Genomic DNA, 113,456 nt, shown 5'->3' with positions numbered 1-113,456 from the left:
CCGCGGTGTGGGCTATGAAGTCCAGTACTTGAGCAGGCACATCGCAGCCGCACTTGGCCTGACGCACGACTGGAAGGTCGCGATCGTCGGTGCCGGTAACCTCGGCAAAGCCTTGGCACGGTATGGCGGCTTCGAGTCCCGGGGATTCGACGTCGTAGCTATCTTCGATGCGGACCCCATGGTGATCGGAAACGAGGTCGGTTGGTTGCGGGTCAGCGATTCGGCCGAACTGGAACGCGTCCTGGAACGCACCCACACCAACATGGTGGTGCTGGCTTTGCCGGCCACCGTGGCACAGGAAGTCTGCGATCGCGTCATCGCGGCGGGAATCCGGAGCATCCTGAGCTTTGCTCCGGTTCTCCTGCAGGTTCCCCCGCACGTCAACCTTCGGAAGGTGGACATGGCTACCGAGCTGCAGATCCTTGCCTACCACGCACAACGGGCGCAGACACCGGGTCAGGCTGTCTAGCCTTTCCGGGTCCGCGCCCGCTGTGGAACGAACTTCCGCGGTTTAGCGGCCGTAAGGGTTCTGGTAAGGGTTACCGAACGGCTGCGGCTTGCGGAAGTACGGAGCCGACGCCGGCAGGTACAGCAGGACGATCGCGGCAACTCCCAGCAGGATCACCAAGAGCTGCAGGATGCCGTACGTGGCGCCGAACTGGAACAATCCGGCGAGGCCCAGAACCGAGATAGCGGCGAAGACGGTCCCGAGGATCCTGGCCCAGTTCTTGCCCTTGCGGACCGGGAACGCAACCAGTGCGTAGAGGCCCAAGGACACGATGGCGCCGATGACTGCGGCAACAACAATGCCGCCGCGCATGCCCTCCAGGGAGCCCTCGGGGAATTCAGTGCCCTGCTGCGCAGCCTGCTGGATCATCGAGTTGATGAAGGCATCTGAGCCCGTGGTGGCCAGGATCAGCGAGCTGATGGCGGACAGGATTCCCGCTGCGATGATCATCCAGAAGGAGATGTTGACCAACTGCGGCACCGTCGCGGGTCCGGGCTGCTGGCTGGGCCAGTTGGTGTCCTGGCCGTACTGCGGAGCCTGCTGACCGTAGGGAGAAGGCTGCCCATATTGCGGTGCCTGCTGGCCGTACTGGGGACTCTGCTGACCGTATTGGGGTGCCGAGGGCTGACCATATTGGGGTGCCGCCGGGGATTGCTGGCCGTACTGCGGAGCGCTCGGCTGCTGGCCATATTGCGGTGCCTGCTGGCCGTACTGGGGACTCTGCTGACCATATTGGGGTGCCTGCTGGCCGTACTGGGGAGCTGAAGGCTGGCCGGGCTGTTCAGGCTTGTTGGCGTCACCGGTGTTGGCCTTGTTGGCATCGCCCGAGTTGGCGTCGCCCTTGTTGGCGTCCGCCGGGTTGGAGGGCGGGTATGGAGGGTTGCTCATGGCATTCCTTTGCTTGTTCGACTGCTGGTACGGCTGCCGGGATCAGCAAAAAGACCCTGCCCCCAGCCTGGTTCTGCTTCCACCGTACCTCCGCGGTCTGGTGCTGCGGATGATCACACGCAGGAATTTCCTGCTTCCGATGAAATCATCACGATGGCGTACGCCTTCATGATGAAGGCCGTGGTGGTCCATCGGACCACCACGGCCTTGCGCGCCTGCCGGGTCGTGCTCGATGCGAGGCCGACGGCGGTACTTATGCCCGGTTAGGCGGCGCCTTTTACTGCCTTGAACCACAGCTGCGAGTTCGGCAACCACATCATGACAACGGCCACTGCGCTGACGAAGAAGCCAAACCAGTTGCTACCCAGGCCTGTACCGGGTCCACCGGCGTTGATGGAGCCAAAGATAGCGAGCAAGAGCGAAACGGCGGCAAGGATGGTGAGGGCCAGCCGTGCCCATTCCTTGCCTTCCTTCATTTTCATGGCGAGTACTATCTGGGCGGCCGCGACAGCCAGGCTGATGATCAAGAGAACCAGGAGGAGTGCGGCGACGCCCGGCATGAAAGCGAACGCCGCGATGATGGCGAAGAGCCCAATGAGGCCAAAGAGGAGCCCAAGGAGCCCCGAGATGACCCAAATAAAGTAGGACACTTTGAGTTCGGTGGGCAGGCCCATGGTCTTGAAGAGACCCGAGAAACCACCTTGCGGTAGGACGTCATTGAAGTTGCGGGGCCCGTCGGTGGGCATTTCGAATCGGAAACCACCCGGTTGCCCGGGTTGCGTCGGCTGGCCTTGCTGACCTGGTCCAGGTTGCGAATACTGGCCGGGCTGCGAATATTGGCCGGGTTGCGACGGCGGCTGGTAGCCCTGGGGTGGTTGGTAGCCCTGCGGCGGTTGGTAACCCGCAGGAGGAACGTTGCCGGGCTGCTGAGGCTGAGCGCCGGGCTGCTGAGGCTCTGGTGCTTCATCTGGGTTACTCATGGCATCACTTTAGACCGCAGGTTGAAGGATGCATAGGAAATTCGGAGCTACTTCGCAGCGAACTACAGGGTGTTTGCCGAATAATCGCAGGGTGACTTCTGAGTATGCGAAACGGCGCCCCCACAGTGGAACTGTGGTGGGGCGCCGTTTGCTCGGGACCGCGGTATTAACTGCCTTGGAGTTAGGCAGCTGCCGGTGCGATGAAAGCGAGTTCGAGGTTGATGACAACCTTGTCGCTGACCAGGACGCCACCGGCTTCCAGAACTGCGTTCCAGGTGAGGCCGAAGTCCTTGCGGCTGATGGTGGTTTCGCCGGAGACGCCTGCACGGGTGTTGCCGAAGGGATCCACTGCGACGCCGTTGAACTCGGTTTCGATGGAAACTTCCTTGGTCACTCCCTTGATGGTGAGATCGCCCACAAGATCGAAGCCGTCGCCGTTGGACTTGACGTGGCGGGAGACGAACGTGATCTCCGGGTACTTCTCCACGTCGAAGAAGTCCTCGCCCTTGACGTGGCCATCGCGGTTGACGTCGCCGGAGTCAAAGCTCGCGGTCCGGATGGTTGCGTTGACTTTGGAGTCCGTGAGCGTCTCGCCGACTTCGAGGGTGGCTTCGGCATCCTTGAAGACGCCGCGGACCTTGCTGATACCTGCGTGGCGGACGGTGAAGCCGATCTCGCTGTGGGAGGCGTCGAGGGTCCAGATGCCGGTGGTGACGTTGGCGGGAAGGGTCATCATGATATTGCTCCTGTATGTAGTGGAAGGTACCGCTGGCTTGCCCGGTCGATTCGTTGATGCGTTTACTTGAAGCGTCAACCGAGCTTCGTGTCTAGTATAAACATGCATATGCATCTTTTATTCCAACTCTGCGGAACATTTCGAGAAAACTTTGAGTTCTACTAGCGGTAGAAGATTTCGGATCGCTCCGCTTCTTTGAGAAACTGGTAAACATGCCCCAAGCAACTGTCCATCTGCTTCGCCATGGCGAGGTCCATAATCCCGATGGCGTCCTGTACGGCCGGCTGCCTGAATTCCATCTCTCCGAGCGGGGCCGGGAGATGGCCCGCATGCTGGCCGAGCACTTCGCCGTCCGCGCCAGCGAGGGTGCCAAGATTGTCCACTTGGTCGCCTCGCCGCTCACGCGCGCCCAGGAAACGGCGATGCCAACTGCCGCGGCACTCCATCTCGACATCCATACGGACCCGAGGATCATCGAAGCGGAGAACCACTTCGAAGGACTCCACCCCACGCGTAGCGAATTTTTGAAGCCCAAGCACTGGTTCTATTTCCGGAACCCCATGCGTCCGTCGTGGGGCGAAGCTTACACAGAGCAAGCCGCGCGGGTCCTGGCTGCCGTCGAAGACGCCCGGATCAAGGCGATCGAACTGGGTGGTGACGGCGCTGAGGCCATCCTCGTCAGCCACCAACTGCCCATCTGGGCCACCCGCCTGTCCGCCGAGGGACGCCGGCTGGCGCACGATCCGCGCAAGCGCGAGTGCACCTTGACCTCCTTGACATCCCTGGTCCTCGACGACGACGGCAAAATTGTGCGGGTGGAGTACAGCGAGCCGGCTGCCGTGCTCCTTCCCGGTGCCGCCAGCACTCCGGGGGCTTAGGCAGATGGATAACAACCTTTCACGCCGTGGCGTGCTCACCGCCGGTGGCGTCCTGTTGGCGGGACTTACCATGGGCCTGTCGGCCTGCGCCCAGAAGGATTCCCTCGCCGAGCAAGCCCGCAAAGGCGACAACAAGAACTATGTGGCCGGGGACGGGTCCGTCACCGAGTTCGCCAAAGCGGACCGTGCTGCCCCCGTGGCGCTCAAGGGCACACTCTTTAATGGGACCACCGTCAACCCCGAAGACCTCAAGGGCAAGGTCACCGTCTTGAACTTTTGGTTCGCGGCCTGTGCCCCCTGCCGCGTCGAAGCTCCCCAGCTTGAAGCCCTGCACCAGGACTTCAAGGATCAAGGCGTTCAATTCTTCGGAGTTAACCTCCGTGATGAGAAAGCCACCGCGGATGCCTTCGACAAGACCTTCAACCTCACCTACCCGAGCTTCAACGACAAAGACGGGGCCGTTCTGCTGTCCGTGTCCGGAATTGTGCCTCCGGGTGCAGTGCCCACCACATTGGTCCTGGACAAGGACGGCAAGGTTGCCTCCCGTGTCCTCGGCGAAATTGAGAAGAGCACTTTGAAGGCCCTCATTACCTCCGCAGTAGCTGAGTAGTACCGATGAACAGTCCTTTCGCCGAGACGATCCTGAATGGATCATTGCTGCTTGCCGTGCCGGTTGCGCTGCTGGCCGGACTCGTCTCGTTCCTTTCGCCGTGCGTGCTGCCGCTCGTCCCCGGTTACCTTGGGTACGTGACCGGCCTGACCGGCGTCGACCTCCAGAAGCAGCGGCGGGGCCGCATGCTGGCCGGTATTGGGCTGTTCGTCCTGGGCTTCTCGGTGATCTTCGTCCTCCTGGGTGGTGCGTTCGGCCAACTCGGGACCCTCCTGACAGGTCCGCAGAATGCTTGGATCACCCAACTGCTGGGCATTCTGGTAATCCTCATGGGCATCGTCTTTATGGGTGGCTTTGGTTGGTTACAGCGGGACGCCAAGATCCATGCCAAGCCGCCCGCCGGGCTGTGGGGTGCGCCGCTTCTTGGACTGACGTTCGGGCTGGGCTGGGCCCCGTGCATCGGCCCCACATACTCCGCGGTACAGTTGCTGAGCCTGTCCGGCGGATCCTCGGCGGCCAAGGGTGCGCTTTTGGCCTTCGTCTACAGCCTTGGCCTGGGTATTCCGTTCCTCCTGATTGCCCTTGCCGTCCGGCGGGGAATGGGCGTCATGTCCTTCTTCCGCACGCACCGCCTGGCGATCCAGCGGATAGGCGGAGGCATCCTGATTTTGCTCGGCATCCTGATGGCCACCGGCGTGTGGGGAACCTGGGTGACTGAGTTGCAGTACTGGTTCCAAACCGATGTGAAGTTGCCAATCTGATGAGCGAGTCCGTGAAAGCCAAGAAGAAGTCACCAGCCGCTGAAAGCACGAACACCAACGCAGCGCAAGGAAAGCTCCAGCAGGCCAAGGCCGAGGCCGCGCTGCCCTCCTTGGGCATCCTGGGCATGCTTCGGTGGGCTTGGACCCAGCTGACGAGCATGCGCACGGCGTTGTTCCTGCTGCTCCTGTTGGCTGTTGGTGCCGTACCCGGGTCCCTGTTCCCGCAGCGCGCGGCCAATCCGGCAGTTGTCACCCAGTACATCAAGGACAACCCGTCCTATGGCCAGGTGCTCGACGCATTGCAGCTCTACGACGTCTACTCCTCGGCGTGGTTCTCCGCCATCTACATTCTGCTGTTTATCTCCTTGATCGGCTGCGTCACCCCCCGCGCCATCGCGCATTACAAAGCGATGAAGTCACAGCCGCCGCGCACTCCCAAGCGCCTTTCGCGCCTGCCGGAGTACGGCACCTTGGCGCTGCCCGCCGACGCCGGGATCCCGGCGTCGAAGGCCATCAACGACGCCGCTGGACTGCTCAAGAAGCGCGGCTACCGCGTGGAGGTCAGGGACGTCGACGGCGACCTCCCGTCCTTGGGTGCCGAACGCGGTTTCCTGAAGGAAGTCGGCAACCTGGTCTTCCATACTTCGTTGATCGGCGTGCTGGTTTCCGTGGCGATTGGCGGCCTGTTCGGGTACAGCGGCCAACGGATCCTGGTGGAAGGTGACACGTTCGTCAATACGCTGGTGGGCTACGACCAATTCACGCCGGGGACCAACTTCCAGAGCAGTTCGCTGCAGCCTTACTCCATCCAGTTGGACAAATTCGAGGCCACGTTCGACCGCGAATCGCCGAAGAAGTTTGGCCAGCCCATCGACTACACCGCCGAGGTCACCACCAAGGAAACTCCGGATTCGCCGGCCAAGAAGGAAGTTCTCAAGGTCAACGATCCCATCTCGTTGGGTGGCACCAGCCTCTACCTCACCGGAAACGGCTACGCACCCGTGGTGACCGTCCGCGATGGTGAAGGGAACATTGCTTTCCAGGGTCCGGTCACGGCCAAGGTCCAGGGCGATAACTACTACTCATCCGTGGTCATCAAGGTCCCGGACGGCAAGCCGGACCAGCTTGCTTTCCAAGGCTTCTTCCTGCCCACGGCCTTCAAATCCGAGAACGGCATTTCGTTCAGCGGCGATCCAGAACTCATCAACCCACAGTTGAGCCTTGATTCCTATTACGGCGATCTCGGCTTGGACAAGGGCGTGCCCCAGAACGTCTTCGAGCTGGACGTCAGGAACCTCACCCAGCTCAACGGCCGGAAACTCGAAGCCGGCGGAATCACGCTTGCCCCAGGCATGACGAAAACACTGCCGGACGGCAGGGGCAGCATCAGCTTCGACGGAGTCAAGAAGTACATTGGCGTGGACGTCCACCACAACCCGGGCCAGCTGTATGCGTTGATCTTCGGGTTGCTGGCCGTCGCAGGTTTGGTCACGTCCCTTTACGTCAACCGCCGCCGCGTCTGGGTCCGCACTGGAACCCATGAGGACGGCCGCACCATGGTGGAATACGGCCTGCTCGCCCGAGGCGAAGACCACCGGCTGGCCGGCGAAGCAGCAGCCCTCCACGAACTCTTTGCCAGGGAATGGCAGCTCCCCTCTGGCTCCGGTGACCCAGCAACAACCCCCACAGTCTCTTCCCCAACCTCGAAGGACCAGTAATGCCCGTCATCAACGAAACCCTGGGCCAGTACAGCGAGCTGTTCATGCTGCTGGCCGCCGGCACGTACACCGTGGCGTTTATCGCATTTGCCTGGGACCTGGCCAAGAGCAGCAAGGCACTGCGTGCAATCGACTTGAAGGCCGCTGCCAGCTCTCCTTCGGAGAAGGTGGCCGTAGCGGCTGGTCGCGCCAGCGGAGACTTGGGAGGGGCCGACGCCGGTGGGCCGGCTGGCCGGGCTGAGCGTCCGACGTCGGGCCTCACCGTTGAAGGAGGCACGGCGGCAGGCGACATGAAGTACGCAGCCGAACGCCGCGTGCCCGCCCGTGTGGCAGTGGCGTTGACGGTGCTGGGCGTGCTCATTCACGGCGCGGGCGTTGTGACCCGTGCATTGGGCGCAGGCCGCGTGCCGTGGGGCAACATGTATGAGTTCCTCACCACCGGCGCTTTCGTGGCCGTGGCCGTCTTCCTCATCGTGCTCATCCGCCGGGACCTGCGGTTCCTTGGTACGTTCGTCATCGGCCTGGCCATCATCATGCTCGTTGCCGCCTCCATATCCTTCTGGACTCCGGTGGGCCACCTGGTGCCGGCTTTGCAGAGCTACTGGCTGGTCATTCACGTGTCCATCGCAGTGCTGTCCTCCGCCCTGTTCACCCTGACGTTCGCCATGTCTGCGCTGCAGCTGGTTCAGTCGTACCGGCAGAAGAACCTGGCCGCCGGCCGTGCGGACAATCTTGGCTTCATGCGGGTGGTTCCAAATGCCTTGAGCTTGGAGAACCTTTCCTACCGCATCAATGCGATTGCGTTCATTGGCTGGACGTTTACGCTCATGTTCGGTGCTATCTGGGCCGAAAAGGCATGGGGCAGGTTCTGGGGCTGGGACCCCAAGGAAGTGTGGACGTTCGTTATTTGGGTGGTCTACGCCGGCTACCTCCACGCCCGGGCTACACGTGGTTGGACAGGAACCCGCGCAGCGTGGTTGTCGATCGTCGGTTACGCATGCGTGATCATCAACTTCACACTCGTGAACACGGTCTTTAACGGCCTGCACTCGTACTCCGGGCTCTGAGCCGAGAGGACGCGTTAGATTTCTGTCGCGCGCCGGCGTCCGCTGAGCAGCCAGGCGGTAGTGGAGGGCAAGAACAACAGCACCAGCGCCACGGCTGCCAACACGTACTGCGCAGCGAGCAACACGGTAGACAGGATGCCGTCGCTCCCCGGAGCTACCACGAAGTCGGAGGTGACCACCGTGACCACGGCGTGCAGGAGGATCACGGGCGCCAGCAGCCAGCGCGCCCAGCTCCGCCGCTTGAATGCGACGGCCAGCAGGACCGCCTCCATCGCGACCACCAGCGCCAGCATGGCCAGGCTTCCCAGGAACACGACGGCGGTTGCGCCCTCGATTGCCTGGGTGTCGCCATCAGGGACCATGCCTGCGATGACGCCTTCCAGGTTGTCAATGTGCGAGTCGCGGGAAAGGAAACTGGTGAGGACAACGGCGATCCCGGCGGCGAAGCTCGCTACCCACAACCACCTGGACAGCAGTGCTGGGCCCGGTGGGCGCACGACGCCGTCAATGTGAGGCGGAGTAGACATGGAAACGCCGGGGCGGGGCGGCGGCGTGGACGTTGGTGGCCCGCCAATGGATGACACGGTAGTGAATGACTGCCGCGATCCATCAGCCTGCTGGGCCACGTTCCCTACTTCAGTTCGTCGGTGTCATGGGGATCCGGCTCGCCGCGCTTGGCATCGCCGGAGTTGTATCCGGGGGCTTTGTTGCCGTGGCTGCCCTCCGCACCATCAGTACCGTTGAGCTTCCGCTCCTTGGCTTCGAGCTCTGCTTTGAGCTTCTTGAGACGCTCTTCTTCGGCCGTGTTCCGTCGGCGGGTTTCAAGGTTGCGGAGGAACTCGGGGTCATCGTCCGGTGCGGTGGGGTGGCGGCGGATGGGCTGTGCCGATGGCTTGCCATAGGGCCGGCCGAAGATAAACCAGAGGACCGCACCCAGGAGCGGCAGGACGATCATGACGACGATCCATGCCGGCTTGGAGATGCCGCGCGTCAACCTGCCATCGGTGCGGATAACATCCACGAGGGCGTAGACGAAGATAACAAGGACGACGACGACGCCAACAACCCGGAGCATGCACCAAGTCTAGTCTCCGGAAGGCGTTCACTGGACGCCTGCTTCCGGCTGTGATCAGAGTGCAACCATCCGGGCGGCTAAACTGGGATAGTGGCTTTCCTGAAGTATTCCCTCATCCGTTTGGCGCTGTTTGTGCCGCTGTTCGTCCTGTTCGCCTTTTTGCAGGTGGGCTGGATCCTGGCGGTGATCTTCGCGGGGTTGATCGCGTTCGCCATCAGCTACCTCTTCTTCCAGAAGCAGCGCGACGCTGCCACGGCGGCCATGCGGGAGCGTTTTTCCGGCCGCGCCAAGCCCATCCGCACTGCTGGCGAGGTTGAAGACGCCGAGGCGGAGGATGGCCTGGTGGAGCAGAACCCGGACATCGTCGTCAATAACGACAAACGCCCGGGTTCCAAGTAGGTTTCCGTACAGAAACTCAGAAGCCGCGGCTCAGGATCAGGCCGAGCGAGAACAGCAGGCTGTAACCAAGGTTGATCAGGCCGGTCTGCTTGAGCACGGGGATGAGGCTCTTGCGCTTCTTGCCGTTGACCATCAGCCAAGCAGGCATCAGGCACGCGGGAATGAGCAAGAGGACGATCAACATCCAAGGCTTGGTGGGCGCCAGAACGATCACCAGCAGGATGGCGACTGCCAACATCAGCACATAACTCTCGCGGGCGTGCCTGTCTCCCAGGCGCACAGCCAAAGTGCGTTTTCCGGCCGCGGCATCCGTAGGAATATCCCGGACGTTGTTGGCCATCAGCAGGGCGCAGGCGATGAGTCCTGTGCCGATCGCGCCAATGACTGCTGCGAGGCTGACCTGTCCCGCTTGGGTGTAAGTGGTGCCGAGCGTTGCCACGAGTCCGAAGAACACGAAAACGAAGACGTCGCCCAAGCCAAGGTAGCCGTAGGGGTTTTTGCCACCCGTGTAGCCCCAGGCCGCCAGGACGCAACCGATGCCCACCAGGATCAGCCACCAGGTCTGGGTGATGATGACCAGGATCAGCCCGCACACCATGGCCGCGCCGAAAAGTCCGAAGGCCGCCCATTTCACTTGCTCGGGTTTGGCGAGTCTGGAGCCAACCAGGCGCAGCGGCCCCACACGGTCTTCGTCCGTGCCACGGATGCCGTCCGAGTAGTCATTGGCGTAATTGACGCCCACTTGGAGCAGGAGCGCCACGAGCGCCGCCAGGATCGCGTTCGGCAGCCGGAAAGCATGGAGCTCGAACGCCGCTGCCGAACCGATCAGTACGGGGGCGATCGCCGCGGGCAGTGTGCGGAGCCGGGCTCCTTGAATCCATTGTGCAGCTGTCGCCACGTGTAGTACCTCGTGTATTTCGCGTTGATCTTTAGTCACAGTCATCAGGGCAGAACGTGTCTATTGTCCCTGATGCGCGGTGGAAAGCTGTTCGATCATGGCCAGCCTGTCCGGTTTTCCGTTGGGCAGCATCGGCAATTCCTTGTCGGCAACCACGGTCTTGGGAGCCAAAACCCCCAAAGCTGCTTCCCGGCGGGCCGTAAACCCCTTCAGGCCTTCCGGCGACGGATCGGTCATGGCCACGTAAGCCGCCACGGCCTGGCCCCACTCGCGCGATGGGACACCAGCCACGAAAGCCGCGGTGACGCCGTCGAGCTCTTCCAGCTTGCTTTGGATGTATGCGGCCGAGGCCTTGACGCCGCCGGTGATGATGACGTCGTCGGCACGGCCCAGGACGGTGAGCTTGCCGTCGTCGGCAACTTCGCCGAGGTCCCCGGTTACGTACCAACGCACGCCATCCTCCTCGAAGAAGGCGGATTTTGTGGCGCGCGGGGAGTCAAGGTAGCCCACCGCCACCGTCTCGCCGCCCAGCAGGATGCGGCCTTCCAACTCGCCGTCCCCGATGCGGACCTCGACGCCGTCCAGCGGCTCGCCGTCATAGACGCACCCGCCGCACGTCTCGGCGGAGCCGTACGTGGTGACGACGTTCAGGCCTTCCGCGCGGGCATTTGCCAGCAGCTCAGCCGACGCCGGCGCGCCACCCAGCAGTATGGCGTTGAAGCGGCGCAGGACGGCCAGAGTCTCCGGGGCGGGTGAGTCCAGGAGCCGCTGGAGCTGGGTAGGCACCAGCGACGTGAAGCGGATCTTGTCCGTCAGTTCCCCGGCGGCAGCGGTGAATGCCTCGGGCGTGAAGCCGTTCGACTGGTCCATCACCCAAGGCCGTGTCCCTGCGTAGAGCGAGCGAACGAGGACCTGGACACCGGCCACATACTGCAGGGGGAGGGCGAGCAGCCACTGTCCTTCGCCGCGCAATGCCATGGCCGTGGCCACGGAGGAGGCCGCCAAGGCATCCACAGTGAGGACGGTAGCCTTTGGCGTGCCAGTGGAGCCGGAGGTTCGGACCACAACTGCGGCCTCTTCCACTCCGGTCTCTACGGGAACGGCTTCAGGCTGGCCGTCCTCGTGAACCACAATTTCGACGGCGGGACCCTCGCCATGCAGGGCAGCGGCCAGTGCTTTGAGTACGGGATCGATGTCCACGGGGGAGTCCTAGAAGTAGTAGGGGAAGTTGGACCAGTCGGGGTCGCGCTTTTGGAGGAAGGCTTCCTTGCCCTCCACGGCCTCGTCCGTCATGTAGGCCAGCCGCGTTGCCTCCCCGGCGAAGACTTGCTGGCCGGCCAGGCCGTCGTCGGCCAGGTTGAACGCGAACTTCAGCATGCGGATGGCCTGCGGGGACTGTCGGGCGATATCCGCCGCGTACTCCAGTGCAACCTCCTCAAGGCGCGCGTGGTCCACGGCCTCGTTGACCGCGCCCATGCGGACCATGTCCTCGGCGGAATATTCACGGGCCAGGAAGAAGATCTCCCGCGCGGCTTTCTGCCCGATCTGGCGGGCCAGCAGCGCAGAGCCGTATCCGGCGTCGAAACTTCCTACCGTGGCGTCCGTCTGCTTGAACTTGCCGTGCTCGCGCGAGGCGATGGTGAGGTCGCTGACGACGTGCAGCGAGTGGCCGCCGCCGGCCGCCCAACCGTTGACGACGGCGATGACCACCTTGGGCATGGTGCGCATGAGCCGCTGGACTTCCAGGATGTGGAGGCGGCCGGCACGGGCGGGGTCGATGAATTCAGCGGAATCACCTGCAGCGCCTTCTACTTGGTAGCGGTAGCCGTCGCGGCCCCGGATGCGCTGGTCGCCGCCCGAACAGAACGAGTGCCCGCCGTCCTTCTCCGAGGGTCCGTTGCCCGTGAGCAGGACCGTGGCGACGTCCGGCGTCATGCGGGCGTGGTCCATGGCGCGGTAAAGCTCGTCCACAGTTCCCGGACGGAACGCGTTGCGGACTTCGGGGCGGTTGAAGGCGATGCGTACAGTGGGCAGGTCCTTGACCGTGCCATCCGCAGAACGCTCAACCTGCCGGTGGTACGTCATGTCCTTGAAGTCGTCAAAGCCGGAAACGGTGCGCCAGCGTGAGGGGTCAAAGATGTCGGAAACCTTGGCAGGGAGATGGTTGTTCACAGTCCGAGTCTAGTAATGGCCTTGGCTGATGCCGAACTCGCGGCCTTGGGCGGGCCATTGTGGGTCTTGGCGCTCTTGCTTAATCCCGGGCTGTTGCTTAATTGGGGAGGAAGTCCGGCGGGATCCCATAAATGAGGACCACTGCCAGGAGGTTCTTGGCCGCATGGACAAGGTAGGAGAACATCAGGTTCTTTCCCGTCCACACGTATACCGCCACCAGCACCAGGGCCATGCCGAGATAGGGCGCCAAGGCCGGCAACGCCAGCCCCTCCCGGCCCACCACATGGATCGATGCGAAAGCTCCCACCGAGATGGCACTGCAGATCCAAATATTCACGAACTGGGACAGCTTGCCGATCAGCAGGTGCCGGAACAAGTACTCCTCCACGAACGGCCCCAGGACCACCAACAGCGGAACCATCATCCAGGCCGGTACGCGCTGGAGGAGGTCTTGGATGCCCAACTGGTTTTCGGAAGCCTGCGCGGTGCCGAGGGCCGCAACCAGTAGGGCGGTCACGATCAGCATGACCACCACCGCAAGCGGGACCATGCCTAGAGTGAACCAGGGGCGTGTGCCAAGGATCTTGAGGTCGCGGCCAGCGACGCGCCAAGCGGAGGCCAAGGCGAAAATCCCGACGGCGGCATAAAAGACCGCGTTAACGGCATAGGACGCTGTGGCAGGGTCAGGGAAAAGCTGGAGCATCATTCGCTCTACTGATTCGCCCGCGAAGGTGAAGTAGACCGTGAACCCCAGGTAGGCAGCTATGGCCACGGCGTCCGGGGCGTTAAACCGGTAAAGCCTCGCCCGCGTCGAAATGGTGCCCATATGACCAGCCTATCTTTGCTGCGTGGCCCGGGCTTGGCTACAATTTTCGGTATGCCTAACTTTCCGTTTCGGCGCGCCAAAGTTGTCCGCCGTTTCGCTGCCCTACTGACCGCATCCGCTCTCGTGCTCGGGGTGTCCGCCTGTGGAGGGAATTCCTCTGCCGGGGGTGATGACAAGCCCGTTGTCCTGACCACGTTTACCGTGTTGGCCGACGTCGCCAAAAACGTTGCGGGTGACAAGCTCCGCGTGGAATCCATCACCAAGGCCGGAGCTGAAATCCATGGCTACGAACCCACTCCCGGGGACATTCGCAAGGCTGCCCAAGCCGACCTCATCCTGGATAACGGGCTTAACCTCGAAGCATGGTTTTCCCAATTCGTGGAAGGGCTCGACGTTCCCCACGCAGTGGTCAGTGACGGCGTGAAGGTCATGCCCATCGCAGAAGACTCCTACCAGGGAAAACCGAACCCGCACGCATGGATGTCCCCCAGCAACGTCCAGATCTACGCCAACAACATGGCCAAGGCTTTCGCCAAACTGGACCCGGCCCACGCCAGCGAGTTTGAAGCCAATGCCAAGGCCTACAACGCTCAACTGCAGACCGTCCAGGATGAGATGGTCTCCAAGCTCTCCGTGCTGCCGGAAGCACACCGGGCGCTTGTGACCTGCGAGGGCGCATTCTCCTACCTCGCCCGGGATGCCGGACTCAAGGAGGTCTACATCTGGGCTGTGAACGCTGAGCAGCAAGCCACGCCCCAGCAGATCGCGCGGGCCATCGAATTCGTCAAAGACAACCAGGTCCCGGCAGTGTTCTGCGAATCCACCGTCTCAGACGCCCCCATGCGTCAGGTCGTTGGCGCCACCGGGGCCACATTCGGCGGCGTCCTTTACGTTGACTCGCTATCGGAGGCAGACGGTCCCGTTCCCACATATTTGGACCTTATCCGCCACGATGCGAAGACCATCACCACAGCACTGGCAGGAGGAACGTCATGAGCAGCCCCGCGATCGTCGTCGAGAATGTCACGGTCCACTATGGCGAGGTTCTGGCCCTGGACTCCGCGTCCCTTACCTTGGACCACTCCCGTATCTGTGGATTGGTTGGCATGAACGGCTCCGGCAAGTCCACGCTGTTCAAGACCATCATGGGCATGGTGAAACCAGACTCCGGGCGGGTTCTCATCAACGGTCACCCGCCCATGAAGACCCGCAAGGAAGCCGGCATCGGCTATGTCCCGCAGAGTGAGGACGTGGACTGGGCATTTCCCTTGTCCGTCCGGGATGTGGTGATGATGGGCCGCTATGGGCACCTGGGCTTCACCCGCCGCCCACGGAAGGTGGACCGGGACGCCGTCGAACAAGCCCTGGAACGGGTGGAGCTTGGCGAATTCGCCGACCGCCAAATCGGCCAGCTGTCCGGCGGGCAGAAGAAGCGCGCCTTCGTGGCCCGGGGCATCGCCCAAGGCGCCACCATGATGCTGCTGGATGAACCCTTCGCCGGAGTGGACAAGCGATCGGAAGCCACCATTACAAGGCTCTTGCGTGAACTTGCCGCTGACGGCGCCACGATCCTCATCTCCACCCACGATCTCCACGCCCTCCCGCAGCTCTGCGATGAGGCCGTGCTCCTGATGCGTAAAGTGCTGATGCATGGCAGCCCGGACGTGGTCCTGCAACCTGAAAATCTGGCTATGGCATTCGGCCTCGACGTGATGAACAGGGGCTAAGCCGTGGAATTCCTGCTTGAACCTTTGAGCTACGACTTCATGGTCCGCGCCCTCGCCACCACGGCGATTGCCGCCGTGGTTTGCGCTGTCCTCAGCTGCTGGCTGGTCCTGATCGGCTGGTCCCTCATGGGCGACGCCGTTTCGCACGCCGTGCTTCCCGGCGTCGTTCTCGCCTACATCGTGGGTGCGCCGTTTGCGCTCGGTGCGTTGGTGTTCGCGTTGATCGCGGTGACGTTGATCGGTGTTGTGCGGAACACAAGCCGGGTGAAGGAAGACGCCGCGATCGGCATCGTGTTCACCTCGCTCTTCGCGCTGGGCCTGGTGCTGATCTCCGTCACGCCCAGCCAGACCGACCTGAACCACATCATCTTCGGCAACCTGCTGGGCGTCAGCGTCCCTGACCTCATCCAGGTGGTGGTCCTCGGCGTGGTTGCGTTCGCGATCCTGATCCTCAAGCGCCGGGACCTCACGCTCTACGCGTTCGATCCCACGCACGCCCACGCAATCGGCCTGTCGCCGCGCCGCTTGGGAGCCCTGCTGCTCGGCTTGCTGGCCCTGACGTCAGTGGTGGCATTGCAGACCGTAGGTGTGGTGTTGGTGGTGGCCATGCTGATCATTCCGGGAGCCACCGCTTACCTGTTGACGGACCGGTTCTCCAGGATGCTGGTTATTGCACCAGTTGTTTCCGTGGTGTGCTCCGTCTCCGGCATCTACCTGAGCTACTACCTGGATACTGCATCCGGGGCCATGGTGGTGGTCACCCAGGGTGCTGTGTTCGCCGTCGTCTATCTGTTCAGTCCGCGGCAGGGACTGATTGGTACGCGCTTGGCAAAGGCACGGCGGAAGCGGGCGGTAGCTGCAGCCTGAAACTTGACGTGCCCGCGTTCGCCGGGCAGTCTGGACCGATGAAGTCTTGAGCGCAGCCCTTCCATCCGGCTGCATCCCAGTACCCACTACGGCAGTGCCCCAGCGGTTCCCTGCCATTCACTGCGGACTTTGCGAGGACTCCTCTTGACTGACTACCTTCACCTTTCCGGCGTTTCCCACGGCTACGGGGACCGCGAACTTTTCCACGGCGTCGACCTCACCATCGATCACGGCGAGCACGTAGCCATTGTTGGCGAAAACGGGGCAGGAAAATCCACCCTTCTCCGCCTGCTGGCCGGCGTGGAAATGCCCGACGACGGCACGGCAGGGTTGGCAGGGAACGCCGGCTACCGCGTGGGTTACCTCGCCCAGACGCACGGACTTCCTGCCTCCCTTACTGTCGGCGACGCGATCGACGAGTCCCTTACGGCACTCCGTTCGCTTGAGGCCAGCATCGCCGAACTGGAGCAGGACCTGGCTGACGCGGACCCAGAAACCCTGGAGCTCTACGGAAACCTGCAGACCCAGTACCAACTCCGTGAGGGGTACGCCGCGGAGTCCCGGGTGGAGGCAGCGCTGGACCGGCTGGGGCTGGGAGGCCTGGACCGGCGTCGAACGCTTGGATCTTTGTCCGGCGGCGAGCAGGAGCGCGTTGCCCTCGCCTGCCTGCTGGCGGATCCTGCCGAAGCCCTGCTCCTGGACGAGCCCACCAACCACCTGGACGCCAACGGCACAGCCTGGCTTGAGTCGAGGTTGGCTGCGCATCGAGGCACCGTGGTGGTGGTTTCGCACGACCGTGTCCTTTTACGGAAGGTAGCCAGCACAGTCATCGAAGTGGATGCCGAGCGCCGTTCCGTCAACAGGTATGGCAACGGCTACGAAGGCTACCTTCGGGAGAAATCCGCCCAGCGTGCCCGGTGGGTGCAGCAGTACGAGGAATGGCTTGGCGCCATGGCCGCTGAGCGGTTCCAGGCAGCCACGGTTTCGGGCGGCATGGGCTACGGCCGGGTTCGCGATAACGACAAATTTGCCACCGGCTTCAAGAAAGGCACATGGCAGCGCGCAGCCACCAGCAAAGTTCGGAACGCCCAGGAACGCCTGCGGCGGCTCGAAGAGAACCCCGTTGACCGGCCACCCGTGCCGCTGAAGCTCGCCGCGCAGCTTGACGTTCAGCTGGTGGAAGCCGCTGGGCCAGCCATCGAAGCGCGCGGCATTAGTGTTCCCGGACGCCTCAGACCGACCGACCTGCGCGTCGAAACCGGGGAAAAGGTCCTCATCACCGGGCCAAACGGCGCCGGAAAATCAACCCTTGTCTCTGTGCTCGCCGGGACGCTTGAGCCAGCCAGCGGGACCTTGGCCGTTCAGGGCGCGGTGGGCTACTTACAGCAGGAACTCGACGTGCCGCCGCGTCCAGGGCTCCGGCTGCTTCCGGCGTTTGCCGCAGGACTGGGCGGAAACATCGATGAACACGCCGAGGCCCTGCTTCGCCTGGGCTTGTTCCGGCCTGCGGAGTTCCACGTTCCCGTGGGCAGCCTCTCCGCCGGGCAGCAACGCAGGCTGGCCCTTGCCCGGCTGCTCCTGGGCAGCTACGAGACCATGATCGTGGACGAACCCACCAACCACTTGGCGCCAGTGCTCGTGGAGCAGTTGGAAGCTGCCCTCGCCGACTTCTCAGGGACGCTGGTCATCGTAAGCCACGACCGCGCGCTGGGGGAGTGGTTCGATCGCTGTGCCGCCGCCGGTTCGGTGGGCAGCTGGGTCCGGTATGGGATGCGGGACGGGGAGTTGCTGTAGCTCGTTGCTCCCGGGGTGAGTTGTTCGCAAAGGGATCGTTACGCCCTGTCCTGCGTATGGAAACACGGCATCAAGCGTCCTGAAACAACGGCGGAGCACCATGGAAGGAAGCCGGCCGAAAGGATCTTTCCGTGATTTCCAAGAACCTCTTCCTCCAGGGCATTTTTCCGTTTGAAGGCATCGGTGTGGAAAAGCCGGTTCCCCTCCATAGCGAGCTGGCGCACTTTGTCCCGGACGGCGTCGTGAACCAGACGCTCTACTTCCGGGGCGGTAACTCCAGTTCCGAACTCATCACGGTTGTCCTGATGCGCGACGGCGTCCCCATGCGGTATTTCCCCATCGGGGCCAAAGGCGATGTGCACGTTCCGCTGAGGGTCGTGGAAGATATCGACGGTGGCTCGATGATCGAACTGTTTATCGCGGCTCCCGCCGGTGTCCGGGGCTCCGTGGTGGTGGACCTGGGCATGGTGGAGCACTGATGAAAAGGCAGCTCGTGGTCATCGGCAACGGCATGGCTGGTGCCCGCGCGGTGGAAGAGATCCTGGCCCGCGGCGGCGGGGACGCTTTCGACATCACCATCTTCGGCGACGAACCCTACGGAAACTACAACCGAATCATGCTCAGCCACGTGCTGTCAGGGGAGGAAAACGATGCGGACATCTTCCTCAACGCCCTGCCTTGGTACCGGGAAAACAACATCACCCTGCACGCCGGGGTTCGGGTGGAGCGCGTAGACAGGTACAGCAAACACGTCTTTGCGGCCGATGGCAGGGTGGTTCCCTACGATGTGCTGATCATCGCCACCGGGAGCCACTCGTTCCTTCCCCCGATGGATGGCTTGTACACGCCCAGCGGATCGGTGCGCCACGGGGTCTTCACGTTCCGGACCATGGATGACACCCGCAAGATGGTCCAGTTCGCCCAGCACGAGCATCACCGCCGGGCTGTGGTGATTGGCGGCGGATTGCTGGGGCTGGAGGCTGCCCGGGGGTTGCAGGCGTATGGCCTTGGCGTGGCGGTGGTCCACTCGGGTGGACACCTCATGAATGCGCAAATAGGGCCCGACGGCGGCGCAATACTGCGGCGGAGCGTCGAGGCGTTGGGCATCGAGGTCCACACGGGAGGCCGGACCACGGCCGTGCTGGGCCAGGACCGGATCACCGGCGTGCGGCTACGTGATGATACTGAGCTGAACTGCGACATGGTGGTTGTGACTGCCGGCATCAGGCCCAACGTGGATGTCGCCGTGGTGAGTGGATTGCCAGTCGAACGGGCCATCGTGGTGGACGACCACCTGCGCGTTATGGACGAAGAGGACATTTATGCCGTGGGGGAATGCGTGCAGCACAGGGGCGAGGTGTACGGGCTCGTGGCACCGTTGTGGGAGCAGGCCGCCGTTCTGGCGGACCAGGTCACCGGCGTCGATCATTCATCGGTGTACTTGGGTTCCCGGACAGCCACCAAGCTGAAGGTGGCCGGCGTCGACGTCGCTTCGATGGGACTGCCGGGCCCGGAACGGGACACGGATGAACACATTGTTTTCTCGGAACCGAGCCGCGGTGTGTTCAAGTCGATCGTGATCCGGGACAACAAGATGGTGGGGGCTACCCTCCTTGGTGACAGCCGCAAGGTTGCCTACTTGACCCAGGCTTTTGACCAGGGCCTTCCGCTCCCGGAAGAGCGGCTCTCGCTGATGTTCGATCTCGGCTCGCCGGGTGAAGAGGAAGGTGTGGCGGAGCTGGCGGATTCGGCACAGGTCTGCAACTGCAATGGGGTTTCCAAAGGAACGCTAGTTGCCGCGGTGCAGGGTGGTTGCCGTTCAGTGCCGGCAGCCATGGATGCGACCCGGGCCGGCAAAGGCTGTGGTTCGTGCAAACTGCTGGTTTCGCAGGTAGTGGAATGGGCTGCCGGTGGAGCTGTGGAGGTGGACCCGGCCGCGAGTTACTACGTCCCGGGTATTCCCCTGGACAAGGCCGCCCTGATGTCCAGGATCCGGGAACTCGGGCTGCGCTCTGTTTCACAGGTTTTCGCGGCCTTGGCTCCTGGGAGCGCGGAGGACGCCAAATCCAAGATGGGCTTGGCTTCGCTCCTAAAGATGATGCTGGCAGGGCAGTACATCGACGAGCGCGACGCCCGGTTCATCAACGACCGCGTGCACGCCAACATCCAGCGCGATGGCACGTTCTCCGTGGTTCCGCAGATGAAGGGTGGCGTGACGTCGGTGCAGCAGCTCCGCACGATTGCCGACGTCGCGGAGAAGCACAACATCCCTATGATCAAGCTGACCGGTGGCCAACGGATCGACCTCCTGGGCGTTCCCAAGGAGGACCTTCCACAGGTTTGGGCCGATCTGGACATGCCCTCCGGCTACGCCTATGGCAAGAGTTTCCGCACTGTGAAGACCTGTGTAGGGAAGGACTACTGCCGCTTTGGCACGGGTGATTCCACTGGGTTGGGCATCTCGCTGGAAACCCGATTCCAGGGCATTGAGTCGCCGGCAAAGCTGAAACTCGCGGTCTCCGGTTGCCCGCGGAACTGTGCGGAGTCCTTGGTCAAGGACGTAGGCGTCGTTGCGGTGGAAGGAGGCCGCTGGGAAATCTATATTGGGGGAGCGGCCGGCGCCCACATCCGCAAGGGCGATCTGCTGGTCACGGTTGATACGCCCGAGGAAGTCACGCTCCTGGCGGGTCGTTTCATGCAGTACTACCGGGAGAACGCCAACTGGCTGGAACGGACGTATGCGTTCGTGCCACGGGTTGGCATCGACAAGATCCGCAGCGTGATCCTGGACGACTCCGAAGGAATCGCGGCCCGCTTGGATGCGGCGATGCAGGCGTCCGTGGACAGCTACGTGGATCCTTGGAGTGAACGCGATGATCCGCTCACGCCCGGCCAGTTCCGGACTTCGCTGCCCTTGACGGTGCTCCCGCAGGTGCCGGTCCGATGAAGATTCCACATGTAGTGGGCCCAGTGGAGCAAATTCCGTTCGGCGAGGGCCGGGCATGTGGACTTGTCCGGTAGGTGGCGGCGTTCTGTTTTCGCTCTGTGTCGCTAGTTCCCGACAACGAGGATGCTTGCTGCTGCTTCCACGACGTCGTCGGTGATGGTTTCGAGCTGGTTGATCTTGAGGACGCGGGTGATCTGGGGGAATAGCCGTTCGAGGAGACGGAAGTTGCCTCGGGTGATGCGCTCTACTGCGGCAATTGCCTGGGCATCGGTGAAGTCATCGGGGTCGAGGGTCCGGCCGAGCCGTTTCCAATGTCGGTCCAGAACAAAGAGGAGCTCGTCTCTGCCAAGGGCGCGGTATCGGTGGGAGAAGCCAAGACGGCTGTAAAGCTGGGGATAGTGCCGGAATCGTTGGTCTATGCCAGGCATGCCGATGAGGATCATGGGAAGGTGGGTTCGGTCGTGGTTATCACGGAGGAGCTCAAGGGCTGTGGCGTTGAGGCGTTCGGCTTCGTCGATGATGAGCAGCTCCACGAGCTGGGTGACTCTGTTCATCGAGCGTGGTGCGGCATCGAGTTTATGCAGGTGTTCATCAATGCACGAGCCGATTCTCACCTGGTATCGGTGTATGTCATCCATGAGGGTTTTGGGACGGCAGAGAACGTCCGGGGTGTAGAAGACTGTGCGTGAGCGGTTGGCGAGGGTGTAGTGCTTTTCGTCCTGGTCGCCGCGTGGTCCCCATTCGGTGATGTAAGGCTCCAGGTCATCCCAGTTGGCGTAGCGGCGCGCGGAGAGTGTTTTACCGATGCCGGCGTCTCCGTGGCAGATGCCTATTGTTCGTTCTTTTCGGACTGTGTTGGCGAACTCGGTGAAGCGTCGGTGTTCTTTGGTGACGATGAAGGTGGTGTTCATCATTCGTCCTCTTCGTAGGTGCGAAGTCGGCGGCGGCGCCGTACTGGTTCAGTGATGTGCGGTTCTTCTCGGCTGGTGATTGTTGGAATGCGGTCGTTGATGGTGCGGCGCAGTTCTTTCCGGCGCGCTCTGCGTGCGGCCTCGATGTCCCGCAGACTCAGTCGAAGGTTGGGGTGGTCTTCGTCGATGGCGACGCAGATAAAGGTGTCGTGATCGTAGACGCGGATTTCGGAGATGTCCCGGGGGTCGTAGCGGATGGTGACGGTTTGCCCCACGAAAGGGGCGAGCGTGGGTGAGAGGTAGCGCTGGCCTTGAAAGTGGATGCCGTCGCGTTGCACGGTTCGGTTCTTTGGAACTGTCAGGAGGAGTCCGTCGAGGTCCTCCAGGCTTTCGGGCATCCGGGGAAGCCAGCCGTCGGCGACCCAAGCATCCCGTGGTGAAATACCGATCTCGCTGTGGGGCCGGTCGTTGTAGGCGGCGACGAAGTCTCCGATGGTGCGATCCAGTCCGGGGAGATCGAGTGCGGGCTGGGGTTTCCTGTTCCCCGGTCCCAGATGTCCGGGGAGGGTGGGGAGAACTTCGGTGTTGATGGTCCCGAAGAACCGCTCGATCTTTCCCCGGCCCTGGGGCCGGGCGATGGTCGAGTGGATGATGCGGATGTGCAGCTCGATGGCGGTGTGTTCAAGGTGGTGGCTGGTGAAGTCGGAGCCGTGGTCCACGTGCAGGATGTCGGGCAGTCCGCACATTGCCCAGCTGGGATCACTCTTGCGCCAGATGGCCTGCCGGAGGGCGAGGGCTGTGTTGAGCGCTGAGGGCGCACCGGTGAAGACGGTGTAGCCGCAGAGCGCCCGGGAGTAATCGTCCATCACTGTCGTCAGCCAGGGCCGGTCGGGTTTGCCGTTGGCGCCGTTGATGAGGATGTCGAGTTGGGTGTGGTCCGCTTGCCAGATTTGGTTTGGGCGGTCGGCGCGGCGGCGAAGGACAAGTTCATGCCGGTCCCGGTAGGATGCGGGACCTTCGAGAGCCAGGGTCACCAGGGCGGGGTCCAGTGCCTGGACGATCTTGCGGACCACGGAGTAACTCGGCGCCTGGGCGCCTCGTCTGCCCGCTTCGGCCGCCGCAAGTCGGTGCAACGTTGCGATACTCGGGCGCGGTCTGGTCAGCGCGAGTCCCTCGATAAATCTAACCGTTCCTGCGTCTGTGCGACGCATGCCGGCATCGGCGCGTGGATGCTGGTCAAGAGCACTCCCGCCACCAGTCCGGTAGAGCCGGAGCCAGCGTTGAAGAGTGCGGGTGCTGATTCCGGTTTCGCGGGCGAGGGCGGCAAGCGGGATCTGGTCCTCGACGTAGAGTCGAAGGACTTTCCAGCGCTCATCGCCGTTCAGGATTACCTACGTTCTGGTGCTCTCGCGGGCGGCGAGGGCTTGCTGGTGGCGGTAAAGAGTGGCACGGCTCCACCCAACGAGACGGGCGGCGTCTTCCGCGGTGCGTCCCTTCGCCCGGGCGTCCTGCGCGATCGCCAGCTTGTCCGCAATGACAACCGGGTCCGTCAGCGGACGGCCAAAGCGCGTTCCGTTATGTCTGGCGGCAGCGATGCCGGCATTGACCCGCTCGACGATCAGCTCGCGCTCATATTCGGCCAAGGTGGCGAGCATGTTCAGCATCAGCCGGCCTGTGGAGGTCGCCGGGTCGATACCGTCTGAGATGGATCGGACCTGGATGCCGCGTTCGCGCAGCAGGTTCACGGTGTTCAGCACGTCGATCAGTGACCGGCCCAGCCGGTCAACCCGCCACACAACGACGGTGTCGCCCTCCTCGGCGTACTCGAGGAGCCTCTTCATCCCGGGCCGTTCGATCGCCGTCTTACTTCCCGAGGTTACGTCGGCGAAGACGTCGCGCTTTTGCACGCCGACGGAGAGCAGAGCGTCGAGCTGCAGCTGGGCATCCTGGTTCGAAGTACTCACCCGTGTGTAGCCCAATTGCCCCATCAGGCCATTCTGACTCAAAAAGTCCGTCATGAGGCTATGCTGAGACGATTTACCGTGAGACGTGTTTCCGGGACATCGGCTAGCCCGGGTTTCTCAGTCCGCAGCTGGCTCCTCCGACGCCTGGAACAGTGTCTCGAAAAGCTTTTGTTTTTCAAGACGGAACACCGAGTCTGGATGCCTGGCGAACCGTTCTCCTAGCACACGTTGCCGTTTTGGCGGAACCGCCGCCAGACGTTTCCGAAGAAGTCATCTTCCTCCGGAGTGGGGCGGCGTAGTCGGCCAGTGGAATACTGGTTCGCTTTCTTGGGTGCGTCGCAGGGATGACCGCCTGCCGGGCCGAAGGCTAGGGAAGGACCTTGTGAATGGCAGATCCGTCGCCGTGAAAGATCAGGATTCGGCTTTGGCCGTCGATCCAGACCCAGAAGTAGCTGGCATCTTCGCTGACTTCGTCCACGGTGCCTTGTTCGGGTGCGAATCCGCTTCGTTTGACGATGATTCTGTCGCCGGGGTTGAGGTGGATCCAGTTGTAATAGCTCAGTGGGCGGGCTCCGGCTGGAAGCGTGGGGAAATCCGCCATTTGTGGTTGCGCACTCATTGTTGTTCCTTTCATGACTGGCTTTCCGCCTGATGCTGAACTTCAGCGGGGCCTTTCGCGACGGACTTCCGCCTTGACTGGAGGTATCTCTTAGCCGGCTGCGGATAGTAAGGAGCGGGGCGTACATTGTGCACGCCCCGCTCCTTCTTTTTGTTTACTGCTAGGTCAGTTCCGGGGTGCTGTCTGCATGTTTGGGGGCCGGCGCCTCCTCGACGGCGTTGTCTTCGATGTCCTGAGGGCCGGCCTTTTTCTGGACCCTTTTGGCCCATGCCGAGGTGACGATGGGGCAGAGCACAGCGGAGACGACGACCGAGGCTGCCACGAGGACGGTGGCGTGTTCTGCTGCCGGGGCGTAGACCGGGTTGGCTGTGGCGATAATGGCGGGAACAAGCGCGGCGTTACCGGCTGTGGTTGCTGCGGCAAGGCCTGCTACGCCGTCACCCCCGGTGAGTTTGTCGGCGAGGAGCAGCACCGCTCCGCCGACGAAGACCACGAACAGTCCGAGGGCGATGCCGAGCAGCCCGGCTTCGACGACGGCGTTGAGGTTGATGGTCAGGCCGAGGGACAGGCCCAGGAACGGCACCATTGCGGGGACCAGTGGAGCCAGGAGGTGCCGCATGTTCTTGTCCAAGTTTCCCAGTAGCATGCCCAGGGCAAGGGGGAGGATGGCGCCGACGAGTGCCTGCCAGGGGAATGCTGCGAGGCCGGCGATGCCGAGGGTGACCATGGTCAGGAAGGGGCCGGATTCCAGAGACAGGATGGAGTAGGCCCCGGCGTCGCGCTTGCGGCCGAACTGGCCCATAAGTGAGATGTAGAGCCCACCATTGGTGTCGTTCAGGGCTGCGACGAGCGCGAGGGTTGAAAGGCCGGCGAGGATTCCGTGTTCGATGGGCGCTTCGCCGAGGAAGCGTCCGGCGATGACGCCGATGAGGACGGCGAAGAGGATTTTGGAACCGAGGAGGACGCCGCCCTTTTTGAGGATGTAGGGCGTGGATTTCACTTCGAGCGTCGCGCCGAGGCAGACAAAGAACACGGCCAGCAGCGGCGCCAGGCCTGTGAAGAAGGCCCCCGTGAAGGATCCAAAGAACTTACCGGCGTCCGGGGCCAAGGTGTGGATGACGGCACCGATGCCAAGGGGCACCAGCATCATGCCGCCGGGGACTTTTTCAAGGGCTTTCTTGATGGGAATCGACATTGATTTCTCCTGTTGAATAGCTGAGTGGTTTGGGACTGCGGTTCGGACCGTCAGTTCCCTTGTTTGTGGGGTTAGCCGAGGCCAGGGATGAGCAAGACTTTGCAGGCGTCGCCGGTGAGAAGTTCGACGGCTTCGTCAATCTCGCTGAGCTTTTTGCGGTGGGTGATGAGCCAGTCGAGCTCGAGCTTGCCGGAATCAAGGAGCAGAAGGCTCTGTTCCCAGGTTTCCCAGAGCCGGCGACCAAAGATCCCGCGCAGGGTGATGCCCTTTTTGTTGATGTAGGCGGCGATGTCGACCTCAGCGGGGCGGCTGGGGTGCCCGACGGTGATGACGGTCGCTTCCCGGCGGACCGCTTCGAAGAGAGTGGCCAAAGTTCCGGGTGCTCCGGAGCACTCGAAGGCGACGTCGAAGCCACCACGGCGCCCGGTGAGCTCGCGGCAGCGCTCAACGATGCCGTCATTGGGGTGCAGGGCGATCGCGCCGAGTTTTTCGGCCTGGGCCCGGCGGTAGGGGTTGGGGTCGACGGCGATGACGTGGGAGGCGCCCATGAGCAGGGCCAGGTTCACGACGACGAGCCCGACCGGCCCTGCGCCGCTGACGAGCACTGCCCGGCCGGCGACGGAGTAGTTGGCACGCTGGATGGCGTGGACGGCGACGCCCGCTGCTTCGAGCAGGGCGCCCGACTCGAGGGAAAGGCCGGTGGGCAGCTTGACGCAGATGTCCTGCGGCACGGCGGCGTATTCGGCGAAAACGCCATCGATGTGCATGCCCAGGATGCCGGTGCGTTCACAGGTGTGGGCGTCGCCGGTACGGCAGGGGAAGCACTGTCCGCAGGTGAGGTGGCTTTCGAGGGCGACCTGGTCGCCGACCTGCAGCCCGGTAACACCAGGGCCGACCTCGACGATGGTTCCTGCGCCTTCATGCCCCAAGGTGACCGGGAGGTTGAGGTTGAACGCCTGGGCCGACGGGGTCCATTCGTAGAGTTCGCGGTCGGTGCCGCACAGGGAGGCAGCGCCGACTTCGATGACGACGGAGCCTTCTGTTGCCTTGGGGTCACCGGCGTCGGTGACGTATGTGACGCCTCGCTCGGCTGCGTTCTTAACTACTGCCCGCATGGGGGCCGCCTTTCATGGGTTCTGGTGATGCGTGGAGGAATTGTCTGGAGTGTTAGCTGGGGAGCTGGCCGGCAAAGCGGCGCAGGATGTCGGTGGGTCCTACCTGTCCGCCTTTGAGCAGCAGCCGGGATCCGCCGACGGCGGAGGCTCCGTCGGCGCGCAGGATGGGGCCGGCGGTGACGAACTGGTCGGACACCCGGAGTTGGCGCACGCCCATGGCGATGAGTGCGTGGCTGGAGGTATCCCCACCACAGACGGCGATGTCCCGGGTTAGCCCGGCATCTGCCATACGGGCGGCAATGCCGCCAATCAGGGTGCCTACGTAGCCGGCGTCCACGGGTGTGCTCGCGCCGTAGCGCGGGTCCGACGCGCCGCGGGTGGTGTGAACGACCACGTTGCGCCCTGCCCGGAGGGCGGCCGCGACGCGCTCATCGAGGGCGGCGACCAGTGCGGGGTCATCGCGCTGCAGCAGCTCGGCAGGGACCGGGACGTCTTCCCAGCCATGGGAGGTTGCGTCGTTGATCTGCTCCGCTGTGGTGCTGGAGGCCGAGGCGCTGACGGCCAGCACCGGTCCGGAAGGCTTCTGCGTGCCGGGTATGCGTGGGGCCTGATCCGAGATGGAACGTGCCAATGCTGCCATGATGCCGCCGGATCCGACGACGATCGATGGACCGTGACCGTGTTCTTCCCGGGTGAGGGCTTCTGCGATGGCGTCCATGTGGTGTTCGTCCACGGCGTCGACAACGAAGGCCTTCGCCCCGGGTTCCCGGCGCCGTTCCGCCCAGCCGTCCTTAAAGGTGCCGTCCTGGTAGGCGGGCAGGTGGATCGCCCCGGGCACCTGGGCGTCGTCGAGCTGTTCGGCCAGCACCTGGCGCAGGTCCGCCTCGGCCATAGGGGTGGACGGGTGGCGGGACATGACCGGGTGACGGTCCAGCCGGTAGATCTGGCCCGCATAAGTTGCGTAGTGGTTGCTGAACGCGGTGTACCGGCCAAAAGCAGGTTGGGCCGGGACTACCGGGATGGGTCCGTGCAGCGGGAACTGCTCGTGAAGCAGCTGGATCCCGCGGCCGATGCTCCCGATGGTAGTGGAGCTATCGAAGGTGGAGCAGACCTTGTAGAGCAGTACCTCCAGGTTCAGTGAGGCGATGCCAGCGAGGTCCCTGATGACCAGGTTGTCGAAGGCTGTTCCGGACAGGGAGCGGGCCGGGCCGGCGAACCCGACGACGTCGGTGTCCGTGGGCAGTGGGGCGTCGCCGATGACCAGGGCGGCTTCCAGCCCGTAGCGGTGGGCTTGGGCGAGGACGTCAGCGGCTCCCGTGAGGTCGTCTGCGACGAAACCGAAAGCTGGCATGTCAGGCGCCCTTCCCGAATGTCTGGACTGCGTGCAGGAGAGCATTGTCCCCGCTTTGGGCGAGCTTGTCCGCTGCGCTGTGCAGTGGCACTCCGTCCACGGCTGCTTCCCAGGCCTGGCGCAGGCTGCGCACTCCGGCGCCGGGTCCGTCCGGGTGGGCGGCGACGCCGCCCCCGGCCAGCATCATCAGGTCGGTGGAACCCACCGCGTCGAAGGTGGGGCCCGGGGTGGTGACGTTCTGCCCCGACGACAAAACAGGAAGCGGTGCAATGGTCTGTCCGAGAGGCACGAGCAGGCTGCGAATGTTAGAGGCGACTTCTTCGTCGAGTTCGTAGAACTTGCTGCCGAGCCCGCTGGCGTGCAGGTGATCGGCGCCGGCCAGGCGGGCCATCTGCTGCCAGACCCGGTAGTCCATGCCCAGGGCCTTGGACCGCATCGAGGCCGCCAGGCCTGCGCGGTGGCCGTGGATCGGAACCTCGGCGAAGGAGCGCAACAATGCCAGGGCGGGCATTCCCATCACGGGAATGTTCAGCATCACGCAGCGGCCACCGGCTTCAACGACCAGGTCGTGGCGCCGGCGCAGTCCGGCAAGGTCGCCGGTGATGTTGAAGGCATACATGGTCGAGTGGCCGGTGACCTGCTCGGCGGCGCGGATCTCCTCGGTGGCGACCGCAACCCGGCGTTCCAACGGCAGATACGCCGGGTCGGTCATGAGCTCATCGTCCTTGATCAGGTCAATGGACGCCATCGCCAGGTCGCGGACCACCAGTCGGAATTCATCTTCGGAAAGCCCGACATTGGGCTTGACGATGGTGCCGACCATGACGCCCTGGACATCGCTGATGAGCTTGCGGGTTCCCTCGATACCGAAGGCCGGGCCTGGATGGGCGGCGATGAAGTCCTCAGGCAGCTGGATGTCTTGAAGCCGGCAGGCGTACAGGTCGCCCAGTTCGAAGAGATTGCCCGCGATGGCTGTCTGCAGGGTTGCCAGGTCGGTGCCGACGTTCTCCATCGGGAAATCAACGGTTACCAACGCGGCGCGGACCTTTTCCGGGTTCGCCCGTGATGGCAGGGAGGGGCGGCAAAAGCCGAGTTCCTGAACATCCGAGATCAGGGCCGCGTGCCGCTCCCGGATCCGGGCGGATTCGCCCGGCACCGGCAGGAAGGTGCCGCTGGACTGTTCGCCAGCCATGATGGCGGCGGCCTTCGCCGGATCAATTTCGGATTCTAGGTAGTAGGTGCAACGCACCGAGCGCGGGTCGCGCATGGAACTCTCCAATGTGGGGGTTTGAAACTTACGTATCTGACTGTCACCTGCAGGTACTTTCACTTCGCTCACGCACCGATGCGGGCTCAAGCAGGTGACTTCCGACTCCGGTTTCCACGGCATCTCCTGTGATCCGCGAACCAGAGTTGTACGTACCTTTGATACGTACAATAATGGGTGGTGTAGGTCACGTCAAGGCCGCTTGTTCTCACCGCTCAGCGGGGAGGCAGGAAGGTGGGGGCTAAGATTTGCACAGGGCAGAGGAGTCAACGTGAGTGTGGAATCAGCAGAAACAGCGGCAGAGCAGGCGGGACGCACCAGCCCCCTGAACCGGGAGGACGGAGGTCCTCTCCACGCCCAAATCCGGGACATCCTGCACCGGCAAATCGTCGACATGGGGCTGACCCCAGGCTCCTCCCTGCCCACCGAAGAGGAACTGCAACGGCAGTTCGGCGTCTCCCGCAGCGTCGTACGGCAGGCTTTGTCCGGCCTGTCCGATCTCGGCCTGATTCGCCGCCAGCGTGGCCGCGGAAGCGTCGTAGCCTCAACGCCAGTCCTTCGCCGGCACGTGCAGCGCGCCGGCGGGCTGGATGAGCAGGCTGCAGCCCACGGCCAGCGCCTGCGCACCCACGTCCTCACCGTGGAGCCCTCCGCCCCACCAGAGGCGGGCATTGAGGCCCTGGGCACCACCAACACATGGAGAATCGAACGGGTTCGCTACCTGGATGAAGTGCCCGTTGCCTTCATGCGGACCTGGGTTCCCCGTGACTTTTTCCCACACTTCTCCGCGGAACTGCTGGAAAATGCATCACTCCTGAACCTGATGAGGGACCACGGATACCACCCCGCCGGCGGCCCCCGACAAGTACAGGCAGTGTCCGCCGATCATGATCTGGCCCGGAAACTGAACATCAACACCCGCGAACCACTGCTCCTGCTCCAGGGCGTGACCCGTGACGCTCTCGGCCATGGTCTCGAATGGTTCAACGTCTGGCACAGCCCCAACACGGTCTTCGATGTCGACGCACAAGTCACAAACCAACCCGGGCGCGTCTCGCAAGAGCACATCCGGCGCTTGCGGAACCTGACCCAGCAACTGGAAGCAGAACTAGCTGATCTCGAACGAGGGGCACACTAGAAGGCAGCCATCCCCTGCTCGGGATTCGAGGCGTTTTGGTTTCGAGACACAGGGATTCGGCAGGTTCGATTGCCCGTACGAGGATCGTTTAATGAGATTCGCCCTAAAGCGTTTGCACTGGCGCAGTGCCACGTTTGCGGTCACTATCGTCCGGGCGCCCGGCGCCCGGTACCCCAGGCCTGGTACTGACAGAACCGGCTGAGATATGGCAGGATCAAAGCACTGTTAGGGCAGACCGACCTAGGGCCCGGAGCAGCTTTACTTATCGGTGGCCTTCCTAGGGGGCTGAGCAGCGTGGTAGGCCCGCGACCTGAATTGCTCAAGGTGACTACTGAAGGGGCCCTTCCGAAGCGAGATCGGAGCCTAAGGCCACCCTTCAGCAAATTCCTTTCTTCACGGCGGCACTAGGCAAAAACCTATTCCCACGCTGCAAATAGGAGTTCCCTGTGATCACCGATCTTCTGCCCATCTCCCTTGGCCTGTTCATAATTGGGTGTTCAAGGCTATTACCGCCCTTCGTTCTGTGCCTGGTGGTGCTTGCCAGAACGGGGAAAACTGAGGGGTTCCGGGACGTGGCTACAGTCTTCGGGACAGTGTCACGAGCCCGCCCCAGGGAGGGTGTCCGCCGATAGAGAATATGCGCCAGGCTGTTTCGGGCAGTTAACCGCCCGGCCTGCTCCACAGACTAGATGTCGGAGGGGCGTGAAAGGATCCGGACATGACCGAACTTGCATACATGATCCGCGAAGATTGGGCACAGGGTGGTACGTCGATGGTGCCCCAAAGTGCTGTTATCCGAGAGTGGCTTGGTGAGCCCCCATACCTGTTCGCAGTATCCGATTTGAAGAGGCTTCGGGAGCCAAACAGCGCGGACACGGAGTTCATCAGCTATGTCGCCGTTGAGAAGGGTTCCCAACGGATCGTGGGGATTTCGGAGCTGCGAAACTTTGCACAGGACAACAATCGCTTCGCCGGAACGCTCACGGTCCTACACCCTCACGGGAAGGACGATTTTGAGTTGCTCAGGGAAGTGGTGGCCACCAACAGGATTGAACGTCTCTTTGTCGTTGTCTGGTCTCCCTCGGAGATGGTCCGGACGTGGCTTGACGGTGTTGGGGCACGCAATGTGGATACCGGAACGGTCGGAGCAGTCGATGCTTTCCAGCTTGAGGCGGCCAAGTGCATGGTTAACGAACAGTACAACGGGCTTTCGACCGGGAACGGAAAAGCGGCCGTTGTTCAACTCATCCGTGCTTTCACTGACCGGGGCTATGCCCTGGAGAAGGAACCTTGGTTGCGCGCCTTCTTCGCTGCTGGAGGCAAATTCCGGCACGCCGAGTCAATCAGCAAGTTGATCGCGGAGATGAAGAAGGGGATCAATCACCGGGTCCAGCAACGCTACCAGCCAGAGATTTTCTCCATTCTTCAGGAGCGGGCGTCCGCTGTCGCGGCTGACCTTCCTAGCTGACGGACGACATGACACGAGCGCTTCCGACCCGGCTAGGAGTATGAACGTCCGCGGGGCGACACGGAGCGGCGCAAAAACACCGCCATTTATCGCCAACAGCCACAGGCCGGGCATTCGGAATCGATGGCGAGCAGGTCGCCGTGTTCCGGTTGCGTGACGGCACCTTGCGGGCTCTGTCCGCGGTTTGCCCCCACAAAGGCGGCCCTCTTGCAGATGGAACCATTGATCAGAGCGTGGTGGTGTGCCCACTTCACCAGCATGCGTTCGAGCTGGAAACCGGGTGTTCCACCACGGGCGCGGGGCCACTGCGGACGTACCAAGTCTTCGCAGATGAGGGGCAAAACATCGTCGTTATTCCTTGAAGCAACGCGGGGTCACTCATGGCCCCTTTGGGCGGCCAACATCGGCCATAAGTGACCCCGCGTTGGAGTGTTCAGGGCCGGTGCTGTTGCCTTCGTCACGGGCATTCGGGTTAATCCCGTAAGATAGACGGGTTGCGCGAACCTTCGGCGTTCTGCGTTCTTTGTCACACTTCGGGGTCCTCCAACGGGGAAAGCTCGAATTTTGTGTGGCAAAGAAGCCCATGTTCCGGCATAGGCGAAAACACCTACAGCAATACCCCAACCCACAAGGAACAGCTGTGCCGCAAAGTACCCCCACAGATCTCCAGAACCCCACGGCCCCATCCACCGCCGTCGGCTCCACCCTCAGCGCTGAGGGATACCAGAAGACCCTGAGCCGCCGCCACGTCACCATGATCGCCATGGGCGGCGCAATCGGCGTCGGCCTGTTCATGGGCGCCGGTGGCCGCCTGGCTTCCACCGGGCCGGCCCTGATTTTCTCTTACGCCATTGCCGGCGTCATCGCTTACCTGCTGATGCGTGCCCTTGGCGAACTCATCATGTACCGCCAGACATCCGGCTCCTTCGTGAGCTACGCCGGTGAGATGTTCGGCAAGAAGGGCGCCTTCCTTTCAGGTTGGATGTACTTCATCAACTGGGCCATGACAGGCATTGCCGAGCTCATCGCGATCGGCCTGTACTTCCAGTTCTTCTTCCCCAACGTCCCCGTTGAACTCTCCGCTATCGCAGCGCTGGTGCTGCTGGTGGCGGTGAACTTGTTCAGTGTCAAGGCGTTCGGCGAGTTCGAATTCTGGGCCTCCTGCCTCAAGGTCGCTGCCATCCTGATCTTCCTGGCCGTTGGCACTTTCATGGTTGTCACCAACGCCCAGGTGGGCAGCGGGCATGCTTCGGTGGGCAACCTGTTCCACGATGACGGCGGCATGTTCCCCAAGGGCGGCCTGGTCATGATCCTGGTCCTCAACGCAGTGATCTTCGCCTACAACGCGATCGAACTCGTCGGCATTACCGCTGGTGAGATGGAAAACCCGGAACGTGAAGTTCCCAAGGCGATCCGCGCCGTCGTGGTTCGTATCGTTGTCTTCTACGTCGGTTCCGTGATGCTGCTCGCGATGCTCTTGCCATCCGACCAGTACAAGGCAGGCACCTCGCCGTTCGTCACCGTGTTCGGCCAAATGGGCCTCGGCTGGATGGGTGACGTCATGAACATGATCGTCATCACCGCCGCATTGTCCTCCTGCAACTCGGGCCTGTACTCGATCGGCCGCATCTTCCGCACCATGGCCAACAACGGCCACGCTCCGCAGTGGCTCACCAAGATGTCCTCCCGCCACGTGCCGTACGCGGCCATCCTGGCAATCGGCGGTGTTTACCTGGTCGGTATCCTGCTGAACATCTGGCTGGGTGGCTCGCACGCGTTCGACCTCGCCCTGAACACGGCCTCCATCGGCGTGATCTTTACCTGGGGTTCCATTTTCGCGAGCCAGATTGCCCTGCGGAAGAAGCGCGGCAACGTATCCAGCCTGCCGATGCCCGGTTCGCCGTGGACAAGCTGGTTGGGCCTCGTTGCACTTCTGGCCATCACGGTGCTGATCGGCTTCGACACCATGACCGATAAGGCAACCGGCGAGGTCTTCCTGCTGGGTCTCTGGACCTTGGCGACCATCCCGTTCTTCGCCCTGATCCTGTGGCTTGGCTGGCAGAAGGTCAAGAACAACGAGCCCAAGAGCGAGCTGTTCAGCTAACCCTTTTCACAAACGCGCGACGGCGGGTGCCTCCTTTTCGGGGGCGCCCGCCGTTCGCGCTGCGGGGCCCGATGGTCGTGCTATTTGGCGCATATGGGGCGCAGAGCAGGCCCCGCAGCGCCAGTCGGTTGGGAGTGTCAGTGCCCGGGTCTAGGCTCGATGTATGGATCACACCACCACCCTGACGCAGCACATCAACGCCAGCCCGGAGAAGGTTTGGGCGGTGCTCTCGGACATTCCGGGCTCGGCCGGCACCCTTTCTGGCATTAACGCAATCCAGATGCTCAGTGAGGGCCCCTACGGCGAGGGCACCCGCTGGAAGGAAACCCGTACCATGATGGGCAGGCAGGAAACCGTGGAGATGTGGGTGTCGGAGGCGGACCCGCCCCGCAGTACCACGGTCAAAGCACTCCAGGGCGGCGCGGACTACACAACGCGCTTCAATCTGGCAGAGCGCGACGGCGGCACGGACCTCACGCTGACGTTCGGCGCCGAGGTCGTTAAACCTACGCTCCTTAGTAAGGCCGCCATGGCCTTGTTCGGGAAGATCGGCATGAGCATCACTCGAAAAGCCCTCAGCAGGGACCTTGCCGAGATCGCTGCAAAGGCGGAATCCCTCTGATGGCGGCTGCGAAGGTAGCAGCCCCCAAGATCTCACCGGTGCGCTTGGAAGAACTGCGCGACGACGACGCCCCGGACTTCCAGCGCGGCGAACGGTACGACGGCATCAGGTTTACCCGCGTGTCTGCCGATGGGGAGGAACTGAGCGGTGCCGACTTCATTGAGTGTGAGTTCACCGGCGTCTCGTTCAACGAGGCCCAGTTGCGTGGCGCCACGTTCCGGGAGTGCGTCCTTACGGAGCCGTATGCGCCCGTCTTCACAGCCTCCCGGAGCTCCTGGCAGGACGTCGAGATCAGCAACCCGAGGTGGGGATCAGCCGAGCTCTATGAGGGCACCTGGCGTTCCGTCCGGATTGACGGCGGCAAGCTGGATTACGTAAACCTGCGCGGCTCCAAGCTGATGGACGTCCAGATTTCCGATTGCATCATCAACGAGCTCGATCTCGGCGGTTGCACCGGGACCCGGGTGTCGTTGAAGAACTGCATTATCGGCACCCTGGATGTCACCGGCGCCAAGCTCAAGGACGTGGACCTGCGGAGCTCGGAGTTCCGGGGTATCAACGGGTTGGCCGGGCTTGCCGGAGTTGTTATTGACGATTACCAGTTGAGTCTCATGGCCCCCTTGTTGGCCGGTCATTTGGGAATCCGGGTGGTCTGACGCGGTGCCGTGGCCGGGCGGGGAAGTGGCTTCATCTGTTGACCCGTACGGCAGGCCGTGTAATCTTTATAGAACGAACGGTCGGTATATTATTCCGGACCGATCCCTTTCACTTCGCGAAGGATGTTCTCATGGTCGAGGCTTTTCTTGTTGGCGGCGCACGGACGCCGGTTGGTCGTTACGGCGGGGCACTGTCCTCCGTCCGTCCTGACGACCTCGCCGCACTGGTGGTCCGCGAAGCTGTGGCGCGTGCCGGCGTCGATCCTGACTCCATTGATGAGGTCATCCTCGGCAACGCCAACGGCGCTGGCGAGGAAAACCGCAACGTCGCCCGCATGGCCACGCTCCTTGCCGGACTTCCCCTCCACATCCCGGGCATCACCGTCAACAGGCTTTGTGCCTCGGGTCTGAGCGCCATCATCATGGCCAGCCAGATGATCAAGTCCGGCGCTGCGGACATCGTGGTGGCCGGCGGAGTCGAATCCATGAGTCGTGCCCCCTGGGTGCAGGAGAAGCCCACCACTGCGTTCGCCAAGCCGGGCCAGATCTTCGATACGTCCATCGGCTGGCGCTTCGCCAACCCGCTCTTCACCAAGGGCGAGCTCTCCCGGGACGGCAAGATGACCTACTCCATGCCTGAAACGGCCGAGGAAGTGGGCCGTGTGGACAACATCTCCCGCGAGGACGCAGACGCTTTCGCTGTCCGCTCGCACGAACTCGCTTTGGCGGCCATTGCAGGCGGCCGGTTCAAGGACGAGATCGTTCCGGTCACGGTCAAAACGCGCAAATCCGAGACCGTGGTGGACACGGATGAAGGTCCCCGCGAAGGCACCACCATGGATGTCCTGGCTGGGCTTCGGCCGGTTGTCCCCGGCGGCTCCGTCGTCACTGCGGGCAACTCCTCCAGCCTCAATGACGGCGCCTCAGCCATCATCGTCGCCTCCGAGGCGGCCATCAAGAGGTTCGGCCTGACGCCTCGCGCCCGCATCATCGATGGCGCTTCGGCGGGCTGTGAGCCGGAGATCATGGGCATCGGACCCGTCCCTGCAACGCAGAAGGTCCTGGCCCGCACCGGCCTCACTGTGGACCAACTCGGTGCAGTGGAGCTCAACGAGGCTTTCGCAACCCAGTCGCTCGCGAGCATGCGTCGCCTGGGATTGGACCCGGAAATCGTCAATAACGACGGCGGTGCCATCAGTCTGGGGCACCCGCTGGGTTCCAGCGGCTCGCGTATCGCCATTACCCTTCTGGGTCGCATGGAACGGGAACTCGCCAGCAACAATGGACCCAGGCTCGGCCTTGCAACGATGTGCATCGGCGTCGGGCAAGGTACCGCAATGCTGCTGGAAGGCGTGTAAATGGCACTGAACCAGGAAGACTTCAGCACCCTCCTCCTTGAGGAACGCGAAGACCGGCTCACCGTTCTTCTCAACCGCCCCGAAGTGCGCAACGCGATCGACCAGAAGATGGTGGACGAGCTGCACCTTGTCTGTGCCGAACTCGAGCGCAGCACAAAAATGTTGATCATTGCGGGCACGGACGGCGTCTTCGCATCCGGTGCCGACATCGGACAGCTCCGGGAACGGCGCCGCGACGACGCACTGCAGGGGATCAACTCAACCATCTTCGTGCGCATCGCCAAGCTGCCCATGCCCGTTATCGCTGCGTTGGACGGGTATTGCCTGGGCGGCGGCGCGGAGCTCGCCTACGCGGCAGACTTCCGTATTGGAACCCCAAGTGTCCGGATTGGCAATCCCGAAACAGGCTTGGGAATCCTCGCCGCTGCCGGCGCCAGCTGGCGGCTCAAGGAGCTCGTGGGCGAGCCGAAAGCCAAGGAAATCCTCCTGGCCGGCGCCGTGTTGCGGGCCGAGGAAGCGCTGCGAATCAGCTTGATCACTGAGATCCACGAAGCCCCTGAGCTCATGGAGGCCGCGCATAACCTGGCTGACCGGATCGGTCGCCAGGACCCCCTGGCGGTCCGGATTACCAAAGCGGTTTTCCACGCTCCTGCGGAAGCACACCCGTTGATCGACACTCTTGCGCAGGGGATCCTTTTCGAATCCCAGGCCAAGTTCGACAGGATGCAGGCGTTCTTGGACAAGAAATCCGCCGCCAAAGAGCCCGCCGCTCCAACTGCCATCGAAGACAGGACCCAGAAATGACAGCCGTTCCCGCAATTCCACACGTTGTCGGAGTCCTCGGCGGTGGCCGGATGGGTGCAGGCATCGCACACGCGTTCCTGACCAAGGGCGCCACGGTCATCGTGGTGGAGCGGGATCATGACGCAGCGGCCGGAGCCCAAGGCCGTGTGGCCGACGCCCTTGCCAAGTCGGCTGCCCGCGGCACCCTGAGCGAAACCCCTGAAGAAGTTATGGCCCGCTTCAGTACGTCCACGGACTACGAATCCTTCATCCACTGCGGCCTGGTGGTAGAAGCCGTGCCCGAGGATTACGACCTCAAGGTCTCCGCGTTGAAGGCGGTGGAGGACCACCTTTCCGCGGATGCCTTCCTGGCCTCGAACACGTCATCGTTGTCCGTTACGGGCTTGGCGAATGAACTCCGCAGGCCAGCCAACTTCGTCGGCCTGCACTTCTTTAACCCGGTGCCCGCCTCCACCCTCATCGAAGTGGTGCTGGCCAAGGAAACCTCCCCCGAACTCGCCCAAGCGGCAAAGAACTGGACCGAGGCACTTGGCAAGACCGCCGTCGTCGTCAATGACGCGCCCGGCTTTGCCTCTTCCCGGCTGGGCGTCGCTATTGCCCTGGAGGCCATGCGCATGGTTGAGGAGGGCGTGGCATCAGCGGAGGACATCGACGCCGCCATGGTCCTTGGCTACAAGCACCCCACCGGGCCGCTCAAGACCACCGACATCGTGGGTCTTGATGTTCGTCTGGGTATCGCCGAATACCTGCATTCCACGCTGGGTGACCGCTTCGCGCCGCCGCAGATCCTGCGGGACAAAGTTGCCCGCGGGGAACTGGGCCGCAAGACGGGCAAGGGCTTCTTCGACTGGACCGACTGACCATCGCGTACCGGTTAGGCTAACCGGGTGACCTCGATTGAACCCATCATCCTGACCGGCAAATTCGTGACCCTCGAACCCTTGAAGCCAGATCACCACGACGGTTTGGTGGAGGCGGCCAAGGACGGCGAACTCTGGAAGCTCTGGTACACATCCGTACCCACGCCGGAGGGCATGGCGGCGGAGATCGAGCGGCGTCTGGGCCTGCAAACGCAAGGTTCCATGGTGCCCTTCGCTACCAGGCTCAACAGCACGGGCAAGCTCATCGGAATGACGACATACATGAACATCGACGCCGCCACGCCGCGTGTCGAAATTGGCTCCACGTGGAATGCTGCGTCCGTGCAGGGCACAGGCACCAACCCCGATTCCAAGCTGTTGCTCCTTCGGCACGCCTTTGAAACACTCGGCTGCCCCGCCGTCGAGTTCCGCACGCACTGGCTCAACCACCAGTCCCGCGACGCGATTGCCCGGCTCGGGGCCAAGCAGGACGGCGTTTTACGGAACCACTCGCGCACCAAGGATGGAGTGCTTCGGGACACCGTGGTGTTCTCCATCCTCGAGCACGAATGGCCGGCTGTGCGGAACGGTTTGGAGTTCAGGCTGGCCAAGTACGGGCTGTAGCCCCGGCGTTGCCGTCAAGGTCTTCTCCTGCTTGCCTGTCCGGCGTAGTCTTGCCAACACATTGCCCCGTACGCGGCCGACGGGTGGGCGAGCCGCGAAGTGATCCCTTTGGCGGATCATCGGAGCCCCACAGAGCAGCATGAAGGGGAAACATTATGGCAACTCATCGAGCACGACGCCGGCACTTGGCTTTTGCGGGCGGGCTGGCCGCCTTGGCACTCACTTTAGGATTCACGGCTAGCCCCGCGACCGCCGCGCCGCCGCCACCGGTCTCGTATGTCGCACTCGGCGATTCATACACGGCGGGGACTGGTGCCGGGGATTTGAGCAGGCCGCCCGTTGCTTGCTGGCAAAGCCCTGGTGGTTACGTCGACCTTGTGGACGCCTCACCAAAAGTCACCCTGGTGGCTAATTTGGCGTGTCACGGTTCTGTCCTGAGCCAGACAAGCCCGTTCTACGACTTTGTGACGCCAACAATCGACCAACAGATCTTCGCCGGGCAGCAGGCCTTGGCTGGCGCCGACCTGGTCAGCATCACAGCTGGTGCCGTGGATGCCGGCAGTTTGCTCGCTTTACAGGCCTGCTCCACGCCCAATACCCAGCTTTGCGCAGCCACCGTTACGGGCATCATTCAAAACCTGCAGCTTGGTACCCTTCAAACCGGGCTGGAGGCCACATATCAGGGCATTCAACTGGCGGCACCGGATGCTGCAATAGCTGTTTTGGGCTATCCGCGCCTGTTTGATCCGTCCCAGGGCGACATTGTTATCAATGGGGTAACAATAGTTCCAGTCCAGAACCAAATACTCGTGAATCAAGCCATTGATGCCCTTAATGCAACCATCGCGGCGGCTGTCGAAGGCAGCGGGACCAACGCAGTGTTCATCGATGTGACCAAGCGGTTCCTCGGGCATGCGGTCAACTCAGCCAATCCATGGATCGTCCTGGATCTCACCCAGCCGCTCCTGGATGCGAACTTCCATCCGAACAGCGCCGGACACCAGGCGTATGCGTCCGCTCTGCTCTCCTCCGTGCAGCTGACGAAACTCGCCAAACGATAAACCACTAACACGTTGCCAACCCGCTGTTTCGTTGTCGGCCAACAACGAAACAGCGGGTCAGCAACGGGGTTCCTGCCCGCCAATGCGGTCAACTCCGGCGCAAGCGGAAGATCGAAGAAGCGCGGGGCGGTCCTCCATGCGTGCGAGTGGGCGGCTCCCATGAAGGAATAGCCCACCATGCCGACACGGAGCGGACGGGAGCCCATTACAGCGGGACGCTTTCGCCCGCAAGCGCACTCCGGACCGACGTCCACGACTTCAGGACCTCCAGCACGGCCGGGTCCCGCTCGGTCAGGAGGGCCTGTTGGTACGAGTCCTCTAGGAAGGCGTCCACCGATACCCGGGCACCGGTCGAGGCACTGAGGATGGCGGCCTCCACCATGGCCAGGCTCATGATGTTCTGGTGCACCTGGCCCATCGGGATACTTCCGGTGCGGACTGAAGATACGAAGTCTCGCAGGGAGCCAGCAATTTCCTGGCCCGGGTCGCCAGCGCTGGATCCCGGAGGAACAGGCGCAGAGGACACTGGCTCATTGTCCCCGTCCCACAAGACCGTGCCGTGCTCGCCGCTGATCCGCCACGAAGCATTCCAAGAAGTCTCATGGCCCGGGCTGCACCAGCTGCCCGTGAACACAAAGCGCTCGCCGCCGGTCATCTCAAAGATGGCAGTAGCCCCGGCGTCGCCGCGGTACCAGCTCCAGGAGGGGTTGTACTCCTCGCAGAAGACAGAAACAGGATCGGCGTCCAGCAGGAACCGGGCCATGTCGAACTGATGGATGGCCATGTCCAGCAACAGCGGGTGGTCCATGGCATCCCGGAAACCGCCGAAGTGCGGCGCCTTGAAGAATTCCGCTGAAACAATGCCAACTGACCCCAAGGAAGCTGCCTGGCGCTTGGCCTCAAACAGTTGCCGGTTGTAGCGGCGGGATTGGCTGACCATGAAGAGCTGGCCGTGGAGTTCTGCGGCTGCGGCCAAGGACAGGCCTTGGGCCACCGTGGATGCCACGGGCTTTTCTCCGAGTACTGGCAGGCCAGCGGCAAGCGCTTCGGTGGTCACCGGATGGTGAGCGGCAGGGACGGTGACATTGATGACCGCTTGAGCTCCGACGTCGGACGCCAAGTGGGCGGTCCCGGCACCTACGGGGAGCTCGGGCCGGCCCAGTGACGCCGCCGCCTCGTTAGCCGTCGCGAGGTCCAGGTCGACGATGCCCGCGAGCTCCACCAGCGGTGACTCCTCAACGGTCCGCAGCCAGGCGCGGCCCATGCCCCCGGCGCCGACCACTACGACGCGGAGGGGAGTGCCGTCGTCGGGAATTGTGGCAAAAGGCGTGCTCACGCGTTGGCTCCTTGGTAGCTCTTGCCGTTGAAGAAATCGTTGGTCTCGTAGCGGAGCAGTTCCGGTACGGCGCGTTCGGGGCGGTCGGTGACGGCCCATTCCACGGCGTTGGCGATGACCCTGCGGATGTCTTTATGGTGATAGACCGGGTAGTCCTGGTCGCCGGGGCTGAAGAAGAAGATCTTGCCGTGGCCGCGCCGGAACGTGCAGCCGGAACGGAAGACTTCGCCGCCGCTGAACGAGCTGATGAACACGAGTTCCTCGGGCGTGGGGATATCGAAGAATTCGCCGTACATTTCCTGCTCGGGGATCACGATCGGGTGCGGAACGCCCTTCGCGATGGGGTGGGTGGGGTCCACGGTCCAGACGAGTTCGCGGTCCTGCTCGGAGCGCCAGCGCAGGGTGCAGGTGGTGCCCATGAGCTTGGTGAAGATCTTGGACCAGTGCCCGGAATGCAACACGATCAGGCCCATTCCCGCGAGGACGTGGCGGTGGACGCGTTCCACGATCTCGTCGTCAACGTCTGCGTGGGACATGTGCCCCCACCAGGTCAGAACGTCGGTGTTGGCGAGGACGTCCTCGGTGAGGCCGTGTTCCGGTTCGTCCAGGGTTGCGGTACGGACCACGACGGCGGAACCCAGGTTCTCCTCGATGCCGGCCTTGACAGCGCCGTGCATTCCCTCGGGATAGAGGCGCGCGACCAGTTCATCCCGCTTCTCGTGCCGGTTTTCGCTCCAGACGGTGACGCGGATGGGCTTGCTTGTTTCTGGCATGATTCATTCCTTCTGATGAGTGACGGTCTACTTGACCGCGCCGCCGGTGGTGCCTGCAGCGATGTATTTTTGGGCCGCGACCAGCAGGACGATGGCCGGGATGGAAGCGAGTACCGCCGTCGCCATGACTGAACTCCAGTCGTTCACGTAGGCGCCGATGTACTGGAAGATGCCCAGGGTGACGGGACGGACCGCTTCCGTGGTGGTTAGGGTCAGGGCGAACAGGAAGTCGCTCCATGCAAACAGGAACGTAAAGAGACCCGCAGTGATCAGTGAGTTCCGGCTCAACGGAATCACGATCGACCAGAACGCCCGGACGTGTCCGGCACCATCCACCCGCGCTGCCTCAATCACGGACGCCGGCATGCCGTTCATGAATGCCCGGATGATGAGGATGGCGAACGGGATTCCATGTGCCGCGTCTGCAAGGATTAGCCCCGGAATGGAGTTGAGCAGCCCGAGGTCGTTGTATGCCGTGTACAGGGCGTTGGCTACCACGATGCCTGGGATCATTTGGCTGATGAGGATGGCGAACAGGACAACTCCCGCGCCGCGGACCTTGAAGTAGGCCAGGGCGTAGGCCGCCGGAGCTGCGATTGCCAGGCTCAATGCCACACTGCCGAGGGAGATGATCAGGCTGGTGCCGAGATTGCCGGCTTGTTCGCTGATGGCTGTGGCATAGCCGGTGAAGTCCGGCTTCAAGGGCAGCCACGAGGTTTCCAACGTAGTGCCGTTGGGCTGCAGGGAGGCGTTCACCATCCAGTACACCGGGAAGAGCATGATGGCCAGGAAGAAGATGGCCAATGCCGTGTAGCCCCAGTTCTTGCGGTTGTTTGCTGGTGCTTTTACACGTACCGGTGGGCGGACGGATGCTTTCAGAACGGTTGTCATGGTTTCCTCACTCATCCACTGCGCGTCGGCTGGCCCGCAGGTACAGGACCGCGAAGACCAAGGAAATGATCACCAGTACGTTTCCCAGCGCCGCGCCCTCGCCGAACTTGAATTCGTGGAACGAGAGATCGTAGGACTGGGTGGCGATGGTCTGGGTCGAGTTCGCCGGGCCACCATTGGTCAGGCCCAGGATGATGTCCAACACCTTGAGGGTGTAGACGACGCCGAGCACCAGCACCACGCTCACCACCGGTCGGAGCATCGGCCACGTGATGTGCCGGAACGCCCTCCAACCCGTGGCCCCATCCAGGGATCCGGCCTCGTAAAGCTCGTCCGGGATCTCCTGCAAGCCGCCGTAGAGGATGGTCAGGTTGAAGGGAATGCCGATCCAGATGTTCACGCCTACCACCGCGATCAGGGCAAGCGAGGTGCTGGTCAGCCACGGGATGCCGGTATCGATGATGCCGAGGTCGCCAAGGAAGCGGTTCAATGCTCCGCTGTCCTTGTCCAGGATCCAGCGCCACACGGCACTCGAAACGATCAAGGGAAGGAGCCAAGGGAGAAGGAGCAGGGACCGCAGTATTCCGTTGAGCGGAAACTTCCGCTGGAAGAAGATGGCCAGCGCCAGCCCGATCGCGAATTGGCCGATAATGGAACCGATGGTGAACAGAGCAGTGTTCAGCAGTGAGGTTGAGAACAACGACGACGACAAGACAGTCACGTAGTTGGCGAAACCCACCCAGGGGGCCTCTCCGGTGAAGAACGTGGCCGTTGTGTAGTCCTGGAAACTCATGACGACGTTCTTGACCACGGGGTAGCCAAAGAACAGCGCCATGTAGACCACAGCAGGGACCAGGAAGAGCCACTGGAAGATGCGCTCGCGGCGTTGGCGGGTGCGCCGCCTGGGGGTCCGCGCTTCCGTTTGGGGGTCGGCCACGCGGCCGTGCTTCCGGTTGGCCTTTCCCGCGGCCTTTCCGGTGGAACGTGGCGCTGTTTGCGATAGATCTGTTGTCAATGACATGGCTGGCTGCTTACTGGCCTTGCGCCCGCTTGAGGGCATCGGCCGGTGAGGCATTACCGGTCAGGGCCGTCTGGATTGCGGTGTAAATCTTTGTTGCCTGGGCCGGCCATCCTTCGCCGAGCTGGCCGGTGCGTGCGCGCGCGGTCTTGATCAGCTCAGTGAATGTTGCGAGCTTGGGGTTTTCCGTGGCGAACTTGTCCGCCAGCGTGGTCTTGGAGGGGATGGTGTTGCGGACCTTGGCCATGGCCATCTGGTTCTCGTCGCTGTTCAGGCAGGCGACCACTTCTGCGGCCTTGGCCTGGCGTGCCTTATTGCCCGTCTGGGGAACCGTCCATACTTCGCCACCGAGCGGTGCGACGGACGTCTGGCCGGCTTCGCGTACGGGGATCTTCACCACACCGTACTGAAGGGTTGGCTGCTTATCCAGGGCCGGGATCTGCCAGGGGCCGTTGACCATCATGGCTGCTTTGCCGGCCATGAACTGGTCCTTGACGTCGGCCTGGGTCCAGTTCAGGGCCGAGGATGAGACGGAGCCACTCTTGACCAGGTCAGTCCAGAGCTGGAGTGCCTGTTCGGTCTCCTTGGTGTCAATCTTCTTCTCATCGCCTCCGTTGGACCACATGACCGGCAGGAACTGCCAGGTGCCTTCATAGGTGGGGTTGGCATTGAATGCGAGCCCGTACTGGTCGCCGGCCGTGAGCTTGGCGGCTGCTTCCTTCAGATCATCCCAGGTGGTGGGCGGGGTTACTCCGGCCTTATCCAGGATGTCCTTGTTGTAGAACAAAGCGATGGTGTTCACAGTGGGAGCCAGGCCGTACACCTTGTCTTTGTACGTGCCTGCGCTGAGGACTCCCTCTGCGAAGTTGTCCGTGCTGATCTTGAAGTCGGCCAGGGGAGCCAAGGCGCCAGTGGCGGCAATCTGCTGCAGGTCCGGGTTGTCCAGCATGAGCACATCCGGCAGCGTCTTGGATGAGGACTGCTGGAGCACCTTGGAGATGAGGGACTTGCCCGGGACGGTCTCCCGCTTGATGGTGACACCTGCCTGGGTGCCGCACTTGGTCAGGGCGTCGCCAATGAAGGACTTGTCCGGCTCGTTGTTGTAGTAGTCCATCACGGAGATCTCAGTGACGGCTTCCGACGACGATGCTGCAGTGGACGTCCCACAGGCTGTGAGGGCCAGAGGCAGGCCTACCAATGCAGCGACGGCGAGGGCGAGAGGACGGGTTGTCCTTTGTGCTGACTTCATTGTCTGTTCCTTTTTCTAGGTTTCTGATTTGTCGATGCGTATCGACGATGCGTATCGATAATTCGCAAATGGAGGTGGTGCAGGGTGCTTTGGAGAAGGATTAGCTGCCGTGGGGTGGACGGAGCGTGCTGGCACGGTGCGTAATGACCGTGGGTACCAATTCCAGGGATTCGGTTGGTCCCTGGTTTTCGGCTTCGAGGAGATCGCAGATAATCTTCACCGCGCGGCGTGAGACTTCGGCCGGGCGGAGGTCAATGGTGGAAAGTGGGATGGGCTGCAGCTCGGCAAGCGTGGGGGAGGCGCTGCCGATCACGGAAACGTCCTTGCCCGGAGTCAGTCCGCGGTTGGTAAGAACGCGTCGCAGAACATCTTGAACGGTGCCGTCCGGAGCGATAAACGCAGGCACGCCAGTGGTCTCCGCCAAGGCTTTGTCCACGGAATCCGCGATCGCATCACGGTCAGTTCCGCCGGGCAGGTGCAGCACTTTGACGCCCAGGCTTTGGGCGGCTTTGTCGGTGCCGGACATGAACCGCTCAACATAGTTCACGTGGCGGTCCACCACTTCCGGCTGCCAGTCGAGGACGGAGATAACTTCATGCCCTGCCGCAGCGAGGTCCTGTACGCATTGTTCGCCGGCCATTTCAAAGTCGGCATCAATGCAGACCAGCCCCGAAGGATCATGGGGGATGCCGATGAGCACCACTGGAACGTGGAGGCTCCGGACTACCGGGAGCCGTTCGTCGTCGCCTTCCACCTGCATGAGGATCAGGCCATCGCAAATCTGCTGGCCAACCACGCGCTGCAGTCCGGGTGCGCCCTCATCCTCAGTGACCAGCAGAATGTCGTGGTCATATTGGCGGGCGGTGTTGGCAATCACGGAGACGAATTCCATGATCGATGCCATGTGCAACTCGGGGATGAAGGGGATGACCAGGCCGATCACGCGGGTCCGGCGGCTGGCCAGTGCGCGGGCCCCGGCATTTGGCTGGTAGGTCAGCTGCTGGATAGCGTCCTCTACCTTTTTCCGCGTTTTCTCGGAGATGGGCCGCTTGCCGCTTAGAACATATGAAACCGTGCTCTGTGCAACGCCGGCGGCCTGGGCAACGTCCTTGCTGGTGGGCATGCCCTGGCCTCCTTGCGCTCTCTGCTGAACGGTTTCTGTAGTCATCGATACGTATCGTCGATGCGCATCGAGTAAGAGTATGACATGAGTCACTTGGCCTGCGCAATACCAATCCGTTCCTCTCTCACTTCCAACCGCTTTTTGGCGGTTCCTCTCTCACTTCCAACCGCTTTTTGGCGGTTCCTCTCTCACATCGAAGCGGACGAATGTGCTTAGCTGGCTCCTATGGACGGGACAGCACCGCACTTGGGTGTCCACTGGGATGGCGCCGTGAATGCTTGGCGGATCGCGGGGGACGTGTACAGGATGGGTCGCCACGAGTGGCTTACCGAGGCTGGTTGGCACCAGATGTACGACGACGGCGTCCGCACCATCATCGACTTGCGCGCCTCGGGCGAGCGGCGGCAACGCGACACCGATCCCGCGGTGCCGGACGATGTGAAGGCTCGCATCGACGTCGTACATTGCCCCACGGAGGACCCGGACCATAGCGGGTTCGGCCAGCTGTTCGGCCCGTACCTGAAGGACCCCGCGCAGTACGGCGAGTATGTGGGGCTGTTTGCGGAGAAGATCGCGGCCGTCTTCAAGGCAATCGCGGCGTCGCCCGGAAAAGTTGTGATCCACTGCTCGGCAGGCCGGGATCGCAGCGGTGTGATCGCACTTATGTTGCAGCGTTTGGCCGGTGTTGGCGATGACGAAATCCTGCGCGGCTACGAACTGGCGGCGCGGGGGATCAACGAGCGGCACCGCACCCATGGGGCGCCGCACGCCCATGACCCCTACCTTTCAGGCGAGGACTTTGAGGCTTGGTTGGAGCAGAAACGGGCTGGTGTGAGGACGTTTCTGGGTTCGCTGGACGTTGAATCATTCCTGGCGCGGAACGGGGTGACGGAAGGTGAGGTGGCGGCGATCCGGGCGAAGTTGCAGTGATGTGAGAGAGCATCCGCCAAAAAGCGGTTGGATGTGAGAGAGCATCCGCCAAAAAGCGGTTGGATGTGAGAGAGCATCCGCCAAAAAGCGGTTGGATGTGAAAGAGCATCCGCCAAAAAGCGGTTGCATCTGAGAGAGCATCGCAGAAATTCCTGCTGTACTCCTCGGGGCATTCATGTACCCTGTATATATTACCGAACGGCCGGTCAGTAATGTTTGCGCTCCCGCAGACCCAATGACCGTGCCGATTTCACGTGCCTTGGAAGGACCCGTCGACGATGACCACTACCGCAGTCGCCCCGGAAACCACAGCCGTTGCAACCGTTCCCAGCTACGTCCAGGATGCCTGGTGGACGCCGGCCCCTGATGCCAAAAAGGTCCCTGTTCGCGATGCCAGCACCGGAGAGGTCCTGGCCAACGTGAGCACCGACGGACTGGACCTTGCCGCCGTCGTAAATCACGGCCGCACCACAGGCCAGACGGAACTCGGGAAGCTGACCTTCCACCAGCGCGCCCTCAAGCTCAAAGAGCTGGCGCAGTACCTCAACGGCCGGCGAGAAGAGCTGTACGCGTCCTCATCCCAGACCGGCGCCACCAAGATCGACAACATGATCGACATCGACGGCGGCATCGGCGTGCTCTTCACGTTTGGCTCCAAGGGCCGCCGCGAATTGCCGAACTCGCAGGTTGTTGTGGACGGCCCCATGGAGGTCCTCTCCAAGGATGGCTCGTTCGTCGGTGAGCACATCTACACACGCATTCCCGGCGTCGCCGTGCAGATCAACGCCTTCAACTTCCCGGTGTGGGGAATGCTCGAGAAGTTCGCCCCTGCATTCCTGGCCGGTGTCCCCACCATCGTCAAGCCAGCAACGCCCACGGGATACGTAGCCGCAGCCGCCGTCAGGGCCATCGTTGAATCCGGCATCCTGCCCGCGGGCTCGCTTCAGCTCATTTCCGGCTCCGCCCGGACCATCCTGGACGAACTCGACTACCGCGACCTCGTCTCCTTCACAGGCTCGGCGTCCACAGCCAACTCCCTCAAGTCGCACCGCAACGTGGTCCAGGGCGGCGTCCGCTTCACCTCCGAGACCGACTCGCTCAACGCCGCCATCCTCGGCCCCGACGCCGTCCCAGGCACGCCGGAGTTCGACGCATTCGTCAAGGCCGTCGTCACCGAAATGACCGTCAAAGCCGGCCAGAAGTGCACCGCCATCCGGCGCATCATCGTGCCGCAGGAACTCACCGCCGAGGTCGCAGCCGCCGTCGGCGCCCGCATCAACGAGCGCGTCGTCGTTGGCGACCCCCGCGCTGAGGGCGTCACCATGGGCGCGTTGGCTTCGCTGGAACAGCTCGCCGACGTCCGCGCGGCCGTTCAATCAATGCTCGACGCCGGTGGTGAGCTTGCGTACGGAACGCTCGATTCGCCGTCGGTCACCTCCGTCGGCGGCAAGGTGGGCGTCGTGGAAGACGGCGCGTTCATGTCTCCCGTGCTCCTCAGCTGGGCCGATGCCGAAGCCGAAGAAGTCCACTCGCTCGAAGCGTTCGGTCCCGTGTCCTCAGTGATCGGCTACACGGACCTGGCCGATGCTATTCGTCTCGCGGCCCGCGGCTCCGGCTCGCTGGTGGCATCGGTATGCACCAACGATCCCGACGTTGCCCGCGAACTCGTCACAGGAATCGCAGCCCACCACGGCCGCGTCCACATGCTCAACCGCGAGGACGCACGGTCCTCCACCGGCCACGGCTCACCCGTTCCGCACCTGGTCCATGGAGGCCCCGGCCGCGCTGGTGGTGGCGAGGAACTGGGCGGCATCCGCTCCGTCCTGCACCACATGCAGCGCACCGCCATCCAGGGCTCGCCCAACATGCTCACCGCTGTAACAGGCCAGTGGCACACCGGCGCGGACCGCAACTTCACGGTCGAAACCGAAGGCGAGCACCCGTTCCGCAAGCACCTTTCGACGCTGAGGATCGGCGACGCCGTTCGCTCCGATTTGCGTCAGGTGACCCTTGAGGACATCACGGCCTTCGCCAACTCCACAGGCGATACCTTCTACGCGCACACCAACCAGGAAGCCGCCGAAGCCAACCCGTTCTTCCCGGGAATCGTGGCCCACGGCTACTTGCTCCTGAGCTGGGCTGCCGGTCTGTTCGTGGAGCCCGCACCGGGTCCCGTCCTGGCCAACTACGGCTTGGAGAGCCTGCGCTTCATCACCCCCGTTGCAGCCGGCGACTCCATCCGCGTCACCTTGACCGCCAAGAAGATCACACCGCGTGAGACTGACGAATACGGCGAGGTTGCTTGGGACGCCCTCCTGACCAACCAGAACGACGAGATCGTAGCCACCTACGACGTCCTGACCCTCGTGGAGAAGTAACCTTCTCTCACCTAACTGGGCTTCCGGCCGGATCCTCTCTCACTTAACTGGGCTTCCGGCCGGACGCTCTCTCACATAACTGGGCTTCCGGCCGGACGCTCTCTCACATAACTGGGCGTTCGGCCGGACGCTCTCTCACTTAGTGCTTGATTCCCGAAGACTGAGCCCGGGCGCGAAGTCGTGTTCTTTCGGGGGCTGGCCCTGAATTGCATCGATCAAGGCGTCAGCCATGGCAGCGCCCTGGAGGTTGAGTTTGGTGCCGACCGTGGTGAGCCTTGGCCGCAATTGCTCGGCCAACTGGACTTCCTCGCAGGCAACAAGACCGATTCGCCCGGGCGCCCCCAATCCAGCGTCCGCCAGTGCGGACATTGCCCCCAAGGCCACGGAAACGCTTGACGCCACGATGCCTTCGGGCTGCACAGATGCCGCGAGTAGCCCCTGCGTGGCGCCGCGGGCCGCGTCGGTGCTGTATTCGGTGCGGACAATGAAGTCCTCTGCGTCTTCATGCCCAGCCTCGGTGCAGGCACGGAGGAAGCCCAGGGTCAGGAACGGCGAAAGCACGGACGATTCGCTGCCGCCGAGCAGCGCCACGGGCCAGCGGCCTTGGTCCAGCAAATGCTTGGTGGCTTGGTAGGCAACGGATTCGTAGTCCGTGGTCAGAACCAGCGCACCTGTCCCTGCAAGCTGCGGCGTGCCAAGCAGAACCTTGGTGCCACGGTCCTCGGCTTCCTCAATGGCGGCACGCACGGCGGCGGTATCGATGTCGTCACCCGTTGCGAGGATGACCCCGTCAACACCCTGCAAAGGCAGGGATTCCAACAATCGCTCCAGGCGCGTGATGCTGTGGTCAAGGTCGCAGAGAAGGACGCTGTAACCGCGGCCTTCGGCGGCGTGGGCCACAGCCTTGGCAAGCTGGCTGTGGAAGGGCTGGGCGATATCGCCCACCAGGAGCGCGATGGTGTTGGAACGTCCGCTGCGCAGGCTGCGGGCCGCGCTGTTGAGCACATAGTTCAGTTGGGCGACGGCGTCCATCACCTTGGTGCGCGTCTCATCCGCAACCGTCGATGGGGCGGTGAAAACACGCGAAACTGTGGCACGGGAGACGCCGGCCGCCCGTGCCACATCGAGCATGGTTGCTGGTGCCGCGCTACCTACCGTCATGGGATCTGATGGTATCGAGAAACAGCGACGCGTAGCGACGTCCGTCGACACCGAGGGCGACGTCGATGCTGTCGCGGCTTAGATATCCGTGCGGCAGCGTGGTCTCGGAGGCCTTTGTCCGGCGGTCGACGACGGTCTGCCCCCGGGTCAAAGGGTTTGCGAGGCTGACTTCAACCCGATGGCGATGGGTCACAAGGCCTTCGGGATCGATCACGGCACATACAGCCCCGGCGTCACCAATACCCGCTGAACCGGGCGACGTCAGCCGGAAATCATCCGCATTAACCTTCGCCAGATGAGTCAGAAGATGGCCGCTGAGCCGGCATCCGGCGTCGTCGGATTCCCGCAGCAGTTCAATGTCGGGTGCCTCGACGGCGGCGCTGTAGAACACGTCCAAGCCGTACATGGTGATCGGCAGGCCGCTGCTGATCACTATCTGGGCTGCCTCGGGATCGTGCCACACGTTGAACTCGGCCACCGGGGACGCGTTGCCCACCGACGCGGATCCGCCCATGAACACGATCTGTCCGATGTTCTTGGCAACTTCCGGGTAGGTCAGCAGCAAGAGGGCGATGTTCGTCATCGGGGCCAGGGGCACCAAGGTGACCGGCTCGGGACTCGCGAGGATCTCGCGGCGTAAAAGCTCGACGGCGTGAACCGCCTCGGGCTTTCTGGCTGACGGTTCCCAGCCAAGATCGGCCAGCCCGTCCCCGCCATGGACGTGGCCGGCGTCCCGGGGCTCTTCGAGCATGGGCCTGGCAGCACCGGCGGCAACGGGCACGCTGGTGGCGCCCGCTATGTCCAGGACCGTCAGCGTATTGCGGACCACTCCATCCAGGCTGGTGTTGCCCGCCACGCAGGTGACGGCCCGGAGATTGACGTCGGGGTGCCGGGCAGCCAATAGCAGCGCCAGGGCGTCGTCCACCCCTGTATCCACGTCCAGAATCACTTGTTGCATGGTCGGTTCCTACTCTGTGGATGCAATGAGTTCGGCGAGGTCGTCCAAGTCCGGTGCGTCCCTGAACCGCAACACTACGCGGTCGATTGCCGCAGCAGGGAAGGCAAATGGCGCCTCGTACTCGGTGGAAACGGTGCTGACAGGGTCCGCGCCGATGTCCATGCCCCAGAAGGAGAGGTGACTTGAGGTTCGTGGAACCCCGGTAGAAGCAACTACATCGTCCCCATGAAGCAGTTCCACCAGCCCGGCATTGTCCTCCAACGGCGTGAGACGTACGCCCACAGTGTGTGTTCCGGTCGGCAACACAACGTCCGACTTGAGCACGACACGGACTCCCAGGGCATTGTGTTCGAAGATCAGGACATCGTTGCGGACATAGAGCACATAGCCGCCTGCCACGTTGCCACTGGAAACCAGAACACCTTCCATGCCCGGCTCGAATTCCTGCAGATGGACAGTGAATTGCAGGGCGCGGTCACTGCCGGTGATCGCGCTGGCCAACGGAACATGGCTTTGCCCGGCCCTGAAAACGATCTCCCTGCGGTTCACCAAGCCGGCCGGACCACGGGCGGTCAGAAGTTCCACCAATGTGCGGTCATCGAGCGGGAACGCGCCTACCTGTTCCGCTTGTTGCCACCAGAGCTCCTGTAAGGCCCGCAGCTTGTCGGGTTCGCTTCCCGCCAGGTTGTTGGCTTCCGCGAAGTCTTCCTTGGTGTTGTACAGCCGCCAGTCGTCCTGGCTGTAGTCCTGCCCGTGGAGGTGCGCCGTAACGGCCTTCCAGTCGCCCTGCCGTATGGCCCGGTGGCCGAGCATTTCCCAGAACTGGGTGTCCCTTGGCTCGTTCGCATCAGCGGAATCGAACGTGCCTACTGCTGACGCGCCGTCGAACGTCTCTTCTGCCTCGATCCCGGCGGCGTCGAGCAGCGTGGGCATGACGTCGATCGCGTGCAAGAAGTGATCCCGCACTTTGCCTACGTCCCGGATCTTTTCCGGCCATGAGACAACCAGCGGTGAGCGCACTCCGCCAAGGTCAACGAACTGCTTGTATCGGCGGAACGGGGTGTTTCCAGCCATTGCCCAGCCCTCAGGATAGTGGGCGCCACCTAGAGGCCCACCGAGCCCTGCAAGGATGCTGGTTTGCTCGGCCGCTGGTCTGCGGACGCCCGAGTACGGTGCGTTGCAATCGACATCGCCGGATGGTCCGCCTTCGCGCGACGCACCGTTGTCCGACATCACCAGGACGATGGTATTCCGGTGCATGTCCATGGCCTTCAGCGACTCCATGACACGGCCTATCTGGGCATCGGCGTGCTCCAGGAAACCCGCGAAGGCGGCCTGAAGGTGTGTGAAGACCTCTTGTTCGGTGCTATTCAGTTCGGACCAGGCACGCACTTCCTCCAGGCGTTCCGTGAGGGCAGTACCATCCGGTACAACGCCCAACTCCACCTGCCGCTTCAATCGTTCGATGCGCGTCTGGTCCCACCCCTTCGTGAACACATCGACGTACTTTTCGATGTACTCCCGTGGTGCCTGGAACGGAGCATGTGTGGCTCCCAGCGCGAGCTGCAGGTAGAAAGGGGCTTGCGGCCTGTAGGTGGCGTGGTCCTTGAGGAAGCGGATTGACTGCTCCGCCAGGTCCTCGCTCAGGTGGTAGCCATCGTGGGCTGGCGGCACGATGCTGTGGTTGTCGGCGACCAATTCGGGGGAGTACTGGTCCGTGCACCCATCCAGGAAGCCGTAGAACCTGTCGAAGCCACGGCTTAGCGGCCAATTGTGGAAGGGCCCCGCTGGCGTGAGTTCACTCAGCGGCGCAAGGTGCCACTTGCCTGCGAGGTATGTTCCATAGCCGTTCCTGCGCAGCACCTCCGGGAGCATGGGCACGTCCGGACGGACGCAGCCGCGGGAGTTGGGGAAGCCAGTGTCCGCATCGGCCAGGAATCGCATGCCCACAGAGTGGTGATTGCGTCCCGTTAGTAGGCTCGCCCTTGTGGGGGAGCAGAGTGGCGTGACATGGAAGTTGGTGTATCTGAGCCCATCGGCGGCGAGGCCGTCGATGGCCGGAGTGTTGATTTCCGAGCCGAAGCATCCGAAATCCGACCATCCGGTGTCATCCAGAATGACCATGAGAATGTTGGGTGCGGAGCTGTCCGCTCCGAGTTGCTCGGGCCACCAAGCCTCGGATTCGGCAACGGTGGTGCCGATGCGGCCGCGAAATTCCTGCTGCATTGCTGCGGTTTCCGTTCTGTTTCGGGACGTGCTGGCTTTAGAGCTGGGAAGCAGCCACGGACTCAGGCGACGACGAAGAGGCATGGACAAACTGGGTCTTGCGGGATGTCAGGTACAGCGCACAGCCAAGGGCAACCAACGCCACGAGCATCAGGTATCCGGAAATGCTCCACGTGGCGCCGCCAGCGTTGTTCTGCAGGGCTTGGGCGATCAGCGGGCCGAATCCGCCGCCGATCACCGTGGCAACCTGGAAGCCAATGGACATTCCGGTGTAACGGACCTTCGGGTCCAAGACTGCTGCGAAGAGCGTTGCCTGCTGGCTAAACAGCATTCCCACGATCAGCCCATTTGCGGACATCACTACGAACAATGCCAGGACGCTCTTGGTCTCCATGAGCCAGAACATGGGGAAAGCCCAAAGCGCCAACGCCACGGTGGCGGTAACCAGTACCCGTCGTGGGCCGAATCGGTCAGAGATGATGCCGGAAACGGGCGTGATGATGAGGTTGGTGATGGACGAGGCAATGTTGGCCATCAAGGCCACTGTGGGGCTGATGCCCAACGTGGTTGTAGCAAAACCGATGGTGAAGACGCCCTGCATGAAGCCCAGGGTGGTGTCGCTGACGTGCACGCCAATCATCGCGAGGATCTGCTTCGGGTAGCGACGAAGCGCAACGACGAGGGGCAGCTTTTCCTTGGCGGCCGGGGTCGCCACGGTCTTCTCGAAGTCAGGCGTTTCCGTGATTTTCAGACGCAGGATCAATCCAAAGACCACCAGGATTGTGCTCAGTAGGAACGGGATACGCCATCCCCAAGCGAGCAGGTCTGCCCGGGACAGTGTGCCCGTGAGAATGGCTACGACCCCGCTGGAAAGGATGACGCCGATCGGCGCCCCTGCTTGGACCAGGCTGCCGAAGAAGCCACGCTTGGCTTCCGGAGCATGTTCGACGGCGAGCAGTGCAGCTCCGCCCCATTCGCCGCCCAGCCCGATTCCTTGGAGGAAGCGAAGGGAAACGAGCATGACCGGCGCCCAGAGGCCCACCTGCGAATACGTCGGCAAGAGCCCGATCCCGACCGTCACGGTTCCTGTGAGGAAGAAGGTAAAGAGCAGCATCTTCTTGCGGCCAACCCTGTCACCCAGGTGCCCCACCACCACGCCGCCCAGTGGCCGCGCTATGAACCCGACGGCGAAGGTGCTCAGGGAGAGCACCGCTGCCAGGCCGGGATCACCGCTGGGGAAGAAGATGGCGCCGAAGACGAGCGCCGCCATGGGTCCGTAGACAAAGAAGTCGTAGTACTCCAGGACGGAGCCGATGGTGCTGGCAGTGGCGGCCGTCCACGGGGAAGTCTTCCCGGGAGCCACGGGCTTTTGCGTTGAATGTGGGGAGTTCATGTTAGTCCTCGTCGATTAACCATATCTATGGGATCGATCCCATTCTCGTCCCCAATGAATGTCTTGTTGGTGATGAGATCGATCCCATAACGTTAGGCCCGCACTACATCCCTGTCAAGGGTCGATTGCCGAGCGTAAAATCTTCACCGTAGGAGGTGGCCAAATGAACCTAGCCCTCAACCACGCCACTACTGTCCTGCCCGTCGATGACATGAGCCGCGCCCGCATGTTCTATGCGGAAAAACTCGGCCTTCCGCACCGCGGCATGACGTGGGATGGAAATGATTTGTTCGGCAACGAAGGCGGTCCCATGCTGCAGTTGTTGCCCATCAAGGACGGTAAGCACTCCGGTCACACCGCCCTGAGTTTTGAAGTCCAGGACATCGAACGGCTAGTCCCGGAGATGGAAGCCAAAGGCATCACCTTCCAGGACTACGACGAGCCTGACCTCAAAACTGAGAACCACATCTGCACAACAGACGCCGAAAAGTGCGCCTGGTTCATGGACACGGAGAACAACGTCCTCTGCATCCACGAAACTCTCGGCCAGCAGGCTGAGTACCAGCTCTGACGGGGGGCCTTGCCGCACGACCACGAAGCGCTTCCCCCGGCTATGGGGGAAGCGCTTCGTCGTGTTCGGGCAGGTCGGGGTGTCGCTTCCTGACCTTCTTTGGCTGGCGAGCAGTGCCGACGCGCCGGTCCGGTAGGCGTGTCGGGGTCGCTGCGGTTTCAAAGTGGGTCAGGAAGGTACAAGGCTCGACGGCGGAACGTGCCCCTGCGCCCCCCGGCCTCCTTTGGTGGCGCAGGATGTGAGAAAAGGTCAGGCCGCGGTGTGGAGGCCGTCGAAGGCCATGGTGATGACGTCGTCGGCCAGTTTTTCGGGGGACAGGGAGCCTCCCGGCTTGTACCACTCCACGATCGAGTTGATGGTGCCGAACAGGAGCCGGGTGACCGTGCGGGGATCGATGTCCTGGCGCAGGGAGCCGTCTTCCCGGGCAGCGGCGATCAGGGCAGCCACCTTGTGGTCGAAGGCACGCCGGCGTTCAAGAGCATCGCGTTCAATCTCGGTGTTTCCCCGCAGGCGTAGCAGCAGGGTGACGAACGGCAGCCTGTCCACCAGCACCGCAATGGTCTGCCGGAGCACGAACTCAAGCCTGGCATCGGCTGGCCCGGACGTGGCGGAGGGCTCATCAAGGATGGCCTCCAAACCGCCCAGGGCGTGGTCCAGGGCGAGCTTCAGGAGGTCGCCCTTGGACGGCACGTGGTGGTAGATGGCTGACTTGGAGATCCCGAGGTTCTCAGCCAGGATGCCCATGGACGTTGCGTCGTATCCGTGGCGGTTGAAGACGTCGACGGCGATGCGGAGCACCGACTGCTGGTCGTAACCGGGCCGTCCGCGCTTGGTGGTTGTCTCAGTAGGCATGGTGGCATTTTCTCACGATCTCTAGAGGGGCCGCCGGTCAGCGACGCCGCATGTCAGCCCTTCGGCCGCAGGTCGTAAATCCGGCGGAGCTTGCCGTTGGAACGCTCAAGGGAACCCGGCTCCACGACATCAACTACACAAGAGGACCCGACGTGGATCTTGATCTGCTCGCGCAAGGTGCGTGCCGCCGTCGTGCCTGACTCGGCGGGGACGTTTTCGCGCCGTTCGATCCGCACGGTCAACTCATCCATGCGCTTGCCCTCGGGGCGGGTGATTTCGAGCTGGAAGTGTGGGCTGAGCTCGGGGATCCGCAGGGCGATTTCCTCAATCTGGGACGGGAAGAGGTTCACGCCGCGGAGGATGATCATGTCGTCGCTGCGGCCCGTGATGCGGCCCATGCGGCGGTGGGCCGGGCGCGCGGTGCCGGGGAGCAGCCGGGTGAGGTCCTTGGTGCGGTAGCGGATGATCGGAAGTGCTTCCTTGGTGAGCGATGTGAAGACGAGCTCGCCGGGTTCGCCGTCGCCCAGGACTGCGCTTTCCCCCCGGGAGGGATCGAACGGATCGATGATTTCGGGGCGGAAGTGGTCCTCCCAAATGTGGCAGCCGTCCTGCGTTTCGACAGCTTCACCTGCGACGCCCGGGCCCATGACTTCGGAAAGCCCGTAGATGTCCGAGGCCTTGATGTTCATGGTGGTTTCGAGCTCGTGGCGCATCTCTTCGGTCCACGGCTCGGCGCCTAGTACGGCGTATTTCAGCGACGTGGACGTGGGGTCTATGCCCTGGTGGACCATGGCGTCGGCGATGGTCAGCAGGTAGGTGGGGGTGGCCAGGATGGCGTCCGGCTTGAAGTCCTGGATGAGCTGGATCTGGCGTTCGGTCTGGCCGCCGGACATCGGAATGACCGTGCATCCCAGGGCTTCTGCGCCAGCGTGCGCACCGAGGCCGCCGGTGAAGAGGCCGTAGCCGTAGGCGTTGTGGACCTTCATGCCGGGACGGACGCCGGAGGCGCGGAGGGACCGTGCCACCAGGGTGGCCCAGTTGGCGAGGTCATTCTTGGTGTAACCAACCACCGTGGGGCGCCCGGTGGTGCCCGAGCTCGCGTGGATGCGGGCTACCTCGTGCTGCGGGACGGCGAACATGCCGAATGGGTACTCCAGTCGGAGGTCTTCCTTGGTGGTGTAAGGGAACTTGCCCAAGTCAGTTAGCTCGCGCAGGTCCGATGGGTGCACGCCGGCTTCGTCGAATTTGCGCTTGTAAAGCGGCACGCGATCGTAGGCATAGGCCACTGTGTGCTGCAGGCGGCTGAGCTGCAGTGCTTCCAGCTCGTCGCGGGACATGGTTTCTTCGCGGTCCAGGACGGGGGCGGCCGCCTTGGAGGTGTGCGATGCGGGCGCGGCGACGGTGTTCTGGGTCATCTGGAGTTCCTACTTCTTGGAGATGGTGCGGCTGCGGCCTCGGAACTCGGCAATGAGTTCCCCGGGACCGGGGTCGGAGGTTGTATCGGCTGTTGGTGAGGCCGCGTAAATCTGGATGTCGTAGAGACCGCTGCGGCCGGTACTCGCCCGACGGTTTGCGACGGCGGTGATCACCTGGCCTTCGAACGCCGGCTTGATGAAGTTGATATCGACGCCGGACGCCACCGTGATGTTGGCGGCCTGCTTTGGCGTGGGGTTGGCCGGGTTGCAGGCCAGCGCGAAGGCTGTGTCCGCGAAGGCGAAGATCATTCCGCCATGGGCCATACCGAATCCATTGAGCATTTCCTGGCGGAGATGCATGCGGATGGTGGCGTGGCCGTCGTCGATCTTGAGGACCTCGATGCCCATCCATTCAGACGCGTAGTCGTTCGTCAGGATGTGGTGCGTTGCACCGGAGAGGGTTGTTTCAACCATGCGTCATTGCCTCCAGCTTTATTTACCGAATGTTCATTAGGTAATCCCAGATCGCGCCAACTGTCAAGACTGGACAAGCTTGACGCGAGGATTTGGACGCGCCTAGTAGCCTCGAAGACATGCCCGAAATCGCGCTTCCGATCATGACCGAACGACTCATACTGCGGCGCTTCGAGGCTGAGGACCTTGAGAGGTTCCACGCCTATCAGTCGCTGCCGGAAACTGCCCGGTACCTGCTGCGCAATGAGCTGACCAAGACACAGTCAATGGAGGTCCTGGGCCGTTACGCGAATGCACAGTTCAAACAGGAAGGCGACTGGGCCTGCCTGGCCATCGAGCGCCAGGATCGCCCGGGGCTCATGGGGGAGATCGTCCTGAAATGGCTGGAGGGGACTGGCCAGGCTGAACTCGGCTGGATACTCCACCCCGAGGGCAGGGGACAGGGGATCGCCACGGAGGCAGCCGAGGCCGTCATGAAGCTGGCGTTCGACCAACTGAACTTCCACCGCATCGACGCGAAACTGGATGCGCTAAACACTGGCTCGGCCGGCATTTGCAAGCGCCTAGGCATGCGGCTGGAGGCCACCCTCGTGGACAACTGGCACTACAAAGGCCAGTGGGCCACTGAAAATATCTACGCGATCCTCGATTCCGAATGGCGGGCGCGCCACGTGGAGGCTTGACGCCGCAGCGAGGCGCAGCGGGTGGCTTCGGACGAACGCCAGCCCACCGCCGTCGTACGTTCCGTCCTGAAACGGCGTTCAGTCCTGAATCGGCCAGGTCTTATGGTGCTTCAGCTGTTCGGTGAGCTGGGCCGCCGGCAGCGGACGGCTGAAGTAGTAGCCTTGCCCGCTGGTACACCCAATGCTGAGTAGGTAGTCCGCCTGCTCCGCGGTTTCGATCCCCTCCCACACCGCACCGAGGCCGCATGCGCGGATAAGTTGCAGGACGGCTGCGAGGAGGGCGGGCTGCGCGGGGTCGCTGCCGAGTGCGGTAAGGAGCGTTCGGTCCACCTTGACGGCGTGCACGGGCAAGCGGCGAAGGTAGTCAATGGAGGAATATCCGGTGCCGAAATCGTCGATCTCCATCTCGACGCCCAGCCGCCTGAGGCTGTTCAGCGTGTATCGGTCAAGGTCGTTGCCATGAATGACCGCGCTTTCGGTCAATTCCAGAACCAACAGCGAGGGGTCCAGGCCGGCCGAGGTCAGGGCTTCACGCACGTCCTCCACGAACTCCAGCCGCTGGAGGTCGGCGGCGGACACGTTTATGCGCATGTTGAAGTCGTGGCGCCCCGTCAGGGGGTCGCTGCGCCACTGCTGCAACTGCTCGACGGCGGTGCGCAGCACCCAGCCGCCCAGATCGGAAATCATCCCCGTTTCCTCGGCGATGGGGATGAACTCGTCCGGCATGATCATGCCGCGGGTGGGGTGGTTCCAACGGACCAGTGCCTCGACGCCTTCGATCCCGCGGGTGTCCAAGCGGATGATGGGCTGGTAGAAGAGCACCAGTTGAGAGCCAGCGATGGCTTCTTTGAGCTCGCCCACAAGTTGGTTCCGCAGTTGCCTCGCCAGAAGCATTTCGGGATCGAAAACCTTCAATTTGCCACGACCATCCGCCTTGGATTCATACATGGCGATGTCCGCTTCCATCATCAATTCCTCGGCGCTCTTGCCGGAGTCCGCCATGCGAAGGCCCATGCTGGCACCGCACCGCACGTGTTGGCCGTCGATCTCCATGGTCCCGTCCAGTGCAGCGAGGATCCGGTTTCCTATGGAAGCCGCCACCGCCGGAGTTACGTCCGGCAACAAAATCGCGAATTCGTCGCCCCCCATGCGGGCCACCATGTCCTGCTCGCGGACGGCGGCGCTGATGCGGCTGGCCACTGTTTCCAGCACTTTGTCTCCGATGGTGTGGCCGAGGGAGTCATTGACGCCCTTAAAGCCGTTCATGTCCATCAGGAGAATTGCCGGCCGCTGGCTGACGTTGGGGTCCCGGTTCTGGGATTCAGCCAGCGCGGCGGAGAACGCTGAGCGGTTGTGGAGGCCTGTGAGGGGATCCGTCATGGCCATGTGTTGCATTTCCCGGTGGGCCTCGTGCAGCTGCCGGGTCCGGGCGGCGACCCGCTGCTCCAGCTCTTCATAAACGATCTGGAGGTCCTCGGCAAGGAGGTTGGTGCCCATGATCACGGCGTCGATCTCGTCGCGCGCGTCGGAGATTTCGATCCTGGTGCTCAGGTCTCCAGCGGCAAGCCTGACGATGCCGTCAAGCAGCCATCCCAAGCGCGGATCAGTTCCGGCATTCGAGTTTTCCTCGGACATGGTCACCCCCTGTGAGGTTCCCCTCGCTGATCAACCATATCCCGGAGGTACTCCCGAACGGCGGAGCTGCGATCAGGCAGCGCCGCCTGATCGAAAAGGTTGGCAGTTTCGCTGAAGGTCGCCACCGCTTCCTCCCGCCGGCCGAGGGCGAGCAAAGTCCGTGCCAGAAGGAAATGGGACTCCGCGGAGGTTTGCGTGGCCAGGATGGATGACCGGGCACACAAGGGCTCAAGGATGGTGAGGGCTTCCTGCATGTCGCCGTTGAGATAATTCCAGTGGGCGCGGACCAGCGACATCTCCAAGTGATCCCGCTCGGAACCTCCCACAATGTCTGTGGCGAGCTCGGCCCTCTCGATGCAACGGAGGGTGGCCGCATCACTTAGCCGGGCCTGAAGCCGCATCTCCGCGGAAGCGCGGTTGAACCGTGCCCACAAATCCACGTCCTTGGACGGAGAGAGCCGTTCGGAGGCAAGATCGTGGTAGCGGCTGCCATCTTCAACCCGGTCTGCGAGGAAGGCAACGTTGCCGATCACCCAATAGCCCTTGCCTGCGGTGTCTTCATCGATGTCCTCGGTCAGCAGGGATTCCAGCTCCAGGCACTCACGCCAGGCATCGTCCAGCATCCGGCTTTCCGCGAGGGACGCAATGAGCGCACGCTGTGCCAGGATCTGCACGTACACGAGGTCGGCATTACGCGCAGCCAGTTTGGCGGCGTCCGAAGCCATGGCAGCGGCCTCGGCTAAACGCCCCAGGCCCTGCAGGGCAACAGCAACCATGGTGCCGGCTTTGGCACCAAGCTCAGGCGAGGACGCGGTGAGCTCGTGGTCGTTCAGTTCGAGAGCCAATGACAGGTATTCATCGATCCGGCCTTGGTCGCGGAGGCATTCGGCCTGCAAGTAACGCATGTTCCACCAAGCCAGCTCATCCCCGGCATCAGTGGCGAGGTGTGCGGCTTCTCCCGCTAAGCGAAAGGCCTCGTCAAAGTCACGTTCCTTCCATTTGGCGCGTGCGTTGAGTCCGGCTACTAGATGGGACGCTAATTGTGGACTCTGCATGTGCCCATTATCCATGTCATTGGAGAAGAAAAGCTCGTATAGTTTGCCTCGTGACTGAATTCAAGTCACACCGGTAATTCGCATCAGTATGAAAGGGCACAGCGGATGAAGAAATTTGCGGCAACACTGCTCATGGCAGCGGTCCTGGCAGTAACGGGGCTCGCTGCTCCGGCTAATGCCGAGCCTTCGCAGGACAGCAACAGCACGGCAATCGGCTGGTGGCCGAACAGCACTACCACCAAGACTGAAACCACCACCATAGGTTGGTGGCCGAACTAAATTGGGGGAGCGCCTCTCAAGGCCACATGACTCAAACTGATGCCTCGGGTTTTTGCCCGGGGCATCTGTTTTGTTGCTGAATGTGTCGCAGATTAGTGACCACAAAGGTCAGGTTTCGAGCGGTCGTTGACTGGCCTGTCACGGATGGGTCCCCGCCGCCGAGGCGCGGTCAATCAGCATCAAGGCACGGTCAATCGGCAAGAAAGCACGGTCAATCAGCAGCAAGAAACCCGTCAAGCCGCAACGGGAGACCGCCAAGGGGCAGTGCGGCACCGCCAACCGGCATCTAGGGACCACCAACCGGCAATTCGACGGACACCGTAGTCCCCGAGCCCAGTGTTGAGTCGAAGACCATCCGTCCCATATGCCGGCTGACGATGTCGTGGGCGATCGCAAGCCCCAAGCCACTTCCTGGAACCGCCGCTGCCGTGGCGTTGGAGGCCCGGTAGAACCGCGTGAAGATGTGGGGAAGATCGTGTTCGGGGATGCCCAAGCCTGTGTCCGCAACCTTCACCAAGGCCGAACGGCCACCATCTGCGGATGCCGACACTGAGCTGGTGATGCCCACACGTCCGCCTTCAGGGGTGAACTTGATGGCGTTGGCCACGATGTTGGTGAAAACCTGTTCCAGCTTGGCTTCATCGGCAGTCACTTCCAGGTCCTCTGTTCCCTCGGTGAAGGACACCGCTATGTGCCGTGACTCTGCCAGTGGCCGTAGGGTTGCCACCACCACCTGGAGGAGCTTGGCGATGTCCACGGGTTTGAGGTCCAGGTTGCTGCCGTCCTGCATGGACACCGTCAGCATGTCTTCGATGAGCCGCCGCAGCCTGTCTGAGTTCCTGGCGATCACTTCCAGCATTTTGCTGATCCCTTCAGGAACCGGGCCGCCGGAACCGTCCCTGATCATGTCCAGGTAGGCCGTGATCGAGGTAAGGGGCGTCCGGAGTTCGTGGTTCACCGTCGCCAGGAAGTCTGTCTTGGCCTTGTCCAACTGCCTGAGCTGGTGCAGTACGCGTTGCTGGGCGCTGATGAGGTGGCCTTGGATGAGCCCGTGCGCCACATTCCCGGCGACGTGCTGCATCAGGGCGATCTCAGGCCGGGTCCAATCGTGCAGTTCTTCCACGGTGCTGAGAAGGATGATGCCCAAGGCTGACCCGCCTTCGCCCACCGGGAGCAGCACGGATGACACAGGGTTGAGCTCGCAAGACCAGTCCTTCAGCGCCTGGGTGATGCTGGATTCGGGCTGGGTCCGGTGGTCTGTCACGGCGAGGACGTCGGCTTCAGCCCATAGTCTGTTGGCGGTCTCTACGATCAGGCCCTCGCTGCCGCCCAACCTGGCAGGAAGCATCGGTGTGCCCGGCCGGTTCCATTGAGCGCGAATCGAGGGGACACGTTCGTCCCGGAAGGTCGCAAACCAGACGTGGTCCATGCCAAGGGCTTCACCAAAGCCACGAACCACGTGGTCGGCAATGAGTTGGGGATCGTTTGTTTCCCGGATGGCGGAGGAGACGTTCCGGAGGCTTTCGCGCAGGGCTTCGACCTCGCCCCGGGACCGTGCACGTTCCAGGGACCTGCCAATCAGGGTTTCCACGCGGTGGACAAGCTCATCGGGACGCACCGGGTTGATCAGGTAGTCCACCACGCGCCACGCTTCAGCTTCTTCAAGGTCCAGGGACTCGCCGGCGTTGAGAAGGAGCAGCACGGGAACACCGGGACTGCGCAGACCATGTGCCAAAGAGTTCTCCAACACCACTACGGTCGGACTATTGGTTTCCAGCCGCGCGGCCATGGATTCTGTATTTGCTGCGGCGAAAACTTCGAACCCTGCGGTGCTGAGCGCAGCCGTCGTCAAGGCCAGACGTTCGGCGTCTGAATCGGCCACGATCGCGGAGCGTGAAACATGCTGCACATCGGCCCCGTTCTTACCCACTGAGCCCCTTCCGTTACAACGTTCGTTCCACGGTAATTCCAGATTTGGCAACACACTATCAGCGCCACCGTGGCCTGCGGCCCTGAAGGGGCATTTGGTGTTTGTTTGCGTCGCTGGTGCAAGGCATTGCGTCGGCAGCCAGGTCTTTACATTGCGCGCGGGATTCGTCAGCCTAGAGGGTGAAAGCCCGGGGGAGGCTTCCTCCTCCTGGAATCCGCAAGGAAACGCCAAGGAGACCAGTGAACCAGCCAGCAACACCGCAAGACCACCAAGAGGTGACGTTCGAGCTGGTACTCGAAGACACAGGAATCCTTCGGTTAACGTGGCCTCGCGGATCCAGGATCCAGGCGGCGGACGCGCAAAGGGCAATGGACCGGGTTAATGAGATCTGCGGCGAGTCGCGCCACCCGATGATCGTAGATATGGCAACCACTGCAGACGTCACGCGGGGTGCCCGTTCCGTGTTCGCCAAACCCTGCCAGGCCTCACGGATCGCCCTTTGGGGTTCGTCTCCGGTGGACAGGGTCATTGCCAATTTCTTCATTGGCATCATGCAACCGCCGTGCCCCACCAAGTTCTTTACCTCCGAAACAGAAGCCTTGCGTTGGCTGAAAGAGCATTAGCGCCACTTATATTTGGAGCATGCTCTCAGCGTTCCGGAAATACCTGCTGATTCCCCGCCTGATCAGGCTTTCCTCCGCCGCGCCTAAGGACCCGCTCACGGCATGGGACCGGTACTGGGGCAACGTCCGGTCCACCGGGGCCACCGGCGACGTGTTGTGGGACTCCGGCAGCCCACATGAACTTGAGGGCTACCTGCCCAAACTTGCCCGCCTGGATCCGTCCCTTCCTGTGGTGGACGTTGGCTGTGGCAATGGCAGCTTCACACGCCTGCTGGCCCAGCACTTCCCGCACGCGCTTGGGCTCGATTACTCCCCACACGCCGTAGACCGCGCACGGCAAGAGTCAGGGGACCTCACGACGGCGTCATTCGCCGTGTGCGACATGACGGCACCTGACGCTTCGCAGACTGTGGCGACGGCCCTTGCAGCTGCTGGCTGGACAGGCGATGCCAACGTGTTCATCCGCGGCGTGTTGCACGTTCTGGATTCCAAGGGAAGGGCGGCCCTGGCCGACAACCTGCTGCCGATCGTCGGATTCCGCGGCGGCGTGTTCCTGACCGAAACCAACTTTCCCGGTACTCCGGTGGATTACGTCAGCCACCTTGGCGCCACGCGCCAATCCATTCCCGCCCCTTTGGAGTGGGCCATACGCGGCTTGCCGATGCCAGGCCGCTTTGGTTCCGCCCAACGCGCCAAGGCATTCCCGACGGCGGACTGGGTCCTTCTGGAGGAGGGCGCGTCCAGCATAGAGACACGACCATTGAGCAATCCGTCGGACCCGGACCTCATTCCGGGATACTACGCCTTGCTGCGCGCTAGCTAACACTGCACCCGCCACCACCAGGAGTGGCACGGAAGTCACCGGGGCTGTTGAACTGGGATAAGGTCCGAGTGCCGGTGAACGATCCGCCATGCGCCGTCCTCCCGCCGATAGATGTGCGTTGTTCGCATGGTGTAGTCGGCCGGGACACCGTCAACGACGGCCTGGCTGTGCTCCAACCCGACGATGTAGGCGAGGCTTCCGCTGGCACCGGCCGCGACAACCTCGAAGTCGAACCCGGTGGCGCCCGTGAACCGGAGGGCCTCTTGGCGAAACTTGGGCTCCAGATCGTTCCATCCCACTCCGGAGATGTGCGCACCGAACAGCGTGGTGGGGTCAGTGTGCGACCACAAAGCGATGCGTGCTGTCACGTCGCCCTTATGCAGGGCCACCGTCATGTCCCGCTGCTTCGGCAGGACCTCGGCCAGGAAGGCCTCGGTCTCCTTGCCCATGGCAGGTCGCTCGCCCGTCATGGGATCAGTCCGGCCAGGGGGCAACGGAACGCTGGCCTCTCCCGTCGGAAAATCTGCGTGACGATGCACGATCCGCCAGGCGCCGTTTTCGCGACGGTAGAGGTGGGTCACGCGCAGACTGTATTTCCGGGGAGTGCCCTCAACGGTGGTGGTGGTGTGCTCGTAGCCGACGGTGTAGGCGATATCCCCGCCTACACCGGCCGCGATGATCTCAAGATCGAACGAATCTGCGTGCGAAAACCACGAGGCGACGTTGCGGAACACGGGCTCAAGCTCTGCGCGGCCGCTGCCGCTGAGGCTCGCACCGAAGAGCGTCAGTGGATCGTTTTGCGACCACAGCGCGAGGCGGGGGCCGGCGTCGCCGTCGTGGATTGCACTGTCGGCGGCCTGCTGTCGGGGAACTATGTCGGCGAGGAAAGCATCGGTCTCAGTAGACATGACCAACTCCATTACAGTCTGACTGTTTTGAATACTGTTATACTGCATCCAATGAGTGCGAAAATCAAGAGGGCGTACGATTCCACCCGCCGCCAACAGCAGGCTGCGGAGACACGGCGAAGCATCATCACAGCGGCGAACGAGCTTTTTATCTCGCAGGGATACGGGCAGACCACGGTCAAACAGGTGGCTGAACGGGCGGGCGTCGCCGTCGAAACCGTATATGCGACGTTCCGCACGAAAGCCGCGCTTCTCCGGCACGTTTGGTACGTCGATTTCCGCGGCGACGAGGCCGACGTGGCCCTCTATGACAGGGCGGAGATGCAGGCCATCCTGACCGAACCGGACCTGCCCGCCAGGATCCGACGCCACGCCGAATTCGTGACCGCGAGCAATCGGCGGATTGCCCCTCTCCTTGAAGCGCTCACGGGAGCAGCCGCGAGCGAGCCCGACGCCGTCGCCATGCTCACTGAATGGGCCGACCGCCGCTTGGATGTCGCGACGCGTTACGCACACGCTGCGGCTGCCACCGGGCAGCTTGGCGTTGCGGAAGATGAATGCCGCGATGTGCTGTTCGCGACCATGGACGGCGCACTCTGGACCCGGTTCGTCGAGCAGCGCGGTTGGAGCGACGAAAGGTTCTCGGACTGGCTTGCCGCGATGTGGATCAGCATGCTCGTCCGGCACTAACCCGGGGGCGCGCCCTGCCAACGCGGGGAGATTGTCCGCACCTAATGCGACTACTTCAGCCCGGCTCCCGGAAGAAGTTCCGTGGCGCCCAGTGAGTCGGCAACAAAGGCGTAGTCCCAGGCCCGCTCGCGCCACTGCACGTACCGGCCGGACGCCCCGCCGTGGCCGCCATCCATCTCGATCTTCATGACGATCGGCTCCGTGCCGGTGGATACGGAACGCAGTGCCTGCACCCACTTGGCCGGCTCCACGTACAGCACACGGGTGTCGTTGAAGGACGTTACGGCGGCGATCTTGGGATAGGCCACGTCCCGCACATTCTCATAGGGAGTGTAGGACTTCATATACGCGTAGGCTTCGGGATCGGTGATCGGGTTGCCCCATTCCTCCCATTCCAGGGCGGACAGGGGAAGCTCGGGGTCCAAAATGCTGGTCAGCGGATCCACGAAGGGCACCTGCGCCACCACGGCCGCGTACTTTTCCGGGGCCATGTTGGCGATGGCACCCATGAGCAGCCCGCCAGCGGAACCACCCATGGCGGCAATCCGGGAAGGGTCCACCCAGCCTGAGCCTGCCAGCCAGTCGGTGGCCGCGATGAAGTCCGTGAAGGTGTTCTTCTTGGTGAGTTTCTTCCCATCCTCGTACCAGTGGCGCCCCAGCTCGCCGCCCCCTCGGATGTGGGCAATAACCATGACGATCCCGCGGTCCAGCAGCGATAGTCGCGCAACGCCGAAGCCCGGGTCCATGCTCATCTCGTACGAGCCGTACCCGTAGACCAAGCCAGCGGCGGTGCCGTCCTGCTGTACCGAGGCGTGGTGCAGCACAGACAGCGGAATCCGCGTGCCGTCGTCGGCGGTTGCCCACTCGCGGGTGGCTACATAATCCTGCGGGGAGTAACCGCCCAGGACCGGGCTTTCCTTACGCAGCAACAGCTGGCCCGCTGGTAGCCCGGCAGTGGGCAGAACGAAGTCGTAAACGCGCGAGGGCGTGAAGTAGGAGGTGTAGCGCATACGGATCACGGGAGCCTCATAGTCCGAGCCGGAAACGCCCGCGGTGTAGAGCTCGTCTTCGAAGGCGGGCTCCACTGGCGGTTCCTGCCCTGGCGTGCCCAGGCCTGCGAGCGGCAGCACCTGAACGCGCTCGATGGTGTCCTTCCGGATGGACAGCACCATGTGCGTGGAAGTGACGCCCGCGCCGTTGACGCGGACGTCGTCAGAATGCTCGACGACGGTCCGCCAGTCCTGCTCGGCCAGCGGCTTGGTGAGCTCGGAGGGATCAACCAGGCTCACCATCGAGTTGATGGCGTCCTTGTTGTGTGTCAGGAGAAGGGTTTCCCTGCCATCCAGGAGGAAGGGCTCGGCCTCGTAAAGAATGTGTTCTTCACGTGGAATGACCGTGGTGAGCCCGGCGTCGTAATCGTCAAAGCGGAGAAGCCTGGTCTCGCTGAACTCGGAGCAACCGATGCTGAGCACAAGGTGCCGGCGGTCGGAGGCGAGATCGAAGCCCAACCACATGGCGACGTCGTCCTCCTGGTAAAGAACCTCGTCCTCGGCGACCGGCGAGCCTAAAACGTGTGCCTTGACCTGGTAGGGGCGCCAGGAATCATCCACCACGGTGTAGAAAAGGCGCGTGCCGTCGGGGGAGAAGGCCACGCCGTAGAAGATGTTCTCGATGACGTCCGGCAGGAGTTCGCCCGTCCGGAGGTCTTTGATGCGCAGCGTGAAGCGTTCATCGCCGGAATTGTCCACGGCGTATGCGTAAAGGTTGCCGTCGATTGTCACGGCAGCGCCACCGATGCTGAAGAACGGCTGGCCCTCGGCTTCCACGTTTCCATCCAGGAGCACCTGCTCACCTGGGATCTCCACACCCGGCTCAACGGATGGCGGAGTCCAGTCAGCTACGGGGTCACCTGTGTTTCCGGCCACGACGCGGCAATGGATGCTGTATTCCTTGCCCTCCACCGAACGGCTGTAATACCACCAGCCATCCTTCCGGCTGGGTACGGACAGGTCAGTTTCCTGGGTGCGGCCCTTGATCTCCTGGAAGATTGCTTCCCGGAGCGGTTCCTGATGGGCGGTCACAGCCTCCTGGTAGGCGTTCTCTGCCTTGAGGTGGTCCACTACCTCCGCGGATTCTTTGTCCCGGAGCCATTCGTAGTTGTCCACGAAGACGTCGCCGTGGTGTTCGCGGCGGCTGGGGACACGTTTGGCAACAGGCGGCTGGGGCGCTGAACCGTTGGCAGGGGCAGCAACAGGCGCGGAGGAGGTGTGGCTCATATGGCAACTCTATAGACGGCCTCTGACACGGAACCAGTGATTTCGCTCAGAGCGCCCAGACGCTCAGTCCACGCCCTGCGAAAGCGTGCTGGCCAGCGTCACCCGGTTCCTTCCCGAGGCCTTTGCCGCGTACAGGGCCATGTCGGCTTCCCGCAGCAACTGCTCGGTCCCCGCGCGGTGCCCATCAGCGAACGCTGACACGCCCGCGCTGATGGTGAGTATGCCATCGGGGTCGCCGGAGTGCTCGATCTGGAGCGCATGCACAGCCGCCCGAACCCGCTCCATCACAACTTCCGCGCCAGCCGCCGTCTGCTCCCGAAGGACCAGCAGGAACTCCTCGCCGCCGAACCGGTACACGCCGTCGGACTGGCGGACCTCGGCAGCGAGGGTCGAGGCGATGGCCACCAGGGCGGCGTCTCCTGCCTGGTGGCCGTAAATATCGTTGTAGCGCTTGAAGTTGTCCACATCCACCATCGCCAGACAGTAATCCCGCGAGTAGCGGTCGCTTCTGCTGTGCAGTTGGCCCAGGTCTTCCGTCAGCTTGAGTCTGTTGTGCAGCTTGGTCAGGGGATCCGTGCGGGCCTGTTTTGTCAGCGCCGTACGATACTTGGCGAGGTCTGCGTGCAGCGAGGTGATGCGTTGCGCGGCCAGCAGGCGGATGTGCAGGTTGAAGGGGTCCAGCGGTTTGGTAACGTAATCGTCCGCGCCGGCCTCCATGCCTGCCAGGACATCTTTTCGCGAACCGTGGGACGTCACCAGGATTACGTAGGTGTAGGTGTCCTCCTCGCGCTCGCGGATTGCCCGGCAAAGATCCAAGCCGTTCAGGCCCGGCATCATCAGGTCCGTCACCACGGCCGCTGGCGCATGTGCCTGGTAAAGGTCCCAGGCCGAGTCGCCGTCCACTGCCACGATGCAGTCATGACCGGACTGCTCCACGGCGGCCTTGGTGATCATCCGGGAGATCTGGTCGTCGTCGGCGATGAGTACTTTCATGGGGCTCCCAATAATGTGCGCTCAAGTGCCCCATCCACCCGTGCGAGTTCCGAATTTAGTTGTTCGAGTAATTGCGTTCCGTGCGCTGCAACACCAGGACCAGCCTCACGTCCGAGCCGTTCCAAGTCCTTGGCCAGGGCTGCGGCACCTGTCGCGCCGATGTTGGCTGCGGCGCCGGCAAGTTTGTGGGCGGCGGCCTCCACCGCGTTGGGCTGCCCGCTCTCCAAAGCCGAGCGCAGCTTCTCCTGAGCGCGCTGGGCTTCCTCCCTAAACGCCTTGATTGCGTCAGGCAGCAGGCCCAAACCGTCCGCCGGTCCAAGTTCGCGCAGGATCTGCAGCCGGTCCTCATCGAGGACGGTGGCGCCAACGTCGTCGGATTCCGCAGGGTTGGCGTCGTCGGGCCGTGCAGCGTCCACAACAACGTTCGACGGCGGTGCTTCCGTCAGCTGCTCCTGAGGCACCCACCTGGCCAGGATGTCCCGGAGCTTGTCCAAATCCACTGGCTTGCTGATGTAATCGTCCATGCCAGCCGCGAAACAGCGCTCGCGGTCCTCGTTCAGGGCCCCGGCCGTCATGGCAATGATCGGGATCCTCACGGTTTTGGAGTCACGGGACCGAATGGTTTTTGTCGCCTCAAAGCCATCCATGACAGGCATGTGGCAGTCCATAAGAACGGCAGCATAGTTTCCGGTGAGTGTCGCCGCAACGGCTTGGGCTCCGTCGTCGACGATGTCTACTTCGTAGCCGAGCCTGTTCGCCATCCCGCGGGCCACCAGCTGGTTGACTTCATTGTCTTCAGCCACCAGAAGCTTGCCCAGCCGGAGTTCCGGGTCCCGGGACGGCAGCTCGGGCTGGGTTCCAAGGGGCGCTACCTTACCCATCGTTGTCGTTGCCACGAGCCGCAGGAGCCGGTTGTAGAACTCGGAGCTCCGCACGGGTTTGGTGAGGTACTCGCGGATTCCTGCGGTGGTGAGATCGGCCTTGTCCACCTGCATGGTGGAGGTCAGGAGAATGATCCCCGGGCCGCCCGAGCCGTTGCTCTCTTCCTTGATTTGGCGGGCCAATTCCAGGCCGTCGATATCGGGCATACACATGTCCACCACGGCGATGTCATAGGGGTGGTGGTTCGAAGCGGCCAAACGGTATTCGTCCATGGCGCTGCGCGCATCTGCGACTGCCACCGGCAGCATTCCCCAGCTGGCAAGCTGCGTCTCCAGCACCAAGCGGTTGGTGGCGTTGTCGTCCACCACCAGGACTTTCCGGCCCGCGAGCGAGGCAGGCAGGATTCCCGTGTCCGTGGCTGGAGGGCCGACAGGAAGTTCCAGTACAAACCAGAATTTGCTGCCCACGCCCATTTCGCTGTCGAGACCGATTTCGCCGCCCATGACTTGGGTCAGGCGCCGCGAGATGGCCAGGCCGAGGCCTGTGCCGCCGTAACGGCGGGTGGTGGAAGCGTCTGCCTGGGCAAAGGATTCGAACAATCGGTGGTGGTCTTCGGCGCTGATGCCGATTCCCGTGTCGCGGACTTCAAACCGCAGGGAGGCTTTATTCGAATCCTGGCTGACCACTGAAACCTGGATCTCCACCTCGCCGGATGGGGTGAACTTGACCGCGTTGGATGACAGGTTCAGCAGGATCTGCCGAATCCGTCCGGAGTCACCCATGAGCCGTTCTGGAACATTCGGATGGCAGTAGGAGATCAGCTCAAGTTCCTTGCTTTGGGCTTGCTCGGCAACCAGCCCGGCAACCTCTTCAACCAGTGCGCGTGGATCGAAAGCCGTGATGTCCAGGTCCACCTTCCCGGCTTCCAGCTTGGAGAAATCCAGGATGTCGTTGATCAGCGTCAGGAGAACCTCGCCGGCCCCCTTGACTCCTTGGGCGTATTGCCGTTGGACCTCGTTCAGGCGCGTGTCCAGCATGAGCGACGTCAGGCCGATCACGGCGTTCAGAGGGGTCCTGATCTCGTGGCTCATCGTGGCCAGGAACTCCGACTTGAGCCTGCTCGATTCCAGCGCGGCCTCCCGGGCCGCCAGGAGTTCGGCTTCTGCAGCTTTGCGTTCCGTGATGTCGCGGGAAATCGTAGCCACGCCCCAGATACCCGATTCATTGCGAACGGGTGAAAGAGTTACGGAGACCGGAATGGTGGTGCCGTCTCCGCGTCGGCGGAGGCTCTCAAAGTTCTGAACGGCACCGCTATCAGCGGTTGTTTGGAGGGCCTCGTGTTCAGCCTGCCGGAATTCCTCGGGGATAAAGAAGTCACTGTTCCTGCCTATGGCCTCCGCCGCCGTGTAGCCGAAAATGCGCTCCGCCCCCGGGTTCCAACTGAGTATCTCGCCCTCAGGTGTTTTGCCAATGATGGCGTCACCGGAGGAGTTCACGATCGCTCCCAGGCCCTCAAGCTCGGCCGTGCGGGCCGCCACTTTGGACTCGAGGTCCCTCGTGAGCGACACATTCTCGACGACGATCAGCACCTGCCGCACGATGACGAACACCAAGACCAGGAGACCCGTGACCAGCAGGATCGGGTCTCCTAAGTTGATGGCGCGACTCCGGTTGAAAAGGACTGCGGCGAAAACGGGAACATACGGGAGGAGTTCCAACGCCGCAGCATATGTACGTCCGTCCTTCTTGCTGCTGCTGGCCTCCGGCGCCAGAGGGCTCAGTCCGACCAGAAGAAAAGCTGCTACCCAGCCCAAGGCCAAGGGGGACCCGGTCACACCTGTGATGCCTTCGGTAGTGAGCCGAACGTAGGTAAGGTCAGTCAAAGCGAGTACCAGGAAGCCGAGGCCAAGGCACAGCCAGGGCAGGCGCCGCCCCCGGGCAGCCCGCATGGTCAGGACGATCACCAGGGAGAGCATCACCACGTCCACGAACGGGTAGGCCAGCGTGGTCAGGAAGGCAAGGGTGTCAGTGTTGCCTGCCGCGATCACTGGCCCGAGGACTGCGCCCCACGCAATGAAAAGAACCGCGCTGGCCACTGTCCCCACATCCAGGACAGTACGGAGGACTGACATGCGGACGCTGCCGTCCCTTGAAAGCAGCACGAGTCCGGCCGCCACAGGCACGGCATAGCAGACGAATCCGATGTCGGAAGCTGATGGGAATGGGTATGCGTGATCCAGCACCACGCCGTTGAAGGTCCAGAGGGCCTGCCCACAGGTCCAAAGGGCCAACCCGGCCACCACAAACCATCGGGCCTTTGTGTTGCCGTGGCCCCGCAAAGCTGCGCTGGTGTGTGTCACCAGCGCAGTGACTGCGGCGGCGAGGATCGCTAGATCACCTGCGAGCTGTGCTGTGGGTGTGCCGATGCCGCTGCCGAGCCCGGCGGCCAAAAGTACCGCGCACAGTCCCACTGCGAAAAGGAAAAGCGGCATGCCCTGCCGCGACCACGCGCGCACCGGAAAAACCTCGTGCTTCACTCCTGCCACTGAACCCCTGCCTTCGAAAGTGGCCCCACCAAAAGCGAACAACGCATCTTGCCTTTGCGCTGAGGAGAGCATACGCCGAAAGCGCGCTTAAGTGACCGGCAACACACAAAGGTGACGTCCTGTGAAACCCCCATCTAAGTAGCAGTTAAGCGCGTTTTGAGCGTCCAAAACGGCATTAACTGCGACGCAGTTGGGTCAGCGCTCCGGGGTGAGGGTTTTCGAGAACAGCACAGCACCATTGGCATTGCGGAGGCTTGCCGTGAACGTGCCGTCCGGGGCAAGGTCCACATGTCCGAAATATTGGTTCTCGCCGTCCCGCGGTGACTCGCCCGCGAAACGCCCGGCCTTGCTGAACACCACTTCGGGCCCAAACGTTCCATCCATGGCGTTGGGACCAAACGAGCCAGCGTTGATGGGGCCGGCCACGAACTCCCAGAAGGGATCGAAGTCGGTGAACGCTGCACGTTCGGGGGAGTAGTGATGGGCTGCGCAGTAGTGCACATCGGCGGTGAGCCATACAGTGTTCTTGACGCCGTCCCGCTTGAAAGCACTCAGTACCCCAGCGATTTCCAGTTCCCGTCCCAAGGGAGCGCCGTTGTCCCGGTTGGAGAGACTCTCCTGGTTCACCGGCCCATCCGGCACGATGATTCCCAGCGGGAGGTCCGCGGCAATCACCTTCCATGTCGCCTTGGATTGGCGTACTTCCTTGATCAGCCAGTCCACCTGCTCCTGGCCCAGGATGTTCGTGGAGTAGGGTTCTTTGCCGTCCGTGTTGGGGGACTTGAACGTCCTCATGTCCAGGCAGAAGATCTCCAACTGCGGGCCGCGCGAAATTTTCCGGTAGATGCGCGCAGGTTGGTACTGGCCGGCGTCGAACGTTCCTGGGCGCCAAAGCGCCGCGGAGTCCGCGATTGGCATGTTCTCCTGCCAGGCCTGACGGCCGCGGGCCGCGAGGACGTTCACGTTGCTTTCGGTGTAGCGGGCGTCGTCCAGGATCTGGCCGGGGTACCAGTTGTTGTGCGTTTCGTGGTCGTCCCACTGCGCGATCACGGGGACCTCGGCGAACATGGCGCGCATATTGGCGTCCAGGGAGTTGTAACGGTGCCGGCCCCGGTATTCGCCGAGTGTCTCAGCAACCTTGGACACTTCCTCGGTGACGATGTTCCGCCACACCTGGCCGTCCTTTTCGGTGACGGTGGCGGCGATGGGGCCGTCGGCGTAGATGGTGTCCCCGGAGTGGATGAAGAAGTCCGGGCGCGTGGCATGCATTGCGTTGTAGCCGCGCATGCCGCCGATCTCCTCATTGATGCCCCAACCCTGCCCGGCGGTGTCTCCGGTCCACACGAAGCTTTGGTTTGACGACCGCGTGCCGTCTCCAGGCGCGCCTTGGCGATCGTTCCCGGACGAGCCGGGGGCCGTGCTGAACGTCCCGTTGACTGCCTCGCCGAGCCCGTTCTCGTCCTCGAAGTTGAGTTCAAGCGCGAAGCGGGTCCCGGACGGAAGTCCTTTGGCGTGGATCTTGGCGGTGAAGTCACTGGCGTCGGTAGCGAGCGGTCCTTGGATGGTGCGGCTGAACCCGTACCGTCCCCGGAGGATCTCGCCCGCGCTGTCCACTGCTTGCAGGCGGGCCGTGAGGCGCCCCGGGCCCGAGGCACGTGACCAGAGGACAGCGGAATCGGTGGTGACATCGCCGGTGGCAATGCCAGTGGGGAGAGTTAGGCGCTTGCGGACCAAGGGGATGCTGGCCGGGGCGGCAGATGCGGCCGGGATCCCAACGGTTCCAGCACCCGCGGTTCCAGCGCCCGCGAGGGCCAAGCTGGCGAGGGATGTTTTGACCAGGTTGCGGCGTGAGAGATCAGTCATGGATCCACTGTCTCGGGCCGCCGTGAACGGAGCGTGAGCCTCAGGTGAAGGAAACCGGTCAGTCGCCACAGACCAGTCAGGAAACTCAACGACTTCTCAGCGCGCCGGGCATACCGGCGGGCCTGATCGGGCAGGGGGCGTCCGACCAGGCCCGGCGGGGCTCTGTTTTGAAGCTGGGTGATTTGAAGCGGGGTGGTGGGGCTTTTGTGGGGCTGGTGTTACCTGGTGGTTTCGGTGCGTTGGGTGCCGGTGAAGGCGAAGGCGATGGTGCTGGTGGCGCCCTGGAAGGTGTCATTCGCCGTGGTGGGGAATGCGGTGGTGACTTTGAGGTAGTCGGTCTTGGCTGCGGTCAGGGCGGTCAGGTTGTTCAGGACTTTGTTCGCGGTGATTACCGGGGCGGCGGCCATGACGGTGGTCTTGGTGCCGGAGCAGGTGTAGGGGGCTGCAGCGCCGGTCCAGGCAACCGAGCAGTTCTCGATGGTCAGCTGCAGGCCGTTGGTTGTGTCGGTGGTGAGCAGTGAGGCGGTGGCGCCGGCGGAGGTGGTGAGGGTGACGTTGTTCAGGTCCGAGTTGCCGGTGTTGGCCAGGGTGACGAGCTTTTCGACCTTGTCTCCGGGCAGGAGTCCTGCCACCGGGACGTTGAGGGTGTTGTTCGCTCCGGTGCCCAATGCGATGGTGACGGTGCCGGCGGTGGTTTGCTGGCTGGCTGAGGTGGAGGAGGTGAACGCGCCGTAGGTTCCCATGCCGGCGACGGCGGCTGCGGTGCCGAGCAATGCGACGGAAACGAGGACTTTGCCGGAGGTGGTCTTGAGGCTGATGGCCATGGGAATCAATATCCTTTCGGGAGGCCACCGCTGCCGGCCGGCCGTTTCGTTTGCCGGCCCTGAGTGGCTGACAAGAAATACTTTGCCGGGCCCGGATCAAGAACCAATCCTGCAATCCATCAACACTTGCTCAGGAAAAGATCAAGAAACGGTCAGGCCCTCCCAGAACTAGCGGAAATGGACTACTCGCATTCCTGATTCCAAAGCAAGTGGTGCGTTCCGGAAAATTTGCGTACTACCTAGTGCTAATCCCGGGCTCCGAAGAAAAAGACGAGTATCTGCTACTCGTGCGGTGCCCATGGCCAATTCCTAGCATTAAGTTGCCTAGGGTTTCTGAATTTCTGTTCCGCCGGCTCAGCGGTGGTTCGCTCCCTCGCACGTGACGAGTGGCGCTCCCCACAACATTTCTGCGCTATCGCATACGCCCCTCCCACAGGGCTTCTGCGTGCTCAGACCGACGCCATGGATTCTGGGATACCCAATGAACATTTACAATGACGAGCTTCAAACTACACTGTCAAAGAGCGCGCCCGGCGGGACCTTGCTGCTTGGGTCGCGCAAAAACAAATTCCTGATGATCGCAATTGCCATCATCGTTGTTATAGGGCTAATTCTATTGATTTTTGGGGTTTTTTCACAGGCAAACAACCCAGCAGTTGATGTGGGACAGAATGTGTCCAGTGAACAACTGACTGCCCCGCAAGCCCCAGACTCCAGTCCAGCCACGTCCGCTGCGAGTGAAGCAGCAGCGGCACCCGCAACCGAAACCAAGGTTCCCGCCGTCGAACCGGCCGTGGCCGCGGCGCCGCCCGCAGAGCCTGCACCGGCCGAACCCGCACCGCCGGCAGTGGATTCCAACCTCTATACGGTCGTCGCCGGAGACACCGTGGGCTCCATAGCTGCACGGTTCGGGGTGAACATGAACGAGATGTTGGCTGCCAACGGTTTGAGCGGCTACTCCGTCATTGTGCCCGGCCAAGTCCTGAAACTCACTGGACCAGCTGTTCCACTCATCGATCCGGCACCGGCTCCCGCTGCCCCCGCCCAGGCCGCCCCCGCCCAAGCCGCCCCTGCGCAGGCTGCTGCTCCCGTAGCCGCAGGCTGGACAATTTATGTGGCTGGATCCGGAGGCCAAAGCCTGGTGGACGCGTGCATTGGACCCATCCATTTCACTCCCACGGATGGCTACGCACTGTTCATCACCGAGCACGACTTCTGTGGAGGTTGGGCACGTTTCTCCGGCATCGGTGTGGGACAGACGGTTAACATCCCGGGCTACGGCACTTACACCGTGACCGGAAGGGGACAAGTGCCGAACCCCGGAACTACTAACAATGTCGCGGCTGTCTTCGGCGGCTTTCCCGCGGTTGTCCTGCAGACATGCATCCCAGGTACGAGCCAGATGTTGGTGATCGGACTCAATTAGCAGGAGGGCTGACTAGGCCGGCGCCGTAAGGCGAGCAAAGCGGAGGATGCCTAAGATGGCCGGGGCCAGCTCATCCTCCATTTGGTGGTAGACCTCTTCCGCTCTTCGGTAGGGGTCTACCACGTCATTGTCTGCAGGATCGGCCGGCAGCGCTAAGTGACGCACGGAAGCCGCCCGGGCCGGAAGAGCCCGCCAGAATTCCACGATGTCGCCCGCAGGAACAACGTCACCACGCGTCTCCAGAACGGCAAGCATCCTCGCAAACTCACGAATGGTGAACGTTCGCTTCAACAAAGAGGCATCCAGCTGGAGGACTTCCCCCCGGTGCCTGGACGTCATAGCAAGTACAAGGTCGGTTTCCCGAAGGATCTTTTGGTTCAGCTGCCTGGCCGCGAAGTTGTCGGGGCTTCCGCGGAAGGTGCTGATCATGTTGGCCGATAGGGGCTGGATCGGCTCTCCGACCATGGCGCGTGTACCAGCGCTGCGAACCTCGAAGGAACCCGGGCTTGCGTGGTTGAGCCCTGCCTGCAGCAGCCGTTCTGCCACAGGGGAGCGGCAAATGTTCCCTGTGCAGACGGTGAGGATTCTAAACGGCTGGGGCGATTCCACGTGCGGCTCTTTTCTTGCGGGGCTTTGAACGGCTCAGGTCCCATCCCAAGTTAACACGGGCAACAGTAACCACCCTGTCAACAGCGCCCGGCCGGACCAATGCCCTTGCATTGAGTCCCTGCTATCTCATCGAACGCTTGACTGAAAACGCCCGCTCCGCATATTCTGAACGAACGGTCGGTAATTTATTAGGAGCAACCATGGCATCGCAGAATCTGCAATCAGTGCCCGCTGAGCTGTCCCCGGAAGAGCAGGAGCGGGAGGCGGCCGGTAAGGCGTACTTTGATCGCATCATCTCGGAAGACTCGCGCATCGAACCGCGCGACTGGATGCCGGAGGCTTACCGCAAGACTTTGCTGCGCCAGATCTCGCAGCACGCGCACTCGGAAATCATCGGTATGCAGCCGGAAGCCAACTGGATCACCAGGGCCCCGAGCTTGAAGCGCAAGTCCATCCTCATGGCCAAGGTGCAGGATGAGGCAGGCCACGGCCTCTACCTGTACTCGGCCGCCGAGACCCTGGGCCAGACGCGGGACAAGATGATGGAAGACCTGATTGCCGGCAAGGCCCGGTACTCGTCCATCTTCAACTACCCCGCAATTTCCTGGGCGGACATGGGAGCCATCGGTTGGCTTGTGGATGGCGCCGCCATTTGCAACCAGGTTCCCCTGTGCCGTGCCTCGTATGGTCCTTACGGCCGCGCAATGGTGCGCATCTGCAAGGAAGAGTCGTTCCACCAGCGCCAGGGTTTCGAGATCCTGCTGGAACTTTCCAACGGCACACCAGCCCAGAAGCAGATGGCCCAGGAAGCCGTGAACCGCTGGTACGCGCCATCGCTGATGATGTTCGGCCCGCCGGATGATGATTCACCCAACTCCAAGCAGTCCATGGCCTGGAACATCAAGCGCTTCAGCAACGATGAACTGCGCAGCCGGTTCGTCGGCATGATGGTGGAGCAGGTCAAGGTCCTCGGACTGACCCTGCCCGATAAGGACATCCGTTTCAACGAAGAAACCAAGAAGTGGGAGCACGGACCCTTGGACTGGAATGAGTTCAAGGAAGTACTGGCCGGCCGCGGCCCCTGCAACTCGCAGCGCATCGAGCGCCGCCGTGAGGCACACGAAAACGGTGCCTGGGTACGCGAAGCCGCCGTTGCCTACGCCCGCAAGCAAGCACAGAAAGAGAACGCAGCATAATGGCTCCTCACGGTAACCCGGAAGAACCGGCAAGCGCCGCCAGCGAGATCAAGCGCGAGGCGCCCAACGTTGCGGCCACCACGCCGGCCGAACAGCAGCACCACGAGACTCCATGGTCCCTCTGGGAGGTCTTCGTGCGCTCCAGCCGTGGCCTGTCCCACGTGCACGCCGGATCCCTGCACGCTCCTGATGCCGCTATGGCCCTCAGGAATGCCCGCGATCTCTACACGCGCCGCAATGAAGGCGTGTCCATCTGGGTTGTCCCGGCCGAGGCGATCTCCTCCAGCGATCCCGACTCCAAGGGTGCCTTCTTCGAGTCGCCGCAGGGCAAGGACTACCGCCACGCAACGTACTACACCAAGAGCGAAGGCGTGAAGCACCTGTGATGACTGACAAAGACACTGACTTCGCCATTGAAGGCCACGGCGATATCTCCGTGGGCGTTCATGGAGCCGGAGCTTCCGGTGACGGTTCGGCCAGCGCCACCCGTATCACGCCAGGAAACGCCCTCCGCCCTGAGGACATCGCCCTTGAAGTACGGCGTGGACACGTCAAGCCCAGCGAGGACGTAGCCGAGTTTGCCCTGCGCATTGGCGACGACGGCCTCATCCTGGCACAGCGCCTGGGCCAGTGGATTTCCCGGGCTCCTGAGCTTGAGGAAGACATCGCCTTGGGCAATATCGCCCTGGACCAGCTGGGCCACGCGCGCTCCTTCCTGACGTACGCGGGTGCCGCTTGGGACAAGTCCGAGGACGATCTCGCGTACTTCCGCCGTGAGCACGAGTTCCGTTCCGCGCACCTCTTCGAGCAGCCCAACGGGGACTTCGCGGTGACCATCGCCCGCCAGTTCATCGTGAGCTACTACCAGTACGAGCTCTACACCCGGCTCATGGAGTCCGCTGACCCCACCCTCGCGGCCATCTCTGCCAAGGCTGTGAAGGAAGTGGATTACCACCGCGACCACAGCGCCCAGTGGGTACTGCGCCTGGCTGGCGGCACGGATGAGTCCCGCGCGCGCATCATCCAGGGCTTCAAGCTCGTGTGGCCGTACGTCGACGAACTCTTCGAAGACGATGAGCTCACCACCCGCCTGGCCGAGGCTGGCGTGACGGTGCAGCCTTCAAGCCTCCGCGCCGAGTTCGATCGCCTCACTGGCCAGATCATGGCCGAAGCTGAGTTGGAGATCCCGGGCGTCCCACAAGCCTTGGGCGGCGGCCGCCGTGGCAAGCATTCCGAATTTCTGGGTTACATCCTTGCCGAGATGCAGGTCCTGGCCCGCGAACATCCCGGCGCGAGCTGGTGAACAGCATGGCAACACGGACTCTCACCAAAGCCGAGCAGCAGGCCTGGGACATCGCGTCCACCGTCTGCGATCCGGAGATCCCGGTCCTCACCATTGAGGACCTGGGGATCCTGCGCGGCGTGCGGGTCACAGAAGCAGCAGATACTCGCGACGGCGGCCCGGCAAGTACCGCCGTCGAGGTCACCATCACGCCCACGTACTCGGGTTGCCCGGCGATGGACGCCATTGGTGACGACGTGCGGACGGCTTTCGAGAACGCAGGCTACGCGAGTGTGCACGTCAACCTGGTGCTCTCTCCGGCCTGGACCACGGACTGGATGACCGAGTCCGGCAAGGCCAAGCTGCAGGAATACGGTATAGCGCCGCCGACGGGCAGGGCTGCCGCCGGTGGGCACTCCGGTCCTGTTCGTTTGAGCCTGGCCGTGAAATGTCCGCAGTGTTCGTCGTTGAACACCAAGGAACTCACCCGCTTTGGTTCCACGTCCTGCAAGGCGTTGTATGTCTGCCAGGACTGCAAGGAACCGTTCGACTACTTCAAAGTCCTCTAAGGAATTCCATGACCACCGAAACCCAGACGGCCAGCCGCCGTCGTGCGTCTTTCCATACCCTGACCGTCTCGGAAGTCCGGCGCCTTACGGATGATGCCATAGAGGTCACGTTCGAGGTTCCCGCCGAGCTGGCCGGTCAGTACGACTACCTGCCGGGCCAGTACGTGGCATTGCGGACCAGTCTGCCCGACGAGAACGGTGAGCCGCACGAGGTCCGCCGCAGCTACTCGATCTGCGCAGAGCCGCGCAGTTTCGTGGACGGCAGCAGCGAGATCCGGGTGGCCATCAAGAAGGACCTTGGCGGAACCTTCTCCACCTGGGCCAACGCTGAGCTGAAAGCCGGCGACGTCCTGGACGTCATGAGCCCGCAGGGTGCGTTCATCTCGCGGCACGGCAAAGACGGATCCGCTGTCCAGCACAACGTCATGAACTCCATGAACCACCCGGAAGAGTTGGCGGGGGAGCCCGGGAACTTCGTTGCGATCGCTGCAGGTTCCGGCATCACGCCCGTGATCGCGATTGCCCGGACCCTGCTGGCCGCCCACCCGGAGACCACGTTTGACCTGATTTACGCCAACAAAGCGGCCATGGACGTCATGTTCCTGGAGGAGCTGGCGGACCTGAAGGACAAGTACCCATCGCGGCTGGCGCTGCACCACGTGCTGTCCCGCGAGCAGCGCATCGCCCCGCTCATGACCGGCCGCATCGATTCAGAGAAGCTGCAGGCCCTGCTGAGCAGCGCCATCCACGCCGAGGATGTGGACGAGTGGTTCCTCTGCGGGCCTTTCGAGCTTGTCCAGCTGTGCCGCGACACCCTCGCTGCCCGCGGCGTGAAGCCCGAGCACGTGCGTTTCGAGCTTTTCACCACTGGCCGGCCGGACCGCCCTGAGGGTAATGCCGGCCGTCCCGTTGTGGAGGACGAGTCGAAGGAAACCTACAAGATCACGTTCAAACTGGACGGTTTGACCGGCGAGGTCGCCAGCCCCACGCATGCGCGCGAATCCATCCTCAACGCTGCGCTGCGTGTCCGTCCCGATGTTCCGTTCGCCTGTGCCGGCGGCGTCTGTGGAACCTGCCGCGCCAAGCTCGTCACAGGTACGGTGTCCATGGATGAGAACTACGCCCTGGAGCAGGACGAGCTGGACAAGGGCTACGTCCTCACCTGCCAGTCCCACCCCACCAGCGAAGAAGTTACTGTCGACTTCGACGTCTAAGGAGTCCCCATGATCGAGCTCTCCATTGCCAACGGCATCGCCGAAATTGTCCTCAATGCCCCCGAAAAGCTGAACTCGCTTAACGAGGACGCGCTCGCCGAACTCGATAAAGCGTACGACGACGCCGCTGCCGCCGCCTCGCGCGGCGAGGTGCGGGCCCTGCTGCTTCGCGGGGAGGGACGCGCCTTCTGTGCCGGCCGCGACATCGCAGGTGTTACGCCCGAGACCGACGACGCACAGGCTTACCTTGGCGGCCTGGTGGAGCCGCTGTTGAAGAAGATGGCTGCGTTCCCGGCCCCCACCTTTGCCGCCGCGCATGGTGCTTGCCTGGGTGTCGGGCTGGGGTTGCTGCTGGCTACGGACGTTGTGTACGTGGCGGAGAATGCCAAGTTCGGTTCGCCCTTTGCCAAGCTGGGTGCCACCCTGGATTCAGGCGGGCACTGGTACTTCACCGAGCGTCTGGGCATGCACCGGACATTGGACCTGATCTATACGGCCGACCTGATTTCCGGTTCGGAGGCCGTGGAGCAGGGTATGTTCAGCCGCGCGATGCCCGACGACGCGTTGCTGGCCATGACCCGGGCGATCGTGGAACGGGTGGCAACAGGTGCCACCGGAGCGCTCGTTGCCTCGAAGGAACTCGTTGCCCACATCCGCGATCAGCGCCTTGGCCTGTGGGCATCCATGTCCGAGGAAAACACCGAGCAGGCGCGGCTCTGCAAGACCGACGATTACGCCGAGGGCTTCCGCGCTTTCCAGGAAAAGCGGGCGCCGGTTTTCAAGGGGTGATCCCGAGTCCCTGTCATTGGACCAAATCCAGGACGGCGCGGAGGATGCTGTCGGTGTCGATCCCGTGGTAGCGGTAGACGTCCTCGAGGCCGCCCGCCTGGCCGAAGGTGTCTACGCCGAGGTTGCGGCTTTCGACGTGATGCACGCTGGCGAGGAACGCGAGCGTGTGGGGGTGGCCGTCGAGTACGGTGACCATAGGGACGGCGCGCCCGGAGGGCAGGATTTGATCCAGGATCCAGGACGGTGCGTCCGGGTTCTGTCCATTGCGGCCCTGCAGTGCGTCGTAGAGCAGACCGGGGCTCGTCACGCATATGACGTCCACGGGGATGCCTTGGGCGGCGAGTCGCTCGGAGGCTGCAACCGCTTCCGGGACCATGGCGCCCATGGCGACGATCGTCGCGAACGGTGTCGCGGCCGTGCGCAGCATGTAGCCACCAGCGACCACTTGGCGACGGCGACGCTCACGGGCGGCGGGATCTTCCGGGACGGCGGCCAGTTGCTGATCGACGGGTTTTGTGGACAGCCTCAGGTAGGCGGATTTTCCGTCCGGTCGTCCGAGTTGGGACATGGAGGCGAGCAGCGTCCACTCGACGTCGATGGCGAAGGCCGGTTCGTAGCTGGTGCAGCCGGGTTGTTCCAGGCCGATGGACGGCGTCTTGATGGACTGGTGCGCACCGCCCTCGGGTGCGAGCGTAACACCCGAGGGTGTGCCCACCAGGATCGACTGGCCGCCGGCGTAGATGCCGTAGGCCCATGGTTCCAGGGCACGCTCGACGAACGGGTCATAGAGTACTCCGATTGGGAACAGTGGCTGGCCCCAGCGGCTCCATGTTGCGCCGAGTTCCCCCAGAAGGCTGACAAGGTTCACCTCGGCTATGCCGAGTTCGATGTGCTGTCCAGTGGGCTTTTCACGCCAGTGCATGACGGTTTCGGTGTCGTCGCTGAACCAGTTGGGGCGCTCTTCCACAGACCATACGCCCACCTTGTTCAGCCAGCCGGCGAGGTTGGTGCTGGAACTTACGTCCGGACTGACAGTGACCAGTCGGCGGGCGACGGCGGGCGCTGCACGGGTGACGTCCAGCAGGGTGCGGCCCAGGGCTGCCTGCGTGGTCGCCGTGCCTGAGGGCGTCCTGCCGAAATCCGACGGTACTGCGGGCGGGGCAACAGCAGGTTCAGGGGTGCGCCGGAGGGTTTCCGCTATGGTTCGTACCAGCTGCCCCTCGGGGCTCACGGGATCGAACCGCGTCCACGGTGAGTCCGGGTTTTCGCCCATTCTGTCTGCTAGCTGGCGGTACTGATCGATGGTCAGCAGCGAGGAGTGGTTCTGCGGATGGCCCTCGGTGGGCAGTCCGTTGCCCTTGACGGTGTAGGCGATGATGACGGTGGGACGGGTGTCATCGATCCGGGAGTATGCCTCGCGCAACGCGGCAAGGTCGTGCCCGCCCAGGTTCCTGATGGCCTGTGTCAGGGTCTGGTCCTCGACGCCGGCAATAAGTTCCGCGATGGCCGCGCCACCTGCGCCCTCACCGGGGAGCCGGCGGCGCAGTTCCTCAGCGGAGCAGCGCAGGAGCCGCTGGTATTCGGGGTTGGACATGTCAATAATGCGCTGACGGAGCGCTTCGCCTCCCGTCCTGGCCATGAGATTTTCCAAGAGATGCCCGAAGCGCACGGTGATGACCTGCCAGCCGGCCGCCGCGAAGAGACGCTCGATCTTGCCTGCGGCAATGTTTGGCACCACCCGGTCAAGGGACTGCCTGTTCAGGTCTACGATCCAGACGATCTCACCAAGATCCGCAACGTTCGAGTCCAGCACGGCCTCCCAGACGGCCCCCTCGTCCAATTCCGCGTCGCCGACGAGCGAGTACTGGCGCCCACGATTCGGTGTGCCGCTCACGGTTTCGATGTATCGCCGCGAAATGGCACCCCAGATGGGCGCGGTGGCCCCTATCCCGACTGAGCCTGTTGAGTAGTCAACGGGATCCGGGTCCTTGGCACGGCTGGGGTAGCTCTGCAGCCCGCCGAACTCGCGCAGCGTTGTGAGGTACTTTTCATCCAGGCTACCCAGCAGATAGTTGATGCTGTGGAGCACCGGCGAGGCGTGAGGCTTCACAGAGACACGGTCTTCGGCGCGAAGCTGCCCGAACCAGAGCGAGGTCATGATCGTGGCAATGGAGGCACTCGAGGCCTGATGGCCGCCCACCTTGATGCCGGATGCGTTCGGCCGCACCTTGTTTGCGTGGTGGATTATGGATGTCGCAAGCCACAGGACTCGGCGTTCTATCGCAGCAAGTGCGTCCAGTTGGGGGTCGTCGAAGGTCGAGGCGGTCTTCGCCGCCAGGTCATCGCTGACTGGGCTCAGGTTCATTGGTTGCCTTAATGGGTGTGGTGGTCAGGTGGGTGCGAAGTGGCCGTAGGCCGCAGTGGGAGTGGCTACTGTGCGATCAGCCGGCCACGTTTGAGGACCCCAACAGGCATGGCGAGAGTGGTGATGTCCTGAAGGGGGTCCGCCTCCGTGACAATGAGATCGGCCCACAGGCCGGGTCGAATCCGACCCGCTTCCTTCTCCACGCCGAGCATGTCGGCGGCTTCACAGGTTGCAGACTTCAGTGCATGCTGTGCTGCCAGTCCGGCGTCGACATAGCGTTCCAGCTCGCGGGCAATGAGATCAAAGGTGACGTGCGCAGGGCCTGCGTCCGTGCCTGCCACGATCGACACACCGGAATGGAGGAACTCGGTCACGTTGGAAAACCGCGATTCCAATCGCGCCACCACATTGCGATCCTTCGGGTTGGACAGCACTTGGTGGCCCTCCCGCAATTGCCGGGAAACGATGTCTGCAGAAATGACGGTCGGCACAACGGGGATCCCGGCATCTGCCGCCCGGCGCAACAGCTCGCGATCGGGCACGCACTGTTCATCCGGCCCGAGCATGGAGGCGTGTTCCAACGAGTGCACGCCTGCCTCGATGCACGCCGCCATCGAGGAACTGGCATGGGCATGGGCCGCAGTCCTCATCCCATAGGAGCCGGCGATGACCACTGCTTCACGGAGCAGCGTGGGGTCGAATTCAAAGACGCTGGGACTGGTTCCGGGAGTCAAGCCGCCGCCGCTGGCCATGAGCTTGATCCAGGTGGCGCCGGCCGCGTGCTGTTCGGCGATGATGGTCTCGATGTCGTGACGGGTGCGTACCTCGCCGCCCATGTCGTGACCGTGCCCGCCCACGCGGCAGATGGGCGCACCACAATGAACCACTGTGGCGACGTCCGAAACCATACCGAGAGCTGCCCTCATGGGGGCCAGCAGATGCCGGGGTGTCCCGCAGTCCCGCACAGTGGTTGTCCCGGCACGAAGCGCAATCCGCGCATTTGCCACAACCTGCGCAATGATCTCATCATCGCTGCTGCTCTGATAAGTTCCCTTCGGATCGTCACCGCCATCGAAGGCCAGGTGAACATGGGCATCCATCAGTCCGGGAACCACAAAACTGCCCTTGAGATCCAGGACGCTGCCCATGCCCGGCTCACTGCCGGCATGAGTTATGCGGGAGATCTGTCCTGCCTGGAGCCACACGTCGCTCAGGGAACCTGACGTACCCGACTCGGGATCAACAACACGCGCATTGAGCAGTACGGTGACGTCGTCACCTGTCCGGGCAGCCCGGCTGACGCTATACGGTAGGGGTCGGTCCCTCACGTCAAAGGTGATGGTCATGTCAGTTGCTCCTTTTGCTTACGTGCATCGAGTAGGTTTCGTCCAGCAATTCCCTGAGCGCGTCAGCGGCGAGGCGTACGTCTCCCGCGTCAACATCGAGATGGGTGACGGCACGAATCGTGGACGGGCCAAAAGCGCCCATGCGGACCCCGCTCTTCTGAAGCAGGCGGTCTACCAGCGCTGCTGCGGTGACGGGGAAATCGACCAGGTCAAAGAGGACAATATTTGTCTGAACCGTTAGCGGGTCGATCGAAATGTGAGGGTTGGCGGCAAGCAGCTCCGCCAGCAGGCGGGCATTCGCGTGATCATCTGCCAGCCTGTCCACGTTGTTGCGGAGGGCAAAAGTACCCGCTGCCGCCACAATGCCTGATTGACGCATGGAGCCACCCCACCGTTGCTTGAGCCGCCACGCCTCATTGATGAAATCAGCGTCGCCGGCCAGCACAGCTCCCATTGGAGCGCCCAGGCCCTTGCTGAGGTCCAGCCAGACTGAATCAAACGGGGCACAAAAGTCGTGGGCCGATACGCCGGTGGACACCACCGCATTGAGCAGGCGGGCGCCATCCATGTGGGTTTGGATCCGGTGGGCCCGTGCCACATTCGTCACAGACGTGATGCCCTCCAGCGACCAGCAGGTGCCGCCTCCGAGATTGGACGGCTGCTCAATGGAGAGCACCGCATTACTGGCCGATGACCTGCCCTCAGGGCGGAGTGCCGCTTCAAGCTGGGCAACCGAGAACACGCCACGATCTGCCCTGATTGGCCTGTACATAGCTCCGGCCAAGGCGGGGGCCCCGGTTTCCTCATGGCACAGTGAGTGCGCGCTCTCGTCAACAAGAATCGCATCGCCGGGCCTGCAGTGCAGTGCATAGGCGATCTGGTTGCACATCGTCCCTGATGGCAGGAAGACTGCCTCGTCCTTGCCCAGAAGCTCCCGTGCCAGGGCAACCAGCTCGTTGGTGGAGGGGTCTTCACCCTTTTGTTCATCCCCAACCTCGGCGTTTGCCATGGCCCGCCGCATGGCCTCTGTTGGCCGGGTAATAGTGTCGCTGAACAGATCGATCCTGATGGGGTAGCTTGACCCGACGGGAATCAATGTGCGGCCTTGGGTAGCTTGGCAGTGCGGGGCTGGAACAACTTGTAGCCGTCCCGTGGAATGCCTACACGCACGTGGGAGGAGTCCGTGCGCTCGCGGGTTTCGACCACCAGGGCCTGCTCGCCGACGCCTACCCTGTACCGGAAGTGATGGCCGTGATATGACCTCTCGAGGACGGGTCCATTGACAGTCATTTCGTAGCCGTCAGACGATGCATCGTCAGGCAACAACGCCAGCGCTTCCGGCCGAACGGCAACCACGACGCCGTCGGAACCAATCGAGGATGGTACGTTGATCGCTTGGTCCAGCCCGTCGATCTTGATCGTCACGATCCCCTTTGAGCGGGCGATCACTGTTCCCTCCAGCAGGTTGCTGGTGCCAACGAAATCGGCAACGAAGAGATCGGCTGGATCGTTGTAGATCTGCTCCGGCGTACCAATTTGGCGCACGGTTCCGGCTGACATGACCGCAATCTTGTCGCTCATTGCCAGGGCTTCGTCTTGATCGTGGGTCACAAAAACCGTGGTGACGCCAATCTTGCGTTGTAACTGAAGCAACCAATCGCGGGTGCGTTCCCGTAGCTTGGCATCAAGATTGGAAAACGGCTCGTCGAGGAGCAGCAAGCGCGGAGGGAATGCCAACGCGCGTGCCAGCGCCACTCGCTGTTGCTGGCCGCCGGAGAGCTGATGCGGATAGCGGTCTGCATGATCGGCGAGGTCAACCAGCTCAAGCACTTCCTCGACGCGTCGGCGGAGTGCCTCGGACTTGTAGCGTCGGAGCCGCAGCGGATAGCCGACGTTGTCGCGGACCTTCATGTGCGGCCACACGGCATAAGACTGGAAAACAACGCCGCAATCGCGGCGTTCCGGCGGCAGGAATGCGGAGGAATCATTGTTGAACAGGGTCTGGTCGCCCACAACAATACTGCCGCCGTCCGGCTTGAGCAGTCCTGCGATGGACCAGAGTGTTGTGGACTTGCCGCAGCCGCTTGGGCCCAGCAACGTCAGGATCTGCCCGTCGGAAGCGGTCACCGACACGTTGTCCAGGACCGTCAGACGGCCAAACTTCTTGGTGAGATTGGTGATAACCAGATCAGACATTAGGGCGAACTCCAAACAGAATGCGTCCTGCGCCCAGGACAGCTGCGGTGATGACGAGTTGGATGACTCCGAGGGCGGCGACGGTGCCGCCGAGGCCATTTGCTGCGATTTGAAGCATGGCCAGTCCCAGAACCTGGGTTTCGGGGGTCACCAGGAAAACTGCGGCGTCGGCTTCGTTGAGCATTGCTACAAACAGCAGGACAAATGAGATGCCCATGGCCGGCCTTAGCAGGCTGAGAATGATGGTGCGCATCGCCGTCCACCAATCCGCCCCGGCCGAGCGTGCGGCGCGGTCGAGGTCCGCACCCAGCGCGGCAAGCGATGGATAGAACGCGGCATAGCCCATGGCGAGCGCGCGGACCCCGAAGGCGATTCCGACCGCCCAAAGTGTGGCTCTGAAGGTCCCGGAGTGGTCCAGGATGGCAAACGTCCAGAAGAAGGCCATGCCGGTGATCAAGCCTGGGACGGCCCGGGGATACAGCACGATGTGCTCCAAGGATCCGCGGAACCGAAAGTTGGAACGGTGGGCAACCAGTGCGATGACCGAAATGCAAGCGGTGGCAATGGCGGCGCCAACTGTGGCAATTAACAAGCTGTTGCCGATCGCTCCGGTGTAGAGCGGGTTGGTCAAAATCGCTGAGAAGTTCTCCAGTGTCAGCACGCTGAACGGGTTGATTGCCGGGGTCAGAAGGGCGGTGACAGAGGCGAGAATGACCCCGCTGAGCGGCACCAGGGTTGCACAGCCCAGAACAACTCCGATGACTGCGGACAGCAGCCAGCCGAAGGGGCCCAACCTAACAACGTTCGCCGGTCTGGATGACTTTCCACCGGTCGTGGTAAAGCGGGCGAGGTCACCGGCCAAGCGGTTGCGCAGCAACAGCAACAGAGTGACGGCGAGCAACAACATGACGGCTCCTGCAGGCAGAACTCCGCCACCGGCGTCGGCGCTTCCGGTCCACTGCCGGTACAGGTAAGTAGACATCATGTTGATGTTCTTTGAAGTACCAAGGATGAGCGGAATACCCAGCGTTTCCAGCGCCAACGCGAAGACCAGCAGTCCGGAGTTCAGCAACGCCGGGCGCAGCAACGGCAGAGTCACCGAAAACAAGGCGCGGAGGGGACTAGCGCCAGCGCAGCGGGCGGCTTCCTCGAGTGTCGAATCGCCTGACGACAGTGTCCCCCGGGCAAAGAGATAGACTACCGGCGAGCCAAGGACCGTACCCATGACCACCATTCCTGCAACACTGTAGAGGTCAAAGGGAACAGTGAAGGGTGTGTACTCCTCAAGCAGATGGGTGGCGTATCCGTTCTTCGACCACATCGACTGCCACCCGACGATGAGCACCAGTCCAGGCAGGACCAAAGGCAGGACAATCAGGGCTGAATAGATCCTCCGCAACGGGACGTCGGTGCGGGCTACCAACAAGGCCACGGTGGTTCCAACCACAACTGAGCCGATGGTGGCGAAGACCGCGAACTGCAGGCTGTTGACGACGGCTGACCACCAGAGGGGATCAGTGGCCAGTTTGCGGAAGTTGTCCAGCGTACCGTTGCCGCCGGACTCATAGAGCGGGGTGGACCAGAGCGAAGACCAGACGATCGGCACGATCGGACCGAGGATCAACAGGACAGCGAGGACCCAGACGCCGTAGTGGATGGCTCTCTCCGGCAGCCATGCCCGCTTGATATTCCCTATACCGGGCGGCGGTGACGGTGCCTTGGGGCCTGTGAGTGTTGAGCTGCTCATCGCCCGAATGCTTCTTTCCAGCGGTTCTTGAAGGCCGGTGCATCCGTAACCAGGGCCTGGTCCCACTTGGCGATGTTGATGTTCTCCGCACCCAGCTGCGCAGTTACCTTGGCCAAGTTCACTGGGCAGTCCACCCCGTCCAGGTAGGGTGCGAACCCACCGGCGCAACCGGCCGTTTGGCCGGCCTTGTCAATCAGGAAGTTCACAAACACTTTGGCCGCATTGGGTGACTTGCCCCCGGTGGTCGCTCCGGCACCACGGGGCATGAAGGGTGTTCCATCTGCGAAGAACTTGTAGTTCAGCACCTTCGCGGCAGCGCCGGTGATGAGTGGCCGGGTAGCGCCGGACTGGAAGTAGGACATGGTGTACTCACCCTGCAGGAGTTTGTTGTACATCGGCCCTGCACTGGCTTCGACCTTGGTGTTTTGTCCGAGTTGCTCCAAAACCTTCCAACCAGCCTCTCCCGCCTTGGCTATGTATGCGTGATTAACCGTGTAGCCAAACTCCGTAGTGCCGTCATAGGTGACGATCTTGCCTGTGAGTTTGGGGTCACTGGACAGCTTGGCGAGTGCTTCAAGGGAATCGGGTTGTTCGGATTCGGGCAGGAGGGTGGTGTTGATCAGTGCCATGACAGGGTTCAGTTCCATTGCGAAGACCCCGGGGGCGAGTTTCGCGAAGTCGGGCAGCGGCGCGGCAGCAGGTGGTGTGAAGTCCTGGATGTCACCACGTTTGACCAGATCAAGGAAGTTCGCGCCTTGGAGGCTGACAATGACGTCCGCAGTCTTTCCGCCCGTGGCCTTCTCGTTGAGGTACCGCTGGAAGCTCTCTGTTCCACCCAGGCTGATGTAGCTGGTCTTGATATCCGGATATTGGTTCTGGAAAGCAGTCAGGACCGGTTTCATGGACGCCTCATTCGCCTCGCCGTAAACCAGCAGCGAGCCTTCCTTGGAGGCGGCGTCGATGATTGCCGGATCCATTGCCGCTGCGGTCGGAATGTCCGTCTTGACGGCATAGGCATTGGGGGTGTCACTCCCGGTGCTGCAGCCTGTCAGGCTGGCGAAGCCGCAAAGTGCAGCAACAGCGACTATTGCACGTCGTTTCATGTGGGACTCCTTTGTCACGGGACGGTGCTTTGGGTTGGGACGGTGCTTTGGTTTGGGACGGTGCTTTGGGTTGCGGCAGGTGTTTCTCTGGGTCTAGTGCGCCGACCTGGCGTCCCGTAAGTGAATACGCATCGGCCGCCGGGATGCTCCGGCCGGTGCTCGCAATGCGGGGAACCTTCGGGTTTCCCGCTACGGTGAGGCACTGCTATCTGGCGACAACTGGCTATCCGTAAGTGAATTGCAGTTTTTCGCGGGTTGTTCTTAAACTTTGGCACGTGGCGGGCTATTGCGCAATAAGTGAATCTGACTAATATCATGAGCATGAACAAGTCCTCCATCGCCCCGGAGCGTGGCACCAGGCCGCGGAACCGGCGCGCGCTGATACTTGCTGCGGCGGGTGACCTCTTCGCGCAGAAGGGATACGCGCAAGTGAGTATGACCGATGTGGCCAAAGCGATGGCGGTTCAGCCATCCGCCCTTTACCGACATTTCCCGAGCAAGGGCGAGCTGCTTCGCGAGGCAGTTGTGGCAAGCCTGCAGCCCGTTTTGGATAGCGTTACCCAGGCCCCGGACGGCGACCTCGAACAGTTGGTCACGGCGCTGGGCCGGGCAGTTCTTCAGCACCGGGAAAACGGCGTGCTGTGGGAGCGTGAATCCCGCCACCTCCCGCCTGCCACCCGCTTCGATATTGCCAGCGGCGTCAAGTTCGCCATCAGCAGCAAACTGCAGTCCGGCAGCTATGCGCTGCCCGCTTCCGAGGCTGACCTGCGGGCTTGGGCCATGTTTGCTGTGATGATCAGTGTGTCGTGGAACCCTAACCGGCTCTCGCGGGTGGATGAAGAACTCCAACTGGCCACGCTCGCCCGCACAGTACTCGTCATGCCATTGCCCCCGATTGAAGCGTCGGTGAATCACCGGCGCGCGTCGATTGCCATGCCGCGCAGCCGCCGTGAGGCACTGCTGGCTGCCTCAATCCGACAGTTCGCCGCGTTTGGGTTTGAAGCCGTGAGTCTTGACGACATCGGCGCCGAAGTTGGAGTCGCGGGTCCCAGCATTTACCGCCATTTCGACAGCAAGGCGGAAATGCTTGCCGCAGCACTGCATCGCGCCACAGAGGTGCGGTGGATGGACATGTGGCGGGCTCTCTCTGAAGCCGCTGATGCATCTGAGGCACTCCAGCGCATTCTTTCGTCGTACATTGCTTTCTCGTTGGGCAGCCCGGAATTCCTGCAATTGGCCGTGTCTGAACGTCCGCACCTTCCCGAGCGGGACTTGCAGAGCTTGATGGAGGCGCAGGGCGACTACGTCACCGATCTGGCCTCGCTGGTTGAGGACGTTTACCCGGGTGCCGATCAAGAGGTGGTCAGGACCCGGGTGAAAGCGGCCCTGCACGTGATCAGCAGCGTTGTCCGCACTCCATTCCTGCGGGACATCCGAGGCATCCAGGAAATTCTCGAACACATCGCCTGGGGTCTCATTGCACCCGCAACCACCTGAGGGCTTGTCATGAGTACACGCCTAAGTAGTTAGCGCGCCGAATCGGATAGGCCACATTCACCGCTGGCCGATCTTCCAGACGCATCACTCTCACCAAAATGAAGTCTTGCCCGGAAATCATCTCAGCAATAAGATAATGACTACTGAAGTAATCTGCCCTGGTGGCATCAGCGCAATATGCTCGCCGGTCTGACCACGAGGAGATCGGCTGGCGGTGCTGGTGACAAATGCTGAGGCCTCGATCATCGCCTATGACCCAAAGGCTTCCCCTGCTGGCGAACCTGGGCTGCACGTCTGGACGATCATTGCACCGATCGTCCATCCACTCCGTCAATAAAGGAATCGAATGAAGCCGGTAACCCGCAGGATCGGAATAATCGGACATGGAGCCATTGGGGCTCGTGTCGCTGCTGACATTGCCGCTGGAAAAGTCAAGGGGGCCACCCTTGAGGCAATCATCAGCCGCACGGCCATACAAAACGCGCCGGCGGCGCAGGTGGAGATAGCAGAGGCGTTGGAGCGCTGCGACCTGCTGGTTGAATGTGCGGGCCAGGAGGCCCTGATCGAGCATGGCGAGGCTGTGCTTTCTGCGGGCGTAGATCTGCTCGCTACATCGCTCGGGGCGCTTGCGGACCCTAACCTCTCACAGCGATTGCTCTCCGCAGGCCCTGGCAGGCTTTTCTTGACCTCGGGTTCCATAGGTGGCCTGGATCTGTTGGCGTCGGGCGCCCGCGCAACGGGCTATGACGCCGTCAGGATAACCACAACCAAGCTCCCGGGTTCCCTGATTCAGCCGTGGATGGACGAGGTTGAGGCTGATCGCATTCGGAAGACGGCCGGCCCCATCGAGATCTTTGCTGGGTCCGCCGCCCGAGCCACACAATTGTTTCCAAAGTCGCTCAACGTGGCAGCCGCCGTCGCCCTGGCGGTAGACGACTGGGACTCTGTGGCTGTGTCTGTACGAGCCGACCCGGCGGCCGAGCTTACTACGCACTTGATCGAGGCTTCAGGAAACAGCGGGAATTACCGCTTTGAAATCCGCAACAAAGTATCGCCGCAAAACCCGCGCACCAGCGGCGTTGTCCCGTTCGCTGTGCTCCGGTCCTTGGAACTGATCGTCGGCGCGCGCGGTGGAATGATCTAAGTTCCTCCTTCCCTGCGGCACCCCTTCCCACATCGATATCCTTGGGTATGAGCGAAATTGCGCATGCCACTATCACGTTTGAGGGCTATTTCGCCCGGGACTTGCCCGAGATGGCTATTCCTTGGCGGGCGGAGGAGGCTCCGGACCCGCAGCTTCTCATGCTCAACGAGGCCCTCGCCGTCGAGCTTGGTCTTGATCCGGTTCTTCTCCAGGGACCGGAGGGTATACGGCTGCTGATCGGTAATGCCATCCCGGAGGACTCGAGTCCCGTGGCTCAGGCGTACTCGGGACACCAGTTCGGTTGGTACTCACCCCGATTGGGGGACGGGCGTGCCCTCCTGCTGGGTGAGATCGCCGGCGCTGACGGGAGGCTCCGCGACGTCCACCTCAAGGGCTCGGGCCGGACGCCCTTTGCCCGGAACGGTGACGGCCAGGCGGTGGTTGGTCCCATGCTGCGCGAGTACATCGTGAGTGAGTCGATGCATGCTTTGGGCATTCCCACTACGAGGTCCCTTGCCGTCGTCGCGACGGGCCGCCCGGTTCAGCGCGAGACTCTCCTGCCGGGCGCCGTCCTGACGCGGGTTGCCAGCAGTCATCTGCGGGTAGGCAGTTTCCAATACGCCAGGGCCACCAATGACATGGATCTGTTGCGCCGCCTTGCCGACCACGCGATCGAACGCCACCACCCGTCGTCGGAAGCGGAAGCCAACCGGTACCTTGGCCTCCTCCAGGACGTCATATCGGTCCAAGCGAAACTGGTGGCCCAGTGGATGCTCATCGGATTCGTGCACGGTGTCATGAATACCGACAACATGACAATCTCTGGCGAAACCATCGACTACGGTCCATGCGCCTTCATGGAAGGCTTCGACCCCGGAGCGGTATACAGCTCCATCGATGAAACAGGACGTTATGCCTACCGCAACCAACCGCTGGTTGCGGAGTGGAACCTTGCCCGTTTCGCCGAATCAATCGCGCCTCTCATCCACGAGGATGAGGAGCAGGCGGTGACCCTTGCCGTCGAGGCACTCAACGGGTTCCGCGAGCAGTACAGCGCCACATGGTTCAACGGCATGAGGGCCAAGCTTGGGCTACCTGAGGTAATTGACGACGGCGTTGCCTCACCTTTGGTGGATGACCTGCTTGAGCTGGTTCAGGAGTCACGGGCGGACTACACATCGTTCTTCCAAAGCCTCAGTAAGGCAGCCCGCGGGGAGGTTGAACCCGCCCGCCGCATGATCCTTGACCTGGCAGCGTTCGATGCATGGCTGGAACGTTGGCAGGCTGTGACGCCGGATGCTGACGCCATGGACCGGGTCAACCCGATCTATATCCCACGCAACCACTTGGTGGAAGAAGCGCTCACTGCGGCAACAGAGGGGGACATGGGCCCGACGGAACGGTTGATCGAAGCAGTAGCTTCCCCGTACAGCGAGCGCCCGGGCTTGGAAAAGTACGCCGCGCCTGCGCCGGAGAGCTTCGGCCCCTACCGGACCTTCTGCGGCACGTAAAGACCGGATAAAGCGATTGTTGCGAGACCCCTCCCAGTAGGGGTCGCGCTCCTTCCCACCTAGCGGCCAACCTGGCCGCAGGTTCCGTTGAGCTTGAAGTCAGACCACGCTGGACTTGTGAAATCGGTGAATCCCTTGGTCGTGGCTGACAGGGACGCGAGATCACTGTTGGTGGAGTGGTTGCCATATCCTGGGGTCACGCCCGGAACCTCGGCAACGTCTCCCAATGGATGGTTATCAAAAGCGGTTTGGCTGGCACAGTCGAACGATTCGACGATGGGGTGGATTGTTGCTGACGCAGCCGGTGCGAGTCCTAGAGTTCCCGCGAATGCGATGCCGATAACTGCGAGTGATTTTGTCGTCAGCTTCATGGTTCTCTCCTCCGAAGACAGGAGCGTCGGGCGGCGCCCCGAGCACCATTAAGCTCTCGCCCAGGAGGCATGGCAATAGGCCGAATGTTCCCACCCGGGCTTGGAGGAATGCAAGCGCGCGAATCGCGCTTGCAAGCGCTTGCGTTAACTTCGTCATGGCACTACCGTCGTTCTCATGCCCTCAACAGTGGAAGCGGTCGCCGAACTCGCTAATGTGTCTGTATCCACCGTTTCGCGTGCCTTACGGGATGTCCCTGGTGTTTCACTTGACACGCGCAAGCGCGTGCAAAGAATCGCTAAAGAACTCGGCTATGTTCCATCCCTTGCCGGCTCCCGCCTGGCAACTGGCAGGACGGGAGCCATCGCGATTGTTACCCCTAACCTCTCCAAATGGTTCTTCGGCCAGGTGCTTGCGTCGGCCGGGCGGGTTCTTCGCGAGGCCGGCTTTGACGTCTTGTTGTACGAACTCGCAGACGCCCCCGCGCGGCAGCGCTTCTTCGCTGGATCGAGCCTCGCCGGAAGGGCAGACGGCGTGCTGATCTTTGCCTTGCAACCGACTCCGGAGGAGCTTGCCACTCTTGAAGCCCAGAACCTGCCAGTTGCATTCTTGGGCTCCGGGGTTCCGGGCCGCTCCGGTGTTCGAGTGGACGACCGAGCAGCTGGACGCGCAGCTGTGCGGCATCTGCTCAACCTGGGGCACGATCGGATCGCCTTCGTCGGAATCCGCGAGGCGGCGGACAGCACGCTTGGAGGCATCCCGCCAGCCGAGCGTTTGAAGGGCTACCGTGAAGCCCTGGCTGAGGCAGGGCTGGAGCCCACTCAAGACCTTGAAGTCCACGAGGAAAATACAACGGCCGGCGGATCAAGGGCCATGGCCCGGCTGTTGTGCACGGAAGTGGCTCCTACTGCTGTCTTCGTGGCGTCCGACGAGATGGCTTTCGGCGTGCTGCGCACCCTAAAGGCCGGGGGAATCGACGTTCCGGGTGACATGTCGGTCATTGGTTTCGATAATCACGAGCTCTCCGAAATTCTTGACCTGACCACCATGGACCATGCGGTCGCCATGCAGGGATCTGAAACTGCGCGCCGGCTGCTGGCTTTGATCACGCCCGACGCCGGTGCGGAGCCGGATTTGGTGTTGTCGGCGCAACTGGTTGTTCGCGGTACCACAGCGCCGCCATTTCCCTTGCGTGGCAGGCGAACTGTCACGCCACGCACTTAAGAACCACACCTAGCGAAGAGGATTCAAACCATGGAATATCGCAAGCTTGGCGCCTCCGGCATGTACGTCAGTGAACTGGCCTACGGCAACTGGGTCACCCACGGAGAACAGATCGACCAGGACGCGGCGACATCGTGCGTAAGGCAAGCACTGGATCTTGGGATCACCACCTTCGATACTGCCGACGCTTACGCGGGAACCCGGGCAGAATCGGCCTTGGGCGAGGCCCTCATGGGAGTCCGACGTGAAGGCTTGGAGATTTTCACCAAGGTCTACTTTCCTACAGGAGAGGGAAAGAACGATCGCGGGCTCTCTCGAAAGCACGTGATGGAGTCAATCAACGGCTCGTTGCGCAGGCTCGGTACGGATTACGTTGACCTCTACCAAGCCCACCGCTACGACTATGAGACGCCGCTTGAGGAGACGATGCAGGCATTTGCGGACATTGTCCGGGCAGGCAAGGCACTCTACATCGGTGTTTCCGAATGGACGCCGGACGAGATCCGGGCTGGCGCCAAACTCGCCAAAGACCTTGGCATCGGCCTGATTTCGAACCAACCCCAGTACTCAATGCTGTGGCGGGTCATCGAGGAGGAAGTCGTTCCCACCAGTGAGGAGCTGGGCTTGGGGCAGATTTGCTGGTCCCCGTTGGCCCAGGGCGTCCTTACAGGAAAGTACATTCCCGGCAACGCTGCGCCCGCCGATTCGCGCTTCACCTCCGAGGACGGCGCCTTGAAAGACGACCACAAGTTCATGCGCCCGGAGGTACTGGAGAAGGTCCAGGCATTGCAGCCGATTGCCAATGAAGCAGGACTATCCATGGCCGCCTTGGCAGTGGCCTGGGTCCTGCAGAACAACAACGTAGCGGCGGCAATCGTTGGGGCGTCCAAGCCCGGTCAACTGGTGGACAACGCCACGGCGTCGGGCATGAAACTTGATGCTGAACTCCTCAGCAGAATTGATCAGGTCCTGGAGCCGGTCATCGAGCGGGACCCGGGGAAAGTCGAATCGTTCCTCACCCGCCCCTGAGCGCATTGCCATTTAGTCGCTCCTCAACCGCCGTTCGGAGCGATTTCAGATCCGGGAGGCTTCCGGCGCCATCGGTCGTTCGATAGATCCGGCAGCTCAGGGCGGGGCCTCCGAGGACGGGAAAGAGGTCCTGTCCGTCGAGCCGGAACGTTGGGGAGCCTCGGAACCCCAGCGAGGCCGCTTCCTCCTCGGAGTCCACCACTATCAGCACTAAGCCTCCGGAACTTCCGGCCAACCTCAGTGCCCGCTCGAAGAGGTCCTTAGCGGCCGCAGCATGGGGACAGTCCGGAATTGTCAGCAGTTCTGCGCCCATACCCGATTATCCAACATGACGAACATAGGTGAGCATCCATCAGCGGTGAGAGTTTGGCGCGCGGGACACGGTTGGCCAGGTCAAGCGCGTCGCCCTCGAACGTGGTTTGTGCTCTTCAATCACCGGGACATATCGATGCTGGTTCCCAATCCGTGAAGGACCGCAGCGTCGTACAGCAGGCGGCCGATGGCCAGGTCGAGCATCCCAATTCCCACCGAATTGAAGAGCGTAATATCGTCCTCGCTTTCGCGTCCCATCAAGCCGCCCGCGATGACTGCGCTGAGCTCACCCTCGACGTCGTCTATCGTTATGACGCCTTCGGCCACAGCCATCATGAGGTCGCCCGACTTCTCGATGGCCGTAGGCATGCTGTCCACGAACACACGTGACCGTCGCATCCCCTCCGAATCGATTTCCCGGTGGGTGGGACGTGGCCGGGCACCGACAGCATTGATGTGGAGTCCGGGACGGAACCATTCGCCACGAACCAAGGGCTCCACGGACGGCGTCAGGGTACAGAGCACGTCGGCTTCCGCCACAACTTGCTGGACACTGGAGGCCCTTACCAATTCGATCGGGTGGTGCGCGGTCCTGGCCTCGAATGCCGCCACTGTAGACGCACTTCGGGACCACACCACTACCTTCCGGATGGGAAGAACAGCCATCAACGCTTCAACGTGGGCAATGGCCAGGGCTCCTGCGCCAACCAGCCCCAGAGTTGAACTGTCAGGGCGGGCAAGGAACCTGCTGGCCACGGCGCTCGCGGCCGCAGTTCGAATTCGGGTGGGCACCCGCCCGTCCAAAAGTGCGAGTGTTTCGCCTGTCCGCCGATCAGCCAACAGGATACTGGAGCGCTGCGTGGGCAGCCCGTCCTCGCGGTTCGCGGGGATATCGGAAAGCAGCTTCACTGCCGCCAGCTCCTGGCTTTCTGCCAGTCCAGCCATGAGGAGGTAGCGCGCCTCCGACGACGGCAGGTGCAGGGATAGCGGACCGGGCTGAAGGGCAGTGCCGCGGGCGATGTCACCAAAACCGCGTTCGACGGCGGTAATGGTGTCGGTCATGCTGGCGAGGGATTCGAGTGTGGATGCTGTCAGGACAAGTGTCATGAGTGCCTCTGTGTCGGAATGCAAGGAGCTATGGGGTTGGTGCCGTTTGGGGACGGCGGGATGGAAGTCTTCCTTCCAACTGGGCAATGGCAGGAGCCCTGCTGTGCTCGATGTGGGCAACGGCCAAGGCAGAGGCCAGTTCTGCTTGCCCCATGCATATCGCCTGGCACAGTGCCCGGTGTTCCTGACAGAGCACCCCGGCGTCCTGTTGGACCACATTGCCGAAAAGCCAGCGCATGCGGTTGGCGACTGGCCTTATGACGGAGGTGAGCAGCTCATTGCCCGTCAGCCGGAAGATTTCGTCGTGAATGGCAATATTTGTCCGCGCCCGCAGTTCGGCGTCCTTGCTGTCGGTGAGCGACTCTGCAAGGGCCATGACCTTCAGCAACTGATCAGGGTCGGCGCCATCGGCTACCTGCCTGGCAGCAATGCTGGCTGCTGAGACTTCGATACTGAGCCTGATATCGAATACTTCATTGACGTCCTGAATGGTCATTTGTCGAACAACGGCACCGTGACGTGGCCCTGTGGTGGTGAAACCGTCGGCTTCGAGCTGAAGCAGGGCTTCCCGCACCGGCACACGGGAAACGTTGAGCTCGGAAGATAGCTCCCGCTCCCGGAGCCATGTCCCGGGCGTCAGGTCCCCGCTGATGATCCGGTCCCTGATGTGTAAATAGGCCAGAGTTGTACGTGACGCTGAAACTGGAACCTCGTCCACGGCTTCACGGTCTGTCATAGGGTGGTGTTCCTGTTCTGGTGGCGTGGGGTCCGGGCGCTGCCGGACCCCACGCTTTCACTTGACGTGGCGAAGGAAATTGGCTGTCCGCTCATTGGACGGATTGTCGAGTACCTGCGCCGCCGGTCCTGATTCCACAATCCGGCCTTCATCCATGAACACCACTCTGTCCGCGACCTCCCGGGCGAATCCGATTTCGTGGGTGACGATGATCATCGTCATCCCTTCCTCGGCAACCCGCTTCATGACCGCCAGGACGTCCCCCACCAATTCAGGGTCCAAGGCGCTGGTGGGTTCGTCGAACAACATCAGTTGCGGCTTCATGGCGAGGGCGCGGGCGATTGCCACGCGTTGCTGCTGTCCCCCTGATAGTTGGGCAGGGTAGGAGTCCCGTTTCAAGGCCAAGCCAACCTTGTCCAGGGCGTCGAGTCCCTGCTTGGTTGCCTCTGCCCTGGGCAGTCCCAGGACGCGTCGCGGACCATAGGTGACGTTTTGCAGGGCCGTCATGTGGTTGAAAAGATTGAAATGCTGGAAAACCATTCCAATCCTCTGGCGCATTTTCGCGGCCTCTTGTTCGGTATGTTCGTACAGCTGTCCCTTGTGCGTCTTGAAGCCCACGCGGTCGCCACCTACGTTGATGGTGCCGGACTCGATTGCTTCGAGCCCGTTGATGCACCTCAGCAGCGTGCTCTTGCCGGAGCCTGAGGGGCCGAGGACACAGACAATTTCACCGGGCTCCACCGTCATGTCCACTCCGCGAAGAATGTGGTTACGTCCAAGCCACTTGTTGATTTCCTGAGCCACCAACAACGGTGACTGGGTTTGAAGTACCGTCACGACGTTCCTGCCTTTTGGATGAGTGGGGTTTGCTGTTGGGCCACCGCTGCGCGGCCTGTGAAGAGTTGCCGAAAAGACATCCCCGACGCTCCGTCCGGGTTGAACTTCCGCTCCAGGAAGTATTGGCCCACGCTGGCGATGCTGACCAGGATGAGATACCAAGCTGTGGCGACGATGAGCAGGGGAACGATCTTGAAGTTTTGTCCGTAGATCAGCTGGGTTTGCGTGAGCAGATCGCTGCCGCCGATAGCCGAAACCAACGAGCTTGCCTTGAGCAGTCCGATGAATTGGTTGCCGGTGGGCGGAATGATCACCCGGATGGTCTGGGGCAACACGATGCGTCGAAGTGCCTGTCCCCGGGTGAGGCCAATGCTCAGTCCGGCCTCGGTTTGGCCTTTGTTGACGGAGATAATGCCGCCTCGGATGATCTCGGCCATGTAGCCGGATTCGGCCAGTGAGAGCGCACAAAGGCCTGCGGTGAAGCCTGATATCAATTGGTTCGTGTCCGTGCCCAGGATGGTGGGATAGAGCACGGCCAGGTTGAACCAGATGAGGATCTGCACAAGCAGGGGGACGCCTCTGAAGAACCAGACATAAAGCTTGCCCACTGCAGACGCCACACGATTTCTGCTCTGGCACATGAGGGCTACGCCGAAGGCGAGAACCACCGAGATCAGCATGCTGAAAACGGCGAGTTCCAACGTGACCGCTATGCCTTTGAGGATGGCTGGATGGAACATGAACTGGCCCACGCTGGCCCAGTCGAGCTTTTCATTGCCGGCCTGCGTCCAGCAGAACGCGCCAATGGTTGCGAGGATCAGGGCTGCAGTGGCCCATTGACCATACGGCTTTCGCCTTTTCGCCTTTTCTTTGAAGGCCACCACGGGTTGATCGGGATTGTGCCGGGGAATTGTTATGGGGGTTTTGGCTGCCGAACCCATTTTCGTCAGCGCTCCATTCTCAGTGGTCATTTGGCCAGGTTGATTCCGGGCTTCGGCAGGTCAATGACGGCAACGTCCCATTTCTTCAGGATCGCGTCATAGGTGCCGTCGGCGTGGATGGCTTCTGTTGCCTTCAGGAAGGCATCGCGCAGCTGCGGGGCCTGCTTGTTGAAGATCATGCCGAGGAAGACTTTTGCCTCGAAGTTCACTGGCACGGACTCCAGCTTTCCGCCGGTCTCCCTCTGCACCACAGACACGGCCATGTCGGGCCAGAACATCGCATCCACACGTCCGGAGGTAAGAGCCAGGTTTTTATCGCTTCCAGTGGGGAAGGTCACCAGTTCCGGGGCGGGCTTACCTTCGGCGGTGCACGCCTCAGCCATCAGTTTGACCAAGCGTTCATCGTCGTTGCCCTTGACCCCGCCAATCTTGATTCCGCAGCCGCCGTTTACCTCGCTGGTGATCTTCTTGGGGTTGCCTTTGGCCACCATGAAGACGGTTCCTGCCACCTGGTAATCCACGAAATCAACTTTTTCCTGGCGCCCGGGACGGTCCGTCATTCCAGCAATGGAGGCGTCAAACTTGCCGTTCTGCACGCCCACCAGAAGCTGGTCGAAGGGGACTTTCTGGTACGTGACCTTAAGGCCCAGCTTGGCAGCCATGGCATCCATCAGGTCAATATTGAAGCCTTTGACGCCGTCTTCGCCGATGGGTGTGTAGTTGGCGGGCTCAAAGTCCGGCTGGGTGCCGACGGTGATCGAGCCCTTTGCTTTGACGTCTGCGGGAAGCAGGTCACTTAGGGAGGCATTACCGCTTGCTGCCGGTTCCACCTTCGTAGCCGGCTGTGCGGCGCCACCACAGGCGGCGGTGCTTGCAAGTATGCCGACGAGAACTGTCGTTACAGCGACCTTTTTCCAGCATTCAGATACCTGGGGAGCAAAGTTCTTCATTGATCTATCTCCTAATAATTTGAAGGGAACTACATGGTCAAAAATGGGCAGCACGGAATAACCCGGGACGTCGGCCGCGGGTGGTGTGGGGAGCGTTTAGCGGATGGAAGCGGCCGGGATCAGGTCGCTGCGGGGCTCGTCGACAAACACGCCGTCAGCTGCCATGTGGTCCCAGATTCTTTGGACGACCTTGCCGGCTTTATGGACCAGGGCTGCCTCGTCAACGATAGTCAGGGCGCCGTCGCGGACCTGCCACTGGCCATCTGTCATGACATTCCTGACAGAGAGCCCGTTGGCGTACATGAGGTGGTTCAGCGGTTCGCGCGGCACGGTCCCGACGCCGACGAACATGCCACTGACGTCGATGCTCGTCAGGTCTGCTTTCGCTCCCACGGCGATGCGGCCGAGATCTTCACGGCCAAGTCCCCTCGCTCCGCCAAGCGTGGCTGCCTCGACGGCGGTCCAAATGGATGGGCGGACCATGGGCACAGGCGTGGAATCGCCGAGGAAATCGGCGCGGATGCGACCGTAGATGACGGCCATCTTCAGGTTCTCGATGTAGTCGTTGGAGTGGGTGTCCAAACCGATACCGGAATTGACGCCCGCTCCCAGTACTTCCGGCCACGGCCACTGCGCCGGCGTTACTCCCGCTCCCGTGCCGGAAGGGCAGTTGGCAAACGTGAAGCTGGAGTTCGCCAGAAGGGGGAGGTCACGCTCAAAGTCGATACCCAGCAGATGGGCGCCGAAGACGCGCACGGAACCATCGAAGATGCCCATGCTGTGCAGCCACGGTATTTCATCCTGTCCCCACAGCCTGTTCATTGCTACCTTGTCGGGCTGAGGCGCCCGGCCATATCCGGCTTGAAGGTGAATGTGCAGTCCGTGCAGCTCTTGTGCTGCCGACTTCATTGCGGCAAAGGTTTCCGGTGTGTGCACTGCGTTGGTTGCCGGCGCCATCATCGGAAGGATTCGACCATCGTCAACTCCGTTGATGGTGCGGGCGTAGTCCAGGTTCTCTTGGATTTCCGCCAGGGTTTCGGGTACGGAATCGAACAACGCTTGATCGTCCGTCCCGCGTTTCCATATGGGCAGGATCCGCTTCATTCCCGGGACGGCGCCCGCGGGGTAGCCGCGGATCCCAAACTCGCGTGCAACCCGGACGTATGACTGCATTGAGCGGAGGCCCTTGGACATTTCCACTTGCGTGGTGCAGCCGCCGCGAAGAATTTCAGCCAGGTTCAATGCGGTCATAGTGTCCAGATCTTCGTCCGGAAGGTCTTCAAGGAGCACCATGGCTTTGAGGAATTGGCGCCCCTGCCGCAGCGGCGCTCCCTTGCTCATAGGGGTCAGGTTGCCTTCAACATAGCCTCGAGTGGCTGCTCCTCCAGCCACATGGCTGTGCATGGAGATCAGCCCGGGAAGGAGTAGCTGTCCCGGCATATCCACGCGCTCGTCAGTGCTGCCCGTGCGGGGCCTGACTGCCTCGATGCGACCGTTTTTGACCACTACCTCGTGGTCGGCCAGGAGGACCATCTCGTCATTGATGTGCGCCAAAAGCCAACTCGGGGCGAGGATCAGTGGGCGGCTTTGGTCGCGGAAGCCATCAGCTCCGAATCCTCTCATCGTCGCCAGCGCAGACTCGCGCTGGACTTTGCCCTCCAACAGCTCTGTTTGAGCCGCCTGGTTCCTTACTGTGCGGCTCTCTCCCTCGAGCCCCGCATCGCTTCCGCAGTTGGCACAGCCAGCTCCGGCCTGGTTCGAAACGACTTCTACTTCTGCCATTCGTCTTCCCTCATCGTCGAGGCATCCAGTCAAGTGGATGCCGAATAGCGCTGACGGTATACCAAACTCGAAAGGAGCGTCAATAGGTTCGAGAAAAATCCACTGATTACCGCAATCAGTCCCAACTGTTGGGAGTCTTGGCATACCAACGAGGATCTTGCGCTCGCCTCACGACTCGTCTATCGTGGCTGGATAGTGAAATTATGACGATCGTCACAAAACTGATGGAGGAGGGTGGCTGCTGCCTGGCGGACAGGCTCGATCTGCACCTAACGGAGACTCGATCTGCACCTAACGGGGGAGAGTGACCGTCACAGTGGTGCCAGAACCCGGCTGGCTGTTCAAACCGATCGTTCCCCCGTGGGCTTCGATGATGGCCTTGCTAAGTGGCAGCCCCAGGCCTGCCCCGGGTATTGCAGATTCCAGGGCCCGATCGGCTCTGAAGAACTTGGTGAAGGCTTCGTCTTGTTCTTGTTCGGTCATGCCGATTCCGTGGTCGCGGACGGAGAGCTCTACTTCGCCGTTGTTTCCCCGGAGACCGATGACCACACGGGTGCCCTCGGGGGAGAACTTGATCGCATTGGATAGCAACTGGTCGATGGCTTTGGAGAATTGACCGGGGTCCACGTCTGCCGCGACGTCGCCGTGGATCTGCACCGCAATCGCGATGCCTCTTGCGGCGGCCGCAGGCCTGGCGTTCTTAACCGACTCCTGGAGCAACTCGGAGACGTTGGTCGGCCGGCGACGCAGTTCCAGGTCTTCGGATGCGACAAGGAGCAAATCATTGACAAGGGTCAGCAGGCGTTCCGCGTTCCGTTCGATGATGCCCATGAACGCAGGGTTTGGCTGGCCGTCCAGTATTTCCAAGTAACCGAGGATGGACGTTAGCGGAGTCCGAAGTTCGTGGGAGATGGTTGCGACGAACTTGTCACGGGCTGTTTGTGCCTTCACCAGGGCTGTGACGTCGGTGAAAGCAATGATGGAACCCTTCAGCTTGCCCGCTTCGTCCAGGATCGGACGTGCGGCCGCCGAAAAGGTCCGTTGTTTCTCCCCATCGCCTACCCGGACCAGCCTGTTGGTGAAGCTTGCGCCCCGGACAGCAAGATCCGCGGGATTTCCGGGTTCTCCATCGGATTGACGAGGCCCAACAGTGAACGGGTTGATCGCCTCCGTCGACTCCTGAACCCACGTACGGTCGGCCCGAAGACGACGGTTGGTGAGAATGTCGGCCCCGTTTGTGTCCATTGCCCAGACGCCAACGTTGACCGTTTCAAGGACTGTATCCAATAGTTGGGCGTGCTCTTTGGTTGCACCATGGAGCCGCACTAATTCCCGGTCCTTGCGCTCCAACCTGTCGCTGTGCCTGATCAGCCCGTGGGCAACAACATGTCCGGTGATGGCCAAACCAGCCATGATGGCAGGAAAGACAATCATGCGGATCAGCTCCGACCGTTCAACCTCGTGCCCCAACACGAACGGCGAAGCAACCGTGGCGCAGAGGGGCGCCAGAAGGGCCAGGGCCACGCGGACTTTGCTGGTGCTGACCGACAGCCAGATCACCGGGAAAGCCATGACCAGTCCCACAACGCTAAGAACCGGTCCGCCCACCTCACGCAGGAGTCCCAGAACCAGGCAATCCGATACGGGGATGAAGACGAAACTCCAACGGGGAAGACGGTTCCATGGAAGAACGAGGCATGCAGCCAGGATCACGACGTGCAGGAAAAGGACAAGGAAGAAGGCCTGGTGCAAGAGGGTGGTGGGGTTAAAGAGAACCGCCAGGAAAACTATCAGCGTTACGGTGACCATCAAGGGCAGCTGACACAACACAACCGCCTTGTGGGTTCCGATTCTGCTGAAGTAATCCTCCAACGGCAAGAAAACGCTATCCCCCATAGCCAAGCACCTTTCCGTCCGCCCACATTGGAAACCAGTCCTCTGCTGCCAAGCATAGTGATTGACGGAGCAGCAAAGGGAAGGCGCGGTGGCCGGGAAACACACAATCTTGTGGTCAGTTACGCCATGCCAGGACCAAGTACAAGGCAAGCAAGCAAGTAGTCGGGCCCGCCGGAAACGAGTACCGACTACTCGTGACGGCCCCTCCTGCAGCCGATTCAATGGAGCACAGTGGATCTGAAATGACGTTTGTTGGAGGGGTTACGTTGAATACAGGAATGGAATCGGCAGCAATGTTCGCGGGCTCGCTGCCCGGGCTTCTCCTAATGTCCGTGGGACAAATAATGGTAGTTGTGTGCCTGTGCTTCGATATGGTGCGTGCGCTGTCCGTGCCCAGTTCACGCCCCCGGTACGTGGCGAATACGATTTTCAGGACCTTGGCAGTGCCGTCCATCCTCGTGATGGGGATCAGCGCGCTCGCTGAAGCGGTCAACTGGTCGTGGATTCACGTGGCCATGAGCATGGCCGTGCTGGTGATGATCATCTTCCGCTGGCACTACGACAAGGATGAAGACAACTGGTGGAAGGGCAAGGGCAAGAAGTTGGCCCGGTGGGCGCGTAAGCAGCTCTCGCCACCACCCGTAGTTGCGCCCGCAATGGGCTGAGTAACCTGAAAATAAGGCCTTGCCCCTGATGGGCACGGCCTTATTTTTGTGTGGGTAAAGCGAGGGAATTCCTAGGTTTAGCGCAGGAAATCCGCAGGTTCCAGAGGCTTTCCACAAGAAGTCCCAAGGACTCCGAAATGGGGTTCACTCCGTTGCTACGTTGTGAGGGAGCTGGTATCGGGCCAGCCCACATCTCCCCAACTCGCTCAGGAGTTTTCAAAATGTTTGCTACCTTCCGCACCATCGCATCCCGTGCCCGTCGTGAAGAGAACGGCGCTACCGCCGTCGAATACGGCATCATGGTTGCGCTCATCGCTGTGGTCATCATCGTGGCCGTAACCCTGCTCGGCGGAAACCTCGTCGAGACCTTCAACAGCTCAGCCTGTGCCGTCAAGGGCGGCACCTGGACGGCTTCTGCTCCCGCTGTGGGTACCACCCCGGCCGTAGTTGGCAGCTGCTCAAAGTAGTCACGGCTCACGGCGGGTACCCGGGTGGGTGGGTCGGTGGCCCCACCCACCCGTTCCTCTTCCAGTGAGTGGCTCTTAGGTGCCACCCCATAATCCGTCCGAAAATGCGATGAGAAGGCAGATCCACATGCACAGGGCTTCAGAACGGGGTGCCGTAGCGGTCGAGTTCGCGTTGCTGGCACCGGTCCTGATCCTTTTGGTTCTGGGGATCATGGAATTCGGGCGGGCCTACAACGCGCAGGTCTCGCTCACGAACGCTGCCCGCGAGGGCGTGCGCGTGATGTCGATCGCGAATGATCAGTCGGCAGCCAGGACCGCGGCGAAAAACGCCGCTGTAACGCTGAATCCAAAGCTCGCAGATGCGAACTTCACCTTCAGTGCTACCAGTTGCACGTCCGGCGCGCAGATGTCCGTCACCGTCAAGTACACACTCAGCAGCCTCACGGGAATCGCAGGACCGTTCCCGATGCAAGGCGTAGGGGTGATGGTATGTGGCGGATAAAGGGCAATGACGACGGCGAACGAGGAGCCGTTGCGGTCCTCATAGCCCTGATTCTGGTGGCGCTGCTTGGCTTTGCGGCTCTCGCTGTCGATGCTGGAATGCTCTACTCGGAAAAGGCGCAGGCGCAGAACGGATCCGATGCCGCGGCCCTGGCCGTGGCGGAGAAATGCGCCGCCAATCTCAGCGACCCGAATTGCTCCGCTACGTCCCAGATCGCCAAGGACATGGCCAACAAGAATGCTGTTGACGGCCTTGGAAACATCAACTCGGTTAACCTTGATCTGACTAACCGGAAGGTAACCGTGTCCGCCGGCTCCCAGCAAGCCGGTGGCGCTCCAAATGCCGTTTCGCTTGTCTTTGGCCGTGTCCTGGGCATGAATTCCGCGGACGTTGTGGCTTCCTCGACTGTTCAATGGGGCAGTCCTCGTGCGGGAACTACTCCATTTCCCCTCGCGTTTTCGATCTGCCAGGTGCAAGGGTACGTTGGCGGTGTCCAACAGCTTCTGCAGGCTCACGGCACCGGCGCCAACCCCAGCTGCAACTACGGACCTTCAGGCGCGGCAGTAGAGGGCGGATTCGGATGGACTGTCCAGGATCCCGGGGTGTGCGGTGGCACCATTGACCTGGCGCTCAGCGAAGGCGGCAGCGCTCCCGGGAACAGTGTCCCGCCAAACTGCGCAAACACACTCAACAAGTGGGCCGCCACCATCAATGCCGGAAAAGACATCATTGTGCTGCTTCCGGTCTTCAATTCCGTTACCGGCACAGGCAGCGGAGCCATTTACCACTTGGTCTCGTTTGCAGCCTTCAAGGTGACGGGATGGAAGTTCAGCGGCGGCAGCAGCCTACCGGACACCTTCCATAACGAGAGTCCCTATGTTTCCTCTTCCTTGTCCTGCACGGGAAATTGCCGGGGGATCGTGGGGAGATTCGTCAAATATGTATCGCTTGCGGATGGCTATTCATTGGGACCTGTGGATGCCAATGGAGTCACCGTAGTGCGCCTGACCAACTAGCCTTTCCATTTTTTTCAGCACAGGAGTGTTAAGTGAAATCACGCTTATTGGCAGGATCGGCAGCAGCGCTGCTGGCGGTCATAGGGGTGATCCTCGTGTTCGTCTACGCGCAGGGCGCGGATCAACGCGCTGTCCAGAATCTTGCGCCTGTTGAAGTCTTGATGGTCAAGGCTCCGATTCCCGCCGGCACACCGGTAGAGGCCATGAAAGCTTCCCTGGCCGCCCAACAGCTTCCGGAGTCTTCTGTCCCCGCCTCGGCACTGAAGACGCTGGGCGATTCGGCGGGCAAGGTGGCCGCTGTGGACCTCGTTCCGGGCGAACCATTGGTGGCCGAGCGCTTGGTTGCCCCTGAGGCACTGAAGACTCCGGGGAAGGTTGCAGTGCCAGCCGGAATGCAGGAGGTCTCGTTTCAACTGGACCCCGTGCGCGTAGTGGGGGGTCGGGTGGTTCCCGGCGACCACATCGGGATCTTCATTTCCATGGAAAGCGGTGGAATTGAATCCAAGCCGGATAAGGAAACAACCCAATTGTCCATTCACAAGGTGCTTGTGACCGCAGTGCAGCGGGCCCCCGAGCCAGCAGCCACGGCGCAGCCCAGCCCCAGCCCAAGTCCCGGTGCCGTGGCAGCTGATCCAAAGGACAGTGCACTTCCCACCGGTTCCCTGCTCCTGACTGTGGCGGTGGGCGATTCGGACGCAGCCAAGATCGTTTTCGCCTCCGAGTTCGCCAAAATCTGGCTGAGTAAGGAGCCCGTGGACGCACAGGAGAGCGGACCCAGAATCATCCAACGGAGCGAGGTGTACAAGTGAGCCGGTTTGTCCTGATTACCCCCAGCGCGGAATTTGATCAGCGGTTGCGTCAAGCCGTTGCCGGCGGCCTCCCGGGATCTGTGCAGACGTTCTTCACCAACGTCCTGCCGGTAGACCCGGCCGAGCTCTTCGGCGCGCTCAACCAGGAACCACTTGAGGTGCTGATTCTGGGCCCGGAGGTGCCCGTGGAGGATGCGATGCGCTTGGCCACGGTCCTTAATGTTCAAGTGCCGGAGCTCAGCGTGCTTCTTGTCTCCGAGCCGCAGCCAGACTTTATTCTCCAAGCGATGCGATCCGGCATCCGGGACATCATGAGCCCAGCCGCGGACATGGCCGAGATCAGGGTGACATTGGAGCGCGCGTGCCAGTCGTTCGCCACCCGCCAGCGGACCTCGGAACCTAAGCCATCCGGTGCACCCAAGGGCCTGGTAATCGGCGTCTTTTCTCCCAAGGGGGGTGTGGGTAAGACCACCATCGCCACGAACATCGCTGTTGGGCTAGGCAAGATCGCTCCAATGAGCGTTGTGATCGTGGATCTGGATTTGCAGTTCGGGGACGTCGCCTCGGGGCTCTACCTCAATCCGGAACACACGGTTACTGACGCGGTCACGCCCTCGGCCAGCCAGGATTCCCTGGTGCTCAAGGCCTTCCTCACCGTGCATCCGGCGAGCATCTATGCGCTGTGCGCGCCAAAAAACCCTGTTGAGGCGGATGAGATCACTCCAGAACAGGTTGCCCGGTTGCTTGAGCAACTTGCTGAAGAGTTCCAGTACGTGGTGGTTGATACAGCCCCAGGATTGCCTGAAATCGGCCTCGCGGCGCTGGAGCAGTGCACTGACGCCGTGTGGGTGTCGGCCATGGATGTGCCAAGTGTCCGGGGCCTACGTTCCGGGTTGGACATCCTTCGCAAGCTGAACCTCCTCCCGGAAACCCGCCATGTAGTGCTCAACATGGCCGATTCCAAGTCCGGGTTGTCCGTCCAGGACGTCGAATCAACGGTCGGCGCCCCTGTTGATGTCAGCATTCCCCGCTCGAAGGCAGTGGCGCTCTCCACAAACCGGGGGATTCCTGTGCTTCAAGAGGCGGCGAAGGACCCAGCCGTCAAAGGGTTGAACCATCTCGTTGAACGCTTCAACCCCGCGTGGCGGACCTCGTCTCAGCGAAAACTGCACAGAAGGGTGGTAGTCCAGTGAAGCTGTCTGAACGCTTGCACGACGCCGAGGAAAAATCCGCGGGTTCAGCGGCTGCCCTTGGACAAGGACCAAAGCCACTCACGACGACGAAACCCACCTTCGCGCAGGCAGCACAGCAGGCTAAGCCAAACCTCCAGGCGAAGGCCACGGTCGCGGTAAAACCTCACTCTTCGGTGAAACTGGCAGATCATCCGGACGCTCCGAGGCCAAAGGCCCAGCAGCCCGTGGACGCCTTCGCTGCCCTGAAGCGAAGGGCAGCAACCGCATTGTTCGAGCGCCTGGGGGCGCGGTTCAACGACTCAACGTTGAGTGAGCAGGAGCTGCGGACGGCTGCCCGGGAAGAGCTGACCAGGATCATCGACTCTGAGCAGGTGCCGCTCTCTCCTGAGGAGCGCAGTCGGCTTGTGGCGGATGTGGCCGACGACGTCCTGGGCTACGGGCCACTGCAACGCCTGTTGGATGATCCGGAGGTCACGGAGATCATGGTCAACAGGATGGACCAGATTTACGTGGAACGGCGAGGCAAGCTAACGCTCACTGATTCCGGGTTCAGCTCGGAAGATCATCTGAGAAGAGTTATCGAACGAATCGTCTCCAAAGTGGGGCGCCGGATCGACGAGTCATCCCCACTGGTCGATGCGCGGTTGGAGGACGGCTCGCGCGTCAACGCCGTGATTCCGCCGCTTGCCGTTGGCGGTTCATCCCTGACAATCCGGAAATTCAGCAAAGTGCCCTTGACCATCAGGAATCTGATCGATTTTGGCACGCTTACCCCTGAAATTGCCGAACTCCTGAACGCCTGTGTCAAAGCGAAACTGAACATTATTGTTTCCGGCGGTACGGGAACCGGTAAAACCACGCTGTTGAACGTCCTGTCTTCCTTTATTCCTGAGGACAACCG

Annotated in this window: 105 protein-coding genes and 2 pseudogenes (2 of these 107 only partly in view); 51 read left to right on the top strand and 56 right to left on the bottom strand. The window is 62.2% G+C overall.

What is annotated here, in order from left to right:
* Positions 1-469: the 3' portion of a redox-sensing transcriptional repressor Rex gene (locus tag LDN75_RS19730; protein WP_223934385.1), read on the top strand. The gene continues 239 nt to the left of window position 1, outside the view; 469 of the gene's 708 nt are visible here — the last part of the coding sequence; its start codon lies off the left edge, out of view; the stop codon is at positions 467-469.
* A 42-nt stretch (positions 470-511) separates the two neighbouring features.
* On the opposite strand, the gene LDN75_RS19725 is transcribed toward LDN75_RS19730, so the two are convergent.
* The 3 genes from LDN75_RS19725 to LDN75_RS19715 all read right to left on the bottom strand — a co-directional run bounded on the left by LDN75_RS19725 (position 512) and on the right by LDN75_RS19715 (position 3,109).
* The gene (locus tag LDN75_RS19725; protein ID WP_223934384.1) at positions 512-1,396 is read right to left on the bottom strand and encodes a hypothetical protein; all 885 of its coding nucleotides are present in this window, start codon (positions 1,394-1,396) and stop codon (positions 512-514) included.
* A 263-nt stretch (positions 1,397-1,659) separates the two neighbouring features.
* Positions 1,660-2,376 carry a hypothetical protein gene (locus LDN75_RS19720; protein WP_223934383.1) on the bottom strand — a complete coding sequence of 239 codons (717 nt, stop codon included), beginning with the start codon at positions 2,374-2,376 and terminating at the stop codon, positions 1,660-1,662.
* 181 nt (positions 2,377-2,557) lie between these two features.
* A complete protein-coding gene (locus LDN75_RS19715) occupies positions 2,558-3,109 on the bottom strand; it encodes a YceI family protein (RefSeq protein WP_223937642.1) in 552 nt (183 codons plus the stop codon).
* A 215-nt stretch (positions 3,110-3,324) separates the two neighbouring features.
* Between LDN75_RS19715 and LDN75_RS19710 the strand changes: the two genes are divergently transcribed.
* Genes LDN75_RS19710 through ccsB form a run of 5 tightly spaced genes read left to right on the top strand, consistent with a single transcriptional unit; the run spans position 3,325 to position 8,146 of the window.
* Positions 3,325-3,990 carry a histidine phosphatase family protein gene (locus LDN75_RS19710; protein WP_223934382.1) on the top strand — a complete coding sequence of 222 codons (666 nt, stop codon included), beginning with the start codon at positions 3,325-3,327 and terminating at the stop codon, positions 3,988-3,990.
* 4 nt (positions 3,991-3,994) lie between these two features.
* Positions 3,995-4,600, top strand: coding sequence for a TlpA disulfide reductase family protein (locus LDN75_RS19705; RefSeq protein ID WP_223934381.1), 606 nt, complete (start codon positions 3,995-3,997; stop codon positions 4,598-4,600).
* Between the two features lie 5 nt (positions 4,601-4,605).
* Positions 4,606-5,361, top strand: coding sequence for a cytochrome c biogenesis protein CcdA (locus LDN75_RS19700; RefSeq protein ID WP_223934380.1), 756 nt, complete (start codon positions 4,606-4,608; stop codon positions 5,359-5,361).
* A complete protein-coding gene (locus LDN75_RS19695; protein ID WP_223934379.1) occupies positions 5,361-7,079 on the top strand; it encodes a cytochrome c biogenesis protein ResB in 1,719 nt (572 codons plus the stop codon). The genes LDN75_RS19700 and LDN75_RS19695 overlap by 1 nt, the downstream gene beginning before the upstream one ends.
* Complete coding sequence (gene ccsB, locus LDN75_RS19690; protein WP_223934378.1) at positions 7,079-8,146, top strand: c-type cytochrome biogenesis protein CcsB; 1,068 nt, start codon at positions 7,079-7,081, stop codon at positions 8,144-8,146. Before LDN75_RS19695 ends, ccsB begins: the two co-directional genes overlap by 1 nt.
* Positions 8,147-8,160: 14 nt before the next feature.
* On the opposite strand, the gene LDN75_RS19685 is transcribed toward ccsB, so the two are convergent.
* On the bottom strand, positions 8,161-8,673 hold the full coding sequence (locus LDN75_RS19685) for a hypothetical protein (protein WP_223934377.1): 513 nt from the start codon (positions 8,671-8,673) through the stop codon (positions 8,161-8,163).
* Positions 8,674-8,777: 104 nt separating this feature from the next.
* Positions 8,778-9,221 carry a PLD nuclease N-terminal domain-containing protein gene (locus LDN75_RS19680; protein WP_223934376.1) on the bottom strand — a complete coding sequence of 148 codons (444 nt, stop codon included), beginning with the start codon at positions 9,219-9,221 and terminating at the stop codon, positions 8,778-8,780.
* An 87-nt stretch (positions 9,222-9,308) separates the two neighbouring features.
* Here LDN75_RS19680 and LDN75_RS19675 point away from each other — a divergent pair, with 87 nt between their 5' ends.
* Complete coding sequence (locus LDN75_RS19675) at positions 9,309-9,620, top strand: DUF4229 domain-containing protein (protein WP_223937641.1); 312 nt, start codon at positions 9,309-9,311, stop codon at positions 9,618-9,620.
* 16 nt (positions 9,621-9,636) lie between these two features.
* Here the strand turns inward: LDN75_RS19675 and LDN75_RS19670 are convergent, their stop codons facing one another.
* The 4 genes from LDN75_RS19670 to LDN75_RS19655 form a co-directional block, all read right to left on the bottom strand.
* Positions 9,637-10,518 carry a 1,4-dihydroxy-2-naphthoate polyprenyltransferase gene (locus tag LDN75_RS19670; protein WP_223934375.1) on the bottom strand — a complete coding sequence of 294 codons (882 nt, stop codon included), beginning with the start codon at positions 10,516-10,518 and terminating at the stop codon, positions 9,637-9,639.
* Between the two features lie 60 nt (positions 10,519-10,578).
* Complete coding sequence (locus LDN75_RS19665) at positions 10,579-11,718, bottom strand: AMP-binding protein (RefSeq protein WP_223934374.1); 1,140 nt, start codon at positions 11,716-11,718, stop codon at positions 10,579-10,581.
* Positions 11,719-11,727: 9 nt separating this feature from the next.
* Complete coding sequence (locus LDN75_RS19660) at positions 11,728-12,690, bottom strand: 1,4-dihydroxy-2-naphthoyl-CoA synthase (RefSeq protein WP_223934373.1); 963 nt, start codon at positions 12,688-12,690, stop codon at positions 11,728-11,730.
* A gap of 97 nt (positions 12,691-12,787) precedes the next feature.
* Positions 12,788-13,516, bottom strand: coding sequence for a CPBP family intramembrane glutamic endopeptidase (locus tag LDN75_RS19655; protein ID WP_223934372.1), 729 nt, complete (start codon positions 13,514-13,516; stop codon positions 12,788-12,790).
* A gap of 51 nt (positions 13,517-13,567) precedes the next feature.
* Between LDN75_RS19655 and LDN75_RS19650 the strand changes: the two genes are divergently transcribed.
* From LDN75_RS19650 to nirB, 6 genes are all read left to right on the top strand, one after another.
* Positions 13,568-14,512 carry a metal ABC transporter substrate-binding protein gene (locus tag LDN75_RS19650; RefSeq protein WP_223937640.1) on the top strand — a complete coding sequence of 315 codons (945 nt, stop codon included), beginning with the start codon at positions 13,568-13,570 and terminating at the stop codon, positions 14,510-14,512.
* Positions 14,509-15,243 (top strand): metal ABC transporter ATP-binding protein, encoded by a 735-nt coding sequence (locus LDN75_RS19645; protein WP_223934371.1) that lies wholly within the window; start codon positions 14,509-14,511, stop codon positions 15,241-15,243. Before LDN75_RS19650 ends, LDN75_RS19645 begins: the two co-directional genes overlap by 4 nt.
* A 3-nt stretch (positions 15,244-15,246) precedes the next feature.
* Positions 15,247-16,110, top strand: coding sequence for a metal ABC transporter permease (locus LDN75_RS19640; RefSeq protein WP_223934370.1), 864 nt, complete (start codon positions 15,247-15,249; stop codon positions 16,108-16,110).
* Between the two features lie 144 nt (positions 16,111-16,254).
* Complete coding sequence (locus LDN75_RS19635) at positions 16,255-17,904, top strand: ABC-F family ATP-binding cassette domain-containing protein (protein WP_223934369.1); 1,650 nt, start codon at positions 16,255-16,257, stop codon at positions 17,902-17,904.
* Positions 17,905-18,035: 131 nt separating this feature from the next.
* Positions 18,036-18,383, top strand: coding sequence for a molybdopterin oxidoreductase (locus LDN75_RS19630; protein ID WP_223934368.1), 348 nt, complete (start codon positions 18,036-18,038; stop codon positions 18,381-18,383).
* On the top strand, positions 18,383-20,851 hold the full coding sequence (gene nirB / locus LDN75_RS19625; RefSeq protein ID WP_223934367.1) for a nitrite reductase large subunit NirB: 2,469 nt from the start codon (positions 18,383-18,385) through the stop codon (positions 20,849-20,851). Before LDN75_RS19630 ends, nirB begins: the two co-directional genes overlap by 1 nt.
* Before the next feature lie 104 nt (positions 20,852-20,955).
* On the opposite strand, the gene LDN75_RS19620 is transcribed toward nirB, so the two are convergent.
* The 8 genes from LDN75_RS19620 to LDN75_RS19585 form a co-directional block, all read right to left on the bottom strand.
* Complete coding sequence (locus LDN75_RS19620; protein ID WP_223937639.1) at positions 20,956-21,762, bottom strand: AAA family ATPase; 807 nt, start codon at positions 21,760-21,762, stop codon at positions 20,956-20,958.
* Positions 21,762-23,147 (bottom strand): Mu transposase C-terminal domain-containing protein, encoded by a 1,386-nt coding sequence (locus tag LDN75_RS19615; RefSeq protein ID WP_223937638.1) that lies wholly within the window; start codon positions 23,145-23,147, stop codon positions 21,762-21,764. The genes LDN75_RS19620 and LDN75_RS19615 overlap by 1 nt, the downstream gene beginning before the upstream one ends.
* Positions 23,148-23,153: 6 nt before the next feature.
* A complete protein-coding gene (locus LDN75_RS19610) occupies positions 23,154-23,750 on the bottom strand; it encodes a recombinase family protein (protein WP_223937637.1) in 597 nt (198 codons plus the stop codon).
* A gap of 343 nt (positions 23,751-24,093) precedes the next feature.
* Entirely contained in the window at positions 24,094-24,345 is a 252-nt protein-coding gene (locus tag LDN75_RS19605) for a hypothetical protein (RefSeq protein WP_223934366.1), read from the bottom strand.
* Positions 24,346-24,505: 160 nt separating this feature from the next.
* Positions 24,506-25,540 carry a 2-keto-3-deoxygluconate permease gene (locus LDN75_RS19600; protein WP_223934365.1) on the bottom strand — a complete coding sequence of 345 codons (1,035 nt, stop codon included), beginning with the start codon at positions 25,538-25,540 and terminating at the stop codon, positions 24,506-24,508.
* Between the two features lie 71 nt (positions 25,541-25,611).
* The gene (locus LDN75_RS19595; protein WP_223934364.1) at positions 25,612-26,655 is read right to left on the bottom strand and encodes an alcohol dehydrogenase catalytic domain-containing protein; all 1,044 of its coding nucleotides are present in this window, start codon (positions 26,653-26,655) and stop codon (positions 25,612-25,614) included.
* A gap of 52 nt (positions 26,656-26,707) precedes the next feature.
* The gene (locus LDN75_RS19590; protein ID WP_062073630.1) at positions 26,708-28,006 is read right to left on the bottom strand and encodes a four-carbon acid sugar kinase family protein; all 1,299 of its coding nucleotides are present in this window, start codon (positions 28,004-28,006) and stop codon (positions 26,708-26,710) included.
* A gap of 1 nt (position 28,007) precedes the next feature.
* A complete protein-coding gene (locus tag LDN75_RS19585) occupies positions 28,008-29,273 on the bottom strand; it encodes a RuBisCO large subunit C-terminal-like domain-containing protein (RefSeq protein WP_223934363.1) in 1,266 nt (421 codons plus the stop codon).
* A gap of 271 nt (positions 29,274-29,544) precedes the next feature.
* On the opposite strand from LDN75_RS19585, the gene LDN75_RS19580 reads away from it, so the two are divergent.
* The 11 genes and pseudogenes from LDN75_RS19580 to LDN75_RS19530 all read left to right on the top strand — a co-directional run bounded on the left by LDN75_RS19580 (position 29,545) and on the right by LDN75_RS19530 (position 39,968).
* Complete coding sequence (locus LDN75_RS19580) at positions 29,545-30,411, top strand: GntR family transcriptional regulator (protein ID WP_223934362.1); 867 nt, start codon at positions 29,545-29,547, stop codon at positions 30,409-30,411.
* Between the two features lie 718 nt (positions 30,412-31,129).
* A complete protein-coding gene (locus tag LDN75_RS19575; protein WP_223934361.1) occupies positions 31,130-31,879 on the top strand; it encodes a hypothetical protein in 750 nt (249 codons plus the stop codon).
* Between the two features lie 104 nt (positions 31,880-31,983).
* Positions 31,984-32,241 (top strand): annotated as a pseudogene (locus tag LDN75_RS19570) (Rieske 2Fe-2S domain-containing protein); the annotation flags it as partial.
* A gap of 278 nt (positions 32,242-32,519) precedes the next feature.
* A complete protein-coding gene (locus LDN75_RS19565; RefSeq protein WP_223934360.1) occupies positions 32,520-33,983 on the top strand; it encodes an amino acid permease in 1,464 nt (487 codons plus the stop codon).
* A gap of 163 nt (positions 33,984-34,146) precedes the next feature.
* Positions 34,147-34,605: an SRPBCC family protein gene (locus LDN75_RS19560; RefSeq protein ID WP_223934359.1), complete on the top strand. Its 459-nt coding sequence runs from the start codon at positions 34,147-34,149 to the stop codon at positions 34,603-34,605.
* On the top strand, positions 34,605-35,261 hold the full coding sequence (locus LDN75_RS19555; protein ID WP_223934358.1) for a pentapeptide repeat-containing protein: 657 nt from the start codon (positions 34,605-34,607) through the stop codon (positions 35,259-35,261). Before LDN75_RS19560 ends, LDN75_RS19555 begins: the two co-directional genes overlap by 1 nt.
* Before the next feature lie 131 nt (positions 35,262-35,392).
* Complete coding sequence (locus LDN75_RS19550) at positions 35,393-36,619, top strand: acetyl-CoA C-acyltransferase (protein ID WP_223934357.1); 1,227 nt, start codon at positions 35,393-35,395, stop codon at positions 36,617-36,619.
* On the top strand, positions 36,620-37,423 hold the full coding sequence (locus LDN75_RS19545; protein ID WP_223934356.1) for an enoyl-CoA hydratase/isomerase family protein: 804 nt from the start codon (positions 36,620-36,622) through the stop codon (positions 37,421-37,423).
* Positions 37,420-38,283 carry a 3-hydroxyacyl-CoA dehydrogenase family protein gene (locus LDN75_RS19540; RefSeq protein WP_223934355.1) on the top strand — a complete coding sequence of 288 codons (864 nt, stop codon included), beginning with the start codon at positions 37,420-37,422 and terminating at the stop codon, positions 38,281-38,283. Before LDN75_RS19545 ends, LDN75_RS19540 begins: the two co-directional genes overlap by 4 nt.
* A gap of 27 nt (positions 38,284-38,310) precedes the next feature.
* Positions 38,311-38,907: a GNAT family protein gene (locus LDN75_RS19535; protein ID WP_223934354.1), complete on the top strand. Its 597-nt coding sequence runs from the start codon at positions 38,311-38,313 to the stop codon at positions 38,905-38,907.
* A 155-nt stretch (positions 38,908-39,062) separates the two neighbouring features.
* Positions 39,063-39,968: an SGNH/GDSL hydrolase family protein gene (locus LDN75_RS19530; RefSeq protein ID WP_223934353.1), complete on the top strand. Its 906-nt coding sequence runs from the start codon at positions 39,063-39,065 to the stop codon at positions 39,966-39,968.
* A 68-nt stretch (positions 39,969-40,036) separates the two neighbouring features.
* Here LDN75_RS19530 and LDN75_RS19525 read toward each other — a convergent pair.
* The 7 genes and pseudogenes from LDN75_RS19525 to LDN75_RS19495 all read right to left on the bottom strand — a co-directional run.
* Positions 40,037-40,174: pseudogene (locus LDN75_RS19525) on the bottom strand (gfo/Idh/MocA family oxidoreductase); the annotation flags it as partial.
* On the bottom strand, positions 40,174-41,304 hold the full coding sequence (locus tag LDN75_RS19520) for a Gfo/Idh/MocA family oxidoreductase (protein ID WP_223934352.1): 1,131 nt from the start codon (positions 41,302-41,304) through the stop codon (positions 40,174-40,176). The gene LDN75_RS19520 and the pseudogene LDN75_RS19525, both read right to left, overlap by 1 nt.
* Positions 41,301-42,077: a ThuA domain-containing protein gene (locus LDN75_RS19515; RefSeq protein WP_223934351.1), complete on the bottom strand. Its 777-nt coding sequence runs from the start codon at positions 42,075-42,077 to the stop codon at positions 41,301-41,303. Before LDN75_RS19515 ends, LDN75_RS19520 begins: the two co-directional genes overlap by 4 nt.
* A gap of 27 nt (positions 42,078-42,104) precedes the next feature.
* Positions 42,105-42,968 (bottom strand): carbohydrate ABC transporter permease, encoded by an 864-nt coding sequence (locus LDN75_RS19510; RefSeq protein ID WP_223934350.1) that lies wholly within the window; start codon positions 42,966-42,968, stop codon positions 42,105-42,107.
* 7 nt (positions 42,969-42,975) lie between these two features.
* Positions 42,976-43,989 (bottom strand): sugar ABC transporter permease, encoded by a 1,014-nt coding sequence (locus tag LDN75_RS19505; protein WP_223934349.1) that lies wholly within the window; start codon positions 43,987-43,989, stop codon positions 42,976-42,978.
* Positions 43,990-43,999: 10 nt separating this feature from the next.
* On the bottom strand, positions 44,000-45,235 hold the full coding sequence (locus tag LDN75_RS19500) for a sugar ABC transporter substrate-binding protein (RefSeq protein ID WP_223934348.1): 1,236 nt from the start codon (positions 45,233-45,235) through the stop codon (positions 44,000-44,002).
* Between the two features lie 100 nt (positions 45,236-45,335).
* Entirely contained in the window at positions 45,336-46,358 is a 1,023-nt protein-coding gene (locus LDN75_RS19495) for a LacI family DNA-binding transcriptional regulator (RefSeq protein ID WP_223934347.1), read from the bottom strand.
* A gap of 225 nt (positions 46,359-46,583) precedes the next feature.
* Here LDN75_RS19495 and LDN75_RS19490 point away from each other — a divergent pair, with 225 nt between their 5' ends.
* Both LDN75_RS19490 and paaZ read left to right on the top strand, forming a co-directional pair.
* Entirely contained in the window at positions 46,584-47,288 is a 705-nt protein-coding gene (locus LDN75_RS19490; protein ID WP_223934346.1) for a tyrosine-protein phosphatase, read from the top strand.
* Positions 47,289-47,566: 278 nt separating this feature from the next.
* Entirely contained in the window at positions 47,567-49,666 is a 2,100-nt protein-coding gene (gene paaZ, locus LDN75_RS19485) for a phenylacetic acid degradation bifunctional protein PaaZ (RefSeq protein ID WP_223934345.1), read from the top strand.
* Between the two features lie 135 nt (positions 49,667-49,801).
* Here paaZ and LDN75_RS19480 read toward each other — a convergent pair whose 3' ends face one another.
* From LDN75_RS19480 to LDN75_RS19465, 4 genes are read right to left on the bottom strand one after another with little or no spacing between them, the layout of a single operon-like run.
* Positions 49,802-50,827 (bottom strand): LacI family DNA-binding transcriptional regulator, encoded by a 1,026-nt coding sequence (locus LDN75_RS19480; RefSeq protein ID WP_223934344.1) that lies wholly within the window; start codon positions 50,825-50,827, stop codon positions 49,802-49,804.
* Positions 50,814-51,785, bottom strand: coding sequence for a nucleoside hydrolase (locus LDN75_RS19475; protein ID WP_223934343.1), 972 nt, complete (start codon positions 51,783-51,785; stop codon positions 50,814-50,816). The genes LDN75_RS19480 and LDN75_RS19475 overlap by 14 nt, the downstream gene beginning before the upstream one ends.
* Positions 51,786-51,794: 9 nt before the next feature.
* Entirely contained in the window at positions 51,795-54,011 is a 2,217-nt protein-coding gene (locus tag LDN75_RS19470) for an arylsulfatase (protein WP_223934342.1), read from the bottom strand.
* A gap of 37 nt (positions 54,012-54,048) precedes the next feature.
* Entirely contained in the window at positions 54,049-55,404 is a 1,356-nt protein-coding gene (locus tag LDN75_RS19465; protein ID WP_223934341.1) for an MFS transporter, read from the bottom strand.
* A 163-nt stretch (positions 55,405-55,567) separates the two neighbouring features.
* Here LDN75_RS19465 and LDN75_RS19460 point away from each other — a divergent pair, with 163 nt between their 5' ends.
* The gene (locus tag LDN75_RS19460) at positions 55,568-55,975 is read left to right on the top strand and encodes a VOC family protein (protein WP_223934340.1); all 408 of its coding nucleotides are present in this window, start codon (positions 55,568-55,570) and stop codon (positions 55,973-55,975) included.
* Between the two features lie 249 nt (positions 55,976-56,224).
* On the opposite strand, the gene LDN75_RS19455 is transcribed toward LDN75_RS19460, so the two are convergent.
* The 3 genes from LDN75_RS19455 to LDN75_RS19445 are packed head-to-tail and all read right to left on the bottom strand — an operon-like array spanning position 56,225 to position 58,716.
* On the bottom strand, positions 56,225-56,827 hold the full coding sequence (locus LDN75_RS19455) for a TetR/AcrR family transcriptional regulator (RefSeq protein ID WP_223934339.1): 603 nt from the start codon (positions 56,825-56,827) through the stop codon (positions 56,225-56,227).
* Between the two features lie 53 nt (positions 56,828-56,880).
* Positions 56,881-58,242 (bottom strand): phenylacetate--CoA ligase PaaK, encoded by a 1,362-nt coding sequence (paaK, locus tag LDN75_RS19450; protein WP_223934338.1) that lies wholly within the window; start codon positions 58,240-58,242, stop codon positions 56,881-56,883.
* 9 nt (positions 58,243-58,251) lie between these two features.
* On the bottom strand, positions 58,252-58,716 hold the full coding sequence (locus LDN75_RS19445) for a hotdog fold thioesterase (RefSeq protein ID WP_223934337.1): 465 nt from the start codon (positions 58,714-58,716) through the stop codon (positions 58,252-58,254).
* Positions 58,717-58,835: 119 nt separating this feature from the next.
* Between LDN75_RS19445 and LDN75_RS19440 the strand changes: the two genes are divergently transcribed.
* Entirely contained in the window at positions 58,836-59,399 is a 564-nt protein-coding gene (locus LDN75_RS19440; RefSeq protein WP_223934336.1) for a GNAT family protein, read from the top strand.
* A 78-nt stretch (positions 59,400-59,477) separates the two neighbouring features.
* Here LDN75_RS19440 and LDN75_RS19435 read toward each other — a convergent pair whose 3' ends face one another.
* Positions 59,478-61,034, bottom strand: a complete 1,557-nt coding sequence (locus LDN75_RS19435) for an EAL domain-containing protein (RefSeq protein WP_223934335.1) — start codon at positions 61,032-61,034, stop codon at positions 59,478-59,480.
* Positions 61,035-61,036: 2 nt separating this feature from the next.
* Positions 61,037-62,089: a hypothetical protein gene (locus LDN75_RS19430; protein ID WP_223934334.1), complete on the bottom strand. Its 1,053-nt coding sequence runs from the start codon at positions 62,087-62,089 to the stop codon at positions 61,037-61,039.
* Positions 62,090-62,194: 105 nt separating this feature from the next.
* Here LDN75_RS19430 and LDN75_RS19425 point away from each other — a divergent pair, with 105 nt between their 5' ends.
* On the top strand, positions 62,195-62,368 hold the full coding sequence (locus tag LDN75_RS19425) for a hypothetical protein (protein ID WP_216926367.1): 174 nt from the start codon (positions 62,195-62,197) through the stop codon (positions 62,366-62,368).
* A gap of 286 nt (positions 62,369-62,654) precedes the next feature.
* On the opposite strand, the gene LDN75_RS19420 is transcribed toward LDN75_RS19425, so the two are convergent.
* The gene (locus tag LDN75_RS19420) at positions 62,655-64,298 is read right to left on the bottom strand and encodes an ATP-binding protein (protein ID WP_223934333.1); all 1,644 of its coding nucleotides are present in this window, start codon (positions 64,296-64,298) and stop codon (positions 62,655-62,657) included.
* 239 nt (positions 64,299-64,537) lie between these two features.
* On the opposite strand from LDN75_RS19420, the gene LDN75_RS19415 reads away from it, so the two are divergent.
* Complete coding sequence (locus tag LDN75_RS19415) at positions 64,538-64,921, top strand: STAS/SEC14 domain-containing protein (RefSeq protein WP_223934332.1); 384 nt, start codon at positions 64,538-64,540, stop codon at positions 64,919-64,921.
* A 19-nt stretch (positions 64,922-64,940) separates the two neighbouring features.
* Positions 64,941-65,744: a class I SAM-dependent methyltransferase gene (locus tag LDN75_RS19410; RefSeq protein WP_223934331.1), complete on the top strand. Its 804-nt coding sequence runs from the start codon at positions 64,941-64,943 to the stop codon at positions 65,742-65,744.
* 35 nt (positions 65,745-65,779) lie between these two features.
* On the opposite strand, the gene LDN75_RS19405 is transcribed toward LDN75_RS19410, so the two are convergent.
* Positions 65,780-66,652, bottom strand: a complete 873-nt coding sequence (locus tag LDN75_RS19405) for a nuclear transport factor 2 family protein (protein ID WP_223934330.1) — start codon at positions 66,650-66,652, stop codon at positions 65,780-65,782.
* Between the two features lie 51 nt (positions 66,653-66,703).
* On the opposite strand from LDN75_RS19405, the gene LDN75_RS19400 reads away from it, so the two are divergent.
* Entirely contained in the window at positions 66,704-67,342 is a 639-nt protein-coding gene (locus LDN75_RS19400; RefSeq protein WP_223934329.1) for a TetR/AcrR family transcriptional regulator, read from the top strand.
* A gap of 50 nt (positions 67,343-67,392) precedes the next feature.
* On the opposite strand, the gene LDN75_RS19395 is transcribed toward LDN75_RS19400, so the two are convergent.
* The 5 genes from LDN75_RS19395 to LDN75_RS19375 all read right to left on the bottom strand — a co-directional run bounded on the left by LDN75_RS19395 (position 67,393) and on the right by LDN75_RS19375 (position 76,726).
* A complete protein-coding gene (locus LDN75_RS19395; protein ID WP_223934328.1) occupies positions 67,393-69,618 on the bottom strand; it encodes a S9 family peptidase in 2,226 nt (741 codons plus the stop codon).
* A 63-nt stretch (positions 69,619-69,681) separates the two neighbouring features.
* Positions 69,682-70,611, bottom strand: coding sequence for a diguanylate cyclase (locus LDN75_RS19390; RefSeq protein WP_223934327.1), 930 nt, complete (start codon positions 70,609-70,611; stop codon positions 69,682-69,684).
* Positions 70,608-74,039: a response regulator gene (locus tag LDN75_RS19385; protein ID WP_223934326.1), complete on the bottom strand. Its 3,432-nt coding sequence runs from the start codon at positions 74,037-74,039 to the stop codon at positions 70,608-70,610. Before LDN75_RS19385 ends, LDN75_RS19390 begins: the two co-directional genes overlap by 4 nt.
* A 195-nt stretch (positions 74,040-74,234) precedes the next feature.
* Entirely contained in the window at positions 74,235-75,902 is a 1,668-nt protein-coding gene (locus tag LDN75_RS19380; protein ID WP_223934325.1) for an alkaline phosphatase D family protein, read from the bottom strand.
* Between the two features lie 218 nt (positions 75,903-76,120).
* The gene (locus LDN75_RS19375; protein WP_223934324.1) at positions 76,121-76,726 is read right to left on the bottom strand and encodes a TasA family protein; all 606 of its coding nucleotides are present in this window, start codon (positions 76,724-76,726) and stop codon (positions 76,121-76,123) included.
* 481 nt (positions 76,727-77,207) lie between these two features.
* Between LDN75_RS19375 and LDN75_RS19370 the strand changes: the two genes are divergently transcribed.
* On the top strand, positions 77,208-78,152 hold the full coding sequence (locus LDN75_RS19370; RefSeq protein ID WP_223934323.1) for a LysM domain-containing protein: 945 nt from the start codon (positions 77,208-77,210) through the stop codon (positions 78,150-78,152).
* Between the two features lie 12 nt (positions 78,153-78,164).
* On the opposite strand, the gene LDN75_RS19365 is transcribed toward LDN75_RS19370, so the two are convergent.
* Positions 78,165-78,761: a low molecular weight phosphatase family protein gene (locus tag LDN75_RS19365; protein ID WP_223934322.1), complete on the bottom strand. Its 597-nt coding sequence runs from the start codon at positions 78,759-78,761 to the stop codon at positions 78,165-78,167.
* Between the two features lie 200 nt (positions 78,762-78,961).
* On the opposite strand from LDN75_RS19365, the gene paaA reads away from it, so the two are divergent.
* Genes paaA through LDN75_RS19335 form a run of 6 tightly spaced genes read left to right on the top strand, consistent with a single transcriptional unit; the run spans position 78,962 to position 83,811 of the window.
* On the top strand, positions 78,962-79,957 hold the full coding sequence (gene paaA / locus LDN75_RS19360) for a 1,2-phenylacetyl-CoA epoxidase subunit PaaA (RefSeq protein WP_223934321.1): 996 nt from the start codon (positions 78,962-78,964) through the stop codon (positions 79,955-79,957).
* Positions 79,957-80,343 carry a 1,2-phenylacetyl-CoA epoxidase subunit PaaB gene (gene paaB, locus LDN75_RS19355; protein ID WP_223934320.1) on the top strand — a complete coding sequence of 129 codons (387 nt, stop codon included), beginning with the start codon at positions 79,957-79,959 and terminating at the stop codon, positions 80,341-80,343. The genes paaA and paaB overlap by 1 nt, the downstream gene beginning before the upstream one ends.
* On the top strand, positions 80,343-81,260 hold the full coding sequence (gene paaC / locus LDN75_RS19350; protein ID WP_223934319.1) for a 1,2-phenylacetyl-CoA epoxidase subunit PaaC: 918 nt from the start codon (positions 80,343-80,345) through the stop codon (positions 81,258-81,260). Before paaB ends, paaC begins: the two co-directional genes overlap by 1 nt.
* 5 nt (positions 81,261-81,265) lie before the next feature.
* The gene (gene paaD, locus LDN75_RS19345; RefSeq protein WP_223934318.1) at positions 81,266-81,808 is read left to right on the top strand and encodes a 1,2-phenylacetyl-CoA epoxidase subunit PaaD; all 543 of its coding nucleotides are present in this window, start codon (positions 81,266-81,268) and stop codon (positions 81,806-81,808) included.
* Positions 81,809-81,816: 8 nt separating this feature from the next.
* A complete protein-coding gene (gene paaE / locus LDN75_RS19340) occupies positions 81,817-83,022 on the top strand; it encodes a 1,2-phenylacetyl-CoA epoxidase subunit PaaE (RefSeq protein WP_223934317.1) in 1,206 nt (401 codons plus the stop codon).
* 9 nt (positions 83,023-83,031) lie between these two features.
* Entirely contained in the window at positions 83,032-83,811 is a 780-nt protein-coding gene (locus LDN75_RS19335; RefSeq protein ID WP_223934316.1) for an enoyl-CoA hydratase-related protein, read from the top strand.
* A gap of 13 nt (positions 83,812-83,824) precedes the next feature.
* Here the strand turns inward: LDN75_RS19335 and LDN75_RS19330 are convergent, their stop codons facing one another.
* From LDN75_RS19330 to LDN75_RS19305, 6 genes are all read right to left on the bottom strand, one after another.
* The gene (locus LDN75_RS19330; protein WP_223934315.1) at positions 83,825-86,176 is read right to left on the bottom strand and encodes a pyruvate dehydrogenase; all 2,352 of its coding nucleotides are present in this window, start codon (positions 86,174-86,176) and stop codon (positions 83,825-83,827) included.
* Between the two features lie 65 nt (positions 86,177-86,241).
* On the bottom strand, positions 86,242-87,522 hold the full coding sequence (locus tag LDN75_RS19325; RefSeq protein WP_223934314.1) for an amidohydrolase family protein: 1,281 nt from the start codon (positions 87,520-87,522) through the stop codon (positions 86,242-86,244).
* A gap of 1 nt (position 87,523) precedes the next feature.
* Positions 87,524-88,618, bottom strand: a complete 1,095-nt coding sequence (locus tag LDN75_RS19320; protein ID WP_223934313.1) for a GntG family PLP-dependent aldolase — start codon at positions 88,616-88,618, stop codon at positions 87,524-87,526.
* Entirely contained in the window at positions 88,615-89,718 is a 1,104-nt protein-coding gene (locus tag LDN75_RS19315; protein ID WP_223934312.1) for an ABC transporter ATP-binding protein, read from the bottom strand. The genes LDN75_RS19320 and LDN75_RS19315 overlap by 4 nt, the downstream gene beginning before the upstream one ends.
* Positions 89,711-91,465, bottom strand: a complete 1,755-nt coding sequence (locus tag LDN75_RS19310) for an iron ABC transporter permease (protein WP_223934311.1) — start codon at positions 91,463-91,465, stop codon at positions 89,711-89,713. The genes LDN75_RS19315 and LDN75_RS19310 overlap by 8 nt, the downstream gene beginning before the upstream one ends.
* A complete protein-coding gene (locus tag LDN75_RS19305; protein WP_223934310.1) occupies positions 91,462-92,568 on the bottom strand; it encodes an ABC transporter substrate-binding protein in 1,107 nt (368 codons plus the stop codon). Before LDN75_RS19305 ends, LDN75_RS19310 begins: the two co-directional genes overlap by 4 nt.
* A 315-nt stretch (positions 92,569-92,883) precedes the next feature.
* Between LDN75_RS19305 and LDN75_RS19300 the strand changes: the two genes are divergently transcribed.
* The 3 genes from LDN75_RS19300 (at position 92,884) to LDN75_RS19290 (ending at position 96,720) form a co-directional block, all read left to right on the top strand.
* Positions 92,884-94,065, top strand: coding sequence for a TetR/AcrR family transcriptional regulator (locus tag LDN75_RS19300; protein WP_223934309.1), 1,182 nt, complete (start codon positions 92,884-92,886; stop codon positions 94,063-94,065).
* A gap of 346 nt (positions 94,066-94,411) precedes the next feature.
* Positions 94,412-95,209, top strand: a complete 798-nt coding sequence (locus LDN75_RS19295; protein ID WP_223934308.1) for an aspartate dehydrogenase domain-containing protein — start codon at positions 94,412-94,414, stop codon at positions 95,207-95,209.
* 47 nt (positions 95,210-95,256) lie between these two features.
* Entirely contained in the window at positions 95,257-96,720 is a 1,464-nt protein-coding gene (locus tag LDN75_RS19290) for a protein adenylyltransferase SelO (protein WP_223934307.1), read from the top strand.
* Between the two features lie 59 nt (positions 96,721-96,779).
* On the opposite strand, the gene LDN75_RS19285 is transcribed toward LDN75_RS19290, so the two are convergent.
* On the bottom strand, positions 96,780-97,091 hold the full coding sequence (locus LDN75_RS19285; protein WP_223934306.1) for a hypothetical protein: 312 nt from the start codon (positions 97,089-97,091) through the stop codon (positions 96,780-96,782).
* A 175-nt stretch (positions 97,092-97,266) separates the two neighbouring features.
* Between LDN75_RS19285 and LDN75_RS19280 the strand changes: the two genes are divergently transcribed.
* Positions 97,267-98,313 (top strand): LacI family DNA-binding transcriptional regulator, encoded by a 1,047-nt coding sequence (locus tag LDN75_RS19280; RefSeq protein ID WP_223934305.1) that lies wholly within the window; start codon positions 97,267-97,269, stop codon positions 98,311-98,313.
* Positions 98,314-98,343: 30 nt separating this feature from the next.
* On the top strand, positions 98,344-99,342 hold the full coding sequence (locus LDN75_RS19275) for an aldo/keto reductase family protein (protein ID WP_223934304.1): 999 nt from the start codon (positions 98,344-98,346) through the stop codon (positions 99,340-99,342).
* Here the strand turns inward: LDN75_RS19275 and LDN75_RS19270 are convergent.
* The 8 genes from LDN75_RS19270 to LDN75_RS19235 form a co-directional block, all read right to left on the bottom strand.
* Positions 99,329-99,655 carry a hypothetical protein gene (locus LDN75_RS19270; RefSeq protein WP_223934303.1) on the bottom strand — a complete coding sequence of 109 codons (327 nt, stop codon included), beginning with the start codon at positions 99,653-99,655 and terminating at the stop codon, positions 99,329-99,331. The genes LDN75_RS19275 and LDN75_RS19270 overlap by 14 nt on opposite strands.
* A 119-nt stretch (positions 99,656-99,774) precedes the next feature.
* On the bottom strand, positions 99,775-100,761 hold the full coding sequence (locus LDN75_RS19265; protein WP_223934302.1) for an ornithine cyclodeaminase family protein: 987 nt from the start codon (positions 100,759-100,761) through the stop codon (positions 99,775-99,777).
* Between the two features lie 28 nt (positions 100,762-100,789).
* Entirely contained in the window at positions 100,790-101,497 is a 708-nt protein-coding gene (locus LDN75_RS19260) for a GntR family transcriptional regulator (RefSeq protein WP_223934301.1), read from the bottom strand.
* A 57-nt stretch (positions 101,498-101,554) separates the two neighbouring features.
* A complete protein-coding gene (locus tag LDN75_RS19255) occupies positions 101,555-102,334 on the bottom strand; it encodes an amino acid ABC transporter ATP-binding protein (RefSeq protein WP_275959792.1) in 780 nt (259 codons plus the stop codon).
* Positions 102,331-103,305 (bottom strand): amino acid ABC transporter permease, encoded by a 975-nt coding sequence (locus tag LDN75_RS19250; RefSeq protein ID WP_223934300.1) that lies wholly within the window; start codon positions 103,303-103,305, stop codon positions 102,331-102,333. The genes LDN75_RS19255 and LDN75_RS19250 overlap by 4 nt, the downstream gene beginning before the upstream one ends.
* Positions 103,302-104,225: an ABC transporter substrate-binding protein gene (locus tag LDN75_RS19245; protein ID WP_223934299.1), complete on the bottom strand. Its 924-nt coding sequence runs from the start codon at positions 104,223-104,225 to the stop codon at positions 103,302-103,304. Before LDN75_RS19245 ends, LDN75_RS19250 begins: the two co-directional genes overlap by 4 nt.
* A 96-nt stretch (positions 104,226-104,321) precedes the next feature.
* Positions 104,322-106,007: an amidohydrolase family protein gene (locus LDN75_RS19240; RefSeq protein ID WP_223934298.1), complete on the bottom strand. Its 1,686-nt coding sequence runs from the start codon at positions 106,005-106,007 to the stop codon at positions 104,322-104,324.
* 291 nt (positions 106,008-106,298) lie between these two features.
* Positions 106,299-107,903, bottom strand: a complete 1,605-nt coding sequence (locus LDN75_RS19235; RefSeq protein WP_223934297.1) for a HAMP domain-containing sensor histidine kinase — start codon at positions 107,901-107,903, stop codon at positions 106,299-106,301.
* Between the two features lie 278 nt (positions 107,904-108,181).
* Between LDN75_RS19235 and LDN75_RS19230 the strand changes: the two genes are divergently transcribed.
* From LDN75_RS19230 to LDN75_RS19200, 7 genes are all read left to right on the top strand, one after another.
* A complete protein-coding gene (locus LDN75_RS19230) occupies positions 108,182-108,568 on the top strand; it encodes a hypothetical protein (RefSeq protein WP_223934296.1) in 387 nt (128 codons plus the stop codon).
* A 221-nt stretch (positions 108,569-108,789) separates the two neighbouring features.
* Positions 108,790-109,035 carry a Flp family type IVb pilin gene (locus LDN75_RS19225; protein ID WP_223934295.1) on the top strand — a complete coding sequence of 82 codons (246 nt, stop codon included), beginning with the start codon at positions 108,790-108,792 and terminating at the stop codon, positions 109,033-109,035.
* 127 nt (positions 109,036-109,162) lie between these two features.
* The gene (locus LDN75_RS19220; protein WP_223934294.1) at positions 109,163-109,537 is read left to right on the top strand and encodes a TadE family protein; all 375 of its coding nucleotides are present in this window, start codon (positions 109,163-109,165) and stop codon (positions 109,535-109,537) included.
* Positions 109,525-110,553, top strand: coding sequence for a Tad domain-containing protein (locus tag LDN75_RS19215; protein ID WP_223934293.1), 1,029 nt, complete (start codon positions 109,525-109,527; stop codon positions 110,551-110,553). Before LDN75_RS19220 ends, LDN75_RS19215 begins: the two co-directional genes overlap by 13 nt.
* 32 nt (positions 110,554-110,585) lie before the next feature.
* Positions 110,586-111,362: a Flp pilus assembly protein CpaB gene (cpaB, locus tag LDN75_RS19210; RefSeq protein ID WP_223934292.1), complete on the top strand. Its 777-nt coding sequence runs from the start codon at positions 110,586-110,588 to the stop codon at positions 111,360-111,362.
* Positions 111,359-112,555, top strand: a complete 1,197-nt coding sequence (locus tag LDN75_RS19205) for an AAA family ATPase (protein WP_223934291.1) — start codon at positions 111,359-111,361, stop codon at positions 112,553-112,555. The genes cpaB and LDN75_RS19205 overlap by 4 nt, the downstream gene beginning before the upstream one ends.
* Positions 112,552-113,456: the 5' portion of a CpaF family protein gene (locus LDN75_RS19200; protein ID WP_223934290.1), read on the top strand. The gene runs 613 nt beyond the window's last position; the window shows 905 of its 1,518 coding nt (coding positions 1-905); the start codon lies at positions 112,552-112,554; the stop codon falls past the right edge of the window. Before LDN75_RS19205 ends, LDN75_RS19200 begins: the two co-directional genes overlap by 4 nt.

The organism is Arthrobacter sp. StoSoilB5 (assembly GCF_019977235.1).
Lineage (GTDB): Bacteria > Actinomycetota > Actinomycetes > Actinomycetales > Micrococcaceae > Arthrobacter.
The sequence above is the reverse complement of the archived record's forward strand: the minus strand, read 5'-3'. Positions and strand labels throughout refer to the sequence as shown.

What these genes read in the sequence shown, in the direction of transcription:
- LDN75_RS19260 (WP_223934301.1), bottom strand. Translation starts at nt 101,497, where the DNA reads ATGACAGACCGTGAAGCCGTGGACGAGGTTCCAGTTTCAGCGTCACGT.
- LDN75_RS19600 (WP_223934365.1), bottom strand. Translation starts at nt 25,540, where the DNA reads ATGTCGATTCCCATCAAGAAAGCCCTTGAAAAAGTCCCCGGCGGCATG.
- LDN75_RS19685 (WP_223934377.1), bottom strand. Translation starts at nt 8,673, where the DNA reads ATGTCTACTCCGCCTCACATTGACGGCGTCGTGCGCCCACCGGGCCCA.
- LDN75_RS19225 (WP_223934295.1), top strand. Translation starts at nt 108,790, where the DNA reads ATGTTTGCTACCTTCCGCACCATCGCATCCCGTGCCCGTCGTGAAGAG.
- LDN75_RS19610 (WP_223937637.1), bottom strand. Translation starts at nt 23,750, where the DNA reads ATGGGGCAATTGGGCTACACACGGGTGAGTACTTCGAACCAGGATGCC.
- LDN75_RS19620 (WP_223937639.1), bottom strand. Translation starts at nt 21,762, where the DNA reads ATGAACACCACCTTCATCGTCACCAAAGAACACCGACGCTTCACCGAG.
- LDN75_RS19465 (WP_223934341.1), bottom strand. Translation starts at nt 55,404, where the DNA reads ATGAACTCCCCACATTCAACGCAAAAGCCCGTGGCTCCCGGGAAGACT.
- LDN75_RS19305 (WP_223934310.1), bottom strand. Translation starts at nt 92,568, where the DNA reads ATGAAACGACGTGCAATAGTCGCTGTTGCTGCACTTTGCGGCTTCGCC.
- LDN75_RS19605 (WP_223934366.1), bottom strand. Translation starts at nt 24,345, where the DNA reads ATGAGTGCGCAACCACAAATGGCGGATTTCCCCACGCTTCCAGCCGGA.
- LDN75_RS19230 (WP_223934296.1), top strand. Translation starts at nt 108,182, where the DNA reads ATGGAATCGGCAGCAATGTTCGCGGGCTCGCTGCCCGGGCTTCTCCTA.
- LDN75_RS19725 (WP_223934384.1), bottom strand. Translation starts at nt 1,396, where the DNA reads ATGAGCAACCCTCCATACCCGCCCTCCAACCCGGCGGACGCCAACAAG.
- LDN75_RS19300 (WP_223934309.1), top strand. Translation starts at nt 92,884, where the DNA reads ATGAGCATGAACAAGTCCTCCATCGCCCCGGAGCGTGGCACCAGGCCG.
- LDN75_RS19440 (WP_223934336.1), top strand. Translation starts at nt 58,836, where the DNA reads ATGCCCGAAATCGCGCTTCCGATCATGACCGAACGACTCATACTGCGG.
- LDN75_RS19425 (WP_216926367.1), top strand. Translation starts at nt 62,195, where the DNA reads ATGAAGAAATTTGCGGCAACACTGCTCATGGCAGCGGTCCTGGCAGTA.
- LDN75_RS19445 (WP_223934337.1), bottom strand. Translation starts at nt 58,716, where the DNA reads ATGGTTGAAACAACCCTCTCCGGTGCAACGCACCACATCCTGACGAAC.
- paaA (WP_223934321.1), top strand. Translation starts at nt 78,962, where the DNA reads ATGGCATCGCAGAATCTGCAATCAGTGCCCGCTGAGCTGTCCCCGGAA.
- LDN75_RS19295 (WP_223934308.1), top strand. Translation starts at nt 94,412, where the DNA reads ATGAAGCCGGTAACCCGCAGGATCGGAATAATCGGACATGGAGCCATT.
- paaK (WP_223934338.1), bottom strand. Translation starts at nt 58,242, where the DNA reads ATGACCCAGAACACCGTCGCCGCGCCCGCATCGCACACCTCCAAGGCG.
- LDN75_RS19560 (WP_223934359.1), top strand. Translation starts at nt 34,147, where the DNA reads ATGGATCACACCACCACCCTGACGCAGCACATCAACGCCAGCCCGGAG.
- LDN75_RS19330 (WP_223934315.1), bottom strand. Translation starts at nt 86,176, where the DNA reads ATGAACCTGAGCCCAGTCAGCGATGACCTGGCGGCGAAGACCGCCTCG.
- LDN75_RS19650 (WP_223937640.1), top strand. Translation starts at nt 13,568, where the DNA reads ATGCCTAACTTTCCGTTTCGGCGCGCCAAAGTTGTCCGCCGTTTCGCT.
- LDN75_RS19240 (WP_223934298.1), bottom strand. Translation starts at nt 106,007, where the DNA reads ATGGCAGAAGTAGAAGTCGTTTCGAACCAGGCCGGAGCTGGCTGTGCC.
- LDN75_RS19270 (WP_223934303.1), bottom strand. Translation starts at nt 99,655, where the DNA reads ATGGGCGCAGAACTGCTGACAATTCCGGACTGTCCCCATGCTGCGGCC.
- LDN75_RS19285 (WP_223934306.1), bottom strand. Translation starts at nt 97,091, where the DNA reads ATGAAGCTGACGACAAAATCACTCGCAGTTATCGGCATCGCATTCGCG.
- LDN75_RS19545 (WP_223934356.1), top strand. Translation starts at nt 36,620, where the DNA reads ATGGCACTGAACCAGGAAGACTTCAGCACCCTCCTCCTTGAGGAACGC.
- LDN75_RS19250 (WP_223934300.1), bottom strand. Translation starts at nt 103,305, where the DNA reads ATGACCACTGAGAATGGAGCGCTGACGAAAATGGGTTCGGCAGCCAAA.
- LDN75_RS19370 (WP_223934323.1), top strand. Translation starts at nt 77,208, where the DNA reads ATGAACATTTACAATGACGAGCTTCAAACTACACTGTCAAAGAGCGCG.
- LDN75_RS19390 (WP_223934327.1), bottom strand. Translation starts at nt 70,611, where the DNA reads ATGAAAGTACTCATCGCCGACGACGACCAGATCTCCCGGATGATCACC.
- LDN75_RS19220 (WP_223934294.1), top strand. Translation starts at nt 109,163, where the DNA reads ATGCACAGGGCTTCAGAACGGGGTGCCGTAGCGGTCGAGTTCGCGTTG.
- LDN75_RS19335 (WP_223934316.1), top strand. Translation starts at nt 83,032, where the DNA reads ATGATCGAGCTCTCCATTGCCAACGGCATCGCCGAAATTGTCCTCAAT.
- LDN75_RS19410 (WP_223934331.1), top strand. Translation starts at nt 64,941, where the DNA reads ATGCTCTCAGCGTTCCGGAAATACCTGCTGATTCCCCGCCTGATCAGG.
- LDN75_RS19405 (WP_223934330.1), bottom strand. Translation starts at nt 66,652, where the DNA reads ATGTCTACTGAGACCGATGCTTTCCTCGCCGACATAGTTCCCCGACAG.
- LDN75_RS19695 (WP_223934379.1), top strand. Translation starts at nt 5,361, where the DNA reads ATGAGCGAGTCCGTGAAAGCCAAGAAGAAGTCACCAGCCGCTGAAAGC.
- LDN75_RS19490 (WP_223934346.1), top strand. Translation starts at nt 46,584, where the DNA reads ATGGACGGGACAGCACCGCACTTGGGTGTCCACTGGGATGGCGCCGTG.
- ccsB (WP_223934378.1), top strand. Translation starts at nt 7,079, where the DNA reads ATGCCCGTCATCAACGAAACCCTGGGCCAGTACAGCGAGCTGTTCATG.
- LDN75_RS19645 (WP_223934371.1), top strand. Translation starts at nt 14,509, where the DNA reads ATGAGCAGCCCCGCGATCGTCGTCGAGAATGTCACGGTCCACTATGGC.
- LDN75_RS19310 (WP_223934311.1), bottom strand. Translation starts at nt 91,465, where the DNA reads ATGAGCAGCTCAACACTCACAGGCCCCAAGGCACCGTCACCGCCGCCC.
- LDN75_RS19595 (WP_223934364.1), bottom strand. Translation starts at nt 26,655, where the DNA reads ATGCGGGCAGTAGTTAAGAACGCAGCCGAGCGAGGCGTCACATACGTC.
- LDN75_RS19470 (WP_223934342.1), bottom strand. Translation starts at nt 54,011, where the DNA reads ATGCAGCAGGAATTTCGCGGCCGCATCGGCACCACCGTTGCCGAATCC.
- LDN75_RS19460 (WP_223934340.1), top strand. Translation starts at nt 55,568, where the DNA reads ATGAACCTAGCCCTCAACCACGCCACTACTGTCCTGCCCGTCGATGAC.
- LDN75_RS19510 (WP_223934350.1), bottom strand. Translation starts at nt 42,968, where the DNA reads ATGACAACCGTTCTGAAAGCATCCGTCCGCCCACCGGTACGTGTAAAA.
- LDN75_RS19400 (WP_223934329.1), top strand. Translation starts at nt 66,704, where the DNA reads ATGAGTGCGAAAATCAAGAGGGCGTACGATTCCACCCGCCGCCAACAG.
- nirB (WP_223934367.1), top strand. Translation starts at nt 18,383, where the DNA reads ATGAAAAGGCAGCTCGTGGTCATCGGCAACGGCATGGCTGGTGCCCGC.
- LDN75_RS19530 (WP_223934353.1), top strand. Translation starts at nt 39,063, where the DNA reads ATGGCAACTCATCGAGCACGACGCCGGCACTTGGCTTTTGCGGGCGGG.
- LDN75_RS19325 (WP_223934314.1), bottom strand. Translation starts at nt 87,522, where the DNA reads ATGACCATCACCTTTGACGTGAGGGACCGACCCCTACCGTATAGCGTC.
- LDN75_RS19540 (WP_223934355.1), top strand. Translation starts at nt 37,420, where the DNA reads ATGACAGCCGTTCCCGCAATTCCACACGTTGTCGGAGTCCTCGGCGGT.
- LDN75_RS19590 (WP_062073630.1), bottom strand. Translation starts at nt 28,006, where the DNA reads ATGCCAGCTTTCGGTTTCGTCGCAGACGACCTCACGGGAGCCGCTGAC.
- LDN75_RS19700 (WP_223934380.1), top strand. Translation starts at nt 4,606, where the DNA reads ATGAACAGTCCTTTCGCCGAGACGATCCTGAATGGATCATTGCTGCTT.
- LDN75_RS19515 (WP_223934351.1), bottom strand. Translation starts at nt 42,077, where the DNA reads ATGCCAGAAACAAGCAAGCCCATCCGCGTCACCGTCTGGAGCGAAAAC.
- LDN75_RS19315 (WP_223934312.1), bottom strand. Translation starts at nt 89,718, where the DNA reads ATGTCTGATCTGGTTATCACCAATCTCACCAAGAAGTTTGGCCGTCTG.
- LDN75_RS19585 (WP_223934363.1), bottom strand. Translation starts at nt 29,273, where the DNA reads ATGCGCGACCCGCGCTCGGTGCGTTGCACCTACTACCTAGAATCCGAA.
- LDN75_RS19280 (WP_223934305.1), top strand. Translation starts at nt 97,267, where the DNA reads ATGCCCTCAACAGTGGAAGCGGTCGCCGAACTCGCTAATGTGTCTGTA.
- paaB (WP_223934320.1), top strand. Translation starts at nt 79,957, where the DNA reads ATGGCTCCTCACGGTAACCCGGAAGAACCGGCAAGCGCCGCCAGCGAG.
- paaD (WP_223934318.1), top strand. Translation starts at nt 81,266, where the DNA reads ATGGCAACACGGACTCTCACCAAAGCCGAGCAGCAGGCCTGGGACATC.
- LDN75_RS19680 (WP_223934376.1), bottom strand. Translation starts at nt 9,221, where the DNA reads ATGCTCCGGGTTGTTGGCGTCGTCGTCGTCCTTGTTATCTTCGTCTAC.
- LDN75_RS19235 (WP_223934297.1), bottom strand. Translation starts at nt 107,903, where the DNA reads ATGGGGGATAGCGTTTTCTTGCCGTTGGAGGATTACTTCAGCAGAATC.
- LDN75_RS19495 (WP_223934347.1), bottom strand. Translation starts at nt 46,358, where the DNA reads ATGCCCACCAGCAAGGACGTTGCCCAGGCCGCCGGCGTTGCACAGAGC.
- LDN75_RS19550 (WP_223934357.1), top strand. Translation starts at nt 35,393, where the DNA reads ATGGTCGAGGCTTTTCTTGTTGGCGGCGCACGGACGCCGGTTGGTCGT.
- paaZ (WP_223934345.1), top strand. Translation starts at nt 47,567, where the DNA reads ATGACCACTACCGCAGTCGCCCCGGAAACCACAGCCGTTGCAACCGTT.
- LDN75_RS19475 (WP_223934343.1), bottom strand. Translation starts at nt 51,785, where the DNA reads ATGCAACAAGTGATTCTGGACGTGGATACAGGGGTGGACGACGCCCTG.
- LDN75_RS19500 (WP_223934348.1), bottom strand. Translation starts at nt 45,235, where the DNA reads ATGAAGTCAGCACAAAGGACAACCCGTCCTCTCGCCCTCGCCGTCGCT.
- LDN75_RS19705 (WP_223934381.1), top strand. Translation starts at nt 3,995, where the DNA reads ATGGATAACAACCTTTCACGCCGTGGCGTGCTCACCGCCGGTGGCGTC.
- LDN75_RS19715 (WP_223937642.1), bottom strand. Translation starts at nt 3,109, where the DNA reads ATGACCCTTCCCGCCAACGTCACCACCGGCATCTGGACCCTCGACGCC.
- LDN75_RS19245 (WP_223934299.1), bottom strand. Translation starts at nt 104,225, where the DNA reads ATGAAGAACTTTGCTCCCCAGGTATCTGAATGCTGGAAAAAGGTCGCT.
- LDN75_RS19375 (WP_223934324.1), bottom strand. Translation starts at nt 76,726, where the DNA reads ATGGCCATCAGCCTCAAGACCACCTCCGGCAAAGTCCTCGTTTCCGTC.
- LDN75_RS19720 (WP_223934383.1), bottom strand. Translation starts at nt 2,376, where the DNA reads ATGAGTAACCCAGATGAAGCACCAGAGCCTCAGCAGCCCGGCGCTCAG.
- paaC (WP_223934319.1), top strand. Translation starts at nt 80,343, where the DNA reads ATGACTGACAAAGACACTGACTTCGCCATTGAAGGCCACGGCGATATC.
- LDN75_RS19575 (WP_223934361.1), top strand. Translation starts at nt 31,130, where the DNA reads ATGACCGAACTTGCATACATGATCCGCGAAGATTGGGCACAGGGTGGT.
- LDN75_RS19380 (WP_223934325.1), bottom strand. Translation starts at nt 75,902, where the DNA reads ATGACTGATCTCTCACGCCGCAACCTGGTCAAAACATCCCTCGCCAGC.
- LDN75_RS19265 (WP_223934302.1), bottom strand. Translation starts at nt 100,761, where the DNA reads ATGACACTTGTCCTGACAGCATCCACACTCGAATCCCTCGCCAGCATG.
- LDN75_RS19480 (WP_223934344.1), bottom strand. Translation starts at nt 50,827, where the DNA reads ATGACGGTAGGTAGCGCGGCACCAGCAACCATGCTCGATGTGGCACGG.
- LDN75_RS19395 (WP_223934328.1), bottom strand. Translation starts at nt 69,618, where the DNA reads ATGAGCCACACCTCCTCCGCGCCTGTTGCTGCCCCTGCCAACGGTTCA.
- LDN75_RS19655 (WP_223934372.1), bottom strand. Translation starts at nt 13,516, where the DNA reads ATGGGCACCATTTCGACGCGGGCGAGGCTTTACCGGTTTAACGCCCCG.
- LDN75_RS19290 (WP_223934307.1), top strand. Translation starts at nt 95,257, where the DNA reads ATGAGCGAAATTGCGCATGCCACTATCACGTTTGAGGGCTATTTCGCC.
- LDN75_RS19455 (WP_223934339.1), bottom strand. Translation starts at nt 56,827, where the DNA reads ATGCCTACTGAGACAACCACCAAGCGCGGACGGCCCGGTTACGACCAG.
- LDN75_RS19430 (WP_223934334.1), bottom strand. Translation starts at nt 62,089, where the DNA reads ATGCAGAGTCCACAATTAGCGTCCCATCTAGTAGCCGGACTCAACGCA.
- LDN75_RS19275 (WP_223934304.1), top strand. Translation starts at nt 98,344, where the DNA reads ATGGAATATCGCAAGCTTGGCGCCTCCGGCATGTACGTCAGTGAACTG.
- LDN75_RS19505 (WP_223934349.1), bottom strand. Translation starts at nt 43,989, where the DNA reads ATGTCATTGACAACAGATCTATCGCAAACAGCGCCACGTTCCACCGGA.
- LDN75_RS19215 (WP_223934293.1), top strand. Translation starts at nt 109,525, where the DNA reads ATGTGGCGGATAAAGGGCAATGACGACGGCGAACGAGGAGCCGTTGCG.
- LDN75_RS19435 (WP_223934335.1), bottom strand. Translation starts at nt 61,034, where the DNA reads ATGTCCGAGGAAAACTCGAATGCCGGAACTGATCCGCGCTTGGGATGG.
- LDN75_RS19710 (WP_223934382.1), top strand. Translation starts at nt 3,325, where the DNA reads ATGCCCCAAGCAACTGTCCATCTGCTTCGCCATGGCGAGGTCCATAAT.
- LDN75_RS19555 (WP_223934358.1), top strand. Translation starts at nt 34,605, where the DNA reads ATGGCGGCTGCGAAGGTAGCAGCCCCCAAGATCTCACCGGTGCGCTTG.
- paaE (WP_223934317.1), top strand. Translation starts at nt 81,817, where the DNA reads ATGACCACCGAAACCCAGACGGCCAGCCGCCGTCGTGCGTCTTTCCAT.